This window comes from Nitrospira sp. (assembly GCA_024760525.1).
Classification (GTDB): Bacteria; Nitrospirota; Nitrospiria; order Nitrospirales; family Nitrospiraceae; genus Nitrospira_D.
This window is the reverse complement of sequence record CP060499.1, coordinates 1960520-2075164: the sequence shown is the minus strand read 5'-3', so window position 1 is coordinate 2075164 and position 114645 is coordinate 1960520. Positions and strand designations below refer to the sequence as shown.

At 57.7% G+C, this 114645-nt stretch carries 118 protein-coding genes and 1 pseudogene (2 of these 119 only partly in view); 35 read left to right on the top strand and 84 right to left on the bottom strand.

Annotated features, from left to right (window positions below; all coding sequences use genetic code 11):
- Positions 1-539, bottom strand: partial view of a DnaJ domain-containing protein gene (locus H8K04_09725; GenBank protein UVT17779.1) — the 5' portion only. It extends 523 nt beyond the left edge of the window; only the first 539 of its 1062 coding nucleotides appear in the window; it begins with the start codon at positions 537-539; its stop codon lies beyond the left edge, outside the window.
- A gap of 82 nt (positions 540-621) precedes the next feature.
- Entirely contained in the window at positions 622-1557 is a 936-nt protein-coding gene (locus tag H8K04_09720; protein ID UVT17778.1) for an adenine nucleotide alpha hydrolase family protein, read from the bottom strand.
- Positions 1558-1762: 205 nt separating this feature from the next.
- Here H8K04_09720 and H8K04_09715 point away from each other — a divergent pair, with 205 nt between their 5' ends.
- Together H8K04_09715 and H8K04_09710 are read left to right on the top strand one after the other, a co-directional pair.
- Positions 1763-2410 (top strand): TrkA C-terminal domain-containing protein, encoded by a 648-nt coding sequence (locus H8K04_09715; protein ID UVT17777.1) that lies wholly within the window; start codon positions 1763-1765, stop codon positions 2408-2410.
- A 42-nt stretch (positions 2411-2452) separates the two neighbouring features.
- Positions 2453-3838: a Do family serine endopeptidase gene (locus H8K04_09710; protein ID UVT17776.1), complete on the top strand. Its 1386-nt coding sequence runs from the start codon at positions 2453-2455 to the stop codon at positions 3836-3838.
- A 5-nt stretch (positions 3839-3843) separates the two neighbouring features.
- Here H8K04_09710 and H8K04_09705 read toward each other — a convergent pair whose 3' ends face one another.
- Positions 3844-5946, bottom strand: a complete 2103-nt coding sequence (locus H8K04_09705; protein ID UVT17775.1) for an elongation factor G — start codon at positions 5944-5946, stop codon at positions 3844-3846.
- An 81-nt stretch (positions 5947-6027) separates the two neighbouring features.
- Entirely contained in the window at positions 6028-6753 is a 726-nt protein-coding gene (radC, locus tag H8K04_09700) for a DNA repair protein RadC (GenBank protein ID UVT17774.1), read from the bottom strand.
- Between the two features lie 185 nt (positions 6754-6938).
- Here radC and H8K04_09695 point away from each other — a divergent pair, with 185 nt between their 5' ends.
- From H8K04_09695 to H8K04_09675, 5 genes are all read left to right on the top strand, one after another.
- Positions 6939-7112 carry a hypothetical protein gene (locus H8K04_09695; GenBank protein ID UVT17773.1) on the top strand — a complete coding sequence of 58 codons (174 nt, stop codon included), beginning with the start codon at positions 6939-6941 and terminating at the stop codon, positions 7110-7112.
- Positions 7113-7387: 275 nt separating this feature from the next.
- The gene (rsmD, locus tag H8K04_09690) at positions 7388-7957 is read left to right on the top strand and encodes a 16S rRNA (guanine(966)-N(2))-methyltransferase RsmD (protein ID UVT17772.1); all 570 of its coding nucleotides are present in this window, start codon (positions 7388-7390) and stop codon (positions 7955-7957) included.
- Positions 7954-8442, top strand: coding sequence for a pantetheine-phosphate adenylyltransferase (gene coaD, locus H8K04_09685; GenBank protein ID UVT17771.1), 489 nt, complete (start codon positions 7954-7956; stop codon positions 8440-8442). The genes rsmD and coaD overlap by 4 nt, the downstream gene beginning before the upstream one ends.
- Complete coding sequence (locus tag H8K04_09680; protein UVT17770.1) at positions 8439-9632, top strand: pyridoxal phosphate-dependent aminotransferase; 1194 nt, start codon at positions 8439-8441, stop codon at positions 9630-9632. Before coaD ends, H8K04_09680 begins: the two co-directional genes overlap by 4 nt.
- Positions 9633-9678: 46 nt before the next feature.
- Positions 9679-10038, top strand: coding sequence for a hypothetical protein (locus tag H8K04_09675; GenBank protein UVT17769.1), 360 nt, complete (start codon positions 9679-9681; stop codon positions 10036-10038).
- 14 nt (positions 10039-10052) lie between these two features.
- Here the strand turns inward: H8K04_09675 and H8K04_09670 are convergent, their stop codons facing one another.
- The 3 genes from H8K04_09670 to purH form a co-directional block, all read right to left on the bottom strand.
- On the bottom strand, positions 10053-10496 hold the full coding sequence (locus H8K04_09670) for a hypothetical protein (protein UVT17768.1): 444 nt from the start codon (positions 10494-10496) through the stop codon (positions 10053-10055).
- 276 nt (positions 10497-10772) lie between these two features.
- Entirely contained in the window at positions 10773-12044 is a 1272-nt protein-coding gene (gene purD / locus H8K04_09665; GenBank protein ID UVT17767.1) for a phosphoribosylamine--glycine ligase, read from the bottom strand.
- A gap of 149 nt (positions 12045-12193) precedes the next feature.
- A complete protein-coding gene (purH, locus tag H8K04_09660) occupies positions 12194-13747 on the bottom strand; it encodes a bifunctional phosphoribosylaminoimidazolecarboxamide formyltransferase/IMP cyclohydrolase (protein ID UVT17766.1) in 1554 nt (517 codons plus the stop codon).
- 228 nt (positions 13748-13975) lie between these two features.
- Between purH and H8K04_09655 the strand changes: the two genes are divergently transcribed.
- Positions 13976-14461, top strand: coding sequence for a hypothetical protein (locus H8K04_09655; protein UVT17765.1), 486 nt, complete (start codon positions 13976-13978; stop codon positions 14459-14461).
- Between the two features lie 92 nt (positions 14462-14553).
- Here H8K04_09655 and H8K04_09650 read toward each other — a convergent pair whose 3' ends face one another.
- The 5 genes from H8K04_09650 to H8K04_09630 all read right to left on the bottom strand — a co-directional run bounded on the left by H8K04_09650 (position 14554) and on the right by H8K04_09630 (position 18433).
- Positions 14554-15273, bottom strand: coding sequence for an SDR family oxidoreductase (locus tag H8K04_09650; protein ID UVT17764.1), 720 nt, complete (start codon positions 15271-15273; stop codon positions 14554-14556).
- 164 nt (positions 15274-15437) lie between these two features.
- Positions 15438-15956 (bottom strand): cytochrome c, encoded by a 519-nt coding sequence (locus tag H8K04_09645; GenBank protein UVT17935.1) that lies wholly within the window; start codon positions 15954-15956, stop codon positions 15438-15440.
- Positions 15957-15984: 28 nt separating this feature from the next.
- Entirely contained in the window at positions 15985-17244 is a 1260-nt protein-coding gene (soxC, locus tag H8K04_09640; protein ID UVT17763.1) for a sulfite dehydrogenase, read from the bottom strand.
- Positions 17245-17300: 56 nt separating this feature from the next.
- Positions 17301-18002 carry an HAD family hydrolase gene (locus H8K04_09635; GenBank protein ID UVT17762.1) on the bottom strand — a complete coding sequence of 234 codons (702 nt, stop codon included), beginning with the start codon at positions 18000-18002 and terminating at the stop codon, positions 17301-17303.
- Between the two features lie 5 nt (positions 18003-18007).
- Positions 18008-18433: an OsmC family protein gene (locus H8K04_09630; GenBank protein UVT17761.1), complete on the bottom strand. Its 426-nt coding sequence runs from the start codon at positions 18431-18433 to the stop codon at positions 18008-18010.
- Positions 18434-18712: 279 nt separating this feature from the next.
- Between H8K04_09630 and H8K04_09625 the strand changes: the two genes are divergently transcribed.
- Together H8K04_09625 and H8K04_09620 are read left to right on the top strand one after the other, a co-directional pair.
- Positions 18713-22177 (top strand): DNA polymerase III subunit alpha, encoded by a 3465-nt coding sequence (locus H8K04_09625; GenBank protein UVT17760.1) that lies wholly within the window; start codon positions 18713-18715, stop codon positions 22175-22177.
- Between the two features lie 57 nt (positions 22178-22234).
- Positions 22235-23206 (top strand): acetyl-CoA carboxylase carboxyltransferase subunit alpha, encoded by a 972-nt coding sequence (locus tag H8K04_09620; GenBank protein ID UVT17759.1) that lies wholly within the window; start codon positions 22235-22237, stop codon positions 23204-23206.
- Between the two features lie 6 nt (positions 23207-23212).
- Here H8K04_09620 and H8K04_09615 read toward each other — a convergent pair whose 3' ends face one another.
- Positions 23213-23803 carry a hypothetical protein gene (locus H8K04_09615; protein ID UVT17758.1) on the bottom strand — a complete coding sequence of 197 codons (591 nt, stop codon included), beginning with the start codon at positions 23801-23803 and terminating at the stop codon, positions 23213-23215.
- 221 nt (positions 23804-24024) lie between these two features.
- Between H8K04_09615 and H8K04_09610 the strand changes: the two genes are divergently transcribed.
- Complete coding sequence (locus H8K04_09610; protein ID UVT17757.1) at positions 24025-24732, top strand: hypothetical protein; 708 nt, start codon at positions 24025-24027, stop codon at positions 24730-24732.
- A 31-nt stretch (positions 24733-24763) separates the two neighbouring features.
- Here H8K04_09610 and H8K04_09605 read toward each other — a convergent pair whose 3' ends face one another.
- Positions 24764-26008, bottom strand: coding sequence for a TIGR03862 family flavoprotein (locus tag H8K04_09605; protein ID UVT17756.1), 1245 nt, complete (start codon positions 26006-26008; stop codon positions 24764-24766).
- A 288-nt stretch (positions 26009-26296) separates the two neighbouring features.
- On the opposite strand from H8K04_09605, the gene H8K04_09600 reads away from it, so the two are divergent.
- Positions 26297-27940, top strand: coding sequence for a peroxidase (locus H8K04_09600; GenBank protein UVT17755.1), 1644 nt, complete (start codon positions 26297-26299; stop codon positions 27938-27940).
- Positions 27941-28012: 72 nt separating this feature from the next.
- On the opposite strand, the gene H8K04_09595 is transcribed toward H8K04_09600, so the two are convergent.
- Both H8K04_09595 and H8K04_09590 read right to left on the bottom strand, forming a co-directional pair.
- Positions 28013-28489 carry a DUF488 domain-containing protein gene (locus H8K04_09595; protein UVT17754.1) on the bottom strand — a complete coding sequence of 159 codons (477 nt, stop codon included), beginning with the start codon at positions 28487-28489 and terminating at the stop codon, positions 28013-28015.
- 23 nt (positions 28490-28512) lie between these two features.
- Complete coding sequence (locus H8K04_09590) at positions 28513-29346, bottom strand: aldo/keto reductase (protein ID UVT17934.1); 834 nt, start codon at positions 29344-29346, stop codon at positions 28513-28515.
- Positions 29347-29568: 222 nt separating this feature from the next.
- Here H8K04_09590 and H8K04_09585 point away from each other — a divergent pair, with 222 nt between their 5' ends.
- From H8K04_09585 to H8K04_09560, 6 genes are all read left to right on the top strand, one after another.
- Complete coding sequence (locus H8K04_09585; protein UVT17753.1) at positions 29569-31104, top strand: FAD-dependent oxidoreductase; 1536 nt, start codon at positions 29569-29571, stop codon at positions 31102-31104.
- 186 nt (positions 31105-31290) lie between these two features.
- A complete protein-coding gene (locus tag H8K04_09580; GenBank protein UVT17752.1) occupies positions 31291-32163 on the top strand; it encodes a nuclear transport factor 2 family protein in 873 nt (290 codons plus the stop codon).
- Between the two features lie 128 nt (positions 32164-32291).
- Positions 32292-32612 (top strand): hypothetical protein, encoded by a 321-nt coding sequence (locus tag H8K04_09575; protein UVT17751.1) that lies wholly within the window; start codon positions 32292-32294, stop codon positions 32610-32612.
- Positions 32613-32688: 76 nt separating this feature from the next.
- Positions 32689-33777, top strand: coding sequence for a saccharopine dehydrogenase NADP-binding domain-containing protein (locus tag H8K04_09570; protein ID UVT17750.1), 1089 nt, complete (start codon positions 32689-32691; stop codon positions 33775-33777).
- The gene (locus tag H8K04_09565) at positions 33774-35306 is read left to right on the top strand and encodes an aldehyde dehydrogenase family protein (GenBank protein UVT17749.1); all 1533 of its coding nucleotides are present in this window, start codon (positions 33774-33776) and stop codon (positions 35304-35306) included. Before H8K04_09570 ends, H8K04_09565 begins: the two co-directional genes overlap by 4 nt.
- Before the next feature lie 40 nt (positions 35307-35346).
- Positions 35347-35916, top strand: a complete 570-nt coding sequence (locus H8K04_09560; GenBank protein UVT17933.1) for a VOC family protein — start codon at positions 35347-35349, stop codon at positions 35914-35916.
- 126 nt (positions 35917-36042) lie between these two features.
- Here H8K04_09560 and H8K04_09555 read toward each other — a convergent pair whose 3' ends face one another.
- From H8K04_09555 to H8K04_09535, 5 genes are all read right to left on the bottom strand, one after another.
- Positions 36043-37362, bottom strand: coding sequence for a sel1 repeat family protein (locus tag H8K04_09555; GenBank protein ID UVT17748.1), 1320 nt, complete (start codon positions 37360-37362; stop codon positions 36043-36045).
- A gap of 227 nt (positions 37363-37589) precedes the next feature.
- Entirely contained in the window at positions 37590-39191 is a 1602-nt protein-coding gene (locus tag H8K04_09550; protein UVT17747.1) for a peptide chain release factor 3, read from the bottom strand.
- Between the two features lie 41 nt (positions 39192-39232).
- Complete coding sequence (locus H8K04_09545; GenBank protein UVT17746.1) at positions 39233-39766, bottom strand: hemerythrin domain-containing protein; 534 nt, start codon at positions 39764-39766, stop codon at positions 39233-39235.
- Positions 39767-39970: 204 nt separating this feature from the next.
- Complete coding sequence (locus H8K04_09540) at positions 39971-40114, bottom strand: hypothetical protein (protein UVT17745.1); 144 nt, start codon at positions 40112-40114, stop codon at positions 39971-39973.
- 294 nt (positions 40115-40408) lie between these two features.
- Entirely contained in the window at positions 40409-40717 is a 309-nt protein-coding gene (locus H8K04_09535; protein ID UVT17744.1) for a hypothetical protein, read from the bottom strand.
- A 140-nt stretch (positions 40718-40857) separates the two neighbouring features.
- Between H8K04_09535 and H8K04_09530 the strand changes: the two genes are divergently transcribed.
- On the top strand, positions 40858-41694 hold the full coding sequence (locus H8K04_09530) for a hypothetical protein (GenBank protein UVT17743.1): 837 nt from the start codon (positions 40858-40860) through the stop codon (positions 41692-41694).
- Positions 41695-41938: 244 nt separating this feature from the next.
- On the opposite strand, the gene H8K04_09525 is transcribed toward H8K04_09530, so the two are convergent.
- On the bottom strand, positions 41939-42169 hold the full coding sequence (locus tag H8K04_09525) for a hypothetical protein (protein UVT17742.1): 231 nt from the start codon (positions 42167-42169) through the stop codon (positions 41939-41941).
- A gap of 610 nt (positions 42170-42779) precedes the next feature.
- On the bottom strand, positions 42780-43841 hold the full coding sequence (locus H8K04_09520; GenBank protein ID UVT17741.1) for a sigma-54-dependent Fis family transcriptional regulator: 1062 nt from the start codon (positions 43839-43841) through the stop codon (positions 42780-42782).
- 607 nt (positions 43842-44448) lie between these two features.
- Here H8K04_09520 and H8K04_09515 point away from each other — a divergent pair.
- Positions 44449-45222, top strand: coding sequence for a TerC family protein (locus tag H8K04_09515; protein UVT17740.1), 774 nt, complete (start codon positions 44449-44451; stop codon positions 45220-45222).
- A 36-nt stretch (positions 45223-45258) separates the two neighbouring features.
- On the opposite strand, the gene H8K04_09510 is transcribed toward H8K04_09515, so the two are convergent.
- The 3 genes from H8K04_09510 to H8K04_09500 form a co-directional block, all read right to left on the bottom strand.
- The gene (locus H8K04_09510) at positions 45259-46698 is read right to left on the bottom strand and encodes an MFS transporter (protein UVT17739.1); all 1440 of its coding nucleotides are present in this window, start codon (positions 46696-46698) and stop codon (positions 45259-45261) included.
- Between the two features lie 47 nt (positions 46699-46745).
- Positions 46746-48212: a glucose-6-phosphate dehydrogenase gene (gene zwf, locus H8K04_09505; protein ID UVT17738.1), complete on the bottom strand. Its 1467-nt coding sequence runs from the start codon at positions 48210-48212 to the stop codon at positions 46746-46748.
- Between the two features lie 112 nt (positions 48213-48324).
- Complete coding sequence (locus H8K04_09500; protein ID UVT17737.1) at positions 48325-48522, bottom strand: hypothetical protein; 198 nt, start codon at positions 48520-48522, stop codon at positions 48325-48327.
- Positions 48523-48615: 93 nt separating this feature from the next.
- Between H8K04_09500 and hrpB the strand changes: the two genes are divergently transcribed.
- The 4 genes from hrpB to H8K04_09480 all read left to right on the top strand — a co-directional run bounded on the left by hrpB (position 48616) and on the right by H8K04_09480 (position 52283).
- Positions 48616-51135 (top strand): ATP-dependent helicase HrpB, encoded by a 2520-nt coding sequence (hrpB, locus tag H8K04_09495; GenBank protein ID UVT17736.1) that lies wholly within the window; start codon positions 48616-48618, stop codon positions 51133-51135.
- Between the two features lie 206 nt (positions 51136-51341).
- Positions 51342-51599: a hypothetical protein gene (locus tag H8K04_09490; GenBank protein UVT17735.1), complete on the top strand. Its 258-nt coding sequence runs from the start codon at positions 51342-51344 to the stop codon at positions 51597-51599.
- Between the two features lie 6 nt (positions 51600-51605).
- A complete protein-coding gene (locus tag H8K04_09485) occupies positions 51606-51908 on the top strand; it encodes a hypothetical protein (GenBank protein ID UVT17734.1) in 303 nt (100 codons plus the stop codon).
- Between the two features lie 192 nt (positions 51909-52100).
- On the top strand, positions 52101-52283 hold the full coding sequence (locus H8K04_09480; protein UVT17733.1) for a hypothetical protein: 183 nt from the start codon (positions 52101-52103) through the stop codon (positions 52281-52283).
- A gap of 32 nt (positions 52284-52315) precedes the next feature.
- Here the strand turns inward: H8K04_09480 and H8K04_09475 are convergent, their stop codons facing one another.
- The 5 genes from H8K04_09475 to H8K04_09455 all read right to left on the bottom strand — a co-directional run bounded on the left by H8K04_09475 (position 52316) and on the right by H8K04_09455 (position 58997).
- Entirely contained in the window at positions 52316-52621 is a 306-nt protein-coding gene (locus H8K04_09475) for a DUF1232 domain-containing protein (protein UVT17732.1), read from the bottom strand.
- Between the two features lie 100 nt (positions 52622-52721).
- Positions 52722-53858, bottom strand: coding sequence for a ribulose 1,5-bisphosphate carboxylase large subunit (locus H8K04_09470; GenBank protein UVT17731.1), 1137 nt, complete (start codon positions 53856-53858; stop codon positions 52722-52724).
- Between the two features lie 36 nt (positions 53859-53894).
- Positions 53895-55871, bottom strand: a complete 1977-nt coding sequence (locus tag H8K04_09465) for an oligopeptide transporter, OPT family (GenBank protein UVT17730.1) — start codon at positions 55869-55871, stop codon at positions 53895-53897.
- 77 nt (positions 55872-55948) lie between these two features.
- Positions 55949-57208, bottom strand: a complete 1260-nt coding sequence (locus H8K04_09460) for an FAD-dependent oxidoreductase (GenBank protein UVT17729.1) — start codon at positions 57206-57208, stop codon at positions 55949-55951.
- A 58-nt stretch (positions 57209-57266) separates the two neighbouring features.
- Positions 57267-58997, bottom strand: a complete 1731-nt coding sequence (locus tag H8K04_09455; GenBank protein UVT17728.1) for a DEAD/DEAH box helicase — start codon at positions 58995-58997, stop codon at positions 57267-57269.
- Between H8K04_09455 and H8K04_09450 the strand changes: the two genes are divergently transcribed.
- The gene (locus H8K04_09450; GenBank protein ID UVT17727.1) at positions 58989-59159 is read left to right on the top strand and encodes a hypothetical protein; all 171 of its coding nucleotides are present in this window, start codon (positions 58989-58991) and stop codon (positions 59157-59159) included. The two genes, H8K04_09455 and H8K04_09450, sit on opposite strands and share 9 nt — an antisense overlap.
- 158 nt (positions 59160-59317) lie before the next feature.
- Here the strand turns inward: H8K04_09450 and H8K04_09445 are convergent, their stop codons facing one another.
- The 6 genes from H8K04_09445 to lepB form a co-directional block, all read right to left on the bottom strand.
- Positions 59318-59626: a hypothetical protein gene (locus tag H8K04_09445; GenBank protein UVT17726.1), complete on the bottom strand. Its 309-nt coding sequence runs from the start codon at positions 59624-59626 to the stop codon at positions 59318-59320.
- 214 nt (positions 59627-59840) lie between these two features.
- Positions 59841-60299 carry a hypothetical protein gene (locus H8K04_09440; GenBank protein ID UVT17725.1) on the bottom strand — a complete coding sequence of 153 codons (459 nt, stop codon included), beginning with the start codon at positions 60297-60299 and terminating at the stop codon, positions 59841-59843.
- A gap of 4 nt (positions 60300-60303) precedes the next feature.
- Positions 60304-60687 (bottom strand): STAS domain-containing protein, encoded by a 384-nt coding sequence (locus H8K04_09435; protein UVT17724.1) that lies wholly within the window; start codon positions 60685-60687, stop codon positions 60304-60306.
- Between the two features lie 230 nt (positions 60688-60917).
- A complete protein-coding gene (locus H8K04_09430; GenBank protein UVT17723.1) occupies positions 60918-61262 on the bottom strand; it encodes an STAS domain-containing protein in 345 nt (114 codons plus the stop codon).
- A 97-nt stretch (positions 61263-61359) separates the two neighbouring features.
- A complete protein-coding gene (locus H8K04_09425; protein ID UVT17722.1) occupies positions 61360-63690 on the bottom strand; it encodes a SpoIIE family protein phosphatase in 2331 nt (776 codons plus the stop codon).
- A 190-nt stretch (positions 63691-63880) separates the two neighbouring features.
- Positions 63881-64831, bottom strand: a complete 951-nt coding sequence (gene lepB / locus H8K04_09420) for a signal peptidase I (protein UVT17721.1) — start codon at positions 64829-64831, stop codon at positions 63881-63883.
- Positions 64832-65101: 270 nt separating this feature from the next.
- On the opposite strand from lepB, the gene H8K04_09415 reads away from it, so the two are divergent.
- On the top strand, positions 65102-65830 hold the full coding sequence (locus H8K04_09415; protein ID UVT17720.1) for a hypothetical protein: 729 nt from the start codon (positions 65102-65104) through the stop codon (positions 65828-65830).
- Positions 65831-65874: 44 nt separating this feature from the next.
- Here the strand turns inward: H8K04_09415 and H8K04_09410 are convergent, their stop codons facing one another.
- The 5 genes from H8K04_09410 to H8K04_09390 all read right to left on the bottom strand — a co-directional run bounded on the left by H8K04_09410 (position 65875) and on the right by H8K04_09390 (position 68630).
- Positions 65875-67068, bottom strand: coding sequence for a geranylgeranyl reductase family protein (locus H8K04_09410; GenBank protein ID UVT17719.1), 1194 nt, complete (start codon positions 67066-67068; stop codon positions 65875-65877).
- A gap of 74 nt (positions 67069-67142) precedes the next feature.
- The gene (locus H8K04_09405; protein UVT17718.1) at positions 67143-67373 is read right to left on the bottom strand and encodes a hypothetical protein; all 231 of its coding nucleotides are present in this window, start codon (positions 67371-67373) and stop codon (positions 67143-67145) included.
- A gap of 5 nt (positions 67374-67378) precedes the next feature.
- The gene (locus tag H8K04_09400) at positions 67379-68131 is read right to left on the bottom strand and encodes a dienelactone hydrolase family protein (protein UVT17717.1); all 753 of its coding nucleotides are present in this window, start codon (positions 68129-68131) and stop codon (positions 67379-67381) included.
- A gap of 47 nt (positions 68132-68178) precedes the next feature.
- Positions 68179-68421: a type II toxin-antitoxin system HicA family toxin gene (locus H8K04_09395; protein ID UVT17716.1), complete on the bottom strand. Its 243-nt coding sequence runs from the start codon at positions 68419-68421 to the stop codon at positions 68179-68181.
- A complete protein-coding gene (locus tag H8K04_09390; protein ID UVT17715.1) occupies positions 68418-68630 on the bottom strand; it encodes a 2-oxoisovalerate dehydrogenase in 213 nt (70 codons plus the stop codon). The genes H8K04_09395 and H8K04_09390 overlap by 4 nt, the downstream gene beginning before the upstream one ends.
- A gap of 243 nt (positions 68631-68873) precedes the next feature.
- Here H8K04_09390 and H8K04_09385 point away from each other — a divergent pair, with 243 nt between their 5' ends.
- Positions 68874-69560 carry a zinc metallopeptidase gene (locus tag H8K04_09385; GenBank protein UVT17714.1) on the top strand — a complete coding sequence of 229 codons (687 nt, stop codon included), beginning with the start codon at positions 68874-68876 and terminating at the stop codon, positions 69558-69560.
- 129 nt (positions 69561-69689) lie between these two features.
- Here H8K04_09385 and H8K04_09380 read toward each other — a convergent pair whose 3' ends face one another.
- From H8K04_09380 to H8K04_09365, 4 genes are all read right to left on the bottom strand, one after another.
- Entirely contained in the window at positions 69690-69872 is a 183-nt protein-coding gene (locus H8K04_09380) for a DUF433 domain-containing protein (GenBank protein UVT17713.1), read from the bottom strand.
- Positions 69873-70049: 177 nt separating this feature from the next.
- Entirely contained in the window at positions 70050-70448 is a 399-nt protein-coding gene (locus H8K04_09375) for a YjbQ family protein (GenBank protein UVT17712.1), read from the bottom strand.
- Between the two features lie 20 nt (positions 70449-70468).
- Positions 70469-70774, bottom strand: a complete 306-nt coding sequence (locus H8K04_09370; protein UVT17711.1) for a HigA family addiction module antidote protein — start codon at positions 70772-70774, stop codon at positions 70469-70471.
- Between the two features lie 79 nt (positions 70775-70853).
- Positions 70854-71048 carry a DUF2283 domain-containing protein gene (locus tag H8K04_09365; protein UVT17710.1) on the bottom strand — a complete coding sequence of 65 codons (195 nt, stop codon included), beginning with the start codon at positions 71046-71048 and terminating at the stop codon, positions 70854-70856.
- Between the two features lie 544 nt (positions 71049-71592).
- Between H8K04_09365 and H8K04_09360 the strand changes: the two genes are divergently transcribed.
- Positions 71593-72273, top strand: a complete 681-nt coding sequence (locus H8K04_09360; protein ID UVT17709.1) for a hypothetical protein — start codon at positions 71593-71595, stop codon at positions 72271-72273.
- An 82-nt stretch (positions 72274-72355) separates the two neighbouring features.
- Here H8K04_09360 and H8K04_09355 read toward each other — a convergent pair whose 3' ends face one another.
- The 3 genes and pseudogenes from H8K04_09355 to H8K04_09345 form a co-directional block, all read right to left on the bottom strand.
- Positions 72356-72994, bottom strand: a complete 639-nt coding sequence (locus tag H8K04_09355; protein UVT17708.1) for a hypothetical protein — start codon at positions 72992-72994, stop codon at positions 72356-72358.
- Positions 72991-74802, bottom strand: a pseudogene (locus H8K04_09350) (type I restriction endonuclease subunit R). Before H8K04_09350 ends, H8K04_09355 begins: the two are co-directional and overlap by 4 nt.
- Positions 74789-74929 (bottom strand): hypothetical protein, encoded by a 141-nt coding sequence (locus tag H8K04_09345; protein UVT17707.1) that lies wholly within the window; start codon positions 74927-74929, stop codon positions 74789-74791. Before H8K04_09345 ends, H8K04_09350 begins: the two are co-directional and overlap by 14 nt.
- Positions 74930-75156: 227 nt before the next feature.
- Between H8K04_09345 and H8K04_09340 the strand changes: the two genes are divergently transcribed.
- Positions 75157-75387, top strand: a complete 231-nt coding sequence (locus H8K04_09340) for a ribbon-helix-helix protein, CopG family (GenBank protein UVT17706.1) — start codon at positions 75157-75159, stop codon at positions 75385-75387.
- 143 nt (positions 75388-75530) lie between these two features.
- Here the strand turns inward: H8K04_09340 and H8K04_09335 are convergent, their stop codons facing one another.
- The 9 genes from H8K04_09335 to H8K04_09295 all read right to left on the bottom strand — a co-directional run bounded on the left by H8K04_09335 (position 75531) and on the right by H8K04_09295 (position 82787).
- Positions 75531-75743 carry a DUF2283 domain-containing protein gene (locus H8K04_09335; protein UVT17705.1) on the bottom strand — a complete coding sequence of 71 codons (213 nt, stop codon included), beginning with the start codon at positions 75741-75743 and terminating at the stop codon, positions 75531-75533.
- Entirely contained in the window at positions 75728-76039 is a 312-nt protein-coding gene (locus H8K04_09330) for a hypothetical protein (GenBank protein ID UVT17704.1), read from the bottom strand. The genes H8K04_09335 and H8K04_09330 overlap by 16 nt, the downstream gene beginning before the upstream one ends.
- A 126-nt stretch (positions 76040-76165) precedes the next feature.
- Entirely contained in the window at positions 76166-77050 is an 885-nt protein-coding gene (locus H8K04_09325) for a hypothetical protein (GenBank protein UVT17703.1), read from the bottom strand.
- Between the two features lie 115 nt (positions 77051-77165).
- Entirely contained in the window at positions 77166-77753 is a 588-nt protein-coding gene (locus tag H8K04_09320; GenBank protein ID UVT17702.1) for a hypothetical protein, read from the bottom strand.
- Entirely contained in the window at positions 77740-78024 is a 285-nt protein-coding gene (locus H8K04_09315) for a hypothetical protein (GenBank protein ID UVT18054.1), read from the bottom strand. The genes H8K04_09320 and H8K04_09315 overlap by 14 nt, the downstream gene beginning before the upstream one ends.
- A gap of 89 nt (positions 78025-78113) precedes the next feature.
- Positions 78114-78773 carry an outer membrane beta-barrel protein gene (locus H8K04_09310; GenBank protein ID UVT17701.1) on the bottom strand — a complete coding sequence of 220 codons (660 nt, stop codon included), beginning with the start codon at positions 78771-78773 and terminating at the stop codon, positions 78114-78116.
- A 484-nt stretch (positions 78774-79257) separates the two neighbouring features.
- Positions 79258-79419 (bottom strand): four helix bundle protein, encoded by a 162-nt coding sequence (locus tag H8K04_09305; GenBank protein ID UVT17700.1) that lies wholly within the window; start codon positions 79417-79419, stop codon positions 79258-79260.
- A 242-nt stretch (positions 79420-79661) separates the two neighbouring features.
- Positions 79662-79940 carry a MoaD/ThiS family protein gene (locus tag H8K04_09300; GenBank protein UVT17699.1) on the bottom strand — a complete coding sequence of 93 codons (279 nt, stop codon included), beginning with the start codon at positions 79938-79940 and terminating at the stop codon, positions 79662-79664.
- Positions 79941-79949: 9 nt separating this feature from the next.
- On the bottom strand, positions 79950-82787 hold the full coding sequence (locus tag H8K04_09295; GenBank protein ID UVT17698.1) for an FAD-binding oxidoreductase: 2838 nt from the start codon (positions 82785-82787) through the stop codon (positions 79950-79952).
- A gap of 85 nt (positions 82788-82872) precedes the next feature.
- On the opposite strand from H8K04_09295, the gene H8K04_09290 reads away from it, so the two are divergent.
- A complete protein-coding gene (locus H8K04_09290) occupies positions 82873-83829 on the top strand; it encodes a D-glycerate dehydrogenase (protein ID UVT17697.1) in 957 nt (318 codons plus the stop codon).
- A gap of 27 nt (positions 83830-83856) precedes the next feature.
- Here H8K04_09290 and H8K04_09285 read toward each other — a convergent pair whose 3' ends face one another.
- Positions 83857-85791 (bottom strand): tetratricopeptide repeat protein, encoded by a 1935-nt coding sequence (locus H8K04_09285; GenBank protein UVT17696.1) that lies wholly within the window; start codon positions 85789-85791, stop codon positions 83857-83859.
- A 152-nt stretch (positions 85792-85943) separates the two neighbouring features.
- Positions 85944-86162 carry a cold shock domain-containing protein gene (locus tag H8K04_09280; protein UVT17695.1) on the bottom strand — a complete coding sequence of 73 codons (219 nt, stop codon included), beginning with the start codon at positions 86160-86162 and terminating at the stop codon, positions 85944-85946.
- Positions 86163-86460: 298 nt separating this feature from the next.
- Between H8K04_09280 and H8K04_09275 the strand changes: the two genes are divergently transcribed.
- The 5 genes from H8K04_09275 (at position 86461) to lpxD (ending at position 91630) form a co-directional block, all read left to right on the top strand.
- The gene (locus tag H8K04_09275) at positions 86461-87552 is read left to right on the top strand and encodes an LptF/LptG family permease (GenBank protein UVT17694.1); all 1092 of its coding nucleotides are present in this window, start codon (positions 86461-86463) and stop codon (positions 87550-87552) included.
- A gap of 4 nt (positions 87553-87556) precedes the next feature.
- On the top strand, positions 87557-88648 hold the full coding sequence (lptG, locus tag H8K04_09270) for an LPS export ABC transporter permease LptG (GenBank protein UVT17693.1): 1092 nt from the start codon (positions 87557-87559) through the stop codon (positions 88646-88648).
- A 78-nt stretch (positions 88649-88726) separates the two neighbouring features.
- Positions 88727-89983 (top strand): beta-ketoacyl-ACP synthase II, encoded by a 1257-nt coding sequence (gene fabF / locus H8K04_09265; GenBank protein UVT17692.1) that lies wholly within the window; start codon positions 88727-88729, stop codon positions 89981-89983.
- A gap of 79 nt (positions 89984-90062) precedes the next feature.
- Positions 90063-90533, top strand: a complete 471-nt coding sequence (locus tag H8K04_09260) for an acyl carrier protein (protein ID UVT17691.1) — start codon at positions 90063-90065, stop codon at positions 90531-90533.
- Entirely contained in the window at positions 90530-91630 is a 1101-nt protein-coding gene (gene lpxD / locus H8K04_09255) for a UDP-3-O-(3-hydroxymyristoyl)glucosamine N-acyltransferase (protein UVT17690.1), read from the top strand. Before H8K04_09260 ends, lpxD begins: the two co-directional genes overlap by 4 nt.
- Positions 91631-91634: 4 nt before the next feature.
- Here lpxD and H8K04_09250 read toward each other — a convergent pair whose 3' ends face one another.
- The 24 genes from H8K04_09250 to H8K04_09135 all read right to left on the bottom strand — a co-directional run.
- Positions 91635-92165 (bottom strand): hypothetical protein, encoded by a 531-nt coding sequence (locus H8K04_09250; protein UVT17689.1) that lies wholly within the window; start codon positions 92163-92165, stop codon positions 91635-91637.
- 180 nt (positions 92166-92345) lie between these two features.
- Entirely contained in the window at positions 92346-93365 is a 1020-nt protein-coding gene (locus tag H8K04_09245) for an HD domain-containing protein (GenBank protein UVT17688.1), read from the bottom strand.
- 14 nt (positions 93366-93379) lie between these two features.
- On the bottom strand, positions 93380-94258 hold the full coding sequence (locus H8K04_09240; GenBank protein UVT17687.1) for an AAA family ATPase: 879 nt from the start codon (positions 94256-94258) through the stop codon (positions 93380-93382).
- A gap of 60 nt (positions 94259-94318) precedes the next feature.
- On the bottom strand, positions 94319-95257 hold the full coding sequence (locus tag H8K04_09235) for a hypothetical protein (protein UVT17686.1): 939 nt from the start codon (positions 95255-95257) through the stop codon (positions 94319-94321).
- A gap of 54 nt (positions 95258-95311) precedes the next feature.
- Positions 95312-96601, bottom strand: coding sequence for a response regulator (locus H8K04_09230; GenBank protein UVT17685.1), 1290 nt, complete (start codon positions 96599-96601; stop codon positions 95312-95314).
- Between the two features lie 39 nt (positions 96602-96640).
- On the bottom strand, positions 96641-96997 hold the full coding sequence (locus H8K04_09225) for a hypothetical protein (GenBank protein ID UVT17684.1): 357 nt from the start codon (positions 96995-96997) through the stop codon (positions 96641-96643).
- Positions 96998-97161: 164 nt separating this feature from the next.
- Entirely contained in the window at positions 97162-97614 is a 453-nt protein-coding gene (locus tag H8K04_09220; protein UVT17683.1) for a chemotaxis protein CheW, read from the bottom strand.
- Between the two features lie 70 nt (positions 97615-97684).
- Positions 97685-101020: an Hpt domain-containing protein gene (locus tag H8K04_09215; protein UVT17682.1), complete on the bottom strand. Its 3336-nt coding sequence runs from the start codon at positions 101018-101020 to the stop codon at positions 97685-97687.
- A gap of 52 nt (positions 101021-101072) precedes the next feature.
- A complete protein-coding gene (locus H8K04_09210; GenBank protein ID UVT17681.1) occupies positions 101073-102962 on the bottom strand; it encodes a methyl-accepting chemotaxis protein in 1890 nt (629 codons plus the stop codon).
- Between the two features lie 14 nt (positions 102963-102976).
- Positions 102977-103465, bottom strand: coding sequence for a purine-binding chemotaxis protein CheW (locus H8K04_09205; GenBank protein UVT17680.1), 489 nt, complete (start codon positions 103463-103465; stop codon positions 102977-102979).
- Between the two features lie 114 nt (positions 103466-103579).
- On the bottom strand, positions 103580-103942 hold the full coding sequence (locus H8K04_09200) for a response regulator (GenBank protein UVT17679.1): 363 nt from the start codon (positions 103940-103942) through the stop codon (positions 103580-103582).
- 316 nt (positions 103943-104258) lie between these two features.
- Positions 104259-105797 (bottom strand): cobyric acid synthase, encoded by a 1539-nt coding sequence (locus H8K04_09195; protein UVT17932.1) that lies wholly within the window; start codon positions 105795-105797, stop codon positions 104259-104261.
- A complete protein-coding gene (locus tag H8K04_09190) occupies positions 105797-106513 on the bottom strand; it encodes an adenosylcobinamide amidohydrolase (GenBank protein ID UVT17678.1) in 717 nt (238 codons plus the stop codon). The genes H8K04_09195 and H8K04_09190 overlap by 1 nt, the downstream gene beginning before the upstream one ends.
- Positions 106510-107625, bottom strand: a complete 1116-nt coding sequence (locus H8K04_09185; protein ID UVT17677.1) for a threonine-phosphate decarboxylase — start codon at positions 107623-107625, stop codon at positions 106510-106512. Before H8K04_09185 ends, H8K04_09190 begins: the two co-directional genes overlap by 4 nt.
- A complete protein-coding gene (gene cobD, locus H8K04_09180; GenBank protein ID UVT17676.1) occupies positions 107613-108569 on the bottom strand; it encodes a cobalamin biosynthesis protein CobD in 957 nt (318 codons plus the stop codon). The genes H8K04_09185 and cobD overlap by 13 nt, the downstream gene beginning before the upstream one ends.
- Positions 108566-109330 carry an adenosylcobinamide-GDP ribazoletransferase gene (locus H8K04_09175; protein ID UVT17675.1) on the bottom strand — a complete coding sequence of 255 codons (765 nt, stop codon included), beginning with the start codon at positions 109328-109330 and terminating at the stop codon, positions 108566-108568. The genes cobD and H8K04_09175 overlap by 4 nt, the downstream gene beginning before the upstream one ends.
- A complete protein-coding gene (gene cobT, locus H8K04_09170) occupies positions 109327-110382 on the bottom strand; it encodes a nicotinate-nucleotide--dimethylbenzimidazole phosphoribosyltransferase (protein ID UVT17674.1) in 1056 nt (351 codons plus the stop codon). Before cobT ends, H8K04_09175 begins: the two co-directional genes overlap by 4 nt.
- A gap of 8 nt (positions 110383-110390) precedes the next feature.
- A complete protein-coding gene (cobU, locus tag H8K04_09165) occupies positions 110391-110948 on the bottom strand; it encodes a bifunctional adenosylcobinamide kinase/adenosylcobinamide-phosphate guanylyltransferase (protein UVT17673.1) in 558 nt (185 codons plus the stop codon).
- Positions 110917-111522: a cob(I)yrinic acid a,c-diamide adenosyltransferase gene (locus H8K04_09160; GenBank protein UVT17672.1), complete on the bottom strand. Its 606-nt coding sequence runs from the start codon at positions 111520-111522 to the stop codon at positions 110917-110919. The genes cobU and H8K04_09160 overlap by 32 nt, the downstream gene beginning before the upstream one ends.
- Complete coding sequence (bluB, locus tag H8K04_09155) at positions 111522-112289, bottom strand: 5,6-dimethylbenzimidazole synthase (protein ID UVT17671.1); 768 nt, start codon at positions 112287-112289, stop codon at positions 111522-111524. The genes H8K04_09160 and bluB overlap by 1 nt, the downstream gene beginning before the upstream one ends.
- 76 nt (positions 112290-112365) lie before the next feature.
- Positions 112366-112584, bottom strand: coding sequence for a cysteine-rich CWC family protein (locus H8K04_09150; protein ID UVT17670.1), 219 nt, complete (start codon positions 112582-112584; stop codon positions 112366-112368).
- On the bottom strand, positions 112581-113180 hold the full coding sequence (gene cobO / locus H8K04_09145) for a cob(I)yrinic acid a,c-diamide adenosyltransferase (GenBank protein UVT17669.1): 600 nt from the start codon (positions 113178-113180) through the stop codon (positions 112581-112583). Before cobO ends, H8K04_09150 begins: the two co-directional genes overlap by 4 nt.
- Positions 113177-114580: a cobyrinate a,c-diamide synthase gene (locus tag H8K04_09140; GenBank protein UVT17668.1), complete on the bottom strand. Its 1404-nt coding sequence runs from the start codon at positions 114578-114580 to the stop codon at positions 113177-113179. The genes cobO and H8K04_09140 overlap by 4 nt, the downstream gene beginning before the upstream one ends.
- 6 nt (positions 114581-114586) lie before the next feature.
- Positions 114587-114645: the end of a TonB-dependent receptor gene (locus H8K04_09135; protein ID UVT17667.1), read on the bottom strand. Its footprint extends 1972 nt past the window's final position; only the last 59 of its 2031 coding nucleotides appear in the window; its start codon lies beyond the right edge, outside the window — the gene reads right to left on this strand; the stop codon is at positions 114587-114589.

Below are 114645 nucleotides of genomic sequence, written 5' to 3'. Positions count from 1 at the left end.
CTGCCCTGGCAGGTGGAGCATGTTTGAGGTTCACGCAGGTTGACGCGCTTGATCACGCCGGTCAGCACTTCCCGCAGGGTCAACTGGACTTCGGATTCAAGGTCTTCGCCCGGCATCGCGAACCCACTACGTCCGGTTCCGCTACGGCCGCGGCTTCCAAAAATACTCTCAAAAAAGTCGGAAAATTGCTCACTCCCGGAACCGCCGCTTCCTTGGCTGCCGGATTCCCCGTCGAACCCCCATGGTCCTCCAAACCCGCCTCGGCCTCCTGACGGCTGGCGGGCTCTCTGGAAGGCCTGCGCCTGTTCCCACTCTGTTCCAAACTGATCGTATTTTTTGCGTTTGTCCGGGTCGGTGAGCACTTCCTGTGCTTCGTTGAGTTCCTTGAATTTTTTCTCCATTTCGGCCTTCTTAGCGCCCGCGTGGAGATCCGGGTGGTACTGTCGGGCCAGGCGGCGGTAGGCCTTTTTGATGTCATCTGGAGAGGCAGTTCGAGGGATGCCGAGAATTTGATAGTAGTCGCGCGGGACAGCCGCCATACGAGGTCCGATTGATAAGCAATGGAAAAGTGAATGGGGTCAGCTTACGGAGTGTGGAAGCGGTTTGCAAGGGCCGAATGGTTCAATGAGGGCTCGAAGTTTTCGCTCGGGCCATCAGCTTACAGTACGAACAGGTTCCGGCGGTGGTCGGTTGACCGCAGAGGGAACAGGGGTGCAAGGCCGTACGGTCTTTCTCCGCCATGTCGACGGGCGCCACACTCGTCCGGTGTTTTTCGAGAAAGCCCCAATAGAACATCTGCTTGGTCCCGGGCGATTCTGTTTCCAAACGATTCAAGACTTCCTTATAGAGGAGGGTGCGCGCTCCCTGCGCCATAGGGCATTCCTCGACGACATAGTCGATCTTATTCAGGACGCAATAGGCCGCCAACTCACGTTCGGTTAATCGATAGAGCGGCTTCACCTTCTTGGCAAATCCCTCTACGGAGGCAGGAAGACTGGGACCTTGCTTCTCCAGATATTCATCCTGCCAGTGCAGTACGTTGCCGAGCAGGCGAGCAGCCTCATCATCCAAGTTATGTCCTGTGGCCATCACATCATAGTCACGCTGGATTGCGACGTGGTTGAATTGATAGCGTTTGATCGTGCCGCAGGTCGAACACGTCGGACGGTGGACCAGCATCGCAAGCTCACGAATTCCGGCTCCTTCTTCACGCTCGACGGTGTGGACATGCAGCACCGAGCCATGTGCAGCGGCCACGGTGTCGGAAAAATGTACAACCTTTTCGTGAGATGACTCGGAATATCCGCCAATCCCCAGGTTTACATACAGCGCATCGGCCCGATAGCCGAGTTTGAGCAGAATGTCCCACAGGGCCAAACTGTCCTTGCCGCCCGAAACGGCGACGAGGATGCGCTCGTCCTTGACGAACATCTCCTGAGATCGAATGGCTTTCACGGTCTGATCTTGCACAAACCCATTGAAGCAGCTTTTGCAGAACGCCGCATTGTGGCGGGGTAACCGCATGACGGCTTTGGTCTTACATTTCGTGCAGTTCATCGCTGCGATCATACGAGCGACGTCGGGATAATTGCAAATTGACATCCCGCACGCGGTCGTCATGAAACTCCGGACGTAATTGACCTCAGAGCCGCGATCCGCTATGAAAGGAGGGGAGACCGCGTGGGATTAGATTCAGAATGGATTCAATCGTTCCCCACAAGGCGATAGGATCATAAGTTAACATAATCCAACTTATCAGAACATGACCTTTGAACTTCTTGGCCGCGTCCACAAGGAACTATCGATCACCGGACATGCTTTCTATGAGACCGTTCTCGCCGTGTCGGAACTGGTCAACCGGAAGGTCCAGATCATTCGGCTGCACTGGCAGGCGTCCACCTTGCTCCAGCGAATCGATGATGTAACGGCCAAGGTCGGACAGCAACTCGTCACCCAGGTTTCCGACCGGCTACACAAGAACTCTCCTCCTGATTCGGTTGTCGAGTCGATTGATGAGGCACTCGCCGATGCTCTCGCTCATATTCAGGAGTTCAAGCAGTCATTGACCCGTGTCGATGCACAGATCCGTGAACTTAAACTCGAAGCGATTCATCAAGACTTGCTGACGCTCCAACGTGATTTGACTCTTCGCTCAGCCGGTCTTGAACGGCTCACCGTTATGCGAGAGGCGGCCGCGGCTGGACAACCACTGAGTGCGCTTCCTCACGCCCCTTCTGCACATATCGTGACGGTTCTGCGAGGGCCATTTCTGATGGCTCCGGCCGCCGATCTCCTCCTGCGCCCAGGTGACATTGTGATTGTGATCGGTCCTCAAGGGGAACTGGACCGACTCACTTCGTGGTTCACCGGCCAACGTCCTCTCACAACTACGCTCACGAGATCGGCGTAGGATAGTAGGCACATCGATGTAGATCGGATAGAATAGCAATCGATGGCAACGATGGCGGTTCTTTCTTCACGTGTTCTGGTTTTTCCCTTGGTCATCCTGTTTTCACTGATAGGATTGAGCCGTGCCGAAGCGCTATCTGCCGACTCTCCCGGCATCCGCATGTTGGAAGAGATACAAGCCGTCATTACCGAGCTGGCCGAGCAAGCCAAGCCTTCGGTCGTCAATCTTTTCCCCATCACCGGCACAAGTCGGTCTCGCGAAGGCTCCGGCGAGCGGACGCCGAATGCTTCGGGTTCGGGGTCTGGGCTGATCGTCGACAGCGACGGTCATATCGTGACGAACAATCATGTCATCGGGGACGCCGCTGAAATTGAAGTCCGGTTTTCAGACAAAACAAAGCTCATCGCCCAGGTTATCGGAAAGGATCCGGACACGGATTTGGCTCTGCTTAAAGTGACGGCGGATCGGCCATTGCCGAGCGCCCGATTTGGGGATTCCACCGGCGTCAAAGTCGGCCAATGGGTGCTGGCGGTCGGGAATCCGTTTGGACTGGACCGCACGGTGACCCTTGGCGTCGTGAGTGGAATCGGCCGTGAAAACATCAACCTCTCACGGTATGAAAACTTCATTCAAACCGATGCATCAATCAATCCAGGCAATTCCGGCGGTCCACTCTTCAATCTCCGCGGTGAGGTGATCGGCATCAACACCGCGATCATCAATTTTGCCCAAGGCATCGGATTCGCAATCCCGTCCAACATGGCCAGACAAGTCATCGAACAACTGCTGGCCAAGGGTAAAGTCGTTCGCGGGTGGCTCGGCGTGGGCATTCAACCTCTCACGGCCGAGTTGGCCAAAAAATTCGGCGTATCTGAGGGAGAAGGGGTCCTGGTGAACGAAGTCTTCGAAAAGGATCCGGCCGCCGCCGCCGGGATACAGCCGGGCGATGTGATCGTCCGAATCGACGGAGCGGTGGTCGATTCACCCAACAAACTCTCTCGCCTGATCGGATCACTGCCCCCCGGCGCGGCCGCAAAGGTCGAGGTCGTCCGAGATCTGAAGTACCTGATGGTGGAGGTCCCCCTCACGGAGCGACGCGAGACGGCCGTCGCCGCGGCTCTTCCTCAAGAGGAAAAGTTGGAAGTCAAACTCGGCCTCGACGTCCAAGAGCTGACGGCCGGTCTGACGGAGAAATTCAAACTGCGCGAGTCAAAAGGAGTCTTGATCGCCAAGGTCGAGCCCAACAGTCTGGCTCAAGCCGAAGGCCTCCGAGAAGGGGATTTGATCAAGGAAGTCAACCGTACGGAGGTCTCTTCCGTCGCAGAATATAAAGCGGCGATCTCTCGATCCCGACACGGCGATACCGTGTTGCTGCGCGTGCTTCGGGAAAACCGCGCATTTTTCGTCGTGCTCAAATCCTCCGATTGAACCTCTCAGTGGGTCGCAACGGCCTGTGCCTCCGCCTTATGCCGTTCGATGATCTTTGCCGTCAGCTCTCGAGGGACCTCGTCGTACTGCGCAAACTCCATGACATAGCTTCCCCGTCCACCCGTCATGGCATTGAGGGCGGTGGCATACCTAAGCAACTCCGCCAGCGGCACCGTCGCCTTAATCTGTTCCACGTGGTCTTGCGCATTGACGGACACGATTCGCCCACGGCGGGCGTTTAAATCTCCCATGACCGCCCCAACCGCGTCGGTGGGTGTATCGATTTCAACCGTCATGACGGGCTCCAGCAGCACCGGATGGGCCGTCTCCATCGCCTTTTTAAACGCCATCGATCCCGCGATCTTGAACGACATTTCAGACGAATCAACGACGTGGTAGGATCCGTCGTAGACCGTGACCTGCACATCGACGACCGGAAACCCGCTGAGCGGCCCTCCGTGCATGGCGTCGATCACACCCTTTTCCACTGCGGGAATGAAATTTCGAGGAATCGCCCCCCCGATCACACGATTCTCGAATACAAATCCATTGCCGCGCGGCAGCGGAGTCACTTCAAGCCAACAATCTCCGTATTGTCCATGCCCACCGGTTTGTTTCTTGTATTTACCCTGTGCTTGTGATTTTGTCTTAAGCGTCTCCCGATACGGGATCTTCGGTGTGTGCAAGGTCACGTCGGCGCCGAATTTGCGGTGGAGTTTCTCGAGGGCCAAATCGATGTGGAACTGCCCCATCCCACTCAGCACCATCTCCTTGGTCTCGGCATTGCGCGCGAACTCCAGCGTGGGATCTTCCTCGATGAGTTTATGCAAGCCGAGACTGACCTTGTCGATCTCCGCCTTTGATTTGGCTTCGATGGCGAAGGACAAGATCGGTTTCGGCAAACTCAGCCCTGGATAGCAGATGGGGTCATGTTCGTGACAGAGCGTATCGCCGGTGTGCGTGTCTTTGAGCTTTCCGATGGCAATGATGTCTCCAGCCCCGGCAGAATCGACGGCCACATGACGCTTGCCCAGCACTCTGTAGAAATGGCCGAGTTTTTCCCGCACATGTTTTGACGCATTCAGCACCGTCGTGTCCGCGTGGACGGTTCCCGATAGCACACGGCAATAGGACAGCCGGCCCACGAAAGGATCGATGAGGGTCTTGAACACATAGGCAGAAAACGGCTCTTCTCCACTCCCCTTCCGCTCGCAAGCTTCGCCGGTCTCCGCTTGGGTGCCGTGCCATGGATGGTCCGCACCGCGCTCGCTGGGTGAAGGCAATACGGCAACGATGGCGTCGAGCAGCGACCACACTCCCACGTTTTGAGCGGCCGATCCGCAATACACCGGCAGGAATTGTCTCGTCTGAATATCGCGTCTGAGTCCCTGGAGAAGATCTTCCTGGTTCAAATCACCCTGGGTGAGATAGGTCTCCAGTAGGGCGTCTCCGGTCTCTGCTACCGCCTCCACGAGCTGCTTGTGTGCTTCCCTGAACATCCCATCCAAATCACTTGGAATCGGTAGCTGATCAATCTTGGGCGAGGCGGGTCCGGAACGGATAACTTTCTCGTATCGCACATCAATCACGCCATCCATATTCATTCCCTGCCTGACCGGCATCGTCATGGGGATCAGAGCGCAATCGAATTGTTTGCGGCAGGTCTCGAGAGCGCTCTCGAACGATGAACCCTCTTTGTCCAGGCCATTGACAAATAGAAGACATGGGAGATCCAGCTCTTTGATTCTCGTCCAAAGCCGCGCCAGTTCCGTCCTCACCCCAATACTTCCACTCACCACAAGGATGACCCCATCGATGGCTCGTAAGGCGGCAAGGGGTTCACCAAGCAGCGCGAGCGCGCCTGGTGGGTCGATCAGATTGATATGAGTTTGATTCCACGTGAACTGGAGAAGGCTGGTGCTGGTCGAATTGCGATGACGAATTTCTTCCGGCTCGAAGTCCGAAACGGTGGTCCCCTGCGTGACAGAACCGAGCGTGGGAATCGCTCCACCGACGTACAGTAAGGCCTCGCTGAGAGAGGTCTTGCCCGCACCGGCGCTGGATACGATCGCGACATTTCTAACGGGCTCCACACGGGCTGCTTCCATGGTATGCCCTCCTTGGTTGAATATGGCGATTTAGACCATCCTGTCCTCACATTCCGGATGCCGGATTATTGCGCATATCACTTACCGATCGTCGTCGGTATCGCGCTGTCCCGTCAGCCATCCCTCATCGGCAAAACTCACATACCGGCCATCTCCGACGATCACATGGTCCAACACACGAATCCCCAATAGGTGGCCGGCCGCCGCCAATCGTTCGGTCAATCGGCGATCCTCTTGGCTTGGAGTAGGATCTCCGCTCGGATGGTTGTGAAGGAAGATGACAGCCGCGGCCGATTCACGTACGGCAAGGGCGAAGACTTCGCGTGGATGCACGATGCTGAGCGTCAGACTTCCCTCAGAAACGGTCGTCTCTTTGACCACGGTATTCTTGGCGTCGAGCAAGACCACTTTGAAGATCTCATGTTTCAGATCACGGAGCGCCGGATGGAAATGTTTGAAGAGATCGGCGCTCGAGGAAATACGCGTGCCGGTCGAGAGTGGAACCGCCAGGGAACGTCTCCCCAACTCCAGAGCAGCTCTCAGTTGAGCGGCCTTTGCAGGACCGACGCCTGGAACGGCACAGAGTTCTTCGACACCGCACACCGCCAATCCTCCCAGCCCTCCCATTCGGTCAAGGAGTTCGATCGCGACTTGCACCGCGGAAGAGTCGCGTCGTCCGGTTCTGAGCAGAATCGCGAGAAGATGGGCATCAGAAAGAGCCTCAGAGCCCTTCGCAAGGAGACGCTCACGAGGACGCTCGGTCTTGGGCCAGAACGCGATGCCCTTCCCCGGACCTTTAGGCGCCATGATTCCCATCAGGTGACAAAAAATTGACGGGCCGGACTCTTTTGTACTAGCAAATACGAAAGAATTACCCGCCCAAGGCAAATACGTAATTCATAACTTATTGAAATACTGACATATGACAAATTGGTGCAGCTCTTGCTTTCCTTCGCCAACAGCTGTGAACGTAGCCACCCTGGGAGGGAGCAATGGAATGTCCGAAGTGTAAGGGAATGATGATGTTGGAGCGCTTCTCGGATTTCTTTCTCGTCTTCTATGCATGGAAATGTATCAATTGTGGCGCGATTATCGACCGCACCATCTCCAACAACCGCCGAAAGAGCCTTGCTGCCAAAGAATCACAGACAGTTGCCACTCGGTGAGTTTCAATGGATCGGGCTCGGAAACCGAGCCCGTCAGGGTTACGTCGGGACGTTCTGGTGATCATGCGCTCCATTCGAATGCGACACCGGCGATCACATTATAGTCTTCTCCTGGAAGACGGTCAAAAAAGAACTGAAGATCTTTTACTAGGTCGCTCGCGGTTGATCCCCTCTCCCATTCTCGCGTACCTACGAGCTTCCCCTCGCAGTTGGATTTCTTGACCCCTGCAAAAACGCTATGTTAGAGTCTGGCCTGCACGACGATGCTGTCTCGTATGCGTGTCATCGCAGGTACCCACCGAGGTCGGCGACTCTTTGGGCCGCGAGAACTCGCTCTTCGTCCAACCTCCGACCGGGTTCGAGAAGCTCTGTTTTCGATTCTCGGTAACCGGCTGGCGAATTGTCGGTTTTTAGACCTGTATGCCGGGACCGGGGCCGTCGGGATCGAAGCCATCAGCCGCGGAGCCGAACACGTGACCTCCGTCGAATCGCACAGGGAGGTCTTGAAACTTCTGCGGCAGAATGTAAAGCTGTGTCATATCGGTCAGCAATTAGAGGTCAAGGACCAACAGGTCGAACAGTTTCTGAGCCGTCCCGATCAGTGGAATGGTCCTTATGATATCGTCTTTGCCGACCCACCCTACGTCCAGTCACACGAACTTCTCTCGTTATTCCAGGAGCCAAGGACCGCTCACCTATTCGCCGCTGACTCTTGGCTGGTCATCGAGCATGCCGCAAAGACCGCATTCCCCATGTCATTAGGGCACACTCAGTTCTTGCGCCAATACCGTTACGGTGACACCGCCCTATCGCTCTATTCCTGTCCTCGTGCACAACAGCCATGAAAATCGGCATCTACCCCGGCACATTTGATCCCATCACCCATGGTCATACCGACATCATTACCCGCAGCCTTCGTGTGTTCGACAAAGTGGTCGTGGCCGTGGCGCCGAATCCCTCCAAACATCCGCTCTTCAATTTGGCGGAGCGTCTTGATATGGTGACACTGGTCATGAAAGATTTTCATCAAGTCGATGTCACCGCGTTCGAGGGATTGTTGGTCGATTATGTCGAGCGGTCAGGTGCGCACGCCATTATCCGTGGGTTGCGCGCTATTTCAGACTTTGAACACGAGTTTCAGATGGCTCTGGTCAATCGAAAACTTGCCAAGAACGTGGAGACGGTGTTCTTGATGCCCAGCGAGGAATATTCGTATCTGTCTTCGACGATCATCAAAGATGTGGCGCACCACGGTGGACATTTGACCGAGTTTCTCCACCCAGAAGTGGCTCGCCGATTACAAGATCGTATCCGGAGTCTGAAGTCATGAAGCTCGCCGCTCGTGTCAGCCGCATCGCACCCTCCCCGACGCTCGCCATGGCTGCAACCGCCAAGGCGATGGCCGCGCAGGGGCTGGATGTCATCGACTTTTCCGCAGGAGAGCCGGATTTCGACACACCGGAACCGGTCAAGGCTGCGGCGGAAGCGGCGATTCGAGCCGGATTTACCAAATACACGCCTGCGTCAGGAATCGATGAGCTGCGTGGAGCGATTATCGACAAGCTTCAGGTTGAACTCGGGATCCGGTATGAGAAATCTCAAATCCTGGTCTCCTGTGGTGCGAAGCACTCGCTGTACAATCTGGCCGAAGCCTTACTCGAGGCCGGTGACGAAATCATCATTCCGATTCCCTATTGGGTGTCCTATTTGGATCAAGCGCTCCTGAACGACGCAACCCCAATCTTATTGCCGACGAAGGAGGAGGACGGTTACGCGGTCCATGCTGCCGAGCTGGAACGACTCATTACTCCACGAACCAAAGCCATTATCGTCAACAGCCCGTGCAACCCGACCGGAGCGACCTATGATCGAGCGACGCTCGAGCTGATCGCCTCGGTGGCGGTCCGGCATGATCTGATCGTGATTTCCGACGAGATTTATGAAAAGATTCTCTACGATGGGACCACGCACATCAGCATCGCTTCGCTCGGACCGGAGATTGCGGCACGAACAGTCATCATCAACGGCGTCTCTAAAGCTTACGCCATGACGGGGTGGAGGATCGGGTACGCGGCCGGCCCGAAAGACCTGATTACTGCGATGGCCAATATTCAAAGCCAGAGCACGTCCAATCCTTGCTCCATTTCACAGAAAGCCGCAGTCGCCGCATTGCGCCTTGGGGAGCCGTTCACGGTGAAGATGGTGGAAGAATTTTCCCATCGCCGGAACACAATCGTCGACGGACTCAACAAGATCCCCGGCGTGGCCTGCCTGATGCCACGCGGAGCTTTCTACGCGTTTCCCAATATCAAAGGCTTGTTGGGAAAGCGGGGCCCCTCGGGTATGCTGAAGACGCCGAACGACGTGGCCCATTTCCTCTTGAGCGAAGCGCGGATCGCGGTTGTGCCGGGCGAACCGTTTGGAAGCCAAGAGCATCTCCGGCTTTCCTATGCCACCAGTATGATGAATATTACCAGAGGGCTGGAACGCCTCGGACAGGCGTTTGCCAAGCTCGTGTGAGCCGCGCCGGCTCGTCCCAAGAACGGGAAAGAGTGAGGGGGAACAAGTGCCGATCTACGAATATCAGTGTGACAGCTGCTCGTATCGCTTTGAAGTGAAACAGAGCATCAAGGACGATCCGCTCTCGACATGTGAACGGTGTGGAAAAGCGATCCGACGACTCATTTCTTCGCCCGGGATCATGTTCAAGGGGAGCGGGTGGTACGTCACCGACTATTCGGATAAACTCAAGCCTCCCTCGAGCGCCGGTGGGGAAACCGGTGGAACAAGCACGGGAGAGAAGAAAGAATCTGCAGCGGCGACTCCCTCGACCGCAGCATCTCCCGCCCCTGCAGCGACGCCTGCACCGGCATCTACCGGTTCATCGACAAGCACGTCCGGCACGACACCCTCTTCTTCTTCGTAAGTTCGTCGAGCGGGTTATCGGACACCGGCAGTTTTCGAGGCTGGTTTCTTGGCGACCGTGGTTTTTGGGGTGATTTTGGCTGCCGATTTGGCGGCCGGCTTCGCAGTCGATTTTGCCGTTGCTTTATGACTCGGTGATTTGGGAGACATCGCCTTCAATGCTCTCGCACGCGTGGCGTCCAACTGGTTTTGCAGACCGGTGATCATAGACATTTTCTCTCGATTCATCCGGCTCAGTTCGTCCACCTGCCCCTGGAGTTCCTGCCTGGTTTTCGAAAAGTCGGAGACCTGAGCCTGAAGCTGCGTTTTTTCCATCGTGAGGGTTTGTATTTCAGAGCGCAACTGTTCGATCTGGGCTTGCAACGCCGGAGGCCAATAATCGCATCCCACCAAGCTCAGCATCAGACCGAGACCACAGATCGTTCCGAGGACCTTCAACGGATGACTGCTTATCGCCATATTCTCAGTTCCCCTCTTCATTGTTCATTTGGAAGTCGTCGACACGCATGACGGGTTCACGAAATTCCTGTCTTGTCTCTAACATGTTCGCCGATGGCTGTCGAGTGAAGGCATTCTAGCAGATCAGGCTGCCTCCTCATCGAACAAGATCGGCTCAGGCTGTTTGGATCTACAATTCGCTCTTGAGATTGCACAGCGCCGGTAACACGAACACACCTTCGGGTGCGATCGACATAGTCAGCAGCCTGGTTCGCTGAGACGGCGGACGTACCCGGTCTAGGCCTTGAGCGCACGGTATGCGATGTCCGTGCGAAAGTGGCATCCTTCGAAGGAAATCGTTCCGACGAGGCGATAGGCATTGCGTTGCGCTTCAGATAAGGTCAATCCCCGACCGAGAACACCGAGCACACGGCCTCCAGTCACCACGATGTCGTTCTCTTGTCGCGCTGTTCCCGCGTGAAAAACCATAGAGTTTTCTGAAGAAGCCGCCGACGATAGGCCGCTGATCGGGGTGCCTTGCCGGTAAGAGCCGGGATATCCTCCAGCCGCCATCACGACACAGACAGCCGCATCCGGCTGCCATTCAACCGTGAGCTGGTCAAGACGATGTTCGACCACAGCCTCGATGACCTCGATCAGATCTGTTTTAAGCAGAGGCAACACCACCTGCGTTTCCGGATCGCCCATACGAACATTGAATTCCAGGACATACGGTGTTCCCTTGACTACCATAAGCCCCGCATAGAGTACTCCCTGAAATGGAGAGCCCAGACGCGCCATGGCATCCACCATCGGCTGTAAGACTTCACGAGCGACACGAGCTTGAAGCTCGTCGGTGCCAAGCGGCGCAGGGCAATAGGCCCCCATACCACCGGTGTTCAACCCTGTGTCACCATCACCGACCCGCTTATGATCTTGCGCGGGAGGCATCGGCACCACCGTCTTGCCGTCCGTAAACGCCATGATCGTCAATTCTTCTCCGTCGAGAAACTGTTCGATCAGCACGTTCTTCCCGGCTTGGCCGAAGACGGCCTTTTCCATCGAATCCACGACGGCATGCCGGGCCTGCTCGTGGGTCGTCGCGATGATGACCCCTTTCCCTTGCGCCAACCCGTCCGCCTTGATCACGACCGGCAATTCGTGCTGTTCGACATACGCCAGCGCGTCTGCAACCTTGTCAAAACTCTTGGCCTGCGCCGTCCGGATCTTGGCCTGCGCCATGACATCTTTGGAAAAGATCTTGCTGGCCTCCAAGCGAGCCGCGTTCCTGGTTGGCCCAAAAATCCTGAGTTTGGCTTTGCGGAAGGCGTCGGTCATGCCCAGCGCAAGCGGCGCTTCAGGTCCGACCACCGTCAGATCGATATGCTCGTGAAGTGCGAAGTCTTTCAGTCCGGCAATGTCATCCGACTTAATGGGAACGCAGGTCGCCAATGTGGCGATACCCGCGTTGCCGGGGGCGCAATAGAGGATAGGCTTTCGCGGACTCTGCGCAAGCTTCCATACGATCGCGTGCTCGCGCCCCCCGCCGCCAATCACGAGAATTTTCATAGATTCTCTTTTAGGTGAGAAAACAAAGAGGCTGCTCAAAAGGGCCTGTCGCAAGGCCGCAGGAAGCTCGGACACCGAGGCGTACGCTTCGGTACGTTGAGGTGGACGGGCGACCGAGAACGCAGCGAGAGGCCCTTTTCAGCTGCCGATCAATGGCGGAAATGGCGCATGCCCGTGAGAATCATCGCCATTCCATGCTCATCGGCAGCCTTCACCACTTCGGCGTCTCTGATTGACCCGCCTGGTTGAATCACAGCCGTAATGCCGACTTCTGCGGCGGCGTCAAGGCCGTCACGGAACGGAAAGAATGCATCCGAGGCCATGACACACCCCTTCACCGGCATTTGCGCTTTCATCGCCGCCAGCTTCACGGAATCCACCCGGCTCATCTGTCCCGCTCCGATTCCAACGGTCTGGCCGGGCTTGGCATAAATGATGGCGTTGGACTTGACGTGCTTACAAACTTTCCAGGCAAACGCGCAGGCGGCGTATTCTTCATCCGTCGGTTTCCGGATCGTCGGTACGGCGAGCGCGCGAAGATCGGGCAATACACCGAGGTCGCGATCTTGCACGATCAGTCCGCCGACGAGCTTCTTCAGGTCGAACCCTTCCTGTTTCACCTTGGTCAAGGATCCCACGTCCAACAAGCGAAGATCCTTCTTCCGCTTCAGTTCGGCCAACGCATCTTCTGCGAATCCAGGGGCAATGACGACTTCAACAAACGTGGAGGTAATTTCCTTCGCCGCCGCCAGATCGACCTGGCGGTTGAACGCAATCACGCCACCGAAGGCCGATACCGGATCGGTTTCCCTCGCCTTGACGTAGGCTTCCACCGGCGTCGTCCCGAGCGCCGCCCCGCACGGATTGTTGTGCTTGATGATGGCGACGGCCGTCTCGTCATACTCCTTGACCAACTCGAGCGCGGAGTTGGCGTCGAGAAAGTTATTGTAGGACATCGCTTTCCCATGCAGAATCTCCCCGCGTGAGACCGACGGTTCTTTGCCCGTCAACTCACGGTAGAAGGCGCCTTGTTGGTGAGGGTTCTCTCCGTAACGGAGCGTCTCCGCCAATTCGAACTGCAGCGACAACACTTTCGGGAACTTGACCTCTCCGCTCCGGACCTGTTTCTCCAAATATCCGGCGATCAGTCCGTCATAGCGCGCCGTATGTTGAAAAACCTTCATCGCCAGCTCGCGGCGAAGCGCCTGCGTGACCATATTCCCTTTCACGGCATCCAGCACCCGCGAATAGTCGGCCGGATCGACGACCACCAGCACATCCTCATGGTTCTTGGCTGCGGATCGCAACATCGAAGGTCCCCCGATGTCGATGTTCTCGATGGCATCCTCGAATCGGCAATCGGGTTTGGCAATCGTTGCTTCAAAGGGATAGAGATTCACGACGACGACATCGATCGGGCCGATTCCATGTTGGGTCATCTGCTCGATATGCGCCGGGAGCGAGCGCCGGCCCAGCAAGCCTCCATGAATCTTCGGATGCAAGGTCTTGACCCGGCCATCAAGAATTTCTGGAGATCCGGTATAAGCGGCGACATCCGTCACCTTGACTCCGGCCTCGCGGAGCGCTTTTGCCGTCCCGCCGGTGGACAAAATCTCCGCGCCAAGCGCTTCCAGTGCCTTGGCCATTTCGATGACTCCGGTCTTATCCGAAACGCTGATCAGCGCCCGCTTGATGCCGGCCATGTGTATGCTCCTTAGAATGGTGCGTGATATGAAATGGATACGTTGACGACGAAGGTTCGGCGAAGAATAGCAAATGGATGGAGCAAGTTCAAGGTGACAGGTGCGCTTCCGGCACCGGCCGCCCCGACAAACGTGTCATTGACGTTGAGGTCACCAATCGGGTAACGTTTGCCCACTATGGGGAGCATGCATTCCGTTACATAACCTTTTTATGTATGGAGGTGCGCTATGATGGCTGGCCGGTTGGTGCGGCTCATCGAGAAGAACTCCGAACAGCTTTCCCGTGAGCTCAGTGAAAAGGTCTGGAACTCTCCTCGCTGCAGCGATCTCCACAAAGTCCCGCCGGACGAACTCCGAGCCCGCACTCGTGAAATCTATCAGAACCTGAATAACTGGTTGATGGACATGACCGAGGCCGAAATCGAACGGCGCTATACGGAGCTGGGCGCGCGGCGTGCGGGACAGGGAGTGGCCTACAGCCACTTTCTCTGGGCCATCACCGCCACCAAGGAGCACATGTGCGCCTTTGTCCAGCGGGAAGGGTTGTCCGAAAGCGCCATGGAGCTACATGGAGAGCTGGAGCTGATGCATCTCCTCAATCAATTCTTCGATCGCGCCCTCTACTTCACCGCTGTCGGCTACGAGGGTGAGCGTACTCGAATCGGAACGAATCTCCGCCGACGAAAGGATGACGCCAAGAAAGTATATTTGTAACGGCCTGACGAACACGATTCGTACCTGCCGCTTCCTTGACGGGCTCATCGCGCAAGCGTGGGCCCACAGCTACCGCCGCTGAACCGGGCACATCACCATTCAGCTCCCAACCGATCGATGATAATTTGGTGAATCACTGCATATTTGCCGAGCGTTGAGAGGTAGACCGCCGCTTCCGCGACGTCGAATGGATCGATCTTTTCGCTGGACTCGATGTCCTGAGGAGACGCGTTCACCAACTCGTCCGCCACGGCCCCGGGACAGATGGCGCTGACTTTGATGTGGTGGGCACGCCCTTCGTCGGCCAATGATTTGGTGAGCGCCATGATCCCATGTTTTGACGCGCTGTAGGTCCCCGTGCCTTCCCACGCTTGCACTCCGGCCACACTCGACATGTTGATAATGACACCGCCGCCCTGCTGCTTCATGTGGCGGAAGCCCGCTCGACAGCAAAAAAATGTGCCTCGCAGGTTGACGTTCATGACCGTATCGAATGCCTGGGTACTCGTCTCAGCTAAGCGACTCCCCCCTCCGATACCGGCATTGTTGACGAGAATATCGATCCGGCCGTAACGGGTCACCGTGTCGGCCATCAATCGCTCGACCTGTTGCTCGTCGGCCACATCAGTCTGGATCGGCCATGCTTCCCCACCCTGCTTCCCGATTTGCAAAACGGTCTGCTCACACAATGAGAACCGTCTTGCGGCGACGACCACCTTTGCTCCCTCCTGACCGAACCGCAGGGCAATCGCCTTTCCAATTCCGCTGCTACTCCCCGTAACGATCGCGACTTTGTTCTTGAGTCGTGGCATGGATGACACTGTTAAGATCCAGTAGAATCGGCCGTGACCGCCGCTGTCACGGAAACACACGGATACATCATGGGGAGCCTCGCCATACTGACGAACCATCGCCGTCTGAGTCTGTTGACACATTGCATGTGCAGATACATGTGCGTCAACGATTCTGGCCTGATTTAGGGCACATCCGGCCTAGGATCGGGAATGAACCCGTTTCGGTTCGGCATGTCGATTCTTGGAAGATTACGGGCGTCGAGGATGGCATCCTCACCGACAATCCCGTTTTGGTGCAGGAGCCAGGCGACGAGCGCATAGATTTCATCAGGAGTCAGTGATTGCGGCGCGGTGAACGGCATCGCACGACGGAGATAGTCGTAGACCGTTGTCGCATAGGGCCAATAGCTGCCAATGGTCTTGCGGGGCTGAGCGGTCTGCAAACTTCCGTGGCCACCGACCAACGTATCATGTGGCCCCTCTTTTCCCGTCGGACCATGGCAACCGGCGCATTTCATCGCATAGATCTGCCCTCCCTGTTTGACTGAGCCCTGTCCCGGAGGCAAGTCCTGTCCGTTCGGCGAAACATCGATATTCCATGGCTGGATGTCTTGGGCCGTCGCGGGGCGACCCAGTCCATACGGCGCCTCTTCTTGGTCAGCCGACCAGACCGCCGGTGTGATTAAGGACGCGAAACCCATGAAGACGGCAGAAAAGACCGGCAGAGATTTATGCATAGACGTTCTTCACTGCCCCGCTTCGTTCGACCTTCCAGCTCTGAATTCCGTTGTAATGGTAGCTCGACTGGATTCCACGGACCTTGATGAGCGATTCGCGGGTGGGTTGATGATATCCCGTGTCGTCGGTACAGCGACTCTGAATAATGGTCTCTTGACCGTCCCATCTCCATGGCAGACGAAAGCGGGTATGACACTTGGGTAACACAGGTTCTTGTAGTCGTGCCGCTCGCCAGGTCCTACCTGCGTCAACACTGACCTCGACTGTCGTGATGCGTCCTCGCCCGCTCCAGGCCAGTCCCTGGATTTCGTGGAAGCCCGGGTGAAGTTGTTGCTGTCCGGAAGGTTTCGTGATCACGGACTTCGCGTCCATAAAGAGGGTGAATTGATAGGCTTTCCCATCCGGCATCAGATCCGTGTATTTCGCCGTCTCCCATCTCGTCATGAATGGGGCCGTTGCCAGCTTCAATCGTCTTAGCCATTTCACGTTAATGTTGCCCTCGAAGCCGGGCAAGAGCAGCCGCAGGGGATATCCCTGTTCCGGCCTCAAGGCTTCGCCGTTCTGGCCGTAGCACACCATCGCTTCGTTCAAGACGTCGTCTGTGAGCGGCACACTGCGAGCCAATGCAGCCGCATCGCCCCCCTCAGCCAACATCCAGGTTGCTTCCGGCTGCGCGCGCGCCGCTTCCAGCAATGTGACGAGTTTGACACCGGTCCATTCGCTGGTGCTGGTGAGACCATGCAGGGCCTGAGCGGTTGCGTCCCGAGCCTCGTCCCACCCATCCCGGCTGTTCCCCGAGCATTCCACGAAGGCGATACGCGACGCGGATGGGAACCGCATGAGCTCTTCCATGGTGAAGATCATGGGACGATCCACCAGACCATGTACCAGCAAGCGATGGCGGGCCGGGTCGATCGCGGGCACACCGTTATGGTGCCGTTCAAAATGGAGGGCGGAAGGGGTGATGATTCCTTGCAAGTCTTGGAGCGGAGTGGTCGATGAGGTTGCGGTGACCGATCGTGTCTGTCTTTCGAACGGCGAACGCTGGCCATAGGAGCGCGGTACGGCTCCCGGCACGCGCATGGGATCGACTGCTTCACTTCGCTCTTCAGCTTGCGCGCCGGCCAGCGACGACGACGCATTGATCGCCAGGAACGACGCGCCACCGACCAGCAGCTGACGCCGTGTTAACGATGAAGAAGCCGGTGTGTGATGCGATGTCTGGTTGTCACCCCGCGCTTCCTTGCTCATCAAGGATGGCTCCGCTCCCGTCCAGGTTCCAACGCCTCTGCCGGATCGTTATACGCTCATAGCCTCTCAGATGCCAACCGGAGACCGACCTCATCAAGGTGCTTGAGGAGATCGGCTGGGTCCTGATACACGCGGTACGCACCAGCCCGCTCCAGCTCATCTTCGCCATATCCTCCAGAGAGAAGGCCCACCGACAACGCAGACGCGCGTCGCGCGGCCAATAAATCCCAGACGCTGTCACCCACAATGATACACCGACTCATCGGCACATGCAGCCGCTCCCCTGCCGCAAGAAAAAGATCCGGATCGGGTTTCGCGAACCGGACATCGTCTCTCGTAATCACCGGCACATCATCAGAAAGATTCAAGAGGCGAAGGGCGTGGCGAGCGTTTTCGATACGGCCGCTCGTGGCTATGGCATGCGGAACTTGATGGCGGGCCAGCGTTGCCAGGAGGTCATGCGTTCCAGGCAAGACACGAAGGGACGCCGCTTGCCGGGCAAAGGCCTCCCGGTGAACCAGCTGGATCTGCTGCGCGTCCTCTGGTGAGACAGGCCGGCCGGTTTCACGCAGCAAAGCATGGAGCATCAGCCCGCCGCTCATCCCGATCTGGCGATGGATGCGCCACACGGGTAATTCGATCCCGACTGCCTGTGTGGCTTCTCTCCAGGCCAACACGTGCTGATACACACTGTCCACCAGCGTTCCATCGAGGTCGAACAGGAACGCCAACACATCGGAATCAGAGCGGGCGGTCACGATGCTCAATGTTCCAACTTGGCATCCATCGTGATGGTTGTATTGAGCAGCCGAGAAATCGGGCAGCCGGCCTTGGCCGCTTGCGTGGCTTTGTTCCAGGCCGCTTCATCGGCCTTGGGTACCTTGCCTTTCACGTTCAGATGCACGCCGGTCACGGTCCATCCTGCCTCTGTCTTGTCGAACGTGACGGTAGCCGTCGTTTCCACTTTTTCCGGAGCCAGGCCGGCCTCGCCTAGCTGAGCCGAGAGCGCCATGGAAAAACACCCGGCATGAGCGGCGGCCACGAGTTCTTCGGGATTCGTGCCTTTCCCGTTCTCGAACCGTGTGGAAAACGAGTACTGGGTTTGTGACAAGACCCCGCTCTCCGTGGAAACGGTGCCCTTACCGGTCTTCAAATCGCCTTGCCATACTGCAGATCCTGCTCGTTTCATAATAATTCTCCCTGAGTTAATAGTTGTAGGCAGCCGACATGGAGATCCGTGTCAGCTTTCAGCGACTTGATCTCCATAGCAGTAGAAAATGCTTGGGCATTCTGAGTCGGAGATATTATTCAAATCAACTAGGGTTATCCCGAGGGATCCGCACGCCTGCGTGCCTAATAATGATCGCGTGTAAGGGTGTCGCCGTTTCGTAACGCCGTGATCAAAAATGTAACCCAACTGTATCAACCGCCGTTTGACTTCCCCTCCCCGTCTCCCTAGAATCCCGCCATGGCTTCATCCTTCGTGCATCTTCACCTCCACACCCAGTTCAGCCTCCTCGACGGTGCCAATCAGATCGAACCCCTGGTTCGGCAAATCAAGTCGTTCAACCAACCGGCGGTCGCGATGACCGACCATGGCAACATGTTCGGCGCGGTCGAGTTTTATCGTAAGGCGAAAGAGGTAGGGGTCAAGCCGATCATCGGGTGTGAGGCCTACATGGCGTTGGGCAGCCGGCATGCCAAGAAGGACAGCGGGCTCGCCCATAATGACTATTACCACTTGATTCTCTTGGCAAGAAACCTCACCGGCTATCAAAACCTCATCAAGCTTGTCAGTAAAGGATATCTTGAAGGATTCTATTATAAGCCACGAATAGATAAGGAACTATTAAAGCTTCATCACGACGGGATCATCGCCCTTTCAGGCTGTCTGAGTGGAGAAATTCCCTATTTGATCGGTCAGAAAGATATGGATGGCGCGATGGCAGTGGCCGGCGAATTTCAAGAGATTTTCGGGAACGATCACTTCTACCTTGAGGTACAGGCCAACGGGCTTGACCACCAGCGAGTGGCAAATGCCGGCCTCATTGAGATCCATAAAAAGCTTGGAATCCCTCTGGCCGGCACGAACGATTGTCACTATCTGAAGAAGGAAGACTCGCGTCCCCACGAGCTCATGTTGTGTCTGCAGACCGGGAAGACAGTCAGCGACCCGAACCGGATGAAATTCGACACCGATGAGTTGTACGTCAAGTCGACAGAAGAAATCGCCCCGGCATTCGCGGAATTCCCCGACGCCGTGAACAACACCTGCCGCATCGCTGAGTATTGCGATCTCGACCTTCCACTGAACAAAACCTATCTCCCACAATATCGCATCCCGGAAGGATTCAAGGATCGTGAGTCGTATCTGGAATATCTCGCGGTGTCGGGATTGAAAGAGCGGCTCAAGGAACGGCCCAGCAATAAACCGTCCGCGCTCTATGAACAGCGGCTGCGCGAAGAGCTGATGGTCATCTGCTCGATGGGGTTTGCCGGCTATTTCCTCATTGTTTGGGACATCATTCGCTTTGCCCGATCACAGGGCATTCCAGTGGGACCAGGCCGCGGTTCCGCCGCCGGCAGTCTCGTCGCATACGCGTTGCGCATAACCGATCTCGATCCACTCGTTTATACTCTATTGTTCGAGCGTTTCTTGAATCCTGAGCGTGTCTCGCTCCCCGATATCGATATGGATTTTTGCATGGATCGCCGTGGGGAAGTGATCAATTATGTGGTGGAGAAATATGGCACCGACCATGTGGCTCAGATCATTACCTTTGGAACCCTCGGGGCCAAGGCCGCGATCCGCGACGTGGGGCGCGTGCTGGAAATGTCCTACGCCGACGCGGATAAAGTCGCCAAGCTCGTCCCCACTCAATTGAACATCACCCTCCAGCAAGCCCTGGAGACCGAGCCTCGCCTACGCGAGCTGGTGGAGACGGATCCCAAGGTCAAAGAGCTGATGGCCAACGCGCAGGCGCTCGAGGGGCTCGCCCGTCACGCCTCGACCCACGCTGCAGGCGTCGTCATCTCCGAAGGACCGCTGACCGATCATGTGCCTCTCTATAGGGGCGCCAATGACGAAGTCGTGACTCAATACTCGATGGGAGACGTCGAGAAAATCGGATTGGTCAAATTCGACTTTCTCGGACTCAAGACTCTCACAATGATTCGGCGCGCCGAAACCCTGATCAACGAAACGCATCCCACCGCGCCACCGCTGGTGATCGATCAAGTACCGTTTGATGACGCGGCCACGTTCGCGCTGCTGAGCTCTGGAAAGACAACGGGACTCTTCCAGTTGGAAAGCTCCGGTATGCGGGATCTGCTCACGGGACTGAAGCCGGACCGGTTCGAGGACATCATTGCCATTATCGCGCTGTATCGCCCTGGACCGATGGATCTGATCCCCGACTTCATCAAGCGAAAACAGGGCAAGGTGACGATTGCCTACGAGGTTCCGGAATTGGAATCGATCCTCAAGGATACCTATGGGGTCATCGTCTACCAGGAACAGGTCATGGCGATCGCCAACAAGGTGGCCGGCTTCTCGCTGGGCCAAGCCGATATTCTCCGTCGCGCGATGGGAAAGAAGAAACCCGAGGAAATGGAGAAGTTGCGTGTCAAGTTTATCGAAGGGGCGAAGCAGAAGAAGATTCCTGAGAAGAAGGCGGAAAAACTCTATGAGTTGATCCAAAAGTTCGCCGGATACGGCTTCAATAAATCGCACGCGGCGGCTTATGCGGTCGTCTGCTACCACACCGCCTATCTTAAATCCCACTACCCGACCGAATTTATGGCGGCCCTCATGACGACCGACATGGGCAACCAAGACAAGGTCGTCGGCTATTTCACGGAGTGCCGGGACCTCGGCATCAAAGTGCTTGGCCCGGATGTGAACGCCAGCCAAAAACATTTCGCCGTTGCTGAAGGGGCGATCCGGTTCGGATTGGCAGCCATCAAGAACGTCGGTGAGGGAGCGGTCGAATCGGTATTGGACGTACGCTCTCAGGCCGGCCCTTTCGGATCGTTCTTTGACTTCTGCCGGCGGGTCGATCTTCACAAAGTGAACAAGCGAATGCTGGAAGGATTGATTAAAGCCGGCGCCTTCGATTCTACCGGTGCCAAGCGGTCGCAACTCATGGCGGTGCTCGATCAGGCCATTGAGGAGGGCTCAGCCGCTCAACGGGAACGCGACCTCGGGCAAATCAGCATCTTCGGCGAAGAACTCAGCGGGCAGAGCGCATCGGCAACCTCGCTGACACCGCCGCTGCCATCGGTGCCGGAATGGGATCAGGCTCAGCGATTGAAGTATGAGCGGGAACTGACCGGGTTTTATATTTCCGCCCATCCTCTCACGCGCTACGAAGCGACGTTGGGTGCACTCTCCACCGCAACGACGGTTGGTTTAAAGGACTGCGCCGACGGCGCCGAGGTGAAGCTCTGCGGCATCATCGCGTCGGTCAAATCGATGCTCACCAAAAAGGGCGACCGGATGGCCTATCTCACCGTAGAAGACCTCCAGGGGACTGCCGAAGTGATCGTCTTTCCGGATTTGCTCAGGACTGCCGGTGAGCTGATCGTGGCAGAACGGATCGTCCGTGTCACCGGTACGATCGATCGCGGCGACAAGGGCACAAAGATTCGCGGCAGCAAGATTGAGCCGTTGACCGAGGTGCAGACACAGGTCATCAAACGGGTCCGTATTCGCCTCACCGATCAACCCGAGGTGCGTGCGCAGTTGCCTCGCTTGCTCGACGTCCTTCGACGGCATCCCGGCAGCACCACTATTTCGATGTTGTTTCAAACCGATGGGACGTTGGAAGCGGAAACGGCTCCCCTTCCCAACCTCACCGTCTCCGCGAGCGACCACTTTGTGTCTGATGTTGAAGAAGTGCTAGGCAAAGGGGCCCTATCTTTGCTATCTTAGAGGGTCAGCTCGGCTGATTCGTCGCGGTTGATTACCCGACAGGTGAAGCAGCGGTCTATGCGAGATTACCTCGAATTTGAAAAGCCGATCCGAGAGATCGAAGAGAAGATCGAAAAACTCTCCGCCGCTGCGACCAGCGGTAAATCCGCTTCCCAGAATGATACTCGCAAGCTTCGCACGAAACTCGCCCAAGTCGAGCACGAACTCTACAAGAACCTGACTCCCTGGCAACGAACTCAGCTGGCCCGCCATCCCCAACGCCCGAGCACCCTGGACTATATCAATGAGCTGACAAGAGACTTCCTCGAACTGCATGGGGATCGCGTGTTCGGAGATGATCGGGCCATTGTCGGAGGGTTTGCCCGATTCAACGACCGTCCCGTGATGATCATCGGTCATCAAAAAGGGAAAACGCTCAAGGAACGGATGCAGCGGAACTTCGGCATGCCCAATCCGGAGGGGTATCGGAAGGCCCTCCGTCTCATGAGGATGGCCGAGAAATTCAACCGCCCGATCATCACCTTTATCGATACGCCTGGCGCCTATCCTGGCATCGGCGCCGAGGAGCGAGGGCAAGCTGAAGCCATCGCCCGTAATCTGTTCGTCATGTCTCGACTGACTGTCCCGATTATCTCCATCATCATCGGTGAAGGCGGGAGCGGAGGAGCGTTAGCCCTCGGCGTAGCGGACCGCGTGCTCATGCTTGAGCATTCGATCTATTCGGTCATTTCACCGGAAGGATGCGCGGCGATCCTCTGGGACAGCCCGGAAAAAGTCCCCGACGCCGCTGCCGCGCTGAAAATGACCGCGAACGATCTTTTTGAACTCGGTGTGATCGACACTATTGTCCCCGAACCCCTGGGTGGCGCCCATCGCGAGCCGAGAGCCGTCTATGATCTCGTCGGAAAAGCGTTGACCAACCAACTGTTCGAGCTGCTCGAACTCGCCCCCCCACAACTCCTGACGCAGCGCGAACACAAATACCGCAAGATGGGGGCGGTTACCGGCCTTCTCCCGGTTCAAACATAATCCGACTCATTCCGTTGTTTCGCTCGTAAGCAGTCCGGTCTCGGCAAATCGTCGTTCGATCGCGGTAAGGATGTGTCCCGCTAGCATTGGCCGAAACGGATCGAGTTCTCCCGCTTCCAGATATCGACTCACAGTCCGCGGTAATTTCCTCCACCAGGCAAGAGCCGAGATTCGAGCCTGCTCGGCGGCGGATGATTCCACGCTGAGGATCCGTCGAATTTCTTGCTCAAAAAATCCCACGTGAACGATCTCATCTTCGAGAATCGAGGCAAGATCCGGTCGCAGCGGCAGAAGCAGTCGCGCAAATTCAAGCCCGAGCGACTCATACCCATAGATCTGAACAGCCAGGGCCGGCCATTGCCGGGGAACCGACGGAAGACGTTCTCTTTCACGAGGCTGGCGCCCGACCATCGTTTCGAATTGCGCCAGATGGTGCTGCTCATCCTCTTCATGTTTTCGCAGAAACGTGTAGACGTTCGGCGGAACGTCTTGCAGTTGAGCCGACCGCACGGTCCAAAGCGCCATGGCCTCGGCTTTGAGAAACCGTTCCAACAACGCCATTTCACATTCCGGTGGGAGCCGAATGGACGTAGTCACGTCAGACGCCATGACCGATTATGGTACGCAAAAGCGATCTCATTGTCCAAGCTCCCCACAGGGAAACGGCCGGGAGGGTTGACGGACCTCTCTCATCTGTGTACATCCTAACCGTATTGCCAGGCTCGATGATTTTTGAGAGACTACGCAGAACCACTCAGCGGACCAAGTGGAAACTCACGCATGAGGGTTTCAGCTTGGCTAACCATGAGGCGATACCCATGACACATCCCACCGTAACCCTATCTGTGGTCATCCAACGGGTTGGTCTTTGTTTGCTCGCCGCAGTGCTCCTGATGGAAACCGGCTGTGTCAGCCGGCGCACGTACGAACGGACGAAGGCCGAAACCGTGGAACAGACCCAAACCTTGGAATCGGTGCGAGAGGACGTCAGGGCACTGGATCAGCAGATTGCCGAACTGCAAGCCGCCAACCACCGCGAGGATGCAGCCGTAAGCGACTTGCGGATGGCTATTCAGCAGGAAGCAGATCAGCTGCCCATCATGAGGCAGCGGTCCGAAGAGAGGCTGTCATCTCTCAAGGTACAGGTCGCGACCTTGATGAATCAGAGTTGGCATCTCGCCCGAAAAATAGCGGACATGAGGCAAGAACGTGCCTCGTTGCAAACCTTGGTCGCTCAATACAAGGAAGAAATGGAGGCAACTCCATCTCCTTTGCTGGCTGCCGCCGACCTGAACCAACCGGCAATGGCTCAAGCCACCGTCACGGATGCTTCCGTATCTTCCGTTCCGCTCGGTGAAAGTGAACTCACGCAGATCGCACAAGCCGCTCCGGCTGCTTCCAGTCTTACTCCTGTCAAGCCGGCGGTCTCTTCACCTCCGGTCAATATTGAACCGTCTACGGATACCTCGTGGATCGGCGTAATCGCCAACTGGTTTTCCATGATCTGGAATTGGCTGTTTGGTTAACTTACGCGTTCTTGAAAGACCGCGCCTCTCCTCAGCCGCGCTGCGAAGTTCTTGCTGTGCTCCATTCGGCCGCGGCAGAGCCGACGAGACGCCCGGTAGCCAGACATCCCGTGAGCAGATATCCACCCGTCGGTGCTTCCCAGTCCAGCATTTCTCCCGCGCAAAACACTCCAGGGAATGAACGAAGCATCAATCTCACATCAAGGGCGCCAAAAGAGACACCACCGGCCGTGCTGATGGCCTCTTCCAGCGGTCGAGGCGCAAGACATCTTACCGGCAACGATTTGATCGCCGCAGCCAAGCGAATGGGATTTGCCAACACTTCCTTCGGCACGACCTCGCGCAACAGCCCAGCCTTGACACCGGCGATTCCGGCATGACGGGCGAGATGCGTTGCAATCGTGCGTTTGCCCCGCGACCTTGAAAGCTCCTCAGTGAGTCGCTCCAGCGAGCGATCCGGTGCCAGGTCAAGCCATACAGTCGCGGTGCCTGCTGTTGCGATCACCTCGCGGACGGCAGCTGAAATCAAATAAATCAAGCCCCCCTCGATTCCATTCTCTGTAATCAGAAAGTCGCCCATCCGGCGAATCACGGAACTATCGGTGGCCTTCACAACGATGCCGACCGTCTTCACCGGATGTCCGGCAAATCGCGCGCGAAAATGGTCGGTCCATCGGACATCAAAGCCGCAATTTGCCGGCTTCAGCGGCGCGATCGGAACCGCTCGTTCGGATAGGATGCGCACCCATGACCCATCGGAGCCGAATGTCGGCCAACTTCCTCCGCCTAACGCAAGCACCACCGCATCGGCGTCGACGTAAACAGGTCCTTGTGGGGAGATGAAAAGCAGCGCTCCTTCTTGACTCCATCCACACCATCGATGTCGAACAAAAAACCGAACGCCTGCCTGCTTCAACCGGCGCAGCCAAGCGCGCAAGAGCGGAGCCGCTTTCAAATCAGTCGGAAAAATACGTCCGGAAGTGCCGACGAATGTTTCGACCCCTAAGTGACGAGCCCACGCTCGTACCGCAACGGGAGGGAACAGGAGAACGGCGCGTTCAATGTCAGGACGATGAGAGCCATAGCGCGAGAGAAACGGCTCGATCGATTCAGAATGCGTCAGATTCAGACCGCCCTTTCCTGCCAGCAGGAATTTTCTCCCAAGCGACGGCATGGCATCAAAGAGCTGAACGTGTGCGCCTGCTGCAACCGCCGCTTCTGCCGCCATCAGCCCGGCGGGACCACCGCCGACTATGACCACTGTTCCCATCAACATCCTCACGATTCATGACGAGATGTACTCACTTGTGTACACATACTACAACCCAGAGAGATATCTCGACGCGATCCATCGACGTATGAAACTCACTACGTTAGTACAGTCTATCCCGAGAGACGACGCTGTGAACTCGTAACAATCTCAGACAAATCGCATTCCGTTCTTCCGGTCCGTTTCTTGCCAATACACCACGCCTGACAAAGCGATGGCCATCGCTCTTACACATTCTTCATCCTTCCGTCTGGCCATTTTGATTGGCTCAGAACAGAAATCTGGAGGAACCCAATGCGCGTTCGAGCGACCTGTTGTATTGCACTCGGCCTCGCCGGCTTATTGTCCAGCAATGCGGAACAAGCCATGGCAGCCGAGGACATATCAAGAAGAAATAACTTGCATGTGACGAGACCTAACGTCCCCCGTCATCCGGATGATTCATTCAGCCGCATGTTTTCCGGGCTACTACCCTATGCACCGCCGTCCGATGAAGCCCGAAAGCAGGCCCAAAGGCTTGGCGAGAAGGGAGGCATTCTCGATGCGAAGGACAATTTGAGCGATCCGGTCCAATCGATTCTGAATCCCGCCGTCTTCAGTCCGAACAATCCTGATAATACAAGTAATACAGGCATGACGGCCGGCGTCACGTTTTTTGGCCAGTTCTTGGACCATGATCTTACCCTGGCTTTAAAAGCACCGATAGATGAACAAACCCACCCGAGGCGAACGACGAATTTTCGTACCGCTGAGTTCGATCTCGATAGTGTATACGGGAACGGACCGGACAGGTCTCCCGAGCTGTATGATACACGCTCCGGAGACATCAAATTCAAAGTTGAAATCATGCCCGGGTCGGAGGCAGTGTCTCGAAAGGGCGCGGTGCGATACGATCTTCCACGCGATCCTTCCAACAACGCCATCATTGCGGACTTCCGGAATGATGAGAATATCATCCTCAGCCAATTTCATCTGGCCATGTTGAAATTTCATAATGCCGTGACGGATCACGTCCGGAAGGATCCGGCATTCGCCAACCGTTCCGCCAAGGACGTCTTCAACGAGGCACAGCGTCAAGTGCGGTGGCACTACCAGTGGATCATCCTCAACGAGTTCTTGCCGACGACGATCGGGCAAGACCGCGTCAATGAGATCCTGCGGAACGGTCCACGTTTTTACGATGTAAACGATCGCAGTCAAGACGGCTTGTTCCGAAATGCGGTTCGTGAGCCGTTGATTCCGGTGGAATTCGCCGTGGCGGCATACCGGTTCGGCCATTCCCAAGTGAGGCCCAGCTACCGGGTGAACTTCGGTCCGGCTCCCGGCAGCGAGTTTTTCACCTTCATCTTCGATGACTCGGCAGAGCCACATGCGACCGATCCCAACGACATGCGGGGCGGCAAGCGGGCGGCGCGCCGGTTCGTCGACTGGCAGACGTTCTTCAATTTCGGTGACGGGAACGTGCGCCCCAACAAGGAGATCGACAGCAAGCTCTCATCTCCTTTGATGCACCTGCTCGGATCGCGCGGACCGGCGCCTGGCATGCCGAATGACGGTATCCAGTCGCTGGCCTCCCGCAACCTCATGAGGCATGTCAACTTCGGCATTCCCTCGGGGCAAGCCATTGCACGTGTGATGAACGTCCGAGTCCTGAGTCAGGCGCAACTCTCAGAACTGGCTCCCTACGGGATGGACAAGAGCACGCCGCTCTGGTACTACATTTTGAAGGAAGCGGAAGTTCTCGAGAGTGGGAAGCGGCTGGGACCCGTCGGAAGCCGCATTGTCGGCGAAGTGTTCATCGGCTTATTACAAGCTGATAAAGATTCCTATCTGTCCGTAAACCGGAATTGGAAACCGACCCTGCCGTCCGCCGCACGCGGAGACTTCGAGATCACGGATCTTTTGAAGTTTGCCGGCGTGGTTCATCCGCTCAACTAGCTCCTCCCTTGCCTCGCTTCGAGGGGTACCTTCCTTCGGGAGGTACCTCTCGCGAAGCATCAGGCACGGCGGTCATCGCTTGCCGTGACGACTATCAGGATGAACCGCGGCGACTCTTTCCTTTCCGCCCAATGTGGCATTCGATTTCGCCTTGCGCCGCGCTCCCTCCGGAACATATCGGCGTTTACGTCGGAGTAATACCGCCTGATTCGTTAAAAGGCTCCGGAGCGCGACGGCCTGGTTGTGCCGCTCATCCTTGGCGGAATAGAGCAATGTGACGGGGCCTTTCTGCGTCTGTCTTTTAATCGTGGCGAGAAGTGCCGCTTTCTTTTTCAGTTCGGCGTGATAGCGGCCGCGGAATTCCGTCCATCTAACGGGATCATGGTCGAACCACTGGCGTAGAGCTGTGGAAGGACCGACATCAGGCATCCAGATATCAAGCTTTGCTTTAGCTTTTGAAACCCCTCGCGGCCACAGTCTATCGACCAGAACACGAAACCCATCGGTTTCTGCCGCCGGCTCATAAATACGCTTGATCAGGAATCTCATGGCGGTCGCAGGCAGGTGTCCTGTTAGAGACCGATGGTTTCGATTTGTCCAACCTCTTCCGACAGCAGGGTGAAGCGATCCGATAGCAGATCTTCCTTCATATGCTGAGGGTTCGTCGTGCCGGTCAAAGGCAACATACCGACCTGCATTGCAAATCGGAAAATGAGTTGAGCCAGTGTCACCTCGTACCGTGCCGCCATGGCTCGAATTTCTTGATCGGCAAATACTTCGCGATTCGCGGTCTGAAGCGAGAAGCCTTCATAAATGATGCGGTGTGTCCGGCAAATTTCCCGCACCTCTTTGTCCCAACCGAACGCGGCGTAACACCGGTTCTGGACCACCATCGGTTTGTGCTTGGCCTTCATGCAGAGCAAGGTCAGCTGGTCGGCCGTGACGTTGCTGATTCCGATCATTTTTGTCTTTCCCGACTCATAGAGGGATTCGATCGCCGCCCAAACTTCCCAATCCTCAGTTCCTAAGCCGCGCCGGGAATAAGGCCCGTGCAGCACGTACGAGTCGAGATAGTCGGTGTGGAGATGCGCCAAGGAACTGGCGAAGGACTGCTGCACCTGCGCGGTGATGGTCGCTCGCGCATCGTATGGAAGACGATGATCCTGGCCGTTGATCGGGGTGAACTTGGTCTGGAGGAACAGCCGTTCGCGGGTCATCCCGTGCTGAGCCAATTTCAGCAGTGCCTCCCCGACCCGCGCTTCATCGTAATGGACCAGCTGATTGGCCGTATCGATGGCGGTGAATCCGGCATTCACCGCTTGCAACACCAGCTCGGTCGTCGCCTCCTTTTTCCACGCCGTTCCGTACATGAAGGAAGGAACGGAAACTTGATTGTAGGTCGTCATGTTCATCATAAGAGTCTTCCCTTCTCTCCTTTCATAGCCCATTGCCGCGTCCATGTCCACTTCGTCGGCGCGATGATGACACCCCGCATGCCATCTGAACGATCTTTGCGTGACTAGGAACCAACCAGGGTTTCGCCGAGTGAATAGGCTTCGCTGGTTCTCGCTAGAATGCGAACAGACGACACACTGTTCAACATCTTTAGGAGTGGGGCACCATTGACTATGAAAACACAGAATTCCGCACCGGGACAGAATCAATCAGCCTGGCCACTGAGTGACCGACCGCAGACCTATCCTTCATTGACCGGGTCCGTCCATACCGATGTTTGCATTGTCGGTGGCGGCATGGCCGGAATAAGCGTGGCCTACATGCTCGCTCGGGAAGGCGTGTCGGTCGTCGTGCTGGAAGATGGCGAACTGGGAAGCGGAGAAACCGGACGGACGACCGCCCATCTGGCCAATGCCATAGACGATCGCTACACACATATCGAGCGTCTCCATGGCGAACAGGGAGCCCAGTTGACAGCCGCGAGCCACACCGCCGCTATCCGGCGAATCGAGCAAACGATTCAGGACGAGAAGATCGACTGCGACTGGTTGCGGGTGCCCGGGTATCTCGTGCTCTCGCCGGGTCAAGAACTCCAGGTTCTTCGTGAGGAAATGGAGGCCGCTCGCCGGGCTGGCCTCACCGACGTCACCTTGCTGGACAGAACACCGGTGGCCTCAGTGAGCCGGCCGTGTCTCCTGTTTCCGGAGCAAGGGCAGCTTCACCCATTGAAATACCTTCTCGGGCTCGCCGACGCCGTCACGAAGCGCGGAGGCCACATCTATACGCAGACTCATGCCGCCACGATAGAAGGAGGAGCGATCGCGCGCGTGCGGACCACCTCGGGAGGAATCGTCACGGCAACTTCTCTCATTGTGGCGACGAATACACCGGTGAACGATTGGGTCACGATGCACACGAAACAGGCGGCCTACCGGTCCTATGTCGTCGGATTTCGTATTCCTCGTCACAGCATCCCCGACGGGCTGTATTGGGATACGGAGGATCCCTATCACTATGTACGGCTCCAACCTTCCGACGAAAACGATGATCTCCTTCTCGTCGGGGGAGAAGACCATAAGACCGGCCAGGCCGATGACGCGGTCAATCGATATGCACGCCTGGTCGCATGGACCCACACCTGGTTTCCACAAGCCGGGTCGTTCACTTATACCTGGTCGGGACAGATCATGGAGTCGATTGATGGCCTCGCATTCATCGGCCGAAATCCAGGCGATCATCCCAATGTCTATATCGTCACGGGCGACTCCGGTATGGGCATGACGCATGGCACGATCGCGGGCATCCTGTTGACCGACTTGATTCGTGGCCGTAAGAACCCGTGGGCCGACTTGTACGATCCGGCACGGGTGCGGATTTCTGCGGGGATGGAATTTGCCCGCGAGAATGCCAACGTCGGCGCACAATTTGCGGATTGGGTGACGCCGGGTGGAGTGGGCTCAATTAGTGAGATTCGACCAGGACAAGGCGCGATTGTCCGCAGTGGATTGAGCAAACTGGCTGTCTATCGCGATAAGGAGGGACAGGTCCATCAGCGATCAGCGGTATGTCCACATCTCGGATGTCTCGTCCGATGGAATGAAAATGAAACGACATGGGACTGCCCCTGTCATGGATCACGATTCGACTGCTATGGAACCGTCCTCAATGGGCCGGCCAATACAAACCTCGCTCCCGTTGAGCCTATGTAGCTTCCGTCATGTTTCGCGATCAGTGATCAGCTCCTTCCCCCACTCGTCTTCCTATGGCCGAGTAGAATTGCTAGACTGCGCCCGCCGCGCCGGAACGCCGATTCGATGTATAACCGATCACACCTATCGATGAGCGAAGTTGACGGAGTTTGTGATCCTCAAGTTTGTTGGCGAAGGGAGCCATCGATGATCCATCTCAGACTCTTTGCATCGTGTGTCCTGACCCTGTTTATCAGTGCCTCGGCCATCGCCACCGCATCGGAACCTGCAGACCCTGAGTCGGCGATCCGCCGTATGGTTCGCGCCAACGCCGAAAAAGATCTGCCGACGCTCTCACGGCTGATGGCGCACGATGGCGATATCATCAGTTACGGAGTCGCCGGCCGTAAATATATCGGTTGGACGGAACTTGAGGAAGGCATGCGAGAGGAATTCCTCAACGCCCAGAAACTCGAGATTCCTATCCGTGAGCTCACAGTGTGGACGAAGGGAGATGTGGCTTGGTATGCGATGGAACTCGACTATATCCGCTATGTTGCCGATGGATCCGAACTCAAACGGACCGTGCTTCCGATGCGGGAGACAGGAGTACTCGAACGCCGCAACGGCAACTGGCAATTGTTGTCGTGGCATGAATCGTTTCGATCCGCCCAACTCGGCGGGCCGCCCGGTTCACCGTCCGCGGCGTCTTCGCAGCATCCAGCCGGCGGTTCACAAAGTTCTCCGGCACCTGACCTCAGCGGCGAATGGGAAATTCTGGAGGTCGAGGATGACAAACGCTACAAGGCGACATTGGACAAAAATGGAAACGGACCGTACACGCAACAGGGCGGTCGTTTCACCACCACGAAGATCGCCGATCGTCTCTGGCAGGGTACGTGGCGGCAGCCTGGGAATGACCGTGAAGGCGGTTTTGAAGTCCGGCTCTCAGCGGACGGTGCCCGCGCCATCGGGATGTGGTGGTACACGCGGGTCGGTACCCAGAACAACATTCCCCCGCGTGAGCATGGAGGGACGTATCAATGGAAACGGCTCACCCCGGCGACGAGCGTCCGATGACGCCGCGCATTTCGCGCGGAGACCGGTGAATCGAAGTCGAGTCGGTCACCACGCTTTCGGTTCATCTGTTACGAAACATTCTGTCAAGGCAGTGGCGGCCTCATGGCCGGAATTGATAAAGTGCGGCGATGGAGGCCGAAGAACATACCACGGTCACCGAGCTTCGGCTCAGCTACCGCTATATCAAGGAGCATCCCTGGGTCGTCACGGCCGTGAACGGCTTTCTGTCGGCCTACTTCATGGAACAGCCCGGTTTTCGCGTGCGGCGGCATTTTGACGAGCTGGAGTCCGGCATGCACGTCTGGATCTGCGAAGTGCCCTCTACCATGAAGATGACGACCCTGTTACGAAGGCTGCAGGCGGATATTCCACGTTGCCGATGCAGCCAGACCACGATACCCCCGACCGACCGCATCCAGTATGTCATCGATTCTCCGGAGAAGAACTGAGGTGTCAGGCTTGTGCAGATGCAACATTCTCCAAACCAAGTGCTCCGACGTCACCGGTGGAGTATAATACTCAATCATGAATCGTGTGCTGGTTCTCGGCGCCGGAAAGATCGGCTCTCTCATCGCCTGCCTTCTCAATCAACGCGGCTCCTACGAGGTCCATCTGGGGGACATCACCCTGGATGCGCCGAAACACTTAGTCGAAGACCTCGGTTTGGAGCGGGTGATTCCGTGCCTGCTCGATGTGAGGCATCCCGACGCCGTCGGCACCTATCTTTCAGCGCATCGATTTGACGCCATTCTTTCGAGCTTGCCCTATTTCTGCAATCCGACGGTCGCGGGCCTGGCCTTGACCCATCATCTGCATTACTTCGACCTCACGGAGGACGTCGAAGTGACAAATCAGATCAAGGTCTTGAGCACAGGAGCGGACCATGCCTTCATGCCGCAATGCGGTCTCGCGCCCGGCTTTATCAGTATCGTGGCGCATGACTTGATGACCCATTTTGAAACGTTGGATACGGTGAAAATGCGGGTGGGCGCCCTGCCGGTTCATCCCAGCAACGCCCTCAAATATTCACTCACGTGGTCGACCGATGGACTGATCAACGAATACGGCAATGTCTGCTATGGGATCGAAGAAGGCGAAAAAGTCCCGCTGCAACCGCTCGAAGGCTATGAAACAATCGAGCTGGACGGGCTGCTGTACGAGGCCTTCAATACGTCCGGAGGATTGGGGACCTTGGCCGACAGCTATGCCGGAAAAGTGCGCACGATGAATTACAAAACGCTCCGCTATCCCGGCCATTGTGAAAAAATCCACTTGCTGATGAAAGACCTCAAGCTGAACGAAGACCGCGACACGCTCAAACGCGTGCTCGAACATGCGATCCCTCAAACCCTGCAGGACGTCGTGCTGATCTATGCCTCGGTCACCGGAACCAAAGACGGCGGATTGTTCGAGGAGAATTACGCGAAGAAAATCTATCCGCAATGCATCAAGGGCAAACTCTGGTCGGCCATCCAAGTGACGACGGCCTCCAGCGTCTGTTGTGTCATGGACCTTGTCTTGAGGAATCCCTCGCAGTACCATGGATTCATCACCCAGGAATCCATTCTCTTGAAAGATTTCTTGAACAATGAATTGGGGGCCTGCTTCCGATGAGCACGATTCATCACTCTGCACTGCGGGACCTGGGCATCCAAGCGGTGAATTCCGGAGGAAGTACCGGCGGCGGCTGGTGGTCCGGCCGCAACGACGGGTCGCTCCTGCCGTCGATCAATCCGTCCACCGGCGAGCAGATCGCCGGGGTCTATCCGTGTTCGCATGAAGACTACCAGCGGATTGTGAAGGAATCCACCGAGGCGTTCCGCGCGTGGCGGATGGTTCCCGCGCCGAAACGCGGTGAAATGGTCCGACTGATCGGCCAAGCCTTACGCGAGAAGAAAGATCAATTGGGCACGCTCGTGTCGTTGGAAGTCGGCAAGATCAAGGCGGAGGGAGATGGGGAAGTCCAAGAAATGATCGACATGGCTGATTTTGCCGTCGGTCAGTCACGGATGCTCTACGGTGTGACCATGCAGTCCGAACGGCCGGCCCATCGGATGAGCGAGCAATGGCACCCGTTGGGGCCGATCGGTGTCATCACGGCGTTCAACTTTCCCGTGGCGGTGTGGGCCTGGAACGCCTTTGTGGCCGCCATCGCCGGCGACACCGTCATTTGGAAACCGTCGCCGAAAGCGCCGCTCTGCGCCGTCGCCGTGCAACAGATTTGTAACCGCGTCATGCAACAACAGGGGTATTCAGGAATTTTTTCGCTCTTCATCACCGATCAGCCGGCCCTTGCGGAGCAGATGGTGCAGGACGAGCGATTACCCCTCATTTCGTTTACGGGATCGGTGCCGGTCGGCCGACGAGTGGCGGCCATGGTCGGTCAGCGATTGGGCCGCACCCTCCTCGAGCTCAGCGGCAACAATGCCGTGATCGTCGATGAGACCGCCGACTTGGAGATGGCTGTGCGCGCGATCCTGTTCGGCGCCGTGGGAACCGCCGGTCAGCGTTGCACAACGACCAGACGTCTTCTTATCCATGAGTCGCGCTATGAGGAATTGGTCGGCAGGCTCGTGAAGGCGTACGCCCAAGTGCATATCGGAAATCCTCTGGAACCGGATGTGCTCATGGGTCCGCTTATCGATCACGTGGCGGTTGAAGGGTATCGGGCCGCGCTCGACGAGATCAAAAAAGAAGGCGGCGAGATTCTCTGTGGCGGACATGTCTTGAACCGGCCCGGCTACTTTGTCGAACCGGCGATCGTCAAAGCGAAAACCCAATGGCCTATCGTCCAGCGCGAGACTTTCGCGCCGATTCTCTACGTCATGACGTTTCAAACCATCGATGAAGCCATCAAGATGCACAATGACGTTCCGCAGGGGCTCTCGTCCGCCATGTTTTCGAACGACGTGCGTCGCGGCGAGCGCTTTCTCTCGGCGTCCGGCAGCGATTGCGGAATCGCCAATATCAACATTGGAACCTCCGGAGCCGAAATTGGAGGAGCGTTCGGCGGAGAAAAGGAAACAGGCGGGGGGCGTGAAGCGGGATCGGACTCCTGGAAAGCCTATATGCGCCGTCAGACCAACACCGTGAATTGGGGAACGGAACTGCCGCTGGCGCAAGGCATTAAGTTTGGCTCTTGAACGAGGTGCGATCATGGATCAGGGTCACGAGCTTGATCATTTGATGGAAACGATGGTGGCGGACTATATTCAACATAACCGGGCGGCCGGCGTCCTCAAAGCCATGTTGGATGATTCCGGCGTGGGGTTCTCGCCGGTCATCGACCACGTCACGATTCGAACACTGGATATCGACCGCGCAGCCGAAGCGTTCGTCAAGCTGGGATATGCATATGATGAGACCCTGCACTACGACGATTGGTACGCGAAGGTCTACCGAAAGCCCGGGTACCCTGCCCTCTTCGTCGACCAGGCTTATCCGGATGAACGAGGCAAGACCAGTATCATTCCCGGGTGGGTCAACGCATTCGGAGACAAGGTCTTTCATCATGTCGCCGTCCGTGTCGAAGACATCGACCAGGCCGTTGCTCGGCTGCGGCTAAAAGGTGTCGTATTTGCCGGCAATATCGTCGGCGGTTCGGGTGGGGTGCTCAGGCAAATTTTTTCAGCGCCGGAAACCGTCGGTGGAAAGCCTTTTTCCGTCTTAGAACTCGCCGAACGGCACCGGGGGTACCAAGGATTCCTGCCGCCTCAGGCCGACAGTCTCATGAAATCTTCCGCCGGCCGCTAAGCGGCATCGCGGGACGGCTCTCCCTACTCTCCCTCTGTCAACGCGTGGTCAATCCAGGCGAACGAACCGATTGGTCCGTTGTTGATGATGACGTCGATGGCCTTTCCTGCCCTCCGATCTTGACGTCTAATTGCAGGAACCACCGAAGGTAGCCTGCCGATCCGGCGTCCATCTGCCGCCGGCCATCGTACACCCGGTGTCTGTCGTTTGGCTTGAGAGTGCAGCTTGGGCCATCGCCTGTTCGGCTTCGATGCGATCGAACTCCTTCGCTATCCGTCTGATGTAAGCGGTCCGTTCGCCACTATTGTGAAACACTGCCCCGACTGGATCGGCGGGGCAGCGGAGGCCGCCGATAGCATTCCGTTCATGCTGATCTCGAAAGCCGATGCAGTTGCTATAGTCGCGGAGCCACTTGGCCCAATAAGCGCCTTTGGGATGGCCGAGCTTATCGGCTTTCTTGAACCATTCGATCGCGATCGCGCGGTTTTGTGGTACGGACATCCCGAACTCGTACATGCGGCCCACCGCGAAGGCGGAGTCCTTGAATTTCTCAGCCCCCTTGAAGTACAGGCGGAACGCCTCGGCCCAATCTTCTGGAACACCCTTTCCAAGTTCATAGAGAAGTCCCAGTGTTTTTTGGCCGATGGGGTTACCTTGATCGGCAGATTTGCGATACCACGCTGCGGCTTGGCGCTCGTCTCTTGGAACGCCGTCTCCGAACTCGTACAGTTGTCCTATGGCCAATTGACAATCGTCGTTCCCCATGTCCGCGCATTGGCGATAGAACTTGGCCGCCTTTTCGAACTGCTTCTGTTTGTACAAACGATAGGCCTCCGCCTTGAGCGTCATACCAGGTCGCGTGTCATTGCGATCCTGCTCGCGTTTCTGAATAAAGACAGGAGCCGCCTTGTCACCCATCTCGACCGCCTTCTTCAAGAGCTCGTTCGCTTTCGCTTCATCGTGTGGAACGCCCGTACCGAGATGGTACAGATTGGCCAGACGCCTCGCCGCGGCAGCATTGCCGTTATCAACTCCCTTCTGATACCACTTGGCCGCAGACGCCGCATCCTCCTTCACGCCGGTCCCTTGCTCATAGAGAATTCCCAGCACAAGCGGCGCTCGTGTGTGACCCGCATTGGCAGCCTGTTCTAACCAGGGAATCGCATTGTGATATTCCCTCGACACATACAACTTGATCGCGCCCGCACAGAACATGGACTGTACATGGCCCGACTTGGCTTTGGCGACATGCCCTGTGAGCGCGATACCGGCGGGTGCCTTATGGAGGCATTCTGTATCGAGAAAGCTCTCGGCAGCAAGAGATCGTTCGGCAAACACTCCGATGAGCACGGTTGCGAGCAGCAGCTCCCCTGAGACTCTCACCACCCGGGGCCACAGGCAGGATATGCGCCGGATTGAGACACGCGATCTCCTGTGCGTGGTCATGGGACCTCCCAAGACGGAATGGGCCGTTAGGCTACTGCTGCCAGTGTTACGTGTCAATCCAGTGCCCGCGCCCTCCATTCATGGTTGTGTGCCATGCGAAGTGTCTCGATTCGAATCATCTCAACAGAGGAAAAGGCGAAGGGCGTTTCGCTGGACACAAACGGGGGCACAACGACACCTGGTCGATTGCCTGGGCTTCACGGCGCATCGCACTGACCGATCGGAAGTTAACCCATATCGCGGAGAGTATGATCGGGGTTTCGGTCGCGCGCGATGGTTTTCATGAGCTGATCGCCGAACAGGACGACGACACGGTCACGCTGGTCCTTCACCACCATCGACGCTGACGGCGGCTTGAAGGTCGCAAGGTCCCCATCCAGCCAGGCGCTGCACGTAAACGGCAGAGCGTCCAACACGGTTTCAACCCGATACTCATAGCGCAGTCGATACTGAAGCACATCGAACTGTAACCGGCCGACCGCCGCAATCAACGCTTCATCATGGAGACTGCGCATGATCTGGACGGTGCCCTCTTGCGCCATCTGCGACAAGCCCTTGTCGAACGCCTTGCGCTTGCCGACATCCGTCGGTCTAAGACGCGCAAAGATCTCCGGCTGGAACTGCGGCAGCGGTTTGAAATTGAAGCCGCCGGTCGCGGAAACCGTATCACCGATGGCAAAGACGCCGGGGTTGATGATCCCGATGATATCGCCCGGATAGGCTTCTTCCACCGTGCTGCGTTCCTGAGCCACCAGGCTGTGCGGTCTCGCCAGACGAATGTCGCGGCCGAGCCGATGATGTTTCACCACCATATCCCGTTCAAAACGTCCGGAACAGACCCGAAGAAATGCCGTGCTGTCACGATGCTTGGGGTTCATATTGGCTTGCAGCTTGAAGACATAGGCGCTGAACGGCATCTCGATAGGATCAACCGAGAGCTCGGTTCCATCGTCGCGGTCCGCAGACCGCGCGCCGGGACTGGGTGCCAAGTCCACGAATGCGTCGAGAAAGGTTTCGATCCCAAAATTCGTGAGCGCCGACGCGAAAAAGACCGGCGTGACTTCCCCGCGGAGAAACTGCTCCCGCGTGAAGGGGTTGCCGGCGATATCCAAAAGCTCAAGATCATGTTGAACTTGCGCCATCGTCTCTTGGGATACCCGGCCGTTTGAGTGCAGCTCGGCCAGCGGCAGGATGTTCGTGTCCACTTTGGTCGCTCCACCGTGCATCGTCTTGCTGAACAACTGCACCCGGCTGTCCTCGCGGGTCACAATACCGACGAAATCGCTGCCCGACCCGATCGGCCAATTGACGGCGCTGGCGTGAATGTCCAGCGCCTGCTCCACCTCCGTCATCAGGTCCAGCGGAGGGCGCCCCGGCAAATCCATCTTGTTGATCAAGGTCAAGACCGGAATTTTCCGCAAGCGACACACGGCAAAGAGTTTGCGCGTCTGAGTTTCAACCCCTTTGGCCGCATCGATCACCATGATGGCGCTGTCCGCCGCCGTCAGCGTGCGGTAGGTATCTTCAGAAAAATCCTGGTGGCCGGGCGTGTCGAGCAGGTTGATCACGGCTCCTTTGTAGGGAAACTGCATGGCAGACGCCGTGATCGAAATGCCACGCTCCTGCTCCATTCCCATCCAATCCGATGCGGTGGCCTTCCCGCCCTTTCGCCCGCGCACCATCCCGGCGGTTCGGATCAGGCCGGAATAGAGAAGAAATTTTTCCGTCAAGGTCGTCTTGCCCGCATCCGGGTGGCTGATGATGGCGAAGGTTCGCCTTCGCCCGGTGGCGGCGGTCAGTTCGCCCTGTAGCGTGGCCTCAGTCGTCATGGTCGAGCAGCATACCACATCAAGTTTGGAAGGAGAGCGTTTTACGAGGCCGAAGACTCTATGGGATATTCATGACCGGCTCGCTCCAAGGCGCGGCGGACGGCCCCAAGGACCGCCGGCGTATCGGAATGCGGGAGCACCGCCGGCTCAGGAGCGGCGCGAAGCTTGGCGATCACGTGTTCGCTCTCACCACCTACCAACTTGTCGCACACCTCGTACAATCCTCCCGGCCCTTCCTCAATGACATTGTGTTTCATCAAGATCGTCTGCAGCGTGGCGATGATACCGGCCGTGGGAGTCGGCATGAGCAGAGCCACGATCGCTCCGTGGTCCAGACGGAGTTGTCCAGCAATCGAAAGCGGTTCCCCGCCACCGAGCCGCTGAGCCGCCGGCAGGAGGATCTTTTCTTCCATGCCGATGTGACGCAGCAGCCCGGCTCTAAACTGATCATACGCTCCTTGCTTCACGCGCCCCGTGGACAAAACGGCCGATTGAAGCAGCGCCTCCAATCGTCGGTGATCGTCCATCAGAAAACGGGTCACAGGTCCGGCCGAGGTCGCTTCATTGAATGGCATCTCTTGTCTCCGCCGACCAACCACCGCGGAAAATAGGGGAAGCCTCGGGTCGTCACGTATGGGAAATATCCATGAACGATTCCGACAAAAAACACAAGATGTCGAAGGGCCTACAGAACGCGATCAGGTCACGCGGATACAGGGCAGCCATCGATTCCCGGTTTGAGTTCTGGTGGATAAGCGCACCTCGATACACGCTCGCCGCTAATGTGCTCTCTGCGAGGTCTGTGAAACATCCGACTCTCCGCTGAAGAGCTTGGTGATCAATCGACCGAGGAACGCGGAAAATCCCACAACGATCAGCCCGATGACTGCGACAACTCCGATGCTGGACCAATGATCGAACATGGTTACCCCTGTAGGCCTTGCAGGAGGACCGCTGCTACCTGGCATTGTACCCTGTTTGTATGGAAACGTGTTTCAGTTCCAGCGGGCTTGTAGATAAACCATCACGGCGGCGGCGAAGAGGATGGTGAAGGCGCCGAAGCATGAGGCTGTGAATGAAAAAGGACCGTACGGCTGAAATCGTGATCGTCGGGTTTGAGGGAACCGCATAAGGCAGAATGTCGTGAACGACGCCCCTGCCCCAATTAACGCCAGTAGAATTTGGTCGGAATCCATCGGGCCGACATACTCCCCTGTTTACGTAAGCAGATAAGCGAGTCCCGCAGCCCCGACGAACAGGAAAATCAGCCAGCGAAGCAACCCCTCTCTCGCATCAACTTGAGCTTTGAGTATGTGGCTTCTTAGTGTGGGTTGAGCCCGCAGATAGGCATGGACTTGATCCTCGGCCTCTTTCAATCCGAGGTTCTGTTCCACCCGAACCAGCTTGACGGCATCGACGATCCGACCCCGCCACAGGGCGGTCACCGCAGCATGCGGGAGGGCGCGGCACGAGGGAGGATCCGCCGATACATCCGTGATCGCAGGCTGTAAAGATGAGAGAGGCATAGGCTGGAGAACAGCCTATCACCCTTAGACGGACCATCGAAATAAAACCGCAGATTCCCCTTCCTCACGCGCCTGATCGATTTTCATCTCTTGCTTTGTGTTTTCAATGACCGGTCATAGAATGCTCGGATATCATGCGTATGCGTCGATTGATTGCGGGCGTACTGGTCACCGTGGCGGCGAGCGCATGGGGTACTGTGGGTTTCGCCCAGACAACCAGGGTCAAGAACGAGCTCGTCGGGCCTGTGCGTAGCGTCACGATCAAAAAGGTCGGCTATTCCGCGACGGAAACCTACGATCGGGCCGGCCGTCTTGTCGAGACCTTCATCGATCTGACCCACGCGAATACTTCCACCTATTCCTTGTTCCAGTACGATAAGGAAGGCCATCTTCAGGAAGAACTCGCGCTCGACCCCAGCGGAAGACTCATGCAACGAAAGCGGGTCGTGTATGTACAAGACACGGAGGGGCGAGACACCGCGTCTGTGGCGGTCTCAGATGATGGTCATTTTCAGCATGCCGAGTTTTTTCTGTACGATCACCGAGGTCATCTCTGGGAGCAGTTGTGGGTCAACAGTACCACGGCTTACAAGAGCCTGTTCGACGTATTCGGGCGCCGCATTTATTCCGCCCGCTACAGCAAGGGAGCATTATTCAGCGAACTAAAACACCAGTACGACGAGCGGGGACGATTACAAGAACTCGTCAGCTACGGCCCGCAAGGTGTCGTCACCGGTCGTGTGACGAACGCCTACGACACCGATGGACGGCGCGCGCAAGCCACTACCGAGATATTCAGCGAGGGCCAGAGACGAACATGGATCACGACGTATGAATACGACGATATGGGAAACTGGATCAAAGAAACGACCGCAGAACACTCCCCCGCATCACACACCGCTGCCGCTTCCACCGTTCCAATCGTGCAAGAGCGCGCGATCGACTACTACGCCATTGCCGAGAACAAGGTCCAATAACTGCTGCGTTCCGATCGCGCTGCACTACACAGCTCGCGTGACCTGGATCGGAAGCCTCACCTTTGCTGCTTTTGATTTTGCCGGATCAACGCGTCCCGCATGGTTAACCGGACAGAGGAAATCATGCGCCACAGGCGCTTGGATTCGTATAGCGCATTTGATCCGGTCACCGCAGGAAGTTTTCCCTGTTCAGGATGGTCGCTTACACGGCGGATGGGGCCTGCATCTTACGAGATGCGAAGGTCTAACGGGAAGGAGTGACAGCATGTTCTCGTTGATGACGGAACGCGGAGACCGCGATCGTTTTCTCGATGCCGGTAAGACCAGGAACTTTCGAAGCAGCCCACTCGAACTCACTCACGCTCACGTTCTTATGACGATGCAGTCTTTGAACAAACGGTCCCCAGAGTGGCTCGAAATAGTCAAACCACCAGCCTGGAGGCGCGCAACCCAGCCGGTACTCGTCTTGAGGCATATGACTCTCGTGCTTCGAGACGCGATTATCTGATACAAGGCGCAGCAATTCGGCAGACCTCAAAAAAGAAACAATCACTCAGCCGATTCTGAGTTATCCACTGATTCCCCAGCCAGCAACACAGCCCGTCACATCGTATTCAGTGAGCAGCAATTCGGGTGCCATGATGTAAATACATTTATTTCCAAGTAGTTTGTGAAATGCATGCACGGGGCAGGCGACGTGAAGTGTGGAAGATCTCTACTATTGTACCATTATAGAACACCGATCTTGGCCCGATAAAAGTTCGCTGATATCGGCTCAACCAAAACTCGGCAAGACAATTCATCCAATTGCCAATGTTTTTTAGGGTCCCTCTCCTGATGAAGCGGATTTTGAAGGAGATGGGAATTCTGGTTTCGTTTCGATCTGTTCTAAAATTGGACAGTCGGCAAGCGATCTGCCGTACCGACGGAACACCAATTTTCATATGGTTTCTTGTTCAACACCACATGGAATACGAACGCATGTTGGAACATGCGCACATCTTGCGGCAGGGCTTCTCGCACAACATGTTTCAAAATGAAACAGTCCTGCAAGACCGCGTGACTTCCTGTGACGAATTGGTCGATTAATGCCCCGATTCAAGGGGAGCGCCCGCGGGTGCATATTGAGGCAGCCCAGCGTCACTCTCTTGCGTGGTAGGTCTCGCGACTCTCGTACGTCCGGTATTGCTCACGGACGATGATCGTGTGGCGGCAGGAACCAGTTTTTCGAGCCCATAGGTGCGCAGTTTCCGGTACAGAGTCGAGCGACTCACCTCCAGGTCGCGCGCGATCCGGGTCAAATTGCCGCGATGGACGCTGATCGCCCGCACAAGCAACTCCACCTCGATTCGGCGGTGAGCCGTACGCAATGAATCGAGCGCATCTTTTCCTTCCCGTTGAAGAACCTCCGGGGTCAGATCCAAATCCCGCGGCGTAATCTCGTCTCCCTCTCCCATGACCACGGCCCGCCGGACTCGATTGCTGAGCTCACGCACGTTGCCGGGCCAGGCATGGGCGCGCATTGCGTCGATGGCCTGGGCTGAATAACCACGGATCGACTTACGATAGATCGCCGCGGCCCGCTTGAGAAAGACCATGGCCATGAGGAGCAAGTCCTCTCCTCGGTCCCGAAGCGGCGGGAGATGAATATGCAGCACGCCGAGCCGATAATAGAGGTCCTCCCGAAAGCGATTCTGATCGATGGCGGCCTTTAGATCGACATTGGTCGCGGCAATGATTCGGGCATCGACGCGGAGCGTCTCCTGGCCCCCGACCCGCTCAAACGTGCCTCCCTGCAGAAACCGAAGCAGCTTGACCTGCAAGGCGGGTAACAAATCACCGACCTCATCCAGAAACAAGGTGCCGCCGGCCGCCGTTTCCAGTTTGCCTCTCTTTTGCTGCACGGCCCCCGTAAAGGCCCCGCGTTCATGGCCGAAGAGTTCGGATTCTAGTAACGTTTCCGGGATGGCTCCGCAATTGATCGGCACGAACGGCCCGTGTTTTCGTTGGCTGCGGGTGTGAATAGCTTGGGCGCTCAGTTCCTTGCCTGTCCCGGTCTCACCGGTCAACAGCACGGGCATCTCGGTGGCCGATACTTTACGGATCAGATCAAAGACGGCGCAGATCGCCGGACTCGTGCCTATCATTTCTTCGCGCTCTTCCACCCGCGTCCCTCCAACCACGTTCTAGAAACCGAAGCGCATAAATGAGATGCTCGGCACAATACTTATGGTTTCAAGATCCAAGATAACCCGGAGTTCAATACACGAAATTCCTCATCCTTACGCACACACTCCTGCCACTGCGTTGGATGGAAGACCTTGCTCGAAATAGTGCACTACATTGCCCTACTCATACGGCTCTATCTTCTAGCATACATGGGTATTACGGCTCTATCCCGAATACCACACATTTTGAGATTGTTTAGAATCTTCACAAAATCACATGATTCAACAGGATGGTTGCGATAGGACTCTTACACAAATAGCACTATATGCATCTGATAGGTAGTGCCTAACGGGCCTAGCAGTTTTTATAGTATAGATTCTTTCAGCTCTATACGCATATCAGGATACTCGTCTCGCCACCAGCTCATTACCGACTTAGAGGACGGTGGGAGACATTGATTCACGTGTTCCCTGTAGCCGATGATGCGGGGACTATTGAAATCGGCATCTCCACTGGAGAAACCGCTTTCCAACCGCGCGGCAGACCCGCTATCCTGCCGATTCACTTTTTTGCTTGGAGAATCGCATGTTCGATTGGATGACCAATTCCGAGATGTGGATCGCCCTTGGCACGCTGACCGCCCTCGAAATTGTCCTTGGGATCGACAACATCATCTTTATCTCCGTTCTCGTCGCCCGGCTTCCCCAGGAGCAACGAGACTTGGCGCGCCGTGTCGGACTGGGACTTGCGATGATCGCTCGATTGGGCTTGTTATTCTCGATTTCTTTGATGATGGGACTGACGGCTCCCCTGTTCACCGCGCTGAATCAAGCGATTTCTGGACGAGATCTCATCCTCATCCTCGGCGGACTGTTCCTGCTCGCCAAGGCGACGCATGAGATTCATGAGAGCTTGGAAGGCACCGATGAACACGAGACTTCCTCGGCTCCGACCGGGTTGGGAATGATGTTGTTTCAGATTACGCTGCTGGATATCGTCTTCTCGTTGGATTCCGTCATCACGGCCGTCGGCCTGGTGAATGAAGTTTCCGTGATGGCCATCGCGATCATCGGAGCCGTGGTCGTCATGATGTTTGCCGCGCGGCCGATCGGCGAATTCGTCGATGCTCATCCCACGATCAAGATCCTCGCCCTCTCGTTCCTCATTTTGGTCGGAGTGACACTGATGGTGGAAGGATTCGACGTGCACGTGCCGAAAGGGTACATTTACTTCGCGATGGCCTTTTCAGTCGCCGTTGAGATGATCAACCTGCGAATCCGCGCGCGCCCTGCATCACCCCGCAAACTGCATAACAGATACTCGCGCGGCAACACGGCCTCCTCCGTTCAAGACCACTGATACGGAACTCATGCCGCCGGTCGAACGGACCGAGCGTCAAGGGGAACTTCGGGCCGACAACGGTGTCGCCAGCTGCTCGAGCGACCGGCCCTCCGCATTCACCCCCAGCCACAGCTCAATCGCGGCGCCGACCAGCATCATGCCGCCGCCCAAGAGATAGCCGAAAAACACGCTCGTGGCCGATGACTCGACGAGCATCCCATAAAGCCACGGCGCGGCCACGCCGGCCCCTTGCGCGACGATGAAGAAGAAGGCGATCGCCATCGCGCGGATCTCCATCGGAAACACCTCGCTCACCGTCAGATAGGCGGCGCTGGCCCCGGCCGACGCAAAAAAGAAAATCGACGACCAAATCATCATGTGCGTGGCAAGCGTCAGAGACTCCATCCAAAATAAATAGCCCGTCAGGCCCAGAAGGATGCCGGCAATGCCGTAGGTGAGGCTGATCATCGTCTTGCGGCCGACCGTATCGAACAACCGCCCCAACAGCAACGGCCCCATGAAATTGCCGAGCGCGAAGGGAAGAATGTAGAAGCCGATGTCGCTGCTGAGCACGCCGTAGTATTTGGTCAGCACAAGCGGATAGGTAAACGATACCGCGTTGTACATGAACGATTGAGTGACCATCAGCCCTATGCCCAAGGCCGTCCGCCGCGGATATGACCGGAAGAGTTCCCGGGCCACCGTCCCGATCGTCGCATGAGGACGAGTCCGGAGCGTAATCGAGCCCTGCGGCTCTGACAGCGCTGTTCGTCGATTCTGTGTCACGTGCCGTTCGATCTGGGACACAGTGGCCTCCGCCTCCTGAATCCGGCCGTGGGTCATCAGCCAGCGCGGGCTTTCCGGAATGAGGCGCCGCACCATGATGATGGCCACCCCCAGCACGGCGCCGAAGACAAAGCACAGCCGCCAGCCGATGGATTCAGGAAAGATCGCCGGATTCAGCAACAGCAGCGTCAGCAACGCGCCCGCCGCCGCGCCCAGCCACCAGGTCCCGTTGATCGCCAAATCGGTATGGCCTCGATTTCGGGCGGGAATCAATTCGTCGATCGCCGAATTGATGGCGGCGTACTCGCCGCCGATGCCGGCCCCGGTCAAAAACCGGAAGAACATAAAGCTCATGAGGTCCCACGAGAAGGCCGTCAGCACCGTCGCCGCCAGATAGAGCGCCAGCGTGATCATGAACCATTTTTTTCTGCCTTGCCGATCGGTGAGATACGAAAAAATCAACGCGCCGACGACTGACCCGGCCAAATAGGCGGAAGCCGTGAGTCCTACTTCCGATTGCGTGAGATGTAACGCGTCGGGATGAGTCAGCATCGGACCGAGAGCAGCGACGATGGACACTTCAAGCCCATCGAGCAACCAGGTGACTCCCAGCGCTCCGACAACCAGCCAGTGCCAGCGCGACCAGGGCAATCGATCCATTCGTTGAGGGATATTCGTCGTGATCGGGGGATCGGGATGGACAGGCATTCATCCTCGTCGCAGGACAATCGGCGGGAATATCCGACGGGAGCTCCCTACCAGCCCAATTGCCAGCTCTGGCCGTCCCGTTCCACGAGAGCATCCGCTTCTTTGGGCCCCCAAGATCCGGCCGTGTAAAAATGCACGGGCCGGGGGCCCGCCAAGACCGGGTCGTAGAGTCGCCAGGCCGTTTCCGTGAAGTCCGCCGTGACGAACAACGTTTGGTCGCCGATCATCACATCTCGCAACAGCGTCTCATAGGCTTCCGGGAGTTCGCCGCCGAATGCCTGGCCATAGTCAAACCGCAACGCGCGATCGGTGAACTTGAACGGCCGTCCCGGAGTTTTCACGGAGAAACAGAGAGAGAATCCTTCACTCGGCTGGAGGGTGATCAGCAGCTTGTTGGGGTTCAGACTGCCCGGCTCCAATGATCGGAAGACTTGAATGGGAGCCGGACGAAAGGTGACGGCCACTTGCGTGATTTTGCGCGGAAGCCGTTTGCCGGTTCTCAGAAAAAACGGCACGCCTCTCCAGCGCCAATTGTGGATCTCCAACTTCAACGCCACATAGGTATCGGTTGTGGAATCCGGAGACACACCCGGTTCTTCCCGGTATCCCGAAATCCGCTGGCCGGCGACGTTCCACTCGGTGTATTGCCCGAAGATCACGTCTTGAGGATTGATCGGCTGAATGGAGCGCAAGACTTTGAGTTTTTCGGCTTGGATCTCGGACGCTTCGAAGGAAGTCGGCACCTCCATCCCAACGACGGTCAATAGTTGCGTTAAATGATTCTGCACCATGTCGCGAAGCGCGCCGGCTTCCTGATAATAGGCTCCTCGATGCTCGACCCCGAGATCTTCGGCAACGGTGATTTCCACACTTTCGACCGTATCCCGATTCCACAGCGATTCGAAAATGGGATTGGCAAAACGGAAGGCCAGCAAGTTTTGTACGGTCTCCTTGCCCAAGTAATGGTCGATGCGATAAATCTGCGCTTCGTCGAGGTGGCGATGCAGGAGGGTATTGAGCGCGCGCGCCGAACGAAAATCGTGACCGAACGGCTTTTCAAAGACCACACGCACCCATCCATGACTTTTGAGCAACCCGGTTTGATCGAGCAGCTCCAGGGTCGAAGGGACGATCGTCGGAGGAAGCGCCAGATAGAAAATCCGATTTTGAGGAAGATTCCGCTCGACTTCGAGACGGGCGATACATTTGGCCAGGGCTTCGTAGTCCGCCACGGTGCCTTCGCGGAGGGTGTGGTAGAGCACATGATCTTCGCACCACTGGCGTAAATCCGGGGCGTTACGGGCGCCGGAGCTGCACAGCCCTTCATAGGCCCAGAGACGGAAGGCCTCTTCACTGAGCTCCGGCAACGCGGCGCCGACAATGAGCGTATTGTGCTTTTCGAGCTCGCCGTAGGTGCGTAAGTGAAAGAGCGCAGGCAGGAGTTTCCGCCGCGTCAGATCACCCGTCGCTCCCAGAATGACGAACAGATGCGGCTCCACGGTTCGTTCTTTCATAGCGGTACCGATACGATGACTGCCCAGGAGCCGTCAGGCGCCATGCTCAAGCTAGGATCGATCCCCTCACCTGTCAACACGTACAACCACTCGTTCGTCCTTGAAGCACACGTTACTCTTCAGGCTCCTCGATCGGACCAGCCCATTCGCCGTGAGCCAGGGTGACTTCCTGAAAACCTCCATCCGGCCACTGAAACTGTCCCGCCTCATCGACCAGCACGATAAACGGTTCGCTTTCATGCGCTTCGCCGCGGAACCAGTACCAGCCAGGCCGAGTCGGCGCCTCCGTGCTCCATTTATAGATCGACATCGCGTCTCCTGGACTCCGCAGAGTTTCCTCATTCCTTCCCGGCTTTATTTTTTGGTACAGTCTGCTCAACTCACATCGTGACCCTATCACGTCATGCCGACACTTCCAATAGACGATGTTCTGCCGTCGATCCGTCTCGCGTTGGGCGACGGGTCCAATGCGCTGCTCACGGCCCCTCCCGGCGCCGGAAAAACCACCCGCGTTCCACCGGCTCTGCTGGATGAGCCCTGGTTGAACGGAAAGAAAATTCTGGTATTGGAACCGAGGCGGTTGGCCGCACGGGCCGCAGCTCGTCGAATGGCGGAGGAGCGGCATGAACAGATCGGAGAAACCGTCGGCTATCGGATACGGCTCGAAACGGCGATCGGACCGAGGACCAGAATCGAAGTGGTCACCGAAGGAGTCCTCACGCGCCTGCTCCATCAGGATCCGTCACTCGACAGCTATGGCATGGTGGTGTTTGACGAATTCCATGAACGAAGTTTGCAGGCCGATGTGGGATTGGCCCTCTGTCTCGAAGCGCAACGCGTCTTTCGTCCGGACCTTCGTCTCCTGGTGATGTCCGCCACATTGGATTGCGGCCCCGTCGGCGAACTCTTGGGCCGCGCGCCCCTCATCTCATGCGAGGGCCGGATGTTTCCGGTCGAAACGCGCTATCTTGATCATCCGCTCGCCGGCCGTGTCGATCTTGCCGTGACACACCTGATCAAGCGATCCTTGATCCAGGATCACGGAAGTCTGCTGGTCTTCCTTCCGGGCATGGCCGATATTCGTCGAGTCGAACGGATGCTGTTGGATGCCCGACTCGGTCCATCAATCGTAATTGCACCCTTGCATGGCGAGCTTCCGCAAGACATGCAAGATGCGGCGATTCGACCGGCCGCTCCCGGACTGCGAAAAATCGTGCTCGCCACATCGATCGCCGAAACCAGTCTGACGATCGACGGAATCCGCGTCGTGATCGACGCGGGCTGGTTGCGCACCCCGCGTTTCGACCCCCGCTCAGGCTTGACCCGATTACAGACCATCCGTGTCGCCAGGGATTCCGCCGAACAACGTCGTGGAAGAGCGGGGCGCCTCGAGCCGGGTATCTGTTATCGCGTATGGACCGAGAAGGAGCAGAGTGCACTGACAGCCCATCGTCCGCCTGAGATATTGGAAGCCGATCTCGCGCCTCTGATGCTCGACCTCGCCCAGTGGGGCGCCCGGGATCCGTCGGAGTTGTCCTGGCTCACTCCGCCGCCGCCCGGAGCAATCGCACAATCCAAGGAATTGCTCACGCGGCTCGGAGCCCTCTCGAGTGAGGGACATCTCACGGATCATGGCCGGAGCATGGCCGAGCTTCCCCTCCATCCTCGTCTGGCACATATGCTGATCCGAGCAATCCCGCTGGGTCTTGCACATCCGGCTTGTGATGTGGCGGCCTTGCTGAGTGAGCGCGATATTCTTCAGGGACCACGTGAACGGCAAAATGCCGATCTGCGCATCAGGATGGATACGCTTCGGGGACAGCGCAATTCCACCGGCCTGACGGTGAACCGCGCCGCGATTGAACGGGTGCAACGAACGTCTGATCTGTGGCGGCGACAGCTCCGCACTCCATCCATGAGGAGGGAGAACAGCGGACAGGATCGATCGCAGGCAGTCGGGCTACTGCTTGCGCTCGCGTATCCTGATCGGATTGCGCAGCGGCAACCCGGGGATGACGGACGCTACCGATTGGTCAATGGTCGTGGCGCGCGGTTCATGAGGCCGGACCCCATCGCGGGTGAACCCTTTCTGGTCGTTGCCGACTTGGATGGTGGCGACATGTGGGCCGGCATTAACCTGGCGGCTCCGATTGCGCGAGAGGAGATCGAGTCCTTATATCGTGACGAGCTGCTGGTTGAGGAGTCGGTTGCGTGGGACGACACGAGTGGCGCTGTTCGGGCATCATCCCGTCAGAAGTTAGGGGCCTTAGTCCTTGCCGAGGAAGCGCTCGATATAAAGGGTAATGAATCCATAGTTAAAGTGTTACTGCAGGGTATTCATAAAGCAGGACTTGAAGTATTCAGATTCTCTCCGGAATTACAGCAATGGCGGACTCGAGTGATGTGGATCCGGGGCCTCGAAGGCAGCAACTCGGACTGGCCTGATCTTTCTGAGGAGGCACTGCTGGCGGCGTTGGAGACATGGCTCGGCCCTTACGTAGCCGGGATCACCACGCTTGATCGGGTTAGACGATTGGATCTGACGACACCGCTTCATGCCCTCCTGACCCACGAACAGCACCGACGTCTTGACCGATTCGCTCCGAGTCATATCACCGTACCGAGCGGTTCCCGTCTCCGAATCGAGTACACACCGTCTGAACCGCCCGTTCTCGCGGTGCGGCTGCAAGAGATGTTCGGTTGTAAGGAGACTCCGCGGGTAGCCGACGGAAAAATTCCGCTGACCTTGCATCTCCTCTCGCCCGCCCATCGGCCGGTACAGGTCACCAAAGATCTCGGTGGATTCTGGGCAGGAAGCTACCATGATGTCCGGAAGGAGTTGCGAGGGCGATATCCGAAACACCATTGGCCTGAAGACCCATTGCAGGCATCCCCGACGGCCAGGGCGAAACGTAAAATCTGATACGGAATGATCGGCCACCCGGGCGAACGACGAGCTTTGTGATCAAGAAACGACGTGGCCGATCCCTCATCACATGACATCCCTCGTACGATTTTTAAGTTTTTCTTGAGAATTGATCGAGGAATAACTAGGGTTCTCCCCTGTAGCTCGCTCTGCATCAGCAGGGTATAGAGGACACTACCGCATTCACCAGGAGAAGTGGAACCATGCAGTTGCATCGTCGGTTGCAAGAACGGATTTCCCACACGGTGGATACCACAGGGGTTGCCGTGGCTCTCGCGATCCTCATCGGTATCAGTTTATTTGCAGGAGGCGGGGGCGAGAACAGTGCGGGAGTAGGCCCCCCATCTCCATCGGCCCATATGGCTACCGAACAGATGTCCAACCTCGGGAAGGCCGGTGTCTTGCCGCATCGGGACAATGAAACCGATCACAAGCGCGTCACTGATTCATCACATCGATAAATCCAGATGGCTAACTCCATCCCTCGCCACGAAGTACGTGATCGCCACGCTGTAGTCCTCACGGGATTAGTGAAAGGTGTTCAATTAGTCACCGATCAGCAAGGTCGACCGAGTTTCAAGTTTCGTCTCGCCGATGGAGTGGGTGCGCTTAAAGTCATCAGCCGGACACGAGTTCACGATGGAGACCGCATTATCGTCGAGGGCATGTTCACCCGCCCTCGGAAAGACGGTCGATTCATCGTGTATCACGAAGTGACGGCCCGTTCCATACGACCACTCAATCGGTTTCATTCCGACCTAATTGGATAAACCTCCCTCGTCTTGCCCCTGTCGTGCGTGCATTGTTTCGCCGATTCTGCTTCCACACCATTTCCGCTCCGCCGCCGAATGTCCAAGGCGCTTTCCTAGTCCTCAATTCACCGGTCTCACGCAACAATGTGCATAGTTGAGAGTACAAAACGGAGGAGTGGAGGCAGGCGAACCGAATCGAGGAGAGTGACTATGGCGCGATATGGTAAGCGTGCTCAGAAATCGGTCGAACAAGCGATGCACAAGCGAAAGCAGGGAACGCTGAAAAGCGGCAACAGTGGAAAACGTGTGCGCAGCCGCAAACAAGCCATCGCCATCGGACTTTCAGAAGCAAGACGCAAAGGCGCCAAGGTTCCCAGGAAGAGCGCGGCATAGCCCCGATCGTCGATCGAGCCTTTATCAAGCGCTCACAGATTGACGCGGCTCTGTTCCCATGTTCGAAACGCCGCCAGATCCTGCGCCATGCTGTGGAGCAGAAACGTCAGCACCGCTGCGTCATCGATCAATCCGATCCCGGGAATAAAGTCCGGGATCAAGTCGACCGGACTCAGCACATAGAGGATGGCTGCCGCCAGCGAGGCAAGGGTGCGCAGGGAGAGTCCACGGTAGCTTCCATTCTTCCATGCCTTGAGCAGACGAACCAATAAGGGAAAGTCAGACCAGAGCCGGCCGATCATGCGGAGCAATTCAAAGAACCTCGTGGATACCTTCATTGTTGCCTCCAGAATATGTTTCTCTCGAAGACACGCCATGGACGATGCCGTTAAGGATACCAAAGACCCTGACTTTTTAGAAGCCGGATGGCCCTCTGGCTCAGTTTGACTCTGCGAACGCGCGGCGAAAGGCCTTCATCGCCGCAACGACACCTTCCGAATCCTTCTGGACGCGGCTACCCAAGACAAAAATAGTATCCCGACCCAACGACGAAGCCAACTCGGCGAGCCGTTCCGGTCCGATGCGTCCACCGACCCCGGGCATCATCGGTTCGAGAGCGCCCCAAGACTGTCGGCAGTGCTCAGCTACCGACAGACAGTCTTCTCGCGTCATCGGATAATCCGAGCCGAACGCAGGATAGACGGTCACATCTGCGCCGACCAATCGAGGCAAGAGTCCATACAGAACGGCCGGCGCAACCCCGCTCTTATCATGGCTCACCGCCGCACCGAGTAACGCCGGGTGACTGGCGATAGGCAGCGCGAGTCCATCATCCAAGCCGAGCGTCCGCATGGAATCGAAGCCGGTCAAACCCGGAGCCACGAGAAGACCGGTCGCGCCGAGAGCCTTGGCCTGGGCAGCCCGCCGGCGCATCGTATCCAACGCCCCGCTGACATGCGCGAAATACAGGCATGCTCTCCCTCGCCGCGCGCTCGTTTCTCCAATGGCGTCAGCGCAGCGAGCGACCCGCTCTTCGAACGGGCAACAGGGCTGATCGACGAGACTCTGGTCGTCCTTGATCATGTCGACACCGCCTTCCACAAATTGAGCCGCCAACACCGCCAGCTCGTGCGGACTCCGTCCAAGCGGTTTCAGCACCGCGCAGAGCAGCGGCCGATGCCGGACACCAACCGCCCGTCTGAGACCTTGAATGCCGTACCTCGGTCCTCGCCATGAAGAAAGCAGTCCTCCCGTCATCGAAAATGAAAGCAACGTGACGTTTCCGCGAAGACTGCTCGTCCCAAACAACACATTGAGCACGTCGGTACAGTCCCCGCTGAGGAGGTCGGCTCTAAAACGGATGGTGGCCTCGAACTTTCCGCCAGGCACGTGCCGTAGAGCCTCGAGATGACCGACGATGATCGATCGGAGAGCCGGAGGCAACAGATGGTCCTCAGCCTCGATGGTTTGGTCGAAACAAATACGCTCCGCCTTCGCGCGGGCCGGCGACTCCGGTCCATCAATCGCATACACAGCGGTAAGAAATTCCGGTGAATCGGAAAATGCGACAGTCATGATGCGGCCTCACCTTCCTGCGATCGCCACAAGGGTTCAAGCTGAATGATGGCTCGTCCGGCCTGCCCCCGCCGCCGTTCGGTACAGAAACAACCCCACTCCCGCGACCACGATCAGCCCGGGCCATCCTCCGAAGGGAGGCGCCGTGAAGACGGCAAATGGATCGCCGGCCAGACCAGGCCACAGGGCTGCCAGCGCGATCGGCATGGCCAGGATAATACCCATCAACGCTTCACCGGTGATCAGCCCGGCGGCAACGAGTAACCCCCGTTGAGACATCTGCTCTCCCCTTCCCGCTTGCCGGTTCGCCGATGCTGCAATCACCCCGCCCAAAACAATAGCGGCCGAGAGTTTCAAAGGCAAATACATCCCCAGCGCCACAGCGAGTACAGGCACACGAAAGTCGCTCCCACGGAGCTCTTGCCGCCGATCCACTAAGATGACAAGAATGCCGATGACCGCCCCCAGTCCGACGAGAGGCCAGGGCAACCCGGAGCCGAATACACTGCGCGTCAAGTTGGCCATCAAGGTGGCCTGCGGCGCACTGAGTGGATGCGGATGCGCCGCCGTCGGTTCCCCGATCCCATACTTGGCCTGCAGGAGCGATAGTACCGGCACAAGGACCAGCGCGCCGGTCAGCACGCCGACCACTTGCATCACTTGCTGCTTCCATGGCGTTGCCCCGACCAGATGACCCGTCTTGAGATCTTGGAGATTGTCGCCCCCCATGGCGGCGGCGCAACACACAACCGCTCCGATCACCAGAGTTGCCGCCGGCCCGGCCGGATGACCGGTTCCCAGGAACAGTACGAGCAGCAGAGCCGCAACCATGATGGTGGCGATCGTCACGCCCGACACGGGGTTGCTGGAACTCCCGACCAAACCGGCCATATAGGCCGCCACGGATGAGAACAGAAACGCCGCAATCCCCATGACCATGGTCATGATGATGCCGATCAGCGGACTGTCGACGACTCGCGAATACATCACAGCCATCGGCAGGAGCGAGAGGCCGAATGGGACGACGATCCACAAGAACGTCGCATCCTGCTCCGTGCGCACAGAGCCCGCCTTCTCCCCGCGTGATCCTGACGCATGATAACTCGCCCGGAGCGTCTGCAGGCTTTTCCAGACCGGTTCGCGCAGCTTGGTCAGCGTCCACAACCCTCCGGTCAGCATTGCGCCGATCCCGACGTAGCGGATCTGACCGCTCCAAATCGCCATGGCCGCCGCCAATCCGGTACGATCGGCCGGTAGTCCGTTGATGAGCCCGTAGGCCGGCATCAGGATCAGCCATCCAAGGGCTCCGCCTAAAAAGACCACGACTGCCGTCCGCAAGCCGATGATGAACCCCACTGCAAGCAGCGCCGGCGAGAGATTGAGGCCGGCATAGAGGACGGTGCGCCCGACCTGCACCGCTCCTTCCAGCGATTCTGACCACAAGCGCAGGCCGCTTTCACCGAATTTCACCAGACCACCGACAAACGCCGCGGAGAGAAGCGACTGAACATCCCGCGTCGATTCGCGCGCCGCGGCCCCGCTTCGTTCCGCGGCGCCGACCTTCAAAACTTCAGCCGTCGCCATTCCTTCGGGAAACCGCAAGCGCGCGGTGACAATGAGCGCTCGCCGCAAGGGGATGGTGAACAGCACGCCCAGAATTCCGCCCACCGCGGCAATCAGAACGGTCTGCCAATAGTCGAACTCAGACCAATATCCGACCAGCAAAAGCGCGGGGATGGTAAAGATGACGCCGGCGGCCAGCGCCTCGCCGGATGACGCCGCGGTTTGAACGATGTTGTTTTCGAGGATGTTCGATCGGCGGAACAGTCGCAGAATCGCCATGGAGGCGACGGCGGCTGGAATGGACGCGGACACGGTCATTCCGGCAAATAAACCCAAATAGGCGTTGGCCGCCGCCAGGACGGCCGCCAGGATCACCGACAAGACCACAGCTTTGACGGTAATTTCAGGGAGTCTGACCGTAGCGGGGACGACGGGATCCGAATCCTTCATCGTGGTGTCGGTTGCCGGACGGGTGCCGCGGGGATTCCAACCAACGGAAACGCTGAGACCACAAGGACCATCGTGCGTTACGAGAGCGGATAATCGGTCAGGACCGCCTCAGCAGCCTTACGACCTGAGACGAGTGCTCCATCGAGGGTTCCGCTTTCGCGGTAATCTCCGCACAGGTAGACACCGGGAGCCACACGCGCAGAGGTCCCGTGATGTGAAGACGGCAGCAGCTCGACCGGTGGCAATGCACGCGGGATCTGATAGGTTTTGAGATGGCGCCAGTCGTTGACTTGCCGGCCGAACCAGGATCGAAGAACCGTACGCACCGCCTCCGGCAGATCACCGCCGGCCGCACCTGGACGATCCGCAAGAGCCACTGAGATCAAGGCACGTCCCGCCGGTGCGTAGGAGGGCGCCGCTTCGCTCAACACACACACCGTGTGGACCAGTTCGTCTCCGTCTCCGTTGACCATCAACCAAGGCTCCCTTCGCGGAGCCGCCGGTGCGTCAAAATACACGGTGGTGGATCGGCGTCCGTCGGCATGAGAGACACGTTCGCCACGTAAACGGGCGGCGGTTTGGTCGTCCGTGGCCACGACCACCGCATCTGCCGTAAGCGCTTCGCCGGATTCCAGTACGACTTTCGCACCGTCAATCTGTCGCACAGGCTGATTCAGACGTACCGCCTCCGCAGGCAACCCCGCCGCGAGTTGTTGCGCAATCGCTCCCATGCCGTCCCGTGGCAGAGCGGTCTCCCCCCGTGAAAACGCGGCCCACACATGCTCGAAGATCCAACAGGGGGTGGTCAATGCGGTTTCCAAAAACACCCCGCTGAGAAAAGGATGGAAGAAGCGCGTCAGGATGGAGTCGGAAAAGCCATAGGCCGGTAGCATATCATGGGTCGACCGCGCAGACCCACCGGCCACGGAGCAGAGACGTTGCTGTAACGCGTTTCGGCGGAGTTGCAACGCCAAGAACTTGTCGGTCAGCGATCCAATCGGAGTGAACAAGATCTGCAGCAGATCCTGTGGTCGCCGGAGGGGATCGCTGACGAGATGGAACCGGCCGCCATAGCGAATGAGCGCTCCGGAATGAAAGGGTTTGAGATCAAGCGAGGAATAATCCAGCGTTTTGCGAGCCTCCGGATAACCGGTCAGAAACACCTGGAAGCCGCGGTCAAGCTGAAATCCTTCGAAACGATCCGTCCGAGCGCGCCCGCCGACGCCATCCGAGCCCTCAAGAACCGTACAGGCCACACCGGCCTCCGTCAGACGACGCGCACAGACCAGCCCCGCCAGTCCCGCACCGATGACGAGCACGTGAGGAGTCGCTGTCATGCTCGGCTATTGTAGTGGGGCGTGATGGAAAAGAAAACCATGTGCGCCTCTCACAAGGCTAATCGCGAAACAATCGCACCGGCACTTTGCGGCCTTTGATGCGCGCGCGTCCGAGGCTCTCGATGATCCCGGAAGCCATGGTTTCCGGAACATCCACGAGGGAAAACCGCTCCTCGATTTCGATGGCCCCGATGACATTGGAGGAGACCTTCGCTTCGTTGGCGATGGCTCCCACGAGATCGCCCGGTCGGATGCCCGCCTCACGCCCCGCTCCGACATAGACCCGAGCCATGCCGGTCCTGCCACGCCCCATCCGTCCCACCGGCTGACGCTCGGTGAACCCGCTGCGTGGCGGGCCGCCAGAGCGGTTGGTATTCCGAATCGGCCGTTCGAATTCAGGCTGTCTGACGGGGACCAGAGGAATGTCTTGCTCAGGGCGGTCGCCGCCTTGTGCGCGAATCAGGAGCTTGATCGCCGCCGCCGCGACATCGGCCGGAGGGTGTGTGGCGGAGAGCCGTTCGATGAGGGACCGGAAGGCATCCAGCTGTCCGGCCTGCAAGACGTCCTCCACGGCGGCTTGAACACGATCCAATCGTCTGGCCCGGAGATCAGCCACACTGGGAAGCGGCTGGACAGCAACATGGGCCTTCGTGTGCTGTTCGATACTCCGCAACAGACGCTGTCCGCGAGGGTCGAGGATCGTAATCGCCGCACCTTCCCGGCCGGCTCGACCGGTCCTGCCGATTCGATGCACATAGACCTCGGCCGACGACGGAAGATCGTAGTTGATCACATGGGACACTTGCGGAATATCCAGGCCGCGCGCCGCCACGTCGGTTGCCACGAGTAATTCGGTTTGCCCGGTTTTGAATGCCTGCATCACACGATCGCGCTGCCCTTGGCTCATGCCGCCGTGGATGGCCTCCGCCCGATGTCCGCGGCCCGCCAGCATCGCAGTCACCTCATCGACCTCCAGCCTGGTTCGGCAGAAGACCAGCGCCGACTTCGCGCCGACCACGTCGATCACCCGGGCCAACGCCGCCGCCCGGTGCGGCCTCGTCACCACATAGGCCGTTTGCTGGACCCGCGGAGCCGTGCCGACCTTGACCGGCTCTTTCGCGATCGTAATCTCGACCGGATTATGCAGGTGCCGGTGCGCGATCGAGCGGATCCTCGGAGGCATCGTGGCCGAGAATAAGGCCGTTTGTTTGGTCTTCGGGGTCTGTTCCAGAATCGCGTCCAAATCGTCCGCAAACCCCATGTCGAGCATCTCATCCGCTTCGTCCAAGACAACGATCTTCACATCTTGGAGCTTCAGAGTGCCGCGACGGATGTGGTCCAGCGCCCGACCGGGTGTCGCCACGACGACGTCGACTCCCCGCTTCAACGCATGGAACTGCGGGCCGATGGCCTGTCCTCCGTAGACAGCCAACACGCTGACCCGCAATTCCTTTCCATACCGCTGCACCGCTTCTCCGACTTGGATCGCCAACTCACGGGTCGGGACGAGCACCACCGCCGATGGACGCGCCCTCGTTCCATGGCCGATGCGCTGCAGCATCGGCAAGGCAAAGGCCGCGGTCTTGCCCGTCCCGGTGGCCGCCTGCCCGAGCACATCCCGGCCTGTGAGAAGCGGAGGAACGGCTTCTCGCTGGATCGGGGTAGGTTCCTCATAACCCAGGGCTTCCAGCGTCGCGAGGAGGGACGCTTCGAGACCTAATGACGCGAAGCCCGGGGAAAAACCGGTCGCGGTTGGAGCGGCGGATACAGGAGAATGGCCATGTTTCATAAAATAGACGGCTGCCTTTCTAATAAAGATACGCGAGGCACCGTGCAGAGCGTGACACGATGGGTCGCTGAAACCGTGATGTTACGTGGAATTGGAGCGGCAGCGCAAGATCGCGCCGAATCCGTAAGCCGCCGATCAGGTATGCGGGCGGTGATGGTATGAGCCGAGCGCTGCGCTGAAATGCATTCGCAGTTCTTCGAATGGGAGACTTCGTGGGGACTCGCTTCCCAAGTCAGCGGGCGGACAGGAGATCCGTTACCCGTCCGCCCAGAAAAGGCCGGTGAATCAGACCTGGGGACCTCATACTCGCACGGCCTCGGTCAGGCTAATTGGCGGGCCGGCACCAACTCATCCTGTGCCGGCATGAGCAGCATGATCTGCGCGAGTGCCCGGTATGTCGCCTCCAACTCGCGACACCGATCGACGAATCGGCCGGCGGACAACCGAGGAAAATAATCACGATGCCGCTCGTAGAACAACGCTCGCCGTTTCCAGCGGTCCGCCTTGAAGATGAACAGCCTGGTCGCCAGCTCCAACAGATGTTGGGGTGACAACCGCTTCGGTCCCCGTCTCACAGGTGTGGGAATCAGGGACGTGGATACGGTCAATCCTTTCGTCGCTTCCTTCATGGTGCCCCCTCCTTGTGCTCTCCGCCGGAATGATGGCCCAAGCCTTGCGACCGCCGCGCCTCCAGCGCCGACAGCCTCAACTCTCTGGCCTCTGTTTATATTCCAGCAACATGAAAACACGATTAGGAGAACATGAAAAATCATTCATGTAACAAGAAATTGACCGTCGCCGGACAATCCGGCACGTGACGCGGAAGGATGAGTACCGGCGCAATTAATCGGCGCAGGTACAGTCAGGAAGCGGTTCAGTGGCGATGTAGGTCAAGTTGTTGGTGTAGGAGACGAACCCTTTCCGGCGGCCATACAGCGTCAACACACACTCTGTTCCCTTGCGATCCACGAAGAAACGGTAATCGGTGCCGGAGGGCGCCGCGATCGCGAAGGGCCTCGGTCCCAGGTCATACGTGGTGAGAGTCGAAACGGTTTTCGCGGCAAGCGCGTCCGCCGCCTCGGGCTTTTCGCCCTGGGCCGTCAGGATCGATGAGAGCTGCCGGCTGAACGAATCCTTGCAGAGCTCATCCGAGAGATTGGTCACCTTCGCCATCGTGGCGCAGCCGGTCCCCGAGAAGACAACCGCCAGGAGGGCGGCTCCGGACCGTAGAGAAGACTGGCGGCCAAGGCGGGTGGAAGGCCGGCTGTGATGCGAAGAGATGAAGAAGGGGGCTACCGACATCCTGCTAGGCTTTAAAGGCGGCCACCGCCTCCTCTTCCGTATTGCAGAGCTGAATGTTGCCTCCGTACACACGGTTCAGGAGATTAAAGCCGCTTGCCTCCAGGGCTTGCTTGACCATGCCCTTCGCGGCGGCGATTTTCATCTCACCCTGAACATTGTTGAGCTGTTTATGCGCCAGCATCAGTACCCGTATGCCCCCGCTGCTGATGTAATCGACATCCGCCAGGTTCACGATGACCTTCTTCGCGCCACCATCGACGACCTTTTTCATTTCCTCAGTCCCGTGTTCGGCGGTCGTGGCCGCGAGGCTGCCGTGCATATTGACGAATGTGATCCCGGCGTTCTCATGAGAAGACACCAACAACGTATGTCGAGTCCCTTGGTCCATTGTGTCGCTCCTTTACTGTAAGAAAACTCTCTTCAGTCGCAGCCGTAAAACGATTCAACGAGTAGACTGTGGATCTCGCTCTTCATGATCCCTCCCGAGGCCGTCAGGCCCATGGCGGCTGGAAACGCTTATGCCACAGATCGTCCGATAATATCAACGACACTGAAGGATACCCACGTCCCGACGACAGGGTCCCGGGACGCCCGGGATGGTCCCTCCCGGTGAAGGCACTAGCCGGCCGCTTGTACCTTCACGATGGCTTCGTCCAGCGTGGAGGCATGGAGGGCCATGATCATCGCCCCACTCAACTGGAGCACCGTGCGGACGTGGTCGTTCCCATCGCAGAGCACCACTCTCCCGCCTATTCGGGTCATCGCCATCACGGCTTTGAGAATCACCCGCAGTCCGATCGATGACACGTATTCTACATTGGAGAGATCGAGCACAATCTGTTTCACTCCGCGTTCAATGTGCTCCATCAGGACACGCTCAACTTCGGGCGCGCCGTTGGTGTCGAACCGGCCTTGGGGGGTGACGATCATTACGGTACCGCTCTGACGTGATACGACAGTCATGTCTCTCCTCCTTCTGTCTTCCTTGATCCTCGCAGGAACCTCCCGGGATGGGTGGTCCTGATCTGATATTGCCGGAGCGTCTGATGAGAGCGGCGCCTCATGCCAGCTTTTTTTTCACCGTCAGGACGTTGTGCCCTATGGCACGATGGTACGTCACCACATCAAACATGGAGCGCACCAAGTGAATTCCCAATCCCCCGATCTCACGTTCATGCAGCAGCAGCGACAGATCCGGAGGCGCGACCGTCAAGGGGTTGAACGGAATGCCGTCATCGGTAATGGTCAGCACGACGTACCCATCGCGCACTTCGCCTTCCACCTGGATGCGATGCTCTCCCGGATCGTTGGGGAAGGCATATTGCACGACATTGTTGAGCAAGTCATCGAGCGCCATGTTGATGGTGGGCATCAGCGGCCTGGCCCTTTCCCACTGTGTGATGTACTGCTCAAAGGCCATCTGCAGGTCGGGAATGGCCGTCAATTGGTTGGTCATCGTTTGACGGAAGGCCTCGGCCGGCAACTCGGACGGAACGACGCCATGATACCGCAACCCCAACATCGTAATATCGTCCGCCTGCGGCGCGTTGCCGGAAAAGGTCTTTACCGCGTTCATGACCGCACCGAGGCGATCGACGACCGAGACATTCCCGGATTGGTCGAGGACCGTTTTCAACCGGTCGTTGCCGAACAGTTCGCGTTTCCTGTTATCGGCTTCGGTGACCCCGTCGGTATACAGGAAGAGCTCATCCCCGGGAGCCAATCGGATCGTGCTTTCCTTGTACGCGATGCCCGGCATGGGACCGACCAGGGGGCCGTCTTGGGCCGTCAGCCACTCGAACCGCCCGCCTTGTCGCTTCAGCAAGGGCTGATTGTGGCCCGCGTTCGTCGTGACGAGCGTGCCGTCGCGGAGATTCAAGATTCCCAGATACAAGGTTACAAACATACAAGAATCGTTGTCCTGGCTGAGCGCGTCGTTCACATGGGTGACGATGCTGGCCGGAGACGGATCAGACGCCGCCCGTGTCTTCACCATGATCTTGGTCATCGCCATGAACAGCGCGGCGGGAACCCCGTTGCCGGACACGTCACCGACCACGAAACAGAGCCTGCGGTCATCGACCATGAAGAAATCGTAGAGATCGCCCCCAACCTCCATGGCCGGCTCGAGGACGGCATAGAGCTCCAGTTCCTTCCGGTCCGGAAAGGCCGGAAACACGCGGGGCAGCATGCTCCTCTGAATATCGCGGCCGACATTGAGTTCTTCCTGCATGCGGGCCTTCGCGGCTTTCACCAAGGCCAACGAGCCGGCCAACCGGGCCTTGGCGTCCTCCGCGGCCTGCTCCGCGTTTTTCAGGGCCGTAATGTCGGTTGTCACCGCGACTGTGCCGCCGTCTTGTGTCTTCCTCTCGTTGATCATGACCCACTCTCCGCTGGACCGGTGTTGAATGTACGGCCCTTGGGGATTGCGGTGCATGTCGAGGCGCATCTTCACCCAGGCATCGACATCCCCGATCGCTGCCGGTATGTCGCCCCGTTTCGCGATGCGGCGGATGATCGATTCGAACGAGTCGCCGGGTTGAACTTCGGCGCCGGGCTGTGACACCACCTCGCGGTACTTGCGGTTACAGATCACCAGACGGTCGTCCGCGTCGAAGAGCGAAAACCCTTGCGGGACGCTTTCGATGGCCTCGATCATCCGAGCCTGACTATCTCGCGCCAGGCGTGATGCGATCGTCACATGGCGATCGATGATGGCCAGGAGCGTCGAAAGCGACACCGCGACCACCGCGAGCAGCTCGACTTCGATCCCAGGAGGCGGACTACCGGTCAGCACGATGGACATACTGTACGCGGGGACCATCCCGGTGAAGTGGGCGGCGGAAATCGCGACTCCCATCGCGGTCGCTTTTTCCATGATCCGCCAGCCCCCGGACGCAGCGTTCCAGCCTCCGATCACAAGGACCATGACTCCCAGCCCGACGATCACCACATTCGACAGGATAAAGCTGGACCAGTCCTGATTGAGATCCACCAGCTGATGGATCGCCATCAGGCTGGTGAAATGAGTCATGATGATGCACGCGCCCATGATCATGCCGCCGCAAATGAGCCGGAGTTCGCTCCCGTCATGGGTACTGATCAGATAGATGGCCACGGCTCCGGCCGTGCCGGCGGACAGGATGGAAATAATGGCGAACACGACGTCCTGTGCCGCGGGAATCGGCGGGCAGAACGCCAAATTGCCGATGAAGTGGATGGCCCACATTTCCAGGCCAGCAGCGACCGCGCCGATCGCCAGCCACTGCATCTTGACACGGCTTTGGTCCGTCGCGCGCATCCGTTCGGCGATGCTGACGATCACATAGGCGGCGGGGCCGCCGAGCAGCATCGACGAGAAGGCAAGGACTGAATCGCAAACTCCGAGCAAGCTAAAACTCCTGTCAGGACGTTCTCGACATACGCGGATCGGACATCATCTCAAACAGCCACGGGCCTTGGATAATCGGACCCGGCACGGTCAGAAATCGGACAATCGCAAAGTCCTATCACGTTGGCCTCTACCTCGCAAGCTGACGGCCGCCGGGAGATGGGAAGATTCGTCGTATAGCGGACCGCGGTTACGGCACCCGCTGATTCAGGCGATCCCAGCGCGGCGTCTTCGTGGCGGCATCCACCGACCAGTAGATGAACACGACCCTTCCGAGCAGGTACTTCTCACCGACCGATCCCAAGAAGCGGCTATCCAAACTGCTCTCCCGGTTGTCCCCCATGACAAAGTACGACTCGGGCGGCACCGTCACCGGCCCAAGGCGATCGCGCACATTCCCCGCCATGATGGAGGTATCCGTATGTCGGACGTAGGGTTCCGCCAATGCCTGACCGTTCACGGAGACCACCTGATCACGGATCTCGATTCGATCACCGGGGACACCGATCACACGGTGGAGAAACAGCTGTCCCGCATCGTCCGGATAACGGAAGACGACGACCTCCCCCCGACGGGGCGGGGCCGCATGATAGGCGGCTTTGTTCACAATGACATGGTCGCCGGGCAAAACAGCGGGCGCCATCGCCGCGCTCGAGACCTCGAACAGATGTGACTGGGCTCGTGCCGCCGGCAACAGATCCCGCAGGCGCTCGTTGACAAAATCCCGGCGGAGCTCCCGCAGTCTGAAGGATTCCTTAAGAAACTCCTTCTCATACCCATCAACCAGCACCTGAGCTTCATCGGCCTGCAGCGTCGAGACATAGTATTGCGCGAGATGGTGCTCCCAGAAGTGCGCCGGAGCCAGATCGAACAGCATAATTTTTAGCGCGCCCACAAACGACTGCGCGATTCGTTCCATGTCGAAGGGAGTGAGCGGGTCGGCGAGATCGGACTGGAGTTGAAGCTGATGGCTGAACCCCGCCACATCGGCTTGATCAGCGACCGCCTGGAACAGACGGCCGGAAGACACTTCCAGCTGAGCGAGCCGCTGAAATGCAGTGCCGGGCTCCTGATCGCGGGGAGCCACAGGGACCGTGGCCGTGCCGCATCCGCTCCAGAGACCGATGCAGACGGCCAGCAAGGAGACGACCGTGCGGCTCGAAGATGTCCCGAAGATGCGGGGCGCATGCGTGAGAATCTTGCGGTTCAGTCGGCACCTCTACTCGTTCGTGGATGACGATAGGATACCGCAGCAGGACTCGAGGGGAAAGTCATCTCGATCACAGAGGGTCGAATCCGTATTCCAAGCGTGACATCCGACGTTCACAAAATCGAATAGTGCTGGCCAAGAAGCGGCAGCCGGTATGTAATTGGGGGTAAGAAGATTTATTCACCAGGGAGAAGCACGATCATGACCTGTCGAACGATTGTCGGCATGCTGAGTCTCGCGCTGTGCATGGGGCTTCTGATATATCCAAGCGATGGATCTGCCGAATGGTATGCGGATGTCTACACCGGGGCAGTCGTGACCTCAAGCCCGGACCTCACCGTCACGAGCTCATTGGGGACCACGACGACCTACCAAGACCTCGGCGTCAACAATAATTGGACGGCCGGCGCACGTGGAGGGTACTGGCTGGACAAGCAAAAGATGGATTGGGTCGGATTCGGGTTGGACGTCTTCTTCTTCCACCTCAAGACGCCCACGGGACAACAGGTGGGTGTGAGCGGTACCGGAGGCGGTACCGTACAAACCGCCCACTGGAGCTTGCCGGCTTGGGGAATCGGCTTCGATGTCCTGCGTCTACGGCTTCCGCTCCTTCGAGACGAACAATTCGTCCATGGGCGCGTCCAGCCGTTTCTCGCCGCGGGGCCGACCCTATTCGTCACCTACGCAGGCCAAAACACGTTCGTTCAGCCGGGCGGACAAAGCTCCACCAACGTGTCCCTCGGCGTGAAGGTCGACGCCGGAGCGACCTTCATGTTCACGAAACGGCTCGGGGCATTCGCACAATATCGCTTTACTCACTTCACCAGCGAATTGGATTATCAGAACACCACGCCGGCCCCGGCCACAGAAACATTCAAAACGACCTACGACTCTCACCACGCCATCGCGGGGTTGTCCTTGCGCTTCTGATTCCGATGGCCCGAGAAGCCCGCCGGGACCTGTGCAGCACACGGTCATCCCTGGTCATCGCGCGGCCGTGCAGGACGGGGCTTCGGGTGTTCGGCGGATTGAGGCGCCAGCATCCGGAGCAGAGCTCGCGGATTGAACGCCACGTCTCGATAGGTCCGCTTCCCGGTCATCACGTCCGTGACCGCTTCACAGAGCCGTTGACCTTGTCGTGAAAACGCCCATGAGCGTGTGCGGGGAAAGTGGTACAGCAGCCGGGCCAGCATGTGTCCGGTCCGCAGTTCAGGAAGCATCGTATCAGCCAGCGCGCTGGTATATGCGCTTCCGACCGACTCCTCTTCAAGATTCCCATCAATCAAGGATTGTGCCGCCATGACCCCGCTCCGAAGGGCGAACGAAATGCCTTCTCCGGTGACAGGGTCGGCAAACCCTGCGGCGTCACCGACCAACAGAACGCGCTTGTCGACAAACGGTCCTCTGCGTGCTCGGATGGGAATGACGAAGCCGTGTGGCTCGATCGACTTGACGGAACCACAACCGAGCGCGTCGAGATAGGTTGCCATCGAGGATTTGAGGTCGCTTCCTTGTTGGGCCATCGAGAGGACCCCGATCGACAAGTGATGTTTCTTGGGAAAGACCCACGCGTACCCATGGGGGAGCCAGCCGAAATCAAATCTCGCGACACCGTGAAACGCATCCAGCCGGGTATGGGGCACCGTCACTTCGTACTCGAGCGCCGGAATGAGCGTGCGACCATCGGCGAGTCCCATTGTTCGCGCGACCGGGCTGAGCGCTCCATCGGCGGCCACCACGAAGCCGGCGCGCATCGAGCCCGCGTTGGTGGCAACCGTGACGACACCGTCGTTGAGCGAGACGTCCTCGAGCGCGCAGCGTTGATGAAGGACAGCGCCGGCTGCTTGTGCGGCTGAGAGAAGAGTACGGTCAAACCGAGACCGCATCGTCATGGAGACGATGGGCGACGGTCGACGTGTGGTGAACGACAATCCCGGCGGGAGAACATTCAGCTGAGCGGTATGACATTCCTGTTCGATCACATGGCGCACGTCCACAGGAAGCGCCTTCAGGGCCCGTCCCACGATCCCGCCGCCGCAGGTCTTGTACCGCGGCAGCGCGGCTTTCTCGAGCACGGCGACCGCCACGCCCGCCTTCGCCAGCCTCCACGCGGCGAGAGCACCGGCCGGTCCGCTGCCGACGACAATCACGTCATACGTGGAGCTCATACGTCATGCCCACGATCACTTCAGAAACGTCTCGGTACCATTTCTGCCTTCAGAATCTATCCGAGCCGGTGCGACTATTGGAGATCGAGCATGATCCAGAGCGGGGGCGTCAGATAGTAAGCCGCGACGGACAGCAGCACGCCGACCACCGATCCGAGCAGGCCCGTCACATAGAGCCCGGCAAACGGAGCGAGCAACAAGATGACGATCATGAACAGCGCGATCCTCCGATGGCGTTCGTAGAACCGCCGGCGGTGGTCGCCGGTGAGCGATTCGAAAAAGCTGAAGTCGGATCCACCAGACATGGAGATTATGTTCCGCCTTCGCCCAACCGGCGGTGGAATAACTCCAACGCCATGTCGTAGCCGATCCGGGCCGCAGCGGGATCGTAGCGGGGACCTTCGTCGCGCATGAAGGCGTGCACGGCATTGAACTCATGCCACTGGAAATCCGCGCCGGCATCGCTCAGCGCGTTGTAGATGAGCGCCCGGCCTTCGCCGGGAATGTGGGGGTCCTGCCGGCCCCAGATCATCAGCAACTCGCCCGCGATCTCGCCGATCCGGTCCAAACTGTCGTCATGCATGCCCTGCCCCAGGCTGCGCTTGTGGATGTCCGTCGCGTAGAAACAGGCGGCGGCCAGCACATCGGGCTGCATCGCCGCGCGAAACGCCAGATGCCCCCCGATGCAAATGCCCACCACGCCCAGCTTGCCCGTGCAGTGCGGTGACGACGCCAGATAATCCAGCGCCGCGCGCGCATCGCCGCCATAGCTCGCCAAGGTTTTGGTGATCTTATGTCGATTCCCGCGTGCCGCGCCAGCCTCGTCATAGACGAGGACCGTGCCCGCCGGCTCGAGCTCGTGGAAAATCTCCGGCACCGCCACCACGAAGCCATGGCCCGCCAGCATCGCCGCCATGCGCCGGATGGGACCCGTGACCTGGAAAATCTCGGAGTACAGGATCAGTCCCGGATAGCGGCCCCCCGCCACAGGGCGAAGGACATAGGTTCGTATCGGCCCAGTCGGGGTGGGAATATCGGCCGATTCGCTGTCCGTGATGATCATGTGGGTCTCCGAGACAATTGAGAAAGACTTCCCGTATGGGCTCGCTCTTAGCCAAACAACCTCTGAAGCAGCTGCTCACGGGTGAGTTCAAAATGTGCGGCCACATCGGCAAGAATGGCTGAGAGAGTACCGATGCGAAGCGGCGTATGTTGGGGGATCGTGAGATGATGCTCGCCGTGCTCATATGTGGTGAGTCGAAGGTGACTACCGGCTTGGCGGGTGATCGAGTAGCCGAACTTGCGAAGGGCCTGAGCGAGATCGCTTCCAGACAGATCGCGGGGAAGCCTCATACGGCGATAACTTCCTCGCGAACATGGTGAAGACGGACGACTTTCGGCGCTTGTCCATCTTCAAAATGACATCGAACTGCATCGCGGACTTTCCCTGGCAATTCTGCCAGCGTATCCGCTTCTGTAAAGATAGAGTGGCCCAGTGCCCGAGCAATGTACCCGCCCTCAGGAGCCTCTTCCACGACAAAGATCAATTCACTTATAGCCATCTTTCATCTCATCAAGGGGGTACGTTCACACATGGTAGTCCCGCCCACATCCAATGTCCAGCCTGCAACGGCTTATTACAGGAGCGCTACGAATCGGTTACGACCCCGCTGTACACTCAGGCTGTTGAAAAGAGCCGGTACCTTGCTTGTCCGCAATCTCCGTTCTACCTCACTTGGAACTACCCAAATTTTCAGTTCCAGTCTTCAATTGTGTTAGCCTGTATCAGAGGGGAAGATTGATCCATGGTGCGTCTCGTCCTATTCTTGATCGTGGCTGCTTTGGTCCTTGTCGGGCCGCAGCTCTGGACCAGGCGGGTGTTTGCCAAGCATAGCGCGCCCCGTGACGACTATCCGGGAACCGGAGGCGAATTGGCCCGGCATCTGCTCAATCGATTCGACCTGCAGCACATCAAAGTCGAACCGACCGAGAAAGGCGACCACTACGATCCTCTCACCAAAGCCGTCCGCCTGACACCCGCGATCTTCGATGGGAAATCCCTCACGGCGATTACGGTCGCCGCCCACGAGGTCGGGCACGCCATTCAAGATCATCTGGGGTACCAGCCGCTCGCGGAACGCACCAAGCTCGTGAAGGTCGCGCAGAGTGCGGAGAAGGTCGGAGCGGTCATCATGATGGGGATTCCGATTGCGGGAGCAATAGCCCGAACTCCGGTCGCGAGTGTCGTCGTCATGATGGCCGGAATCGCGACGATGGGGATCGCCACGTTGGTCCATCTCGTCACGCTCCCCGTCGAGTGGGACGCCAGTTTCAGGCGCGCCCTTCCCGTACTCCGCCAGGGCAACTACCTGACGCCTGAAGATGAGCAGGGGGCGCGCAGCATTCTCACCGCAGCCGCGCTGACCTACGTGGCGGCCTCCCTCGCCAGCCTGCTGAACCTGTGGCGCTGGATCGCCTTCTTGAGACGATAAACGGGCCACTTCTCGCTCTCGCACCGAATCAACCGTGAACCGCACAGGCTTCGCGCTTGCCGTCGCGTCCGCTCCAGAGTTCACAAATGAATAGGGGCGATAGGATAGACCCGAAACAATCAAAATGACTCAGACTGTCTTGGCGGCTTGGATATCGGCTTTGGTCAGCCGAGGGTAGGCATCAAGCAGATCGGCTTCTGTCGCCCCTTCACTGAGTTTTCGAAGGATCAGCTCGACGGGAATGCGCGTGCCCCGGATGACAGGCTTGCCCATCATCACTTTGGAGTTCATCTCTATTCTATTTGTGGTCATGAGAGGCTCCGGAAACCTCAAACATGCGTAGCATACCACACTTAAGCAGTCGCAGACAGTCAGTCGCCATCATCTTCAACCACCACACAGCCTCCCATCTGGATGACCTGATTGGACGTCACCAGCCTTCAATCCTTGAGTTGAAGACATTAATTGCGTTTGTGCCTTGGGTTTACCTCACGCCGGCAGCAGCGTCACGTGCACCGTGCGTTCGCGCGGGCCGTCGAGTTCGACCAGCATCACCGATTGCCACGTGCCGAGCACCAGCTTGCCGCCCGAGACCAATACCGTGAGCGACGGCCCGAGAATCGACGACGCCATGTGCGACCAGGCATGCGCGGGATTATGCGCGTGTTGAAACTGAATGCGGGGGACCATCTTCTCGACGACTTGTAACAGATCCTGCTCCGTCCCCTCCCCGATCTCCCCGGTGGTCAACGCCGCCGTCGTGTGCGTGACAAACAGAACGCAGACTCCCTCCTGCAGCTTGGCTTTCCGGAATATCGCCTCAAGCCGATCGGTCAAATCTACGACTTCTTTTGGAGCTGACGTTTTGATACGGAGCACTTCGGCCATATGGATCTTTTCGTGCTCTCTCAGGCTTCAACCAAGACGGCTCTCCGCACTCGCGGCGCGCCGGCCTTACGAGCTTGCCATAGATCATAGGCGGCCTGCTGTGCCAACCATGCATCAGCTCGCCCCCCATGTTTCACCCCGAGCCATCCCTCTAATCGCAGCGCCATTTCCGGTGAGATTGCCGCACGCCCATTTAAGACACGTGACAAGGCCGCGCGAGTCACTCCCAGTTGCGTTGCAGCTTGCGTGACCGTTAAACCCAAGGCGGGCAGAATATCTTCTCGCAATGTTTCTCCCGGATGGGGCGGATTATGCATGCGGCTCATCCTATGTGCCTCTTAATAACAGATGGAAGGCCGTGATCCTCCGTCATTCTTGGGAAGTCGCGGTCTCCTTTTCGATCTGTCAAGCGACGGCATCCTCCAATGATTTTGGGTTCTCTATTTGCCTTGATGCGTTCAAGATCTCGATACCGACGATCTTTCCCACTTTGTCATAGTCCAGAATCACGCCGGGCTTGCTCTCATCACTTTCCTCTATGTCAGTGTCGTTGAACCGTATGGTTAGGACATCCACTTCCTGGTCATATTTCACTTTCATGAGGACCTCCGATATTTTCTGATCTTGCTTGTGCGATACACGGTAACGACTTTGGCAGGAGTAATTGTCTCGTTAACCATCACTCTTAGCAAGTATTCTTTTCCTCTCATATCAAACCGTGACTGATAACAGATCACGTTTTCGACCTCCGGGACCTTTGTTGCGGTGCCTGAAGTACCTGTTCGACAAGATCCCGAGGAATATTCCGTTCAATCAATTCCTCAAGGACATGCTTTGAGAAGACAAAAGTCATAGTTTAACTCTCATATCGTCGCCTCCTAAAACCTAAAGCCCATAAAGAGAGGGCAGAACTCCTCCGTCTTCACTTTAAGATCAGCGTCTCAAACCGATCGGTCAGATCGACGACCTCTTTCGGAGCAGATGTTTTGATGCGGAGCACTTCGGCCATGTGAGCAGGTCCTCAATGATGGAGAAGCTTCATTCTAGAAAGCTGAAAGGGTTGTGGCAAGAGTGAACGACGACCTAAAAGACGCACGACCGCTTTGTTCTCCACGGTCTTTACGAAGACCATGACCCCATACGATTGACAAAACGATTGATTCCGGAGGATCCACCGAGAGACAATGCCACCGCCATGAAGGCCGACTACTTTCCGTCATCTGTGACAGCCGGTCGCGCGGCTTTGCAGTGGGGCAGAATCGTTTTAGTCGCCGGCCTGCTGACCTCGACCTCGTGTGCGAAGTCTCTCGACATGTCCGGCGACCGCATCGCCGTGCCGGGCAACGAATGGGGCGTGGTCGTTGGATCAGTCGAGATCGAACCAGAAAAGCCCGAGAGGCCGTCGACCATCCAGCCCCTCGCCAACGAAACCTTCATCCTCAATGTCGTCCAGATTCAGCCCGGCGATCCCGAAGGGCTCAGCCCCTATGCCGACACCTATGAACTGACGACCAAGGCCGATGAAGCCAAACTGTTCGTCTCGCGGTTGCGTCCCGGCCGCTACCTCATTCGCTCCTTCCAGGCGTCCGGCTTCATGGGACTCGGCGGCGACATCAAAGCCGTGTTCACCGTAGAACCAGGCGCGGTCCGCTACATCGGGCGGCTCCATATCCTAGTCCCCCGGTATCTCTCGCACGACCGTCCCTACCGGTTCACGCTGCAGAATGCCCAACAAGCGGATTTGACCAAGCTCACCGAAAGCCATCCAGACTTGGCAAACGACGCGCGCGAAGCGCCGATGGAATTGCGCCCGGCCACCCCGTAGCGGCTCGACCGTGATGGCGCTGACGTGAGGAGCGGTGAAGACTCCCGAACCTCTTTTTAGCCTTCTAGCGAAGTAGGGCAATCTATCTGGGAGCCTGAATACGTCCAGACCATATCGACAAAAGTCGGCCCACAATCACTACACCAGGATATATTCTTCCTTGATAGCGCGGCGCTCTCTTGTCATACCAAAGTGAAGCGACCGCAGTTTGATGATCACTAAGCCGTTCCGGCATTTCCGTGAAAAACTCTTTGATCGAATGTTTTCCTGAAAATCTTCCTTTCATATTTAGATCAGGAATGATGTAACAAATAGCTACCGGAACTCCCACCTGGTATGTTTTATGCGGTTGTCGCAACTGGGTTTTTGCCTCGCTTAATTTTCTTTCTGCTCCTCTAATTGCATTTTCGATACTGCTTCCCGGCCATACTGCCTTCGCTTCGATGGTATATGCCTTTCTACCAAATCCTAACCAAATATCTCCCTTGCCATTACCCCTTCTTCCTGCACTCATTCTTAAGCCAGTGAATTCTTCCACCGTCCAACCACTTTTCAGTGACCAAGCAGCAGCAGACAGAAATCCAGTCATGGCTCTTTCGCCATACCAATAGCCTGTATCGTTAGGGGGATTGTCATAATCCTCTATCCGCTTGGCGAGCGCTGAGAATAACCTCAATATGGGTTGATGCGTTACTCGTTGCTTGCTGTAGACCCTTTTCACGTTTGAATGTCCTTCGAAGAGGGTTCGGGTCGATTGTCATAAGTGATTTTAAAAACCGTATCTGTTAGCCAGCGCTTGAATGACTCGTTGTCCATGAATTGTTTGAACAACTCCGTATCATCCTTCAGGACCGCGGTCATAACTCTGGCCAAAGCCTTATCATGTTCAATCTTTGCATTCTGTTTGTCTGAGTTCTGTTTCGCATTTTGATATGCCGTGTCAGCAGCCACACGGCTAGGGATGTCTTCTGTAATGAGCTTGTGCACACGATCAGCATCGGTCCATGGAATATTGCCGAATTGATCATTGAAGCCCTTGAGGATATTTGAGAGTCGATCCAGCTCGGGCTCGGACCTATATCCGCCGCCAGTTGTTGGCACCGGCTCAATCTCAGCATCTTCATCCGGTAGTTGAATCTTCCTGGCTGCCTTTTTCTCGACGCGATAACTGTCCATATCGATGGCTTCCAAAATCCCTTTGGAGAGATCCTCTTCCTTTGGTGCCGGCAATTTGGACACAAGGAAGTTAAGGAAGATCGACAGCTTTTCCCATTCCGCATTGGTATAGGGCAGTATCGAAGAGAGGAACCCATAGGCTCGCAAAAAAGCCTTCGCCTTACCCTTGAAATCCACCTGCCCGTCCTCATCAAGCTGCTGCTTGTACACGGCGACGGAGGCATCCAAAATCGGATCGAGCTTGTCACGGTCGGCCCCGCCCAGATACAGCGCCACAAGCTGATGGACCTGAATCGGATTGTATACTTGGTGACTATCGAGAGCGGTCTTCAGGTCATGCAGCTTGTTGGGATCGGTCTCTTCAGAAAGGATCGTCGTACGATAATAGTCCGCGAACGCCTCCTGAATCGTTTCGCTGGCATTCATAAAATCGAGCACGAAGACGTCATGTTTTTGGGGATGCGCGCGGTTGAGGCGGGACAGCGTTTGCACTGCTTTGATATCGGAGAGAATCTTATCCACATACATCGTGTGGAGCAGCGGTTCGTCATAACCCGTTTGGAACTTGTCGGCGCATATCAGAAAGCGGTATGGATCCTCCTGAATCTTGTCCGCAATCTGGCTCGATGGAAACCCGTTCAAAGAAGTTTCGGTCACCTTCGCGTCACCGAATTCATGCTCCCCCGAAAAGGCAATGATAGCCTGATAGGGACTTTTGCGCTCCTTCAGATAGTCACGGAAGGCGTGGTAGTACTGGATGGCCCGCTCGATTCCATTCGTCACAACCATCGACCTGGCCTGTCCACCGATCTTGTTCAGCGCCAGCACCTGCTCATGAAAATGGTCCACCATGATCTCGGCTTTGAGACGAATCGCGTGATCGTGACTTTCCACATATCGACGAAGCTTTTTCTTTGCTCGCTTGGTATCGAATTCCGGATCGCCTTCCACATTTTTAACAAGCTTGTAATAACTCTCAACCGGCGTGTAGTGCTTCAGTACGTCTAGAATGAAGCCTTCCTCAATCGCTTGCTTCATCGTATAGCTGTGGAACGGTCGATGACGCACCTTCCCTTCGGCATCAGGCGGGAGTGCCTCACCGAAGATTTCCAGTGTTTTGTTCTTGGGGGTGGCGGTGAAGGCGAAGTAGCTGGCGTTGGGCAATAGCTTCTTAGCCTCCATGATCCGGTTGATCTTGTCTTCAAGTGTCTCGTCGTCTTCCCCTTCCCCGGCAGTCGAGAGGGCCATACTGACCGCTGCTGATGTGCGACCGCCCTGACTGGAATGCGCTTCATCAATAATGATCGCGAACTTCTTCCCACGTTGCTCTTTACCAATCTCATCCAGGCCGTAGACTACGGCTGAAAGCCAATTTCAGTTCGACGAATGTGGCGTCGGCCTCTGACAGATCGAGGAACTCTTTTACCGACCCGATAGCCCACCCGGCGGCTTCAAGTTTGGCTCGTTTGGCCCTTCTCACGGTTTATCCCTCATGACCTTCGCCTGATAATGGCGTCATAACTTACACGTTATAGTTTAGGACTTTACACTTATATCGAACTGAGATCAAATGGCGTGCGGCTTATGGTAGGTCTCAACAGGCTGACGAGTCAGACGTTCACTGTGGCAACACATCCCGCGATTTCCTGTAGCGTTTTGGTGTCATCATGCAATAATGCCATGAGGTACTAGCTGGAGGAATCATCCATGCCGACAGATACCCGAACGACCATTTATTTGAAGCCCAAAGTCTATCGCGCGCTGAAGGTCAAAGCCGCCACGACCGATCGATCGGTTTCAGACTTAGTGAATGCCGCGGTGCTGGCATCTCTTCGTGAAGACGCCCTCGATCTGGAGGCGTTCGATCGCCGCGCGACGGAACCATCCCGTCCGTTCGAAAAGGTGCTTGAGGATTTGAAGCGTGACGGGCTCCTATAATCTCACTATTAAGCGCTCGGACGAAAAAGAGCTTAAAAAGATCGCTACCGGCGGGAAGTCTACCCCTGGAAGGTGAAGTTCTACGGCGTCTTGCGCCGTCTAAGAATGATTTTGAACCGAAGGGAGCTTTAAGGGAGGGTGCGTTATTCCCCGGCGACCAACTCAGCTTCTAATGGATGGTCTTTACGAAAACGGCTGACACCGATAACGCTGAAGCCTAGGACATGGCCCTGCCCATCCACGCGCTCCATAACGGCATCGTGCGCAGTCGGCCGCATAAAGCCAGGAGCCTCTCGAAACTGGACTTCCAGGTAATCGGCTTCCGGATCAAACCAAACTTTTACTTTTTCGGCCATATGGTCTCTCCTGGTTTCAGCTGGTCTGTAAGATAGGCGGTCACCACAAAGCCGTCATTCGCTGCATACTTTACCACGGCACAGAGCCATTTCCCACCAACACGTGTCTTGGTGTAGTACTCGTAGAATAGCTGAACAGTACTGTCTGAACGGGACAGACGCACCTCTGCGGGGGTCTGCAGAACACGAATGATCTCCGATTCCATATCGACCATTTCAGGATGTTGCAGAATATGCGCTATTCGCTCATCCGTTAGTCTTATCAATCGCCCAAAACAATCAAGAATAGTCTTCAAAGGACTGCCTTATACGAAATGGGGGCACTCAATACACCATAAGTTACGTGGGCGGGAGCTTATCCGTTTCCCTTTAAGAAATCACGTCCCCCGTAGCAATAGCTGAGGCCCATGGCTGATCTTAAGCTATCCGGCTTGGAGGTCGTGCACTTGGTCGATGAGCTTTTGAAGCTTGGCGACGGCGTGGTGACGCTGGTCGGGGGTCATGCGCTCGTCAATGGCCAGGGTGATGGCTTTGGCATTTGCGCGCATTTGGCGGACGGCATGTAGATAGGACCGGGGAGCGGTCTGGTCAGGGTAGACAAACATGGTGCGGAGTTCTCGGGCGATGCGCTCGGGGGTCCTCTCCTGATGGAGGAGAATGAGAAGCTCCTGCTGGCGCTGCTGCTGGTACGCGACCCACGCAGGTTGAACATCGGGGAGCGTGAGGCTCCACTCACGGATCTGTGCCTGCTGTTCTTTGGTCAGCGTTCCCAGCCAGTCTTTCACCAACTCGAGGGTGGTCTGCGCCCGCTTCTTCAGGCGCTCGGATTCGGAAACCTGCACGAGGCGCGCGGTTTTGGCGTTGTCCTTCTGCAAAGCCGATTCGAAGGTACGCACCTGCCGGGCATCGACCGAGGCGAGCAGGGCTCCGCTGTCGGCCACAACGCGCTCGAAGAGGTCGGCCCGCAGCCGATCGTAGGCAGCATAGGCCCAATCGATATCCGGCCCCGTGAGTCCTCGCTCGACCCGTTGACGGACCTCCTGAAGGAACGCTTCATACTGCGGCAAGGCCTCGTGGCGATGCTTGTCTAGCAAGGGAGTGAGGCGTTCGGCCAGTTCATGCCGCTGGGTACTATTCAGATCAAAATAATGGTCGGCCTTCCAGAGAATAATGCGGTCGGCAAACCGATAGGCGGTGGTGGTGAACGAGCAGCCGGCGAGGGCCACCACCAGCACGACGAAGCACCATGACCAGCGGTGCAGCCGTCTTCGCCCACTCCTCTCCCCTATCGTCCAATCACTCATCATGGGTACGGATATGTTCTCAAGCAACATGGAATGGAGGTGCTAGGCGAAACCCTTGTACTGGGTCTGACGTGGTGAGCGCCGAAGATTATTGAGATGGGAACAGATGAGCAGGACGCTATGCCGGCGGCTCTCGACTCTCGGTGCTCTTGACCCGTTCGAGAATGACCTCCCAGATCGGGCGAAGCCCTAATCGGTCGGCCCACTCGCCGATATATTTCTGGTCAATGTCTGGTCCGGTAATCTTCAACATCCCGGTGATGTCCCGTAGGTGCTTCTCGGACTCACCGGCTTGGTAATACTCCATTTTCTTGATGATCACGTCTTCGGCGGAGGCAAACGTCGCTGGATACGTCTCCACGGGCCGTAGTCTTCTTGCTCTCGCGAATCGACTGTGATCGAACGGCGTATCTCGGCCAACAATGACGTCGACTTTCAAGCCTGACGCCGGATGAATGATGTTGAACTGTCCCTGGCGAGCAATGGCGTCCTGAACGGCGTCCCCGCTCAGATAGAATGTTGATGGAGGAAAGGCGGCAATCAGTGGAGCCACATGTTGCGGCTCAATGCCGGCCACAAGATCGATGTCGTTCGTGAGGCGTGGCTCGCCGTAGGCCATGGAGGCGACGGACCCTGTAACAAGGTAGGGAATCCTGAGCCGCTCGAAGGTCAAGACGACCTGTTCGAGCAACTCATACAGCTCCATGCGAGAGTCTCCGTGCCACTTCGCGTTCGATTCGTACGGCGTCCCATTCGGGATGCAATGAGGCCAGCTGTCCCCGTAAGAGCTTTCGTGCGGAACGCCATAAACCAAATCCGATGGCCAACCGTTCCGCCGGCGTTTTGCGTCGCAACACTTCGACCATCACAGGATCAAGTACTTCAATGCGCTGGGGATCAAGCGGGTGATTCTGTCGCCGATCAGGTCTCTCTGGAGCATTCGATGGCATCGTTGGAAAGCATACCCCTTTCTCCATGATAAATCACGCCTCTCCGAATCGGCGAAGTCGTTAAATCGATCACTGGTGGGAAACCTATCCCTCGCAAGACGATCGTGGCCGGACCGTTAGAAATGATAGGCCAGGCCGCCCATGAACCAATTGGTTCGGAGGTCGCCCTCGAAGTGATGATCGGAGAAGTCGACCGTCGCCCGGGCATGTTTGTACTCGGTGAAGAACGCGACATGTTTCGTCAGAAACACCTTCGTGCCGACGAGCACGTTGAACACCGGGTACACGTCGGTTTCGCCTTGAGGCGCCGTACGTAACAGGGAGACGCCGATGCCACCACCGACTCCGATGTACGGCTGAATGCGTGAACCCGGATAGCGCGCGATGACGTTCACGGTCATGTGGTTGACCGAGAGGCCCACGCCCGGCGTTCTGCCGTTCTGCTGAGTGACGCCCAAGATTGGCGCGCTCGCCGTGATGCGCTGCTCCGCGATGTTCGCGTCGCTGTGCGAAAAGTCGAATTCCAGCCCCAGCCAGTTGAGATTGCCGTTGAAGAACCGCCCGCCTTTAAGGCCGAAGGCTGCTTGGTTATTGAGGTCCAGATCATTGGATGTTATCCCGCTGAAATTGCCCGTTCCCCGCACGTTGGCCAGATCCTGGGGGAATTGGTACCCGCCTTGACCGGCGATGTACCACTCGGCTCGACTCACCTCAGACCAGGCAAGGGTACACCAACCCAGCACGAGCAAACAGACAAACAGGGATCGACGACTCACGATACACCTCCTGTTAGGCTTCACACGACGCGACGCAGGGACGTACTATAGTCGAATGACACGCAGCGTTCTTACAGACCCGTTAGTTCCGACCTGCGATAACTGTGAAGCACTACGGTGTATTGAGGAGTTCGAGGATGAGTTCCTAAACCGGAGGGAGTCTTCAATGCCGGTTGGTCGACTGTGGCTGTGGATAAATGGCGCCCCTTAACGACCTAAGTCGATCCGACTTCTTGCGCCGGGAGAATTTCATATTTCAGAAGGTTTTGCCGATTGGCTGATGCGAGCGAATTCTTTGAGAAACTCTTCTTGATCCTTCTTCTCAGCAGTACGGGTTCGGATCTTGTCATTTAAATCGCGCTGGCCGGTCATGTCCGAGTTCTTGAGCTGTTCGATCCAGCCGTACAATTGCCGAGAGATACTCAGGCAGTTGGATTTCAGATCACCGATTACAGATTTCCGAGAGGAGAAGCTCGGAATGCGTTCAAGAAGACACAACGTCGAGCGACAGCGCGGCGCGCTCCAGTTGGTCGCGTAATCCTGTGTGGCCTCGAAAGGCTTGATGTTCAGTGAGGATGTATGTGCGGCGAGCGAGGTCGATGGCGGCTTGCGACACCGGAAGGTCTTCGAAGGACTTGTACTTCATCGATGCCTATGACAAATCGAAGATCTCAGATCTCACATGGCAGATTTCAGCATGACACTTTTCTTCTCCAGCATCTGAGATCTGCTCATTTGAAATGTGAGATTGACTCCTCCGTGTCGATCGCCCGCGATGCAGCGGAGATTCGGCCGGCGTCGGTGAATGCGGAGCTTGCCCTTTTCCGCCTGAGAAAGCAGCTCCCGATTGAAGGAAGTTCCGAGCCGGGCTTCGGCGAAAGTGAGTCCTCACGTCGGAATGTCGCGGGTCCCGTCGTAGGAGGTGCGGGCTTGGAACGAGAGCTTGACGATGTCGCCGTCCTGGACGGGCGAATCTTCCGTTCCGATCTTCTTGTTGACGGTAATGAGCGCTTCGCGGCTCTTGATGTATTGAAGCACCGGTCCCAGTTGCTCAGGGTTCGCCTCGATCAGCTGCTTCACCGTGGTGGGACCTGCCACGGCAACTTCGAGCTCATACTCATCGACAGCCGCGCGTAACGTCTGACCGAATATCTGTACAGAAACCATCGAATCCTCTCAGCTCTTCTCGCCTTCGGCGGCTCGATAGGCATCCTGCAGCAACTGAGCGACGTGTTTGACTTCGACAGCCTCCCCCAATCCGTTCTTCAACTGGATCATGCACGCCGGGCAACTCGTCGCCACCACGTCGGCGTCTGTTTGTGAAATCGCACGGGCCTTGCGTTCGAAGATCTTCTGCGACGTGTCGTAGTCCTTCACCACATAGGTTCCCGCGCCGCCGGCGCACCGGTCGGCGTCCTGCATCTCCACGAAATCGACGCCGGGCAAGGACGATAGAATCTGGCGCGGCTCTTTCGTCACCCCGGCAGCCCGAAGATGGCAGGACGAATGATACGTCACGCGCTTCGTGCCTCCGTCCGCTTTGGCCGTGGCGGGATGTTGAGAAGAACGGGCGACGAATTCAGAAATATGCACCACCTTCTTGGCCAATGCTTCAGCTTGGCGGCGTTCCGGTCCGTCCGGGAAGAGCGTGGGATAGTCCTTCAGCATCAACGTGCATGAGGCGCAGCCGGTCACGATCGTTTCATACGGAGCGAACGAGCGAAGGTTGAATCGCGCTCCCTCGCGCGCAAGATCGGCGTGACCGTAGGTTTGAATCGGAGTTCCCGAGCAGCGTTGAGGCGGCAGAGCCGGCTCGACTCCATGTTTCTTCAACACTTCGATCACTGCATCCCCCACTCCATCGTCGAAATAGTTGGCGGCGCAGCCATGGAAATAGGCCACCGGCCGGGCCGGCGAAGCGTCTGTCCCACCGGGGATCAAATGCGCATACCGCTCACGCAAGTGCCGTGGGGCCAGTTTCGGCAATACGAGGTCGTGCGGCAAACGTGCCGTCGGGGCCAAGGCCTTCATGATCGGCCCCGTGATCCGTTCAATCAGTTTCCTCAAGAAGGGACGATCCCAGATGTGCTGCGTGCTTCCCAGGAACCGCAACAATGATTCAAAGGCCGCACCCTGCGCCTGCCGCCTGAAGATCCAGCCGGCCAACCGGTTCGGATGCTCCGCCCGCTTCTGAAGAATCAGATCGGAGACGTCCACCCCCGCCGGACAGATGGTGCGGCAGGATTTGCAGTTCAGACAGGCTTCCACCACCCGCTTCGAGTTGAGGTAGCTGTAATCCTTGGCGGTGACGATCTCGAACCAGCCCCGTGAGCTCATGTCCTCGGATTGAAAGACATCGTACACGGGGCAGACCGAATTGCACTTGGCGCAGGTCGCGCAGGACTTCGACAATCTGGTGTAGTCGATATGTTCGGTGAAAGGGACCTCGCTCAGTTTGATGCCGGGATTGAGCACATTCCCGGGATCGAACGACTTTTTGACCTGCACAAAGAGGTCGTAGAGTTCCTCGCCGAACATGGTTTTGACGAACTCGGCGCGGACACGGCCGTCACCATGTTCTCCGCAGATCGAGCCGCCGAACCGATTCAGCACGGTGGCATGGACTTCCTGATACGCGTGCACCATCTTCTGGAAATCGCCGGAGTCGTTCACGTCCAACAGGGGAACGATATGCGCATTGCCGTTTCCGATATGGCCGAAGATCGCGACCGGCACCCGTTGCCCATCGAAGAACTCCTCCAGGTACCGGATCAGCTCGCTGATGCGTTCAGCCGGCACGACGACGTCATCGACGAAATTGATCGGCTTCTTTTTGGGATCGAATCGATAGAGGGTCGGGTACAGCGCCTTCCGCGCTTTCCAGAGCTGCTCCCGGCGTTCGGCATCGAACGCCAGCGTCGGCTCCGACGCCAGCTTGTAGGGCCGGCAGACGGAAGCCATGGCGTCGGCCCGCTCGCGCAGATCGACGTCGAGGGAATCCGCATCCAATTCGATCAATAACGTCGCCGCCGCGTCAGCCGGAATGCCGTGTTTTCCTCGGCCGATCAAGTTGAGCGTGTTGGCATCCATGACTTCCAAGGCGCTGGGCCGGAGCGTCAAAAGCCGCGGCACGGCCTCGCCGACTTCTTCGAGACTCTGAAAATGAATGAGCGCGGTCAACGTGGACTTGGGCTTGTCGACCAACGTGAGCCTGGCTTCGCTCATCACGCCCAGTGTCCCTTCGCTCCCGACAAAGAGTTTAGGAAGATCGAAGGAGCCCCGGGCAAGTGCCTCGGCCAACCCAAACAGATTGTACCCGCAACTATTTTTGCTGACCGTGGGCCGCTTCGCGGCGATGAGATCCGCATGGGCCTGCGTCATGACCAGGACATCACGCAGAGCCGGTTCCGTTGTCAGGAGGCGCTCGAGCGAGGGATCGTCGAGGGCATAGGCTCGCGCCTCGATCCACGTCGACGAAGTCAGACAGAGCCGGAGACTTTGGACATTGTCCTTCACCGACCCGTACCGCAAGGTATGAGGTCCGGACGAATTATTGGCGACCATGCCGCCCAGCTTGCACATGTCCCCGCTCGACGGGTCCGGCCCGAACAGCAGGCCCTGCAAGCCGAGCTGCTTGTTCAACTCGGCTAAGACGATCCCGGGCTGCACCCGGGCCCACCGCTCTTCCCGATTCACTTCAAGGATTCGATTGAGACGCGACACATCGAGGATGATACCGGAGCCGATGGCGGACCCGGTCAGATTCGTCCCGGCCGCCCTAGGCGTGAGTGGAATCCCTCGAGAGACGGCATAGGCAACGGTCGCGGCGATATCATCCTCGGACTCGACCAGCACGACCGCCTGGGGAGGAATCCGATAGATGCTGGCATCCACGGCATACGCCGTGATCGTGGGGACGTCGTCTTTGACTTTCTCGGCGCCCAACAGCGCGCGAAGATCATGGGCGACGGCGCGACTTTTCGTCGGCACAATCAAAGTGGGTGAAGCCGTCATAAACGTTCGTGCATCTTAGCCTGCGGACTCTTCGAAGCACCAGCATTGTCGGTCGCCATCAAATTCTCCTACAATGGGCGTGCCTATGGAGCGTCCGACTCTCTATATCACACGCTTGTTGCCTCGACCGGTGCTCGACGCCATCCCTGGACAGTATCGGCTGCTGGCCGAACCAACGGATCGGCCGCCGACGGAGCAGGAGCTGCACCGAGGCTTTGCCCAAGCCCAGGCAGTGATCTGCACTCTGACGGATCGGATCGATGCCTCGATACTGTCCCAGGCCGCGAACGTGAAAATCATCGCCAACTTTGCCGTGGGCTACAACAACATCGATCTCCCTGCCGCTGCCGAGCGCGGCATCGTCGTCACCAATACACCAGACGTCCTCACCGATGCCACCGCTGATCTGACCTGGGCGCTCCTGCTCGCGCTGACGAGGCGGCTCGTTGAAGGAGATGCCTGGGTGCGAACCGGGAAGTGGCCGGGATGGACACCGACACAGATGCTGGGTGCCGACGTGTCGGGGAAAACGCTGGGCATCATCGGCATGGGGCGGATCGGACAGGCGGTCGCGCAACGGGCGGCCGGGTTTCGGATGCCGGTGATCTATGCCGGCCGTCAGAATGTTTCAAGCCCGCCCGGCGTCTCATGGACCCGGCGCTCCCTCGATGAAGTCGTCGCGGAGTCGGATGTTCTTTCGCTCCATGTGCCGCTCAACGAGTCCACTCGCCATCTCATCGACCGGCGCAAGCTCGCGCTGATGAAGCCGACTGCATTTCTCATCAACACGTCGCGCGGCCCGGTCGTCGACGAGTCCGCCTTGGTGTCGGCGCTTGAGGCAGGAACCATCGCCGGTGCCGGGCTGGACGTGTATGAACAGGAACCGGTTGTCCCCGCCGGATTGATCTCGCTGCCGAACATCGTGCTGCTCCCCCATCTGGGATCAGCCACGCTCGGGACTCGAGTCCGTATGGGACTCATCTGCCTGGACAATATTGCGGCGGTGTTGGGAGGGAGGCCGGCGCCGAATCGTGTGACGTAACGTGTGAGGGCGAAAAGCAGCTGAATCCTACGAGGCGAAGCGAAAACCGACTTCTTGTATCCCTGGCCGCGCCTTCAGAGCGGCCAACCGTTGCGGGACGTCATGAAACGAGGGAATGGACTGAAACGCGTGGACAGCCTTTTCCCACTGTTCTTCAGCCTCATACAATAAGCCCAACTCATAGCGAATCGCTTGCCCCTTGGCCCCTTGGCACCGTGGATCGGCCAAGACGGTTTCCAAGCCCTGGATCGCTTGGGCGATGGATCGCTCCTCTTTGAGACACACCGCCGTCATCAGCGCCGAATCGAGATAGAACGAATCGGTGTTCATCGATACCTGAAATTCTGCTTTGGCTTCTCCGTACAATCCCATGTTCTTGTACGCCACACCGATGGCATAGTGCGCTTCATAGTCAGGCGGCGGCGCGGCCGGTTCGACCGCAGTCTGAACGCTGCAGGGTTCGGCCGGATGCGGCGCCGAGACTTCGTCCGATTGTCCCTCGCCTTGTCTCATGGAAACCGGCTGCTCACTCGCCATCACGTCCCGCTCGGGCTGGACGGCCTCCGACATGTGCTGAAGCTCCGGCTCGTGAACAGCTTCCAATGGTTCCACGTGTGTCTGTGGACTATGGTCCCCGACAAACGACCCGCTGTCGTTCGGCGCCGTACCCGCCGCTGAACATTCCTGGTCTTCCTGAATCCGATCGCCTGCACGGTCCGCGTGGACGGCGTCCGATTCAGCCGGAAGGGATTCGGCATCAGCGGACCGGCTCTGATCTTTCGTGGATCCTCCCCTCATCCTCTCCGCCAGCTGATGGACCAAGTTCTCATCGTTCGACAGCGAGCGCACCTTGTCAAAAAGTTCTTCGTGGAGGCTTTCCATGCCAGGCTCCGGATGTTCCAACAACAGTTCGATGGCCCTGGCATAGTGGCGCGCGGCCTCCGCGCGATCTCCTTTTTCTTCGTGCAGCTCGCCCTTCAACTCCAGTAAGGGCACCGAGTTCGGCTCCGCAGACAAAAACTCCTGAATCAGCGATTCGGCCAGCATCAGGTCTTGCGCCCTGAGCGCCGCGCCGGCCAGGAAGCGGTATTCTCCAAGCGCCACCTGCACGTCCCCGCGCTGCAAGTGCAACCGCGCGAGCAGTTGGCAGACCTGGGGGTTCCCCGGCTCTCTCGTGAGCATTTGATTCAAGATGGCCTCGGCGCCGGCGAACTGTCCCTCATCGATTCTCCTGGTCGCTTCCGCCAGGAGGTCAAGCGGCTCTGAGGATTTCTGCGCCGGCGCGGAGGACGCCGGTTTGACGGCCTTGATCTGCCCGGTTCCACCTTTCTTCAGGCTTTCCACGAACTGGGTGGCTTCGCTGTTCGCCGGATCGATTCTCAGCACGGCGAGGTATGCGTCTTTGGCCTCGTCGTATCGCCCTTGCGCCGAGCGCTCGCGACCCAATTGGAGATAGACCGTGGTCGCCTCATCCTGTAGATTTTCTTGAACACAGAGTTCGGCGACACGCTGCTGCGCGCTCAGATTCGAAGGATCGTGGACGACGATCTTTTTGTAGATCTCGAGCGCGTCTTTCCCGCGCCGTTCCTTCAGATAATATTTCCCCAACGTGAGGTAATCCTGCACCGCACTGCTCACCAACCCGCGTTCGATGTTCAGGTCGCCGAGATGGCGATACACTTCATACCGCGTGGGATCGCACTTGAGGACTTTCTTGAATGCGGCGATCGCTTTGAGGGTGGCGCCCTCCGTCCTAAATGCCGCGGCGGCCTGAAGAAACGAGGCGGAGGCCTCAGAGGAAGCGTTTCGCTTCAATTGCAAGTCACCGATGGAATTGTGAATGGTGCCGTCGGCCGGGGTTTCGACGGCCAGCTTTTTCCATTCGGCAATCGCCGCGTCATACTGTCCGCGGGACGCCAGGAGCTGGGCTTGCTGGAGAACGCGACTTCGATCCGGGGGCACGACAGACCTCCAAGGACGGAACAGCCAAACGCTAACAGTGTCAGTGCGATTTGTCGAGAAAATGGCGGAATCAGGCCGGAAGCGATCCGGGCGGAAGACGACGTTTCTTCCGCCCGGATGAGGAGGCTCTCTCGCCGGATCAGGCGAGACGATTACGATGCAGCGATAGCCGCTTTGAGCACGTTGGCGGCTTGAGGGCCCTTGGCCCCCTGCACGATATCAAATTCGACGTTTTCACCTTCCTTGAGGGTCTTGAACCCATCTCCTTGCAACGCAGAGTAGTGGACGAAGACATCTTCTCCGCTATCCAGCCGGATGAATCCAAACCCTTTCCGATCGTTGAACCACTTGACCGTTCCTTTTGTCTTCACAGAACCCCTCCTTTTTTCAACAACTACGCGTAGTTGCGTAGCGTCACCCACACAATCGTTCTGCAGTTCGAAAACGGAGAATAGATTGGACAAAAATTCGGCGGGGAGAAACGGACGGGCACCTGAAGGAGTGATACATCGCTCACGGAACCCATCATTTGTGAAGAAAGTCGCGGAGCATGTAACATAGGGCTGGTGCGCTGTCAAGCGAATCTTTAGGGAACAGACTTTCTCCTGTGTTTACAAGGGAGAAGGACTTCCCTATAGTGTGCCCAATCTTCTCCTCCCCAGAAACTCTGTGATTTTACGAACGCTCCTCGATCGCTACATCTTCACGGAACTCCTTTCCCCGTTTGGCCTCAGCCTCGGCGCGCTCTGTTTTGTCATGTTGACCAGGGAGCTGTTGCGTCTCGTCGAACTCCTGGTCTCCAAGGGAGTCGGCTTCTGGGCGGTCCTCAAAGTGATTGCCATGCTGCTCCCGTCAGGTCTGGTGCTGACGCTCCCCATCGCCGGACTCATCGCGTCGGTCACGGCCTTCGGCCGGTTGTCCTACGACAAAGAATTGGTGGCCATGCGCGCGGCCGGGTTGAGCCTGTTCCGTCTCTCACAGCCGGTCCTGCTCTTCTCCCTGTGTGTGTTTACGCTGACGTTGGTCTTGTCTCAATGGGGACAGCCGTGGAGTTCCCTGAATTTGAAGAAGGTGGCCCTCAATCTGCTGAAAGACCAACTCGTGCTGGCGTTGGAACGAGGGACGTTCAACGAACCGATCCCGCACATGATGATTTATGTCCCGGAAGGTGAACAGGGCAGTCCTGCGGCCGGCATCTTTATCTCGGACGAACGACTTCCCCGCGAGCCGAGAGTCATCGTGGCGGAGCAATACCAAGTATTCATGGATTCGGAGCATGAGCAGGTCGCGCTTCGGCTGGTGAACGGAGTGATTCACAGCCAACCGCGCCAGATCGATCAATACCGGCAGATCGCCTTCGCCAGCTACGACATCAAGATCAACTTGAACCTCAGCAGCTATTCGGCCACGGAGGAGCGTCCCTCCTACGATCAAATCATGGCACGACTGGCGGAAACCGGCGGCAAGGATGCCGGCGCCCTTCGGCGCCTGATGGAATACTACAAAGACCTGGCGTTTCCGACCGCGTCGCTCGTGTTCTGCCTGCTCGGAGTGCCGGTCGGCATCGTCTCGAAACGGTCCGGCCGCATCGGGGGGTTTGCCGTCGGCGTCGGCATCATCATCGCGTTCTACATTCTGAACGTCGGCTGCGATTTCCTGGTCACGGCATTGATCCTCCCTCCGTTTGCGGGCGCCTGGCTGCCGAATATCATTTTTGTCGTCATCACCGGCATCATGTTTTTCCGGATGAGCAGGCAATAGCATCATGACGATTCTGTTCCGCTATATCCTCCGCGAATACTCGAAAATCTTCGGGATGTGCTTTTCCGGCTTGGTCACCATCTACCTGGTCATCGACTTTTTCGAGAAAGTCCGCCGGTTTCTTCGCTACGACTCCGGAATCGTCCCGATCCTGATCTATTTCGCGCTCAAGATTCCCTCGATTTCGTTTCAAGTCGCGCCGTTCGCCATCCTCGTCGCGACCCTGTTGACGCTCGGCTTACTCGCCCGCAGCAATGAAATTACAGCCATGCGCAGCTGCGGGGTCAGCCTGCTGTGGATGTGCTCGCCCTTTCTGCTCTTCGCCAGCGGTGTGTCGCTGGTGCTGCTTGTGTTCAGCTCGACCGTGATTCCGCTGGCCTCGGAAAAGGCCGAAGAAGTCCGCGTGATCCGGATCGAGCAGAAGCCGGCCCCCGTGACCGTCACGGCCACCCAGCCGTGGGCCCGCGTCAGTGCCAACGGCTTGATGAAGGTCAGTGAAATTGATACCGCGGGCAAAACCCTTCGAGGGGTTCGTATTTTCTATTTCCGTCCTCCGTTCCAACTCGATCGAATCACCGAAGCGGATGAAGCCCGTTATACTCCTGAAGGCTGGATTCTGCTGAACGGCAACCATCGCCGGTTTCACCCTGACGACACCGCGGACGTGACGCAGTTCACCGAACAGGCGATCAGCATTCCGCTGATTCCCGATGATTTCTCCAGCTCGCTCCTCGGAAACTCGGAAACCATGACCTTTCGAGAGATCCAAAACTATCTGGGCCGATTTCGGAACGAAGGATTCTCGTTCACACGTCTGCTGACGGACTACTATGGCCGTGTGGCTTTCCCGCTTGTCACGGTCGTCATGGTGCTCGTCGGCATTGCGTTGAGCCTACGGCGAAGCGGCGTCCGGGGAGGCAGCATGGCCGTCGGGATCGGCCAGGCGTTCATTGTCGGATTCTGCTATTGGACCACCCACTCCGTGGCGATCGCGCTCGGACGTGGAGGAGTCTTGGCGCCCATACTCGCCGGATGGATGGCCAATGCGCTGTTCCTCAGCTTCGGCCTCTATCTGTTGTTGAAAGTTCGCCATTGAGGGACGGTTTCCTAGTTGACTGTACACCTGTCTTCCGGTATGAAAGGCGTTTCAAGTGCTTAAAGGAGAGAGAAAACCATGCCCTCGCGCGTAGTGATTACCGGCCTCGGGGTCGTGTCTCCCCTCGGAATCGGAGTCAGTGAATTCTGGAAGTCGGCCCTTGCGGGCCGTTCAGGAATCACGGCGATCCCTTCACTTGGGTGGTTTCCCATGTCCGGCTATCGTTCCCGGGTGGCCGGCCAAGTCCATAACTTTTCACCGGAGCAGTATTTGACACCCACACAAGCCAGCCGTGTGGATCGTTACGCCCAATTCGCCTTGGTCTCCGCCAAGGAAGCCCTGGCCGATGCCGACCTCAGCATGGCGAAGGAGGCTCCTCATCGCGTCGGGGTGATCGTCGGAGCCGGAATGGGCGGGATGGTGATGGGAGAGCGTGAAATCACGCAGCTCTTTAAGACCCAACGACCGCACCGCGTGCATCCGAATTTCATACCGACTATTACGCTGAATTCCGCCTCGGGCATCGTCGCCATGGCGCATGGCGCCAAAGGGCCGAATCTCACCATCTCAACGGCTTGTTCGTCCAGTGCCCACGCGCTGGGTCAGGCTCTTCACTGTATTCGAACCGGACAGGCCGATGTGGTCATCGCCGTCGGCGCGGATGCGAGCATCACCCCATTGGTCTTTGCCGGATTTTGCTCCTTGCGCGCCCTCTCCAGCGAGTTCAATGATGCTCCGGAGCGGGCATCGCGCCCCTTCGACCGGCGCCGCGACGGATTCGTCATGGGCGAAGGCGCCGCGACGTTGATCGTCGAATCATGGGCGCACGCCAAAAAACGGAAAGCGAGAGTCTACGCGGAGCTCGCCGGATACGCCGCCACCAGCGAAGCCTATCACATGGTCATTCCCCAGGAAGACGGCCAGGAAATCTGCACCACGATGAAGATCGGTCTGGAATCGGCTGGCATCGCTCCGGATCAGGTCGACTACATTAACGCCCATGCCACGTCCACGACGATCGGTGATGCCGTCGAAACCAAGGCCATCAGAAGTCTGTTCAAGAGTCGCGCAGACAAGCTCTCGGTGAATGCCACCAAGTCGCTCATCGGCCACACGCTGGGCGCGGCGGGCGCGCTTGGAGCGGTGGCGACGACGTTATCGATCCATACCGGGCAGATCCATCCCACGGCCAACTACGAAGAGCCGGACCCCGCCTGCCGCTTGGACGGCATTCGACGCGCGGTCCAAGAGCGAAAGATTCGCTACGCGCTCTTGAACGCATTCGGCTTCGGCAGCAACAATGCCACGGTTGTCTTCAAAAAATTCGTCGCGTAAGAAGACGGTTGCATGATCGTGAGGACCCCTCGCCGAACTCAGATACGATGAGCCTCATTCCACTGAAGGAGTACCCATAATGACTGAACCGACCGACCGCGCAGTGACCGACAAAATCGTTCAAGCTTTGGCCAGCTATCTCAAGCGAGACCCTGCGACGATTACCGAATCACATCATCTCCGAGACGACCTCGGACTCGACTCGGTCGCCATCATCGAACTGCTCTTTGAGATCGAGGAGCGATTCAAACTTCAAATCCCGGATCAGGACCTCCCGGGGTTGAGTACGGTCGGCTCGGTGGCGGCCTACGTCCAACGGCGGCTGGCTGAACCGAAATCCGACGCCGCGCCTGAGTCGGCAAAATCGGCGCCGGCCGCGTCCAAGTCGAAATCCCCCTCGCGCAGGCCGACCTCGGCCAAATCAACTTCCGCGAAGACGGTGAGGGGAAAATCCGTCGCCCCCAAACCCGCCGCCAAACCCGCCGCCAAGAAGTCGAAGAAGGTCTCCGCCGTCGCAGGGAGAACGAAGAAAAAGGTTGCGGCCCGATGAGCGCACCTCAATCACCGTCTTCGATTACACTGGCTCAGATCCACGAGGTCGTCGGAGGCGCGATTCATGGGGACGGCCAAACGCAGATTTCCGGCTTGACGAGCCTGAGTCAGCCCAACCCACATGCCTTGTCGTTCATGACCAACGACAAAATGGCGAAGGACACGACCAACCTGCAAGTGGCGGCTCTGCTGGTTCATCGGCATCAGGCCGATCTTGCGGTCCCTCAGGTCGTCGTCGACAACCCGATGCTGGCCTTTGCCCGCGTGGCGCAGAAATTCTTTGTCCGCTCTCCGGCACCCCGCGGCATCAGCGAACAGGTGACCCGAGGCTCCGATGTGAAGATCGGCGCCGACCCGTCTATCTGGCCGTATGTCACCCTCGGCGACCGCGTCACGATCGGCCAACGGGTGACTCTCTATCCCGGTGTGTTCGTCGGATCAGACTCGACGATCGGCGATGATTGCATCCTGTATCCCAATGTCGTCGTCCGCGAAAGCTGTTCGCTTGGCGCGCGCGTGATCGTGCACAGCGGAACCGTCATCGGAGCCGACGGATTCGGATATGTCCAGCATCAGGGTCGCCATCATAAGATTCCTCAACTCGGCGGCGTCGTCATCGAGGACGATGTCGAACTCGGAGCCAACGTGACGATCGACCGTGCCACGTTCGGACGAACTCTCGTGAAGCAGGGCACGAAAGTCGACAACCTCGTCCAGATTGCCCACAATGTCACAGTGGGAGAGCACTGCATTCTCGTCGCCCAAGTCGGTATCGCCGGCAGCACGACGATCGGCCGCCATGTCATGATCGGTGGACAGGCCGGGCTTTCCGATCATCTGACCATAGGGGATCAAGTGATGATCGCAGCCAAAGCCGGAGTCAATCGCAGCATCGAGTCGAACCAGATCGTCGGAGGAATCCCGGCGATGCCGCGTGAAAAAGCCTTCAAGATTCAGGGAGTCATCTTCCAGCTGCCCGAATTGAAACAACTCGTGCGGGATTTGGAGCAGCGCGTGGCAGAACTTGAAACCCGGGTCAAACGATCTTCACCGCGGGCTTCCGGACCAAAGACCGCCCGTTCAAAGAAGCGCTGACCGCTCACTTCTCCATTTTAATCACTCGCCGCCACAAGAACAGTCTCGCCCAATAAAACCCCGCCCAGGGCATCAAGAGCGCGGGAATCATCTGCACACGCCCATAGGAAAATGCGGCGACGGCGCTTCCTACCAGAAGAACGGTGCCCAGCACATACGCAAACGGAACCAACTGCCGCCCCGGATGATCGATGTCCGGAGGCTCGGAACCCTTTTTGACTTTCCCTTTCTGTCTGTTCAACCCCTGTCTCATGCGCGCGGCCAACACGTTGGGAAATTCCTTCAAGAGGTACCGCTGATACAGGGTTTGCGCGGCGCCCAGTCCGGTACCCGACAGAAACAGTCCCGAGCTTTGATAAAAGGTATCCCAGGTATAGCTGTCGGTGGCGAGCAGTTGGTACCCCAACCCCCCGACGCTCCCGATCAAACAGATGAGCCCCAGAAGGCCGGACGGCATCAGAATGTACATCTTCACGTATTCCTGAGCCTGTTGCATGGTTTGCTGAGGATGCTCAACGGTCACGAGTTTCGGCACGGTATTCCCTTCCAGTTCTGTCAATGCGCCGGTAGCCGGCCACGCATTATAACGATCCCGCGCGCTCCAGCAAAGTGAAGAACGAGGGCCCTGCTAATCGACATCTGTGTTGTGGATAACAGCGGGCGGACCCGATCGTCGCGTTTACGGGGATCTCGACCGATGCGAAAGGCCGGGCAGCTATCGAGGAGAATCCGGGGAAGGTACGACCTTGCGGGTTTCAACGACCCCTTGGATCGTCGATGCGACCGCATCGAGACTTTCAAGGAGCGACGTGAACTGATCGGACACGACCGTCGCCGACGCAGGCGTCTGGCTTTTGGGTGAGGTCTCCCCGAATCTGACACGCCCGACGGCGGGAGGATTGAGTGTCTCGGCGACCGAGATCAACGGAGCGAGGCACAGATCAATCTCATGGGTGACGACTTCGTCGTGCTCCCGCGGCTCATCAACTTTCACGACGGGACGAAGCGGATACCGGCTATTCACTTTAGCGACGATCCCCACGTCTCCGGTCGTCAATCGGACGGTCGTCCCAAGCGGATACACGGATAACTGTTCGACGAGCGCTTTCAGAATCTCACGCGGAAAGGTCTCCCGCTCGGCGACGAGAATCTCCTTGACGGCCTCATGCGGGAGCAACCGGCGACGATACGGGCGTTCGCTGACCAACGCATCGAAGACGTCGGCTACCCCGCAAATCTGAGCCATCTCGTTGATCTGCCTCCCCTTGAGTCGATTGGGATACCCCTGTCCGTTCCATCGTTCGTGAGCCTGGCGCGTCAACTGTGCCAGCCAGTGGTAGGCCGGGCCGCATTTGACGATGACCTGATAACCGAGCTCGGGATGTTGCTCAATGAGCGTCCGTTCTTCATGCGTCAATCGGCCGCTCTTGGCGACCAACGATTTGGGCACGGCGAACAATCCGATATCATGGACGAGGCCGGCCAGCGCCAACTGGTGCAGCTCTTCCCCGTAGTACCCCAGTCCTATTCCTATTTTGGTCCCCAGAACGGCCACATTGATGAGATTCGTAATCAGCGGCGACCCCGAGGGTCCGGAAAGCGCCTCGACCACCAACTCATCATTTCGTTGCAGCGAGGAGACGGCATCCGATGCGAGGTCTTCCAGCCGCTGCAGCGAAAGGGCATGTTGACCCTGCACGGCACTTGCCGCCTCATTCAGGGCCCGGTCCGTCATCTGGTACCAACTCCTCAAGAGAGCCCCCATGCATCACCGTGATCTTGCCCACAGAACACTTCACCCGCGACGCGTTCCACCAGCGCCCGTCTGATCCGGCCGACTTTCGCCACGCTTCCACAGTACAAACACAGATCGCACAGAGAGTTGATCAATCGGCAGACTCCGCCGGTGCGATGAAAGATCGCCGACACCGCGCCTGAGGAGAATATCGGCAGCACGCATCCGGCGGCGGCCAGGCGAGCCGCGATGTAGGTTTTCGTCTCAGCACGATCGAAACATTCGAGATGGTGCTGAATGGTCACCCGCTGAGCGAACTGAGGAATGCGGGCGATCCGGCTTCGGAGTTCCGGCTGCCCCAAGAGGACGAGCGTGATCAGGAAGCGGTCGTTCAGCTGGAAATTGCTGAGCAGACGAAGCTCTTCGAACGTCTGGTCATGCTCGATGGCCTGTGCTTCATCCACCACCACCACCGTGTCGGCCCCCCGCTGGTAATTGGCCAGCAACTGATCGTTCAACCGGCGCAACTGTTCCGCCCGCGTCCCGTTCGGGTCCAACCCCAGTTGGAATAAGATCTCGCCGAGAAATTCGTTGCCCGCGATCGTGGGGTTCGACACAAGTCCGATCTCATACTGGGCCCGTGGAAGCCGGAGAATGGCGGCGCGACTCACGAGCGTTTTTCCACTGCCGATCTCACCGGTCAGCATCACAATTCCCTTGCGGGCGTGAATCCCGTACAGAATGCGTTCCAGAGCCGTTTCATGCTTGACGGATGGAACATAGAACATCGGGTCCGGCACATTCTCAAACGGGCGAAGGTTCAACCGCCAATAACGCTCGTACATCGATCCTTGGGTCAGAGTCTGATCCTGAGGAACGTCAACAAGCGGCACATCCACGTCCTTTCCAGGTCGACCGGGGAAACACGCTGGACCCGCGACCGCGAGTCTGTTTCAATGAGGCAAGACGCCTTGTATGGCCATGCGCTCGGTTCGTCCGCTTTCCGCCCATTCTTCAATGCTCTGCACGTTCTGATTCAGTCGCAGTTGGACGGCCCCGTAATTTTTTACGGGAACCATCACACGTTGCTGCAGCACGATCGTGAGAAAGCTGTGCAGTCCCATGAAAAATGCCATCGCATGCGAGGCGTTCACTTGTTGCGCCGCGGACCATAACTGGGCCACACGCTCGACCGCGTGGGGCAGTTCGGCGGGAGAGGGGCCGGAGGCGGAGCCGCCCTCCTTGAGTAACTCAAGGAGGGTGTTCAGATGGGGAGATTCTTGGCGGACGATATGCAGGAACCCTTGCTCCCCTTCGGCCAAACGGTCAAGGAACTCTTGTATGGAAGCCACGTTGCACTGTTCCATCCCTCGATGCATGAGCCCTTCTGCCTGAGCCATCATGGTCTGAATCAGGTTACGATGGAATGTCCCGGACATCCTGCATCGCTCATGAAGGCCATGGAGCAAAACCAATAACTCTTTCGTCGAGATCGATGACGCAGAGCCCTCGGCCTCCGGTGGTGCCGCTTCCGCATCAAACGTGACACCGGTCGCTCGAGTCAACGCTCCATGAATGTGCCCCAGTTGCTTGCAGAGCGCGAGAAAGTCGTCAGCCGACACTCGCTCGGAAGGCTCTTGGACGGCTTCCACGAAGGGAAGCGCTGAAAAACTGGCCCGTTCGACGTCACTCAGGTTGATCGTGGCTGCGGATCCGCCGAGATTCGTGATGCCGACCTTGATCGTCTGAGCCAAGGCCCGATGGCGCTCGGAGGGGGGCGCTTGTTGGAGCTCATCCAACGCAACGTGAATTTGCTGAAGCCACTCCTGCGCCTCGTGAACGAAGAGCTCGATCAATTCTTTCTGAAACGCATCTTCGGTTTCCACAGGCATCGACATCCGCCCTTCACCAAGAACACGGCCATCTCGTGGATCCGGCCGGCCGGCTCAGGATTGTCCCCTCCCACTCCCGAGTTGCGAGGCCAGTCCCGCGATTTCACCCAGTTTGCGTGCCATGTCTTCAAATCTCTTCGTAGCATTCTCGGCGGCTTGTTCCGTCTCCGTGACGCGGCGTACAAGCACGCCATTGCGATCCCGTTCCACGGTGAGAAGCTCTTCCATCTCCCGGACTTTTGTCGCGATGGACTCGACCTCCTGCAGCCGTTCCGCTGCCCGGGCCGCCTTCTCCCGTTCCCCCGTCAGAAGCTCTTCCATCTCCCGGACTTTTGTCGCCATGGGCTCAACCTCCTGCAGCCGTTCCGCTGTCTGAGCGACCTTTTCCCGTTCCACTGAGAGCTCAGTCTCGAGATCCTTGATTTTCTGTTGCAGCTCAGATGCCTGCCGCTCTTCATGAGCGAGGCTCGCCTCCACCTCTTTCACCCTACTCGACGCCTTCTCCAACTCTCCCAATTGCTGTACGAGCTGCTCTGCAGCTTCCCGTTCCGCGTGCAGCGCAGATTCCAGCTCCGCGATCCGACCGGAAGTCTTCTGCCAGTTCGCAACTTCCTGTTTGAGTGCGCCGACCGCATCTTGCTCCGCCGTCAGTGCCGCTTCAAGTTCGGAGACTCTCGACACGCGTTGTTCAAGTTTCACCAGATTCGCTTCGAGTTCGCTGACACGCTGTTGTTCCACGGCCAACTGCGCTTCAGCGGCCTTCGCACGGGTCAGGTGCTCAACGGCGTCGGCCAAGCGTTTGGCGAGGTCTTCCGATCGAGCCCGTTCCGCCAGCAATTGGCCTTCCATCTCTTTGACTTGGATCGAATCATGGCGCGCGTACTCCTGCTGTTGCTCGGTTGAGGGTGGAACCTTCTCCACTGCGGCTGTCGTTTGAGTAGGAACAGGTCGAGAGACGGCAGCCGGCGGCGACTCCAGTCGTTTTGAAAGCAACTCCAGCACGCGGTCCTTCAGCGAAGTTCCTTGAAACGGCTTCTTGAGAACACCGTCGGCCCGGCAGGCGTCGGCTTGTTTTGTCACTTCGTCATTGACGATACCGGAAATCAGGAGCACGGGGATCCCCGCCAGGTTGGAGTTTCCGCGAACGAACGTGCACACCTCATATCCGCTTTTGTCGGGCATGATGACGTCGGATACGATGGCATCCGGCCGTTCCTTGGCCAAATAGGCCAGCGCTTCTTCACCATTGGCCGCCAAGGTCACGGTGAGGCCTGCCTCGGTCAACAGTCGTTCGGCGACTTTCCGAACCGCGATGCTATCGTCCGCTATCAAGATCTTCGGCATGACCGCACCTTTCGTCCTTCCCTGTGTCCGTTCCGATCATCATGCAACCGACCCAAGTCGGTGCACGGAGAGGATCGGGATCTCGTCGAGGCCGCTGGCATAACTCCATTCGGCCGGCACGTCCTTGCCTCGATAGGCCTGAATCGCCGTCGCGTCCAAGGTTTGAAGAACCGGTATTTCCTCATCGATGCAGATGGCCATGTCTCCTTGAGGGTGTTTTGCCGTCAAGCACAAAGGGCTGCTTCCCTGCACTGAGACCCGAAGCAACTCGGCGAGATCGAAGACCGGCAATACTATCTGATGCCGACGAACCACCGCCGTAACGAACGGAGTTCTTCCGGCAACCGGAATGCTCGTCTCCCATGGTGAGATCGCGGCTACTTCTTGGGTCTTCATCGCCAACCTTCGGCCACCTATCAGGAACACCAATAGATTCAACGAACGAGAGGCCTCTTGTCGTTGATGTTTCCCGCTGGTTCTCAGCATGACCCGTTATCACCCACCGAAATGTCCGGCACCGCCGGCGATCGAATAGTCGTATTCTTATCGGATAAATCCGTCTACGCCTCCAGCCCTTTGTTTTCAAGAATCCAGCTCGTATCGAGAATGAGTGCGACGCTGTGTTCGAACAAGATCATGCCTCGATACCAGCGTCGCTCCGATCCACAGAATTGTAAGGGAAGCGGCAAGACCTGGGATGGGTGCACGTTCATAACTCCATGCACGCAGGTGACCCGAATGCTTCCCCGCGATCCGTTTTCGGAAAGAAGCACGACACAGGTGCTCGCACCCGCGCCATTACGCGACAATGTCAGTTGATCCGCGAGATCAATCGGCCTATACGTTACTCCCTCGACCTGCGGGACTCCATCGTTTCCCGTCTCATCCGTGGTCAACAGCGTTCGCACAGATTCCGCGTCCAACGCAAAGAATCGTCCTCCCATGGTCACGATGAGCACGCGGAACGGAGGCGCGAGCGATGGAGTTTCGGCGGCCTGTTCGCGGAGACTCATGCCGGCGCCTTCTTGCCCATTTTCTGCAACAAGCCTCATTTCGTCAATCAATACGAATATTTGCGCAGGGTTACTTGCGGAGGGCCGGAGCGCGGCCGACCCACCGCTCAACTTCCTGCAGCAACATCCGCTCCTCCACCGGTTTGGCGATGTAGGAATTGGCTCCAATGTTGATCGCCATCTGGTGATGTTTGTCGCCTGCCCTGGTCGTCATGACCACGACCGGTGTCTGCCGCGTTTCGGGACGGCTTCTCAGAGCCTGAACGACTTCGAACCCGTTGAGTTTCGGCATTTCGAGATCGGTGATGATCAACCGGTAGCTGTTCGTCAGCGCTTTTCGGAGCCCATCTTCGCCGTCGACCGCAGTGTCGATTCGATATCCGGCCGACTCCAACATCCTCCCGACGAATTTGCGAATGCTCAATGAGTCATCGATCAACAACAGATGCGACTCCGGCCGATCGTTCCCCTCCGTTTCCTGCGGCCGGGCTTGATCAGCCGGGAGCCCGGTCGTGGAAAGCGTCTCCACCGCGATGGATTCAATCGCTTCGCGTGAAAACAAACGGGCGGGGTCGATCACAAGAATGACTCGGCCTTCCGGATCGATGGTCGCGCCGCCAAAAAACGAATGCTCCAGCGGTTTCAGCGATCCGAGAGACTTAATGACGATTTCTTGGCGGCCCAATAGTTCATCGACTGCCAGTCCTACAGGTCCTATCGGAGTTCGAACGATCACCACCGGCTTGGACCAATCCGCATGGCCCCGTTCCCGGCGCAAGAGATGGTGCAATGGATGCACTTCGATCGATTGATCTCCGAGCTTCAGCAGCACACGATCGTCATGCTGCTGCAAGGAATCGGCAGTCGGCAACGTCACTTCCAGAATATTCGGCAAGGGAATCGCGTACCGCTCGGTGCCTGCGCGAACCAGCAACGCTGTCGCGATCAAGAGCGTGAGCGGAAGGCTGAGGGTAAACTTGGTACCGACGCCGGGCTCTGATTCGACGTCGATATGACCCTTCATGCCTTCGATGACCCGCTTGACGACATCCAGCCCGACGCCTCGCCCTGCCTGATCGCCTACTTTGTCGGCCGTTGAAAACCCCGGACGGAAAATCAGCTGAAGAGCTTCTGCGTCTGACATCGCCTGCAATTGACCCGCCTTGATCAGCCCCATCTTCAAGGCTTTTGCTCGAATCTTGGACAAGTCCAATCCCGCTCCATCGTCCTCGACCTCGATAATCACGGAGTTGCCGCGATGCGCGGCGTGCAAGTAGACCGTTCCCGCCGCCGGCTTACCCTTCATGACTCGATCGGCGGCAGACTCGATACCGTGATAGACGGCGTTGCGGACCAAATGCACGAGGGGGTCCACGAGTCGTTCCACGATTCCCGTATCGACCTCCGTATGCTCCCCCGATGTGACCAGTGAGACTTCCTTGTTCGAGGCGCGGGCGATCTCTCGAATCGCCCGACGAAACCTGGTGAAAGGAGTGCCGATCGGAACCATACGGGCATGCGCGATTTCGTCCCTCATCAGCAGCGTCAGTTGCTGGAGTTGGCTCATGTCGTCATGCGCGGTTCGGATGGATCCGTTCAGCTGCGACATCGACTCGCTGATATCGGCGGTGACCTCTCCAATCCGGCGGGCCAAGATATTGAAATCGTCGTACTTGTCCAGTTCAAGACTCCCGAAATCCCCGAGTCCTTGAAACCCTTGGCCGGAAGCTTCAGGCGACTGGCTCGGCGCTTCCTGGTAGGTAAACATGTGTTTGTCGGAAAACGATTGGACCGAGTCCGCCAACCGAGTCTTGAATATCAGTACTTGCTGGGACAGTTGCTCCAACACGCGCAACCGTTGCTCCAATCGGCCTCGTCCAATGACCAGCTCGCCGACGAGGTTCATCAGCCGTTCCAACCGGGCGTAGCTGACCCGGATGACCTCGCGGTCTTCCGCGGATCTGGTCTCGAATGGTTTGCCCTGCCCGTGATGTTCTCCCGCTCCTTCCTGATGTCTTCCGGCTAAGTCGGGGGCATCTTCCGGCGGACGTGCGGATGCCGTTTCATCGACGGTATCGTGCCCCAGACGTTTCAATTCCGACCGTGCCTCATCGAATCGTTGTCGCGTCCGAGATACGGTGTTGTGATCTCTCCGCATCAGCACCCGGACAACGTCGATCGAACGCAGCATCAAATCCGTATGTCCCGGCAACACTTTGAGGCGCTCATCCCGAACAGAGCCCATGAAGTCTTCGACGTGATGAGTGAGGTCTCCGATCGACTGAAAGCCGACGGTATAGGCGGAGCCTTTCAACGTATGAGCGGTCCTAAACACTTGATTGATCAGTTCCCCGTTCTGTGGGTCTTTGTCCAATCGCAAGAGATTGGCTTCCAGCATTTCCAGATACTCTTGCGCCTCCGGCACAAAATACGAGATGATTTCCGGGTCCAAATCGGGGATCAAATACGTGTCGGGTAAGTCCTCCGTGGCAGTGTGCAATTCGATCGAAAGCTTGCCTTCATCAGAAACAGGGATACCGGAACTCGTGTCGCGTGTGGTCGTTTCCGAAGGAGCTGCTGTCTCCGGACGTTCGCACATTTGGATAAGCGCATGGATCAGGCGGGGTACTTCGTGTTGAAGTTGCAGCACATTCGCGGGGTCGCGTTGAAGAATCCGGCGGATCGTCCCGGCGGCCTGCGTCATGGTTTCGAGCAGCTGGCCTTGTAACTGAAGCCGCTTCTCCCGGATCGCGATCATGCCGTTCTCCATCGGATTGGCCACATCTCCGATGACCTGAAACCCTATGGTATACGCCGACCCCTTGAGGGTATGGACGGCGCGAAAGAGTCGGTACATCGCGTCTTCGTTCTCCGGTTCGGTTCTCAGCACCCGGATCAGCTCGTCGATCGTCTCGAGATACCCTTCCGCTTCAGGAAGAAAGTACGACATCATCTCGGAGTCCAGCGTGGGCAGCATATATTCCTGACTCACGGATGATCCCGTTCCGTCTGCTTCCTCCACCAGCCCTTGACTCGATTCCAGGCACCGTTTCACCGTCTCCAGATCTTCGCCGACGCCTTGATCGATGGACCGTACAATGGTTTGAATACTTTGCGTAAGGTTCCGCATCACATCCACCGCGCGTGACCATTGGTCAGGGGGGATGCCGGTCGCTTGTTCCAGCAACATCTCCAGGCGCTTGGCCAACTGTGCGACTCCGCTGTAACCATACAAGGCAGCCGCCCCGTGGATACGGTGGGCCACGATAAACTGCTCTGTGAGTTGTTGCGGGAAGGGAAGGGCGCCGGTGGGCGAATGTAATGCCTTGATTAATGCCGTCAGTCCATCTGAGGCTTCCAGAACAAAGATACTGACGAGATTTTGCCGGTCGAACTCCGAGCTCATCGGTGCCTCTTCAGCTCATGGCGTTCTCTGATTCAGCCGGTGTCGTAAACCCTCAGGCCAGCTTGAACTGAGATACCGATGCCGTCAGACTTTCGGCCAATTTCACCATGTCTTCCACGGTCGCTCGCGCTGAGTCGGTGGCCTTTTGTGTGGCCACGGCGCCGCCGGTGAAGTCTTTGATCGAACGGCCGACCTGGTCGGTCGAAGCCGTTTGATTGGCTGCGGCCGATGCGATGCTTTGGGCAAGTTCCGCCGATCGCTGGGCGATCGCCGAAATCTCCTTAAACACATCTCCGGTTCGCAGGGCGGAAGCTGATCCGGCTTCGACCGCCTGGGTTTCGTGTTCCATCGAGACGACGGCATGTTGCGTCTCGCTCTGAATCACTTTGACCAGATCGGCGACTTCGCGTGTCGCTTGGGTCGAACTCTCGGCGAGTTTCCGGACCTGATCGGCGACGACCGCGAAGCGGGCGCCCGCTTCCCCTGCCCCGGCGGCCTCAATGGCGGCATTCAACGCCAGGAGGTTGGTCTGATTGGCGATTTCCCGGATGGTCGACACGATTTGCGAGATTTCCAGCGACCGATCTCCCAGGGCTTTGACCTGCTTTGACATGCGTTGAACCGCCGATCGAATGCGCTGCATATCCTGCACGGTTTCCTGCACCGCAATGCCTCCGCTTTCAGTGGCCTTCAAGACCTGACGGGCCGATTCGGATGAGGCTTCCGCCGTTTCCGCCACTTGGCGCATCGAAACAGTCAGCTGTTCCACCGCGCCGAGCGTCTTCATCGACTCATCGGCTTGATGTTTGGCGGTTCCGGCCATCTGCCCGGCGTTGTCGCGCAACGCTCCGGCGGATCGGTTCACCCGCTCGGCCGATTCTCTGACTTGCTTCATCAATTGCGCGAACCGCTGGATCATCAAGTTGAAGCCGTCGGCCAAGTTACCGAACATGTCTGCCGTCACCTCACCTCGCTTGGTCAAGTCGCCCTTTCCGACATCGGACACGAGCACCAGGAATTGCACCAGGCGCTTTTGCATCATGTCCCGCTCTTCTTCCGTCGACACCAAGGCCGTGATCCGGTCCAACATGATGTTGAACGCCTTGGCCATATGGCCCACCTCATCGTCGCTCTCCAGCCTCGCTCGAGCCTGAAGATTTCCCGCGGCCGCCTGTGTGGCGACATCGGCCACATGAATAATATCTTTGACGATACTACGGGCGAGGAAATACCCGATGGTGATTGCCAAGACCAGAGCTACAATGGCTCCCCCTAACATCACGTTGCTCAGATAGGCAGCCGCCGCCTGGCCACGGTTGTTCAATTCCCTCGCAAGGTCTTGAATGAGCCCTGTCAGCCATTGAAAACGCCATATCGCGCGGCCATGCCAAAAGGCGACCTCGCTGGACAGCACGGTGTTGCCCAACTCTCGCATCGACTGTTTTTGTTCGTTCGTGAGGGAAGGATCAAAACTGTCGTTGAAGGCCCCGACCGCACTTTCAGCGGCGGCAAAATACTCTCTTAAGGTGAACAGGAGAACGTCCAACTCCTGCCCATCACGACGGCCGTCCACGGTCTCGTGCGTGGCGGATGGCCGGTAGGTCTCAAGAGGCGTCAGGGTTCTTCTCTTCAATTCGGTGAGAGGAATGATCGCCTCATCAAAATCGACCTTCTGCGTTTGGTGCGCAACGCTCAACAACGCATTGTGATAGAGGCTGAGGTTCGTGCTGCTGACGGCGGCATTGGACACACCCACGGTTGATTCGTCGTAGATGGACCGCAACTCGCCTTTGAGCCGATCGAGTCCCAACAAGCCGATCAAACCGATCCCCATCATCCCCATAATAATCACGGAAAACCCGATCAGGAGCTTGGACAGGGTTCTCAGGTTTTTGAACCTTGCCATGATCGACCACTTCCGTGCCCTGCCTTGCTTCGCCATGACTTCCCTCCTCCTCACCGTCCGGGATACGATCCGGTGCCGGTCACACCCTCGTTCCCAACATTCTTAGCCTGTACGAGCGCACGAGTGTCGCCCCTCGCCTCCTCCACGGAGGCGAGCAATCGCGACACTTCCAGCATGCCCCTCACGTTGGTTTCGGTCTTGAAGAACCCCGAAAGAAACGGATGATCGACAGCCGCATCCTGGACAGATGGGGCCGACAGGTCGTCAATATCGATGGTGCGAATTTCGGGCACCTCGTCGATAAGAATACCCACCTGTTGAGCGCCATGCCGTACGATCACCGCATATTTTTGTACGGCCGAAATAGATGTGCCCAACGTCGACCGTAAATCGGCCAGGGGAATAATGATCCCACGTAGATTGGCGACACCGACCAGCGTGGCGGGCATGCCGGGCACCGGCGTGATCGACTCGAGTTTGAAGACTTCACGAACATGGCTCAAATTTACAGCAAAGCTTCTTCCTCCCAGTGTGATCAAGCAGACTCTCACCGTACCTGTCGATCGTGCCTGGTCCAGTGTTGCGTCTGGGCTAAGCTGAGGTAAATTACAGAATGGATCCATCGTCTCCCGGCCCATGCATCATCGGTTCACTCAACCAAGTGCGACCTTCACGGCGTGCAGAAGGTCTTCCGATTTGAAGGGTTTTACGACGTGGCCGTTCGCTCCCTGTTGCTGTCCCCAGAACTTATCGCTTTCCTGTCCCTTCGAGGTGCACAGCACGATCGGGATGTTCTTGAATCGAGCATCATTTTTCAAATCCCGGCAGGCCTGAAATCCGTTCCGACCCGGCATCACCACGTCCAAGACGATGAGGTCCGGCTTCTCTGAGGCGATCTTATCCTCCAAACCGTCTGCCGTTGAGAACGACAGGACGGTATGGTGGGCAGCTTTGAGGTACGACTCGATAAGCTGCAGTTCCGCATATGAATCATCGACGATCACGATTTTGCTCATAACGCCTTTCCTCTCCTTTCAATGGACTCTCAGGCTGTTTTCAGCGCACCGGCATCACTGCACTGATCGCGCAGATCAATCCATTGCCTGCACCCGCCTCATGAATCGTGCTCAAGGCACTCTTTCTCATCCCCACATCGTCGAAACATGCTGTCCCATGCAGTGTAACGACTTGTTGATGGATGGCAAGAAAACGGTGAATATCGGCATCGCTCCGTGCATAAATTGGAGCCGATATAAGTGCGTAAATCACTAAAAACGTAGTGATAATCAACTACATAGATACAAGGCACGATGCCTGATCAAGCAGGAGCATTTATGGGTGAAAATATCCGATGAGGCGAGACACATCGAGGTGATGGGACAAATGATCCGCCCACCGATCAAGTTCTCCGACTAATCGATCCGTCACAACCGCAGACGCGAGTGCTTCAAGTGGCGGAAGCCTTTTTCTCGTACGAGCACGGTTGAGCCAGGCCCGACGAAACTCAGATTCATCAAATACACCGTGTATGTAGGTGCCCCACACAAGGCCATCGTTCCGGATCGCTCCATCGAACTCTTCCTCATTCGGAGCGGGCGATGATCGCGCCTCCTCACCCGGTTCCAAATACCGGCGAACGCTGAAACACGGACTTTCATTTCCGCGAAGCGTGACGCCCATGTGAACGTGATATCCGCGGACTACACCATGATTACCTACAAAGGCGTCAGTCGGACGAGCTTCCACTTGTGCGGTTTGCTTGACCTGCTTGAGCTCCGTCTCCGTATTCAAGTAACCCAGTCCATCACTCGTACCGCCCTGCTCGACCTCATGTGGATCCGATATTTTCCGGCCAAGCATCTGATAACCACCGCAGATACCGATCAGTTCTCGGCGCCCATGCACATGATCATCGAGCGCCGGCCCATATCCGTTCCTTTGTAGATAGGACAAGTCCGCCAGCGTATTCTTGCTCCCCGGAATGATCACCACGTCCGCATCGGTGAGATTCGACGGCGAAGCGGCATACTTCAACGCAACATCCCCCTCGGCCGCCAACGCATTGAAATCCGTAAAGTTGCTCATGTGCGGCAGCAAAATCACGGCGATGTTGACCCGATCAGTTGAAAAATCAGTTGACCCATGACGGACGAGATCAAGGCTATCTTCCTGATCGAGCACCAGATCACGAAGGAACGGGACCACGCCCAACACCGGGATCCCACCTCGGGACTCCAGGAATTTCACCCCATCGACGAACAATGTGGCGTCGCCACGGAATTTGTTGATGATGACCCCGCAGACCCGAGCGCGTTCCTCCGGCTCCAACAGATCCAATGTTCCAAGCACTTGAGCAAAGACCCCGCCCCGATCGATATCGGCCACCAAGAGAACTTTGGCGTCAGCCAGCTTCACGACGGGCCAATTGACCAAATCGCGCTCCCGAAGATTGACTTCCGCCGCGCTGCCCGCTCCTTCAATCACGATCACTTCATATCGGCCCGCCAACCGAACGTAACTCTCTTCAACGACAGTCCAGAGCGTGCGCCGACCTTCAAAATACGACGATGCCTTTTGCTTCGCGAACACTTTTCCCAGCACGACGACCTGCGAGCAGTCGTCGGACTCCGGTTTGAGAAGGATCGGGTTCATGTCAACGTGTGGTGGTATCCCGCAGGCCTCTGCTTGCAATGCTTGCGCTCTTCCAATTTCAGAACCAGCGGGAGTGACGAACGAATTCAACGACATATTTTGGGCTTTGAACGGCGCGACACGCGCACCGGTCCGATACAGCAATCGGCACAGGCCGGCCGTGATCAAGCTTTTGCCCACATCCGAACCTGTGCCGAGCACTGCGAGAGCGCGTGCCATCATCGATGTTTCCTTTGCCACTGCTTTGCCTTGGCTAAACCACGAGAGACGCAATCGGCGACCGCCTGCCCGACCAGCGCTCCCATGGTCGTGTGAGTACCGCTATATACATGCGGAGGTCCTAGCCCGCGCACCTGACACGCAATCACGACCGCATCTGTGCCGGTCCCGGTCGCACCGGACCGGCCCTCCCACGTCGGCACTCCATGATCGCGCAGGACACCCGTCTTGGCCTCGGTGGCAACCTGCACCGCCCCGACCATGGCGGCGCCTGAAAGACTCCCGTTCGTGACGATGATCAGATTGATCGTTCCGGGTCTGAACGTTCCCCTTCGATGAATGCGGCGCAGCGGCCGGTCCCCGGCCCGGACCGCATTCGTCACTCCGACGGTGGCAAAACACTCCACCCAGAGCTGCCCCGCCGCAGCTCGAGCCGTGACTAATTGCGTCATTGGGACGGCGGTCATGAGTCCGACGGTTCTCGTAGCGACCCCCAGTTGAACAGCCAATTTTCGCAGGTAACGCGCCGGATCGGGAACACGCCCGTTCGAACCGGGATTCGCTTCAACTTGATGGTTAAGAATGTGGGAGGCCGGGCTGAACCCTCCGCCTTGCGGGGCAGACGACAGCACCCGCTTTCGGCCTCCGAGACTGATCACGAGTGTGGGGCCAATCACTCGATATCGGGTACGGACGCGTGTCGAAGTTCCTTTCATCGCAACTTTTCTTGCTGAAGCAGCTTCGACATGGCTTGGATGAGCCGGTCATTCTCCTGTCGAGAACGTACGGCAACGCGCATGGAACGGGAGTTCATTCCTGGGATAACAGAACAGTCGCGAACCAACAGCCCTTCGACCCGCAACTGGTCGGCCATTTCACACGAACGCCGTCCACGTGGTAATTCCACAAGGAAATAGTTGGCATACGTCGGCATCACTGAACAGCCGGGCAGGGCGGCAAGCAGGTTTCCGAACCGTTCCCGTTCTCTCGTCATGAACCGAACGCTCTTTCGCGCGTGAGCCAGGTCATTTATTGCGGCGAGCGCAGCCACTTGTCCCATAGCATTCACGGACCACGTCGAAATCTGCTTACGGAAGCATTGAATCACCGAAGGCGCGGCCACCGCATATCCAATCCGCAGTCCTGGCAATGCGTAAAACTTGGTGATGCTGCGCAAGACGACGACACGAGGCCACGATACGGCTTCCGGAAGAAACGACCGCTCGGGGCAATAATCGGCAAACGCTTCGTCGATCACCAACCACATCCTTCGGCGCTGAGCGATGTGTGCCAACCGCCGGACATCATCGAGGGAACAGGCTTGCCCGCTTGGACTATTGGGATTGCAGAGCATGACTCCGTCGACGGCCTTGGATGTGCTTCGCCGTGTCCCTATCACACGGCACAAGCCGTCGATCGGTTGCGCGTAGTGCTCCCTGCGCTTCGCATAGACAGCCTCCACGCACCCTCCGGCCCGTACCATCGATGCGGCATATTCCGAGAAAGTGGGCTGCGCAATCAGGAGATGGCGAATGCCGAGTGCGCGAGGAAGCGCATCGATCAATTCCGTCGATCCGTTTCCTATCACGATCCGTTCCGGAGCTGTTTGCCAGTATCTGGCCAGTGCCTGGCGGAGATCCCAACAATCCGGGTCGGGATAGTGACGCAATAGATGGCGAGCGTTGACGATCGCCGGCCAGACATTTGGCGAAGGGCCTAATGGGTTGATGCTGGCGCTGAAGTCGATGAGCTTCGCGATGTCATGGCCAAGTTCACGCGACGCTGCGTAAATATTGCCGCCATGGATCGCACTTTTCAGACGAGCCATACCGTTCCTACCATCAGGAATACGCCCAGAAGACACGCGACGATCATAATTCGAGATGCGATCACGAGGTCCTTCACGAGGGGCCGACGTCCAGCTATCCCGATGATAAGTCGTTCATCTGGCACTCCTCTATAGTAATTGACTCCACCCAGTTGAACGCCCAGAGAGCCGGCCATCGCCGCTTCGGGCTGCCCGCTGTTCGGACTTGGATGCTTGCCGCCGTCACGGCAAAGCACGCGCCACCCGGCCCTCACGCGATCACCCTGACCCATGATCAACCCAGCCGCAAGAAGTATAAGGACGGCGGACAGGCGGGCTGGAATCCAATTGGCAACGTCGTCGAGCCGGGCGGAGGCCCAGCCAAAATCGACGTACCGTTCGTCTTTGTGGCCGATCATCGAATCCAACGTATTCACGGCCTTGTACGCAAGCGCCAGCGGAGGTCCTCCCACCATCAGATAGAACAACGGCGCGATAATTCCATCGCTCGTGCTTTCCGCCACTGTTTCAATCGACGCGCGAACAATCTCCTCCTCTGAGAGTCGGTCGGTATCCCGACCAACGATTTGACCGACGGCTCGACGAGCCTCGGTGAGATTGCCCTGTTCCAGTTGTCCCCTTACCGCCGACACATGGTTCCACAGATCGCGCCCCGCCAGCGTCGTCCATGCGAGACCTACCGACACCAGGCTTCCCAGCCACCAGGTCACCTGGTCGGTTAGCGCAATGAGTTCACGGGTAAAGAAAAACACAGATGTCGGCAACCCGAGCGCGAGCAGCAGACCCCCTGTGCGGAGGGCATATGGATTCCGGCAGATCTTTCTGACAGACCTGTCGTACCACGCAATTACGGCTCCCATGCCACGAACGGGATGTGGGAACCACCGAGGATCTCCCGCCACGGCATCGATGCTTGCTGCGAGCAGCAATTCACTTCCGGTCATGATAGGACAAGCAACAGCGGGAGAAAGAGCAAGAAGAGGATCTCGACGACTTCATTCGTGGCGCCCAGGGTATCGCCCGTGATGCCACCGAACAAAGCCCGACAGCCGGTCTGAATGGCAACGATGACCACGCAGCATCCGATCAACGTCATGATTGTTGCAGAGGCCCCTAGGCCTAGAACAAGCGCGATGGCCAATACGACGGTCGATCCCAACACGTGAAACCAGGACAAATGCACGAGGAATGGAGCAGCCAATCCACCCTCAGTCCTTGCGTAGGGAGAGAGCCATGCTAGGGTGACCATCGCCCAACGGCCTAACGCCGGCATGCAGACGAGAGCCGGAATACGGAGCGACGACGGAAGCGCCGCCAAGGCCGCATAACGGAGGATCAACGACAAGAAAAGACCAGTCGCGCCGATCGCACCGATCCTCGGATCACGCATGATGGATAAACGATCGGCCGGTGTTCGGCCGCCGGCAAGGCCGTCAAGCGTGTCCGCCAATCCGTCTTGATGTAATCCACGAGTGACCGCAACGAGCAGCACGATCACCAATACGTTCACGACCTCCATGGCAAACAGTTTGGCCAGTACCGCGTCCGCCAGCGCCAGCGCGCCGCCGATCATGAGACCCACGGTGGAATACCACGCCATCGACGCAGCCAGCTCCGTTGCGGTCGGCTCGTGATGGCGACGACTCAGCGGAACCGCGGTCAAAAAATGCCATGCGAATAGAAAAGGCCGAACAAAAGTGGTCATGCCCCACGCTCCGACACACCGGCCTCGCCGAACGTTGCCATCTCCGTCATGATCTTGATGGCGGCACACATCAGATTCATGGCCAAACAAGCGCCGGTTCCCTCACCCAACCGTAGATCCAGATCCAGCAGCGGCTTCAATCCGAGATGGTCGAGCAAGACCTGATGCCCGCGCTCCGCAGACCGATGAGATGCAATCATATAACCAAGGCACTTGGGCTGCAGACGAGCCGCGATCAGCGCGGCGGCTCCGGCAATGAATCCATCCAGCACCACCGGCACTCTCACCGAAGCCGATCCAAGAATAAGGCCGACGAGTCCGGCGATTTCGAGTCCGCCTACTTTCGAGAGAACTTCCAATGCGTCACGTGAATCAAGATGGTGAAAGGACAGCGCCTCCTGGATGACCGACACCTTGTGCCGATAGCCCGTATCGTCGATTCCCGTTCCACGCCCAGCCACCTCCTCCACCGGCCGCCCGGTCATGATAGCCGTGATCGCAGTGCTGGCCGTGGTGTTGCCGATGCCCATTTCACCGGTTCCGATCATCCCGATTCCCTGATTGGCTGCGTCCATTGCGAGTTGAATGCCGGTCGTAATGGCCTGTTCCGCCTGCTCTCGACTCATCGCCGGCCCGGCAAGAAAGCTATTGGTGCCCGGCATGATCTTCTTGTGGATCAACCCGGGTATCGAGCCGAATTCGTAGGCGACACCGATATCGACGACACGGACTTCGATCCCGGCATGCCGCGCCAGCACATTGACCCCTGCGCCGCCGCGCAGGAAATTCAGCACCATCTGCGGCGTGACCTCTTGGGGATAGGCGCTGACACCTTCACGGGCGATCCCATGATCCGCAGCAAACGTGAAGACGACACCTTTCGGCACGCTTGGCTTTACTTCGCCGACAATCATGGCATATCGCACAGCCAGTTCCTCCAGACGGCCGAGGCTTCCTACCGGCTTGGTCAAACGATCGAGCCGAGCCTGAGCCTGTCGTGCCATCTGCTCGTCCGGCACTTGAATCTGGTCCAACACATCCTCTAGTTTCATGACATCCTTTATTTCAATCTTAAGGTCTGGCCGCTCACGACAAAGTGGACTTCATCCGCTTCATCCGCCACCAACTGGTTCATCTTTCCAGCCAGATCGCGAAAGCGCCGGACGTCCGGTCCAACCGGGACCAGACTCATCCCGAGTTCATTGCTGACGAGCACCACCTTCGCCGGTACCTTTCGAATGGCTTGGAGCAATCTCGCGGTCTCTTCAACAAGCAGGTTTTCAGTAATTTCCCCGCCTAAATTATTCAACCATAACGTGAGGCAATCTATGACAATAGATTGATATTGCCCTCCTTTTCTATTAATCCAATTCACGAGATTTGCTGGAACCTCCGACGTCGCCCAGTCGGAAGGGCGGGTCGACTGATGCCGGGCAATCCGAGCCATCATTTCATCATCCAGCGCCTGGCCGGTTGCGACAAAGGCCTTCGGCCGGCCGCCTTGTCCCAGGCGAAGCGCCACCTCGCTTTTGCCTGACGCCGCCCCACCGAGAACAAATATCAGTTTTCCGGCGGGCTGCGCTCGATCACGCTTCTGGGTTCTTCTTGGGCTGGACATCCCGCTCCCATAGGAACTCCGACTCACCCTGGGTCTTGGCCACCCAACGAGCCAATACAAATAGGGCATCGCTGAGCCGATTGACGAACTTAATGATCGTAGGATCTACCGGTTCCGCTTTCGACAGTGCGACGCACAACCGCTCTGCCCGGCGGCAGATCGTCCTCGCTTGATGCAGAAAGCCTGACACTTTTCCTCCGCCGGGCAGGATGAATTCTCTAAGGGGTTCCAGATCTTTTTGGCAGCGATCGATCAGTTTTTCCAGGCGCGTGACATCCTGCGCCGCCACTTGGGGCATGTTCTTGAACGTCTGCCCGGGCGCCGTCGCAAGAATGCTCCCGACATCGAATAGCTTGTTTTGTACCCAACGCAGTTCTTCCTCGAGCCGCTGGGCCGCCAGGTGTTCGCTTTTCATATCGGCGTTCATTACACGAACCACGCCGACCGACGCGTTGAGCTCATCCACCGTCCCGTAGGCTTCGACGCGCAAACTATCTTTCCAGACTTGCTGCCCGCCCGCCAGCCTGGTTTTTCCCGCGTCCCCTGTTCTCGTGTAGACCTTGGTGATGCGCATCACCTTTCTCCCCTCTTGTCATGAACTCGGTTGCCCCATGACTCATAATGGATCAACCGGCCAACCGGAATCCGCCTCCGCCACCCTGCGGTTTCAAGATCGGGCCGCGCCTCAAAGCCGGCCACATATCCAACACAAAGATAAGCCAGCACCGTCACCGACTTGGGGACGCCGACCACCCGCTTCAGTGCCTCGTGGTCTAGAATACTGACCCAGCCGACGCCGATGCCTTCGGCACGAGCGGCCAGCCAGAGATTCTGAACGGCACAGCATGTACTGTACAAATCAGTCTCGCGCACCGTGGCACGACCCAGCACATGCCGACCGCCACGCCTCCGGCTGCACGTCACACAAAGATTGACCGGCGCTTCCTCGATGCCCTCCAGCTTCAAGCTTCGATAGAGGGTCGCCCTGCTGCCGGTATACCGAGCCGCAGCTTTGGCATTCACTTCATTGAACAAGCTCTTCACCGCCCGCTTTGTCGATCGCTCGCGGATGACCACAAAATCCCATGGCTGCATGAACCCGACCGAACCGGCGTGATGAGCCGCCGTCAACAATCGCGTCAGCACTTTGTCGGGAATCGGCGTCGGCAGAAAATTTCGACGAACATCGCGGCGCTCAAAAATGGCGCGATAGACGGCCTTGCGCTCGTTTACCGTGAACGCGCGACCCGCGCCGTTATGGTGTCGGGAGGCATCAGGCTTGGAATCCGCCCCATTGCTATGGGACTGTATTCCTTTGATGGTACGGGCTTTACCGGGCATACCATTCCTTATCCCAGTATTCATGTAATTGGCAACCTGTCCAAAACACTATCGCTGACTGTCCGCAGCATGTCCGCTATGAAGCACCAGGCCCGATAGTCTGTGACGCCTGTGTTCCCAGCTCTCCGGTGGCGACTTTTCTCAAACAGACTGGACAGAGGCAGTCCTCGAATCGGGCGGCAATCCAATCCATTTGCTGTTCGGTAATCCCGACCGTGCCGCACCAACATTGATACCCGCCGCACTCAAACGGGTTCCCGCACGCCCCACAGATCTTCTGTACCGGCCCTTTCAAAACTCGACTCCCGGCTGTGCTTTGATTCCCCGGCGGAAAGGATGTTTCACTTGTTTCATCTCCGTGACCAAATCGGCCTCGTCAATGAGTTTCGCCGGCGCCCCTCTGCCGGTCATCACCACATGCTGCATCCGCGGACGATCGCGAAGCACCGGCAGGACCTCTTCAAGGCCGACATAGCCGTGCTGCAGCGCGATATTGAACTCGTCAAGGACAACCATGGCACAAGACGCATCGCGCAGGAATGCACAAGCCGTCTTCCAGGCCTGTTGGGCACACTGCGTGTCGCGCGCCCGATCTTGAGTTTCCCAGGTATAGCCCTCTCCCATCCGCAGGAAGATGACGCGATCGCCCAGAGACTTCAGCGCGCGCTCTTCCGCAGTGTCGATCGCACCCTTGATGAACTGCACCACCGCAACCTTCTGCCCGTGCCCGATGCAGCGCAGTACCATCCCCAATGCGGCGGTCGTCTTCCCTTTGCCCGCGCCGGTATAGACGATTAGCAGGCCCTTCTCCTGTTGTGCCTCCTCGATGCGTCGATCAACGGAAGCCTTCAGGCGCTCCATGTTTGCCTTATGCTCGTCGTGATTCGTCATGATGCCAGGCTCACGCTCACCGGCGCGCGACCGGCGGAATGACGGGCAGCATCCACCAGCGCCGTCCCGATCTGCGGGTGACTCCCAAAGTACAGATGAGTATAGAGCGCGAGGACATTGCGACTTGTCAGTCCGTCCTGCCCCTTCGAACTGCCTTCTGCATCGCTCAGCGTACAGGAATACTGCAGCGGCCCTCTTGCAACCAACGTTGAATAGTGGAACTCATGACCTCGCGCCGTGACACCGACCTCTCCAAGGATGCTGCGTTGTGCACACTCCACCGTTCTATATCCCAAAGTAAGGCCGTGTTTCTGCATGGCCGTTTCGGCCGGAAAGACTCCGACCATTGCATGGGAACGGCCATCGAAATCGCGGATCGATTCCGTCAGGTACATCAACCCGCCACATTCCCCATAGATCACGCCGCCGCGCTCGGCAAACCGCTGAATGGCCGTGCGCATAGAGACGTTCTTGGCCAGTTCCTCGCCGTACAATTCCGGATATCCACCGCCAAGGTACAGCATCTCGACATCCGGCAATACGTCGTCGTTCAACGGAGAAAATCGCACGAGTTCGGCACCGGCCGCTTCCAGCCATTCAAGATTGTCCGGGTAGTAAAAGCAAAACGCCCGATCCTGTGCCACACCGATTCGAACGGTACGGCCATGACTCTGTATCGCCGGCTGAGGGACTGATCCCGGCAGCGTGCCACACGAATGGGCGAGGGCTTCGATCCGATCAAGATCAATCGTCTCCAGCGCTGCCATTGCCAAGCGATGATAAAGCTGATCGCCACTTTGCTCCATGGCCATGACCAGTCCGAGATGCCGATCCGCAATGGTCATAGCGGGATCCGAACGCACATATCCGACGGACACCACGTCGGTAGATTGCTCAACAGCCGCCTTCAGGAGTCGATAGTGGCCTTCACTCCCAACACGATTGAACAAGACTCCCGCAACACGCAGCTCAGGATCGAAGCGCGCGTACCCGTCTACCATCGCCGCCGCCGACCGAGCCATTGCGCTCCCGTCGATTACGAGCAGCACCGGCGCATTCACTTGCTTCGCCAATTCAGCCGTGCTGCCGGCCTCGTTCACCGGCGAACTGCCGTCGAACAACCCCATCATGCCCTCGATAATCGAGATCTCCGCATCGGCTGCGGCACGAGCAAAGATCGAACGATTCAGGTCCTCTCCGAGCATCCACCCGTCGAGATTTCGAGACAGACGGCCGGTAGCCGCCCGGTGATGGCTCGGATCGATAAAGTCGGGGCCGACCTTGAACGGCTGGACCCGGCGGCCTCGTTCACGCAAGGCCGCCAGAATCCCCAACGTGGCCGTCGTCTTCCCGACGCCGCTTGACGTCCCGGCAATGACCAATCGCGGATACTCTCCCATGCTCATTTAAATCGGAAGATCATAATTGATGCGCACGCCGCCGAAAATCGACCGGATCGGCGTGC

What these genes read in the sequence shown, in the direction of transcription:
- H8K04_09720 (UVT17778.1), bottom strand. Translation starts at nt 1,557, where the DNA reads ATGAACTGCACGAAATGTAAGACCAAAGCCGTCATGCGGTTACCCCGC.
- H8K04_09715 (UVT17777.1), top strand. Translation starts at nt 1,763, where the DNA reads ATGACCTTTGAACTTCTTGGCCGCGTCCACAAGGAACTATCGATCACC.
- H8K04_09710 (UVT17776.1), top strand. Translation starts at nt 2,453, where the DNA reads ATGGCAACGATGGCGGTTCTTTCTTCACGTGTTCTGGTTTTTCCCTTG.
- H8K04_09705 (UVT17775.1), bottom strand. Translation starts at nt 5,946, where the DNA reads ATGGAAGCAGCCCGTGTGGAGCCCGTTAGAAATGTCGCGATCGTATCC.
- radC (UVT17774.1), bottom strand. Translation starts at nt 6,753, where the DNA reads ATGGCGCCTAAAGGTCCGGGGAAGGGCATCGCGTTCTGGCCCAAGACC.
- H8K04_09695 (UVT17773.1), top strand. Translation starts at nt 6,939, where the DNA reads ATGGAATGTCCGAAGTGTAAGGGAATGATGATGTTGGAGCGCTTCTCG.
- rsmD (UVT17772.1), top strand. Translation starts at nt 7,388, where the DNA reads ATGCGTGTCATCGCAGGTACCCACCGAGGTCGGCGACTCTTTGGGCCG.
- coaD (UVT17771.1), top strand. Translation starts at nt 7,954, where the DNA reads ATGAAAATCGGCATCTACCCCGGCACATTTGATCCCATCACCCATGGT.
- H8K04_09680 (UVT17770.1), top strand. Translation starts at nt 8,439, where the DNA reads ATGAAGCTCGCCGCTCGTGTCAGCCGCATCGCACCCTCCCCGACGCTC.
- H8K04_09670 (UVT17768.1), bottom strand. Translation starts at nt 10,496, where the DNA reads ATGGCGATAAGCAGTCATCCGTTGAAGGTCCTCGGAACGATCTGTGGT.
- purD (UVT17767.1), bottom strand. Translation starts at nt 12,044, where the DNA reads ATGAAAATTCTCGTGATTGGCGGCGGGGGGCGCGAGCACGCGATCGTA.
- purH (UVT17766.1), bottom strand. Translation starts at nt 13,747, where the DNA reads ATGGCCGGCATCAAGCGGGCGCTGATCAGCGTTTCGGATAAGACCGGA.
- H8K04_09655 (UVT17765.1), top strand. Translation starts at nt 13,976, where the DNA reads ATGATGGCTGGCCGGTTGGTGCGGCTCATCGAGAAGAACTCCGAACAG.
- H8K04_09650 (UVT17764.1), bottom strand. Translation starts at nt 15,273, where the DNA reads ATGCCACGACTCAAGAACAAAGTCGCGATCGTTACGGGGAGTAGCAGC.
- H8K04_09645 (UVT17935.1), bottom strand. Translation starts at nt 15,956, where the DNA reads ATGGGTTTCGCGTCCTTAATCACACCGGCGGTCTGGTCGGCTGACCAA.
- soxC (UVT17763.1), bottom strand. Translation starts at nt 17,244, where the DNA reads ATGAGCAAGGAAGCGCGGGGTGACAACCAGACATCGCATCACACACCG.
- H8K04_09630 (UVT17761.1), bottom strand. Translation starts at nt 18,433, where the DNA reads ATGAAACGAGCAGGATCTGCAGTATGGCAAGGCGATTTGAAGACCGGT.
- H8K04_09625 (UVT17760.1), top strand. Translation starts at nt 18,713, where the DNA reads ATGGCTTCATCCTTCGTGCATCTTCACCTCCACACCCAGTTCAGCCTC.
- H8K04_09620 (UVT17759.1), top strand. Translation starts at nt 22,235, where the DNA reads ATGCGAGATTACCTCGAATTTGAAAAGCCGATCCGAGAGATCGAAGAG.
- H8K04_09610 (UVT17757.1), top strand. Translation starts at nt 24,025, where the DNA reads ATGACACATCCCACCGTAACCCTATCTGTGGTCATCCAACGGGTTGGT.
- H8K04_09605 (UVT17756.1), bottom strand. Translation starts at nt 26,008, where the DNA reads ATGTTGATGGGAACAGTGGTCATAGTCGGCGGTGGTCCCGCCGGGCTG.
- H8K04_09600 (UVT17755.1), top strand. Translation starts at nt 26,297, where the DNA reads ATGCGCGTTCGAGCGACCTGTTGTATTGCACTCGGCCTCGCCGGCTTA.
- H8K04_09595 (UVT17754.1), bottom strand. Translation starts at nt 28,489, where the DNA reads ATGAGATTCCTGATCAAGCGTATTTATGAGCCGGCGGCAGAAACCGAT.
- H8K04_09590 (UVT17934.1), bottom strand. Translation starts at nt 29,346, where the DNA reads ATGACGACCTACAATCAAGTTTCCGTTCCTTCCTTCATGTACGGAACG.
- H8K04_09585 (UVT17753.1), top strand. Translation starts at nt 29,569, where the DNA reads ATGAAAACACAGAATTCCGCACCGGGACAGAATCAATCAGCCTGGCCA.
- H8K04_09580 (UVT17752.1), top strand. Translation starts at nt 31,291, where the DNA reads ATGATCCATCTCAGACTCTTTGCATCGTGTGTCCTGACCCTGTTTATC.
- H8K04_09575 (UVT17751.1), top strand. Translation starts at nt 32,292, where the DNA reads ATGGAGGCCGAAGAACATACCACGGTCACCGAGCTTCGGCTCAGCTAC.
- H8K04_09570 (UVT17750.1), top strand. Translation starts at nt 32,689, where the DNA reads ATGAATCGTGTGCTGGTTCTCGGCGCCGGAAAGATCGGCTCTCTCATC.
- H8K04_09565 (UVT17749.1), top strand. Translation starts at nt 33,774, where the DNA reads ATGAGCACGATTCATCACTCTGCACTGCGGGACCTGGGCATCCAAGCG.
- H8K04_09555 (UVT17748.1), bottom strand. Translation starts at nt 37,362, where the DNA reads ATGACCACGCACAGGAGATCGCGTGTCTCAATCCGGCGCATATCCTGC.
- H8K04_09550 (UVT17747.1), bottom strand. Translation starts at nt 39,191, where the DNA reads ATGACGACTGAGGCCACGCTACAGGGCGAACTGACCGCCGCCACCGGG.
- H8K04_09545 (UVT17746.1), bottom strand. Translation starts at nt 39,766, where the DNA reads ATGCCATTCAATGAAGCGACCTCGGCCGGACCTGTGACCCGTTTTCTG.
- H8K04_09540 (UVT17745.1), bottom strand. Translation starts at nt 40,114, where the DNA reads ATGTTCGATCATTGGTCCAGCATCGGAGTTGTCGCAGTCATCGGGCTG.
- H8K04_09535 (UVT17744.1), bottom strand. Translation starts at nt 40,717, where the DNA reads ATGCCTCTCTCATCTTTACAGCCTGCGATCACGGATGTATCGGCGGAT.
- H8K04_09530 (UVT17743.1), top strand. Translation starts at nt 40,858, where the DNA reads ATGCGTCGATTGATTGCGGGCGTACTGGTCACCGTGGCGGCGAGCGCA.
- H8K04_09525 (UVT17742.1), bottom strand. Translation starts at nt 42,169, where the DNA reads ATGCCTCAAGACGAGTACCGGCTGGGTTGCGCGCCTCCAGGCTGGTGG.
- H8K04_09520 (UVT17741.1), bottom strand. Translation starts at nt 43,841, where the DNA reads ATGATAGGCACGAGTCCGGCGATCTGCGCCGTCTTTGATCTGATCCGT.
- H8K04_09515 (UVT17740.1), top strand. Translation starts at nt 44,449, where the DNA reads ATGTTCGATTGGATGACCAATTCCGAGATGTGGATCGCCCTTGGCACG.
- H8K04_09510 (UVT17739.1), bottom strand. Translation starts at nt 46,698, where the DNA reads ATGCCTGTCCATCCCGATCCCCCGATCACGACGAATATCCCTCAACGA.
- zwf (UVT17738.1), bottom strand. Translation starts at nt 48,212, where the DNA reads ATGAAAGAACGAACCGTGGAGCCGCATCTGTTCGTCATTCTGGGAGCG.
- H8K04_09500 (UVT17737.1), bottom strand. Translation starts at nt 48,522, where the DNA reads ATGTCGATCTATAAATGGAGCACGGAGGCGCCGACTCGGCCTGGCTGG.
- hrpB (UVT17736.1), top strand. Translation starts at nt 48,616, where the DNA reads ATGCCGACACTTCCAATAGACGATGTTCTGCCGTCGATCCGTCTCGCG.
- H8K04_09490 (UVT17735.1), top strand. Translation starts at nt 51,342, where the DNA reads ATGCAGTTGCATCGTCGGTTGCAAGAACGGATTTCCCACACGGTGGAT.
- H8K04_09485 (UVT17734.1), top strand. Translation starts at nt 51,606, where the DNA reads ATGGCTAACTCCATCCCTCGCCACGAAGTACGTGATCGCCACGCTGTA.
- H8K04_09480 (UVT17733.1), top strand. Translation starts at nt 52,101, where the DNA reads ATGGCGCGATATGGTAAGCGTGCTCAGAAATCGGTCGAACAAGCGATG.
- H8K04_09475 (UVT17732.1), bottom strand. Translation starts at nt 52,621, where the DNA reads ATGAAGGTATCCACGAGGTTCTTTGAATTGCTCCGCATGATCGGCCGG.
- H8K04_09470 (UVT17731.1), bottom strand. Translation starts at nt 53,858, where the DNA reads ATGACTGTCGCATTTTCCGATTCACCGGAATTTCTTACCGCTGTGTAT.
- H8K04_09465 (UVT17730.1), bottom strand. Translation starts at nt 55,871, where the DNA reads ATGAAGGATTCGGATCCCGTCGTCCCCGCTACGGTCAGACTCCCTGAA.
- H8K04_09460 (UVT17729.1), bottom strand. Translation starts at nt 57,208, where the DNA reads ATGACAGCGACTCCTCACGTGCTCGTCATCGGTGCGGGACTGGCGGGG.
- H8K04_09450 (UVT17727.1), top strand. Translation starts at nt 58,989, where the DNA reads ATGTTTCATAAAATAGACGGCTGCCTTTCTAATAAAGATACGCGAGGC.
- H8K04_09455 (UVT17728.1), bottom strand. Translation starts at nt 58,997, where the DNA reads ATGAAACATGGCCATTCTCCTGTATCCGCCGCTCCAACCGCGACCGGT.
- H8K04_09445 (UVT17726.1), bottom strand. Translation starts at nt 59,626, where the DNA reads ATGAAGGAAGCGACGAAAGGATTGACCGTATCCACGTCCCTGATTCCC.
- H8K04_09440 (UVT17725.1), bottom strand. Translation starts at nt 60,299, where the DNA reads ATGTCGGTAGCCCCCTTCTTCATCTCTTCGCATCACAGCCGGCCTTCC.
- H8K04_09435 (UVT17724.1), bottom strand. Translation starts at nt 60,687, where the DNA reads ATGGACCAAGGGACTCGACATACGTTGTTGGTGTCTTCTCATGAGAAC.
- H8K04_09430 (UVT17723.1), bottom strand. Translation starts at nt 61,262, where the DNA reads ATGACTGTCGTATCACGTCAGAGCGGTACCGTAATGATCGTCACCCCC.
- H8K04_09415 (UVT17720.1), top strand. Translation starts at nt 65,102, where the DNA reads ATGACCTGTCGAACGATTGTCGGCATGCTGAGTCTCGCGCTGTGCATG.
- H8K04_09410 (UVT17719.1), bottom strand. Translation starts at nt 67,068, where the DNA reads ATGAGCTCCACGTATGACGTGATTGTCGTCGGCAGCGGACCGGCCGGT.
- H8K04_09405 (UVT17718.1), bottom strand. Translation starts at nt 67,373, where the DNA reads ATGTCTGGTGGATCCGACTTCAGCTTTTTCGAATCGCTCACCGGCGAC.
- H8K04_09400 (UVT17717.1), bottom strand. Translation starts at nt 68,131, where the DNA reads ATGATCATCACGGACAGCGAATCGGCCGATATTCCCACCCCGACTGGG.
- H8K04_09395 (UVT17716.1), bottom strand. Translation starts at nt 68,421, where the DNA reads ATGAGGCTTCCCCGCGATCTGTCTGGAAGCGATCTCGCTCAGGCCCTT.
- H8K04_09390 (UVT17715.1), bottom strand. Translation starts at nt 68,630, where the DNA reads ATGGCTATAAGTGAATTGATCTTTGTCGTGGAAGAGGCTCCTGAGGGC.
- H8K04_09385 (UVT17714.1), top strand. Translation starts at nt 68,874, where the DNA reads ATGGTGCGTCTCGTCCTATTCTTGATCGTGGCTGCTTTGGTCCTTGTC.
- H8K04_09380 (UVT17713.1), bottom strand. Translation starts at nt 69,872, where the DNA reads ATGACCACAAATAGAATAGAGATGAACTCCAAAGTGATGATGGGCAAG.
- H8K04_09375 (UVT17712.1), bottom strand. Translation starts at nt 70,448, where the DNA reads ATGGCCGAAGTGCTCCGTATCAAAACGTCAGCTCCAAAAGAAGTCGTA.
- H8K04_09370 (UVT17711.1), bottom strand. Translation starts at nt 70,774, where the DNA reads ATGAGCCGCATGCATAATCCGCCCCATCCGGGAGAAACATTGCGAGAA.
- H8K04_09365 (UVT17710.1), bottom strand. Translation starts at nt 71,048, where the DNA reads ATGAAAGTGAAATATGACCAGGAAGTGGATGTCCTAACCATACGGTTC.
- H8K04_09340 (UVT17706.1), top strand. Translation starts at nt 75,157, where the DNA reads ATGCCGACAGATACCCGAACGACCATTTATTTGAAGCCCAAAGTCTAT.
- H8K04_09335 (UVT17705.1), bottom strand. Translation starts at nt 75,743, where the DNA reads ATGGCCGAAAAAGTAAAAGTTTGGTTTGATCCGGAAGCCGATTACCTG.
- H8K04_09325 (UVT17703.1), bottom strand. Translation starts at nt 77,050, where the DNA reads ATGATGAGTGATTGGACGATAGGGGAGAGGAGTGGGCGAAGACGGCTG.
- H8K04_09320 (UVT17702.1), bottom strand. Translation starts at nt 77,753, where the DNA reads ATGGAGCTGTATGAGTTGCTCGAACAGGTCGTCTTGACCTTCGAGCGG.
- H8K04_09315 (UVT18054.1), bottom strand. Translation starts at nt 78,024, where the DNA reads ATGGAGAAAGGGGTATGCTTTCCAACGATGCCATCGAATGCTCCAGAG.
- H8K04_09305 (UVT17700.1), bottom strand. Translation starts at nt 79,419, where the DNA reads ATGAAGTACAAGTCCTTCGAAGACCTTCCGGTGTCGCAAGCCGCCATC.
- H8K04_09300 (UVT17699.1), bottom strand. Translation starts at nt 79,940, where the DNA reads ATGGTTTCTGTACAGATATTCGGTCAGACGTTACGCGCGGCTGTCGAT.
- H8K04_09295 (UVT17698.1), bottom strand. Translation starts at nt 82,787, where the DNA reads ATGACGGCTTCACCCACTTTGATTGTGCCGACGAAAAGTCGCGCCGTC.
- H8K04_09290 (UVT17697.1), top strand. Translation starts at nt 82,873, where the DNA reads ATGGAGCGTCCGACTCTCTATATCACACGCTTGTTGCCTCGACCGGTG.
- lptG (UVT17693.1), top strand. Translation starts at nt 87,557, where the DNA reads ATGACGATTCTGTTCCGCTATATCCTCCGCGAATACTCGAAAATCTTC.
- fabF (UVT17692.1), top strand. Translation starts at nt 88,727, where the DNA reads ATGCCCTCGCGCGTAGTGATTACCGGCCTCGGGGTCGTGTCTCCCCTC.
- H8K04_09260 (UVT17691.1), top strand. Translation starts at nt 90,063, where the DNA reads ATGACTGAACCGACCGACCGCGCAGTGACCGACAAAATCGTTCAAGCT.
- lpxD (UVT17690.1), top strand. Translation starts at nt 90,530, where the DNA reads ATGAGCGCACCTCAATCACCGTCTTCGATTACACTGGCTCAGATCCAC.
- H8K04_09245 (UVT17688.1), bottom strand. Translation starts at nt 93,365, where the DNA reads ATGACGGACCGGGCCCTGAATGAGGCGGCAAGTGCCGTGCAGGGTCAA.
- H8K04_09235 (UVT17686.1), bottom strand. Translation starts at nt 95,257, where the DNA reads ATGCCTGTGGAAACCGAAGATGCGTTTCAGAAAGAATTGATCGAGCTC.
- H8K04_09230 (UVT17685.1), bottom strand. Translation starts at nt 96,601, where the DNA reads ATGCCGAAGATCTTGATAGCGGACGATAGCATCGCGGTTCGGAAAGTC.
- H8K04_09225 (UVT17684.1), bottom strand. Translation starts at nt 96,997, where the DNA reads ATGAAGACCCAAGAAGTAGCCGCGATCTCACCATGGGAGACGAGCATT.
- H8K04_09220 (UVT17683.1), bottom strand. Translation starts at nt 97,614, where the DNA reads ATGAGTCTCCGCGAACAGGCCGCCGAAACTCCATCGCTCGCGCCTCCG.
- H8K04_09215 (UVT17682.1), bottom strand. Translation starts at nt 101,020, where the DNA reads ATGAGCTCGGAGTTCGACCGGCAAAATCTCGTCAGTATCTTTGTTCTG.
- H8K04_09210 (UVT17681.1), bottom strand. Translation starts at nt 102,962, where the DNA reads ATGGCGAAGCAAGGCAGGGCACGGAAGTGGTCGATCATGGCAAGGTTC.
- H8K04_09200 (UVT17679.1), bottom strand. Translation starts at nt 103,942, where the DNA reads ATGAGCAAAATCGTGATCGTCGATGATTCATATGCGGAACTGCAGCTT.
- H8K04_09195 (UVT17932.1), bottom strand. Translation starts at nt 105,797, where the DNA reads ATGGCACGCGCTCTCGCAGTGCTCGGCACAGGTTCGGATGTGGGCAAA.
- H8K04_09190 (UVT17678.1), bottom strand. Translation starts at nt 106,513, where the DNA reads ATGAAAGGAACTTCGACACGCGTCCGTACCCGATATCGAGTGATTGGC.
- H8K04_09185 (UVT17677.1), bottom strand. Translation starts at nt 107,625, where the DNA reads ATGGCTCGTCTGAAAAGTGCGATCCATGGCGGCAATATTTACGCAGCG.
- cobD (UVT17676.1), bottom strand. Translation starts at nt 108,569, where the DNA reads ATGACCGGAAGTGAATTGCTGCTCGCAGCAAGCATCGATGCCGTGGCG.
- H8K04_09175 (UVT17675.1), bottom strand. Translation starts at nt 109,330, where the DNA reads ATGACCACTTTTGTTCGGCCTTTTCTATTCGCATGGCATTTTTTGACC.
- cobT (UVT17674.1), bottom strand. Translation starts at nt 110,382, where the DNA reads ATGAAACTAGAGGATGTGTTGGACCAGATTCAAGTGCCGGACGAGCAG.
- cobU (UVT17673.1), bottom strand. Translation starts at nt 110,948, where the DNA reads ATGTCCAGCCCAAGAAGAACCCAGAAGCGTGATCGAGCGCAGCCCGCC.
- H8K04_09160 (UVT17672.1), bottom strand. Translation starts at nt 111,522, where the DNA reads ATGCGCATCACCAAGGTCTACACGAGAACAGGGGACGCGGGAAAAACC.
- bluB (UVT17671.1), bottom strand. Translation starts at nt 112,289, where the DNA reads ATGCCCGGTAAAGCCCGTACCATCAAAGGAATACAGTCCCATAGCAAT.
- cobO (UVT17669.1), bottom strand. Translation starts at nt 113,180, where the DNA reads ATGACGAATCACGACGAGCATAAGGCAAACATGGAGCGCCTGAAGGCT.
- H8K04_09140 (UVT17668.1), bottom strand. Translation starts at nt 114,580, where the DNA reads ATGGGAGAGTATCCGCGATTGGTCATTGCCGGGACGTCAAGCGGCGTC.